At 36.0% G+C, this 115,343-nt stretch carries 89 protein-coding genes (1 of these 89 running past the window's edge); 55 read left to right on the forward strand and 34 right to left on the reverse strand.

What is annotated here, in order from left to right; genetic code table 11:
- The first annotated feature begins 217 nt into the window (after positions 1-217).
- Together B2Z27_RS19300 and B2Z27_RS19305 are read left to right on the forward strand one after the other, a co-directional pair.
- Entirely contained in the window at positions 218-1,024 is an 807-nt protein-coding gene (locus B2Z27_RS19300; RefSeq protein ID WP_286814893.1) for a hypothetical protein, read from the forward strand.
- A 331-nt stretch (positions 1,025-1,355) separates the two neighbouring features.
- The gene (locus B2Z27_RS19305) at positions 1,356-1,619 is read left to right on the forward strand and encodes a hypothetical protein (RefSeq protein ID WP_286814895.1); all 264 of its coding nucleotides are present in this window, start codon (positions 1,356-1,358) and stop codon (positions 1,617-1,619) included.
- Positions 1,620-1,678: 59 nt separating this feature from the next.
- Here the strand turns inward: B2Z27_RS19305 and B2Z27_RS19310 are convergent, their stop codons facing one another.
- From B2Z27_RS19310 to B2Z27_RS19330, 5 genes are all read right to left on the reverse strand, one after another.
- Positions 1,679-2,344, reverse strand: coding sequence for a helix-hairpin-helix domain-containing protein (locus tag B2Z27_RS19310; RefSeq protein WP_083414280.1), 666 nt, complete (start codon positions 2,342-2,344; stop codon positions 1,679-1,681).
- Between the two features lie 209 nt (positions 2,345-2,553).
- Positions 2,554-3,600 carry an adenylate/guanylate cyclase domain-containing protein gene (locus tag B2Z27_RS19315; protein WP_286814896.1) on the reverse strand — a complete coding sequence of 349 codons (1,047 nt, stop codon included), beginning with the start codon at positions 3,598-3,600 and terminating at the stop codon, positions 2,554-2,556.
- An 80-nt stretch (positions 3,601-3,680) separates the two neighbouring features.
- Entirely contained in the window at positions 3,681-5,024 is a 1,344-nt protein-coding gene (locus B2Z27_RS19320; RefSeq protein WP_286814898.1) for a TolC family protein, read from the reverse strand.
- 16 nt (positions 5,025-5,040) lie between these two features.
- Positions 5,041-8,160 carry an efflux RND transporter permease subunit gene (locus B2Z27_RS19325; protein WP_286814899.1) on the reverse strand — a complete coding sequence of 1,040 codons (3,120 nt, stop codon included), beginning with the start codon at positions 8,158-8,160 and terminating at the stop codon, positions 5,041-5,043.
- A gap of 8 nt (positions 8,161-8,168) precedes the next feature.
- A complete protein-coding gene (locus tag B2Z27_RS19330) occupies positions 8,169-9,263 on the reverse strand; it encodes an efflux RND transporter periplasmic adaptor subunit (protein WP_286814900.1) in 1,095 nt (364 codons plus the stop codon).
- A 158-nt stretch (positions 9,264-9,421) separates the two neighbouring features.
- Here B2Z27_RS19330 and B2Z27_RS19335 point away from each other — a divergent pair, with 158 nt between their 5' ends.
- From B2Z27_RS19335 to B2Z27_RS19385, 11 genes are all read left to right on the forward strand, one after another.
- Positions 9,422-10,318, forward strand: a complete 897-nt coding sequence (locus tag B2Z27_RS19335; RefSeq protein ID WP_286814901.1) for a helix-turn-helix domain-containing protein — start codon at positions 9,422-9,424, stop codon at positions 10,316-10,318.
- 106 nt (positions 10,319-10,424) lie between these two features.
- On the forward strand, positions 10,425-10,754 hold the full coding sequence (locus B2Z27_RS19340) for an ArsR/SmtB family transcription factor (protein WP_058105899.1): 330 nt from the start codon (positions 10,425-10,427) through the stop codon (positions 10,752-10,754).
- Positions 10,755-10,825: 71 nt separating this feature from the next.
- The gene (locus tag B2Z27_RS19345) at positions 10,826-11,293 is read left to right on the forward strand and encodes a DUF6428 family protein (protein WP_286814902.1); all 468 of its coding nucleotides are present in this window, start codon (positions 10,826-10,828) and stop codon (positions 11,291-11,293) included.
- Between the two features lie 21 nt (positions 11,294-11,314).
- Positions 11,315-11,947 (forward strand): low molecular weight phosphatase family protein, encoded by a 633-nt coding sequence (locus B2Z27_RS19350; protein WP_286814903.1) that lies wholly within the window; start codon positions 11,315-11,317, stop codon positions 11,945-11,947.
- A 2-nt stretch (positions 11,948-11,949) separates the two neighbouring features.
- Positions 11,950-13,005: an ACR3 family arsenite efflux transporter gene (gene arsB / locus B2Z27_RS19355; protein WP_099192032.1), complete on the forward strand. Its 1,056-nt coding sequence runs from the start codon at positions 11,950-11,952 to the stop codon at positions 13,003-13,005.
- Positions 13,006-13,355: 350 nt separating this feature from the next.
- Positions 13,356-14,465, forward strand: a complete 1,110-nt coding sequence (locus B2Z27_RS19360; RefSeq protein WP_286814904.1) for an MBL fold metallo-hydrolase — start codon at positions 13,356-13,358, stop codon at positions 14,463-14,465.
- 102 nt (positions 14,466-14,567) lie between these two features.
- Positions 14,568-15,170, forward strand: coding sequence for a TetR/AcrR family transcriptional regulator (locus B2Z27_RS19365; protein ID WP_286814905.1), 603 nt, complete (start codon positions 14,568-14,570; stop codon positions 15,168-15,170).
- Positions 15,171-15,222: 52 nt separating this feature from the next.
- Complete coding sequence (locus B2Z27_RS19370; protein WP_286814906.1) at positions 15,223-16,005, forward strand: haloacid dehalogenase type II; 783 nt, start codon at positions 15,223-15,225, stop codon at positions 16,003-16,005.
- A gap of 70 nt (positions 16,006-16,075) precedes the next feature.
- Positions 16,076-16,891, forward strand: coding sequence for a DUF6503 family protein (locus tag B2Z27_RS19375; protein WP_286814907.1), 816 nt, complete (start codon positions 16,076-16,078; stop codon positions 16,889-16,891).
- Between the two features lie 195 nt (positions 16,892-17,086).
- The gene (locus B2Z27_RS19380) at positions 17,087-18,805 is read left to right on the forward strand and encodes a purine-cytosine permease family protein (protein WP_286814908.1); all 1,719 of its coding nucleotides are present in this window, start codon (positions 17,087-17,089) and stop codon (positions 18,803-18,805) included.
- A 3-nt stretch (positions 18,806-18,808) separates the two neighbouring features.
- Positions 18,809-20,284: a mannitol dehydrogenase family protein gene (locus B2Z27_RS19385; RefSeq protein WP_286814909.1), complete on the forward strand. Its 1,476-nt coding sequence runs from the start codon at positions 18,809-18,811 to the stop codon at positions 20,282-20,284.
- Positions 20,285-20,286: 2 nt separating this feature from the next.
- On the opposite strand, the gene B2Z27_RS19390 is transcribed toward B2Z27_RS19385, so the two are convergent.
- On the reverse strand, positions 20,287-20,688 hold the full coding sequence (locus B2Z27_RS19390; RefSeq protein ID WP_286814910.1) for a hypothetical protein: 402 nt from the start codon (positions 20,686-20,688) through the stop codon (positions 20,287-20,289).
- Positions 20,689-20,781: 93 nt separating this feature from the next.
- Here B2Z27_RS19390 and B2Z27_RS19395 point away from each other — a divergent pair, with 93 nt between their 5' ends.
- The 7 genes from B2Z27_RS19395 to B2Z27_RS19425 all read left to right on the forward strand — a co-directional run bounded on the left by B2Z27_RS19395 (position 20,782) and on the right by B2Z27_RS19425 (position 33,340).
- Entirely contained in the window at positions 20,782-22,293 is a 1,512-nt protein-coding gene (locus tag B2Z27_RS19395; protein ID WP_286814911.1) for a sensor histidine kinase, read from the forward strand.
- A gap of 4 nt (positions 22,294-22,297) precedes the next feature.
- Positions 22,298-23,350, forward strand: coding sequence for a response regulator (locus tag B2Z27_RS19400; protein WP_286814912.1), 1,053 nt, complete (start codon positions 22,298-22,300; stop codon positions 23,348-23,350).
- Between the two features lie 68 nt (positions 23,351-23,418).
- On the forward strand, positions 23,419-24,240 hold the full coding sequence (locus tag B2Z27_RS19405) for a universal stress protein (RefSeq protein WP_286814913.1): 822 nt from the start codon (positions 23,419-23,421) through the stop codon (positions 24,238-24,240).
- Between the two features lie 115 nt (positions 24,241-24,355).
- Positions 24,356-27,187 carry an excinuclease ABC subunit UvrA gene (gene uvrA / locus B2Z27_RS19410; RefSeq protein ID WP_286814914.1) on the forward strand — a complete coding sequence of 944 codons (2,832 nt, stop codon included), beginning with the start codon at positions 24,356-24,358 and terminating at the stop codon, positions 27,185-27,187.
- Between the two features lie 39 nt (positions 27,188-27,226).
- Positions 27,227-27,913 (forward strand): TIGR00730 family Rossman fold protein, encoded by a 687-nt coding sequence (locus B2Z27_RS19415; RefSeq protein WP_058105885.1) that lies wholly within the window; start codon positions 27,227-27,229, stop codon positions 27,911-27,913.
- An 8-nt stretch (positions 27,914-27,921) separates the two neighbouring features.
- Complete coding sequence (locus tag B2Z27_RS19420; RefSeq protein WP_339634101.1) at positions 27,922-30,771, forward strand: M1 family aminopeptidase; 2,850 nt, start codon at positions 27,922-27,924, stop codon at positions 30,769-30,771.
- Positions 30,772-30,928: 157 nt separating this feature from the next.
- Positions 30,929-33,340, forward strand: a complete 2,412-nt coding sequence (locus B2Z27_RS19425; protein ID WP_286814915.1) for an alpha-ketoacid dehydrogenase subunit alpha/beta — start codon at positions 30,929-30,931, stop codon at positions 33,338-33,340.
- Positions 33,341-33,410: 70 nt separating this feature from the next.
- On the opposite strand, the gene B2Z27_RS19430 is transcribed toward B2Z27_RS19425, so the two are convergent.
- Entirely contained in the window at positions 33,411-36,191 is a 2,781-nt protein-coding gene (locus B2Z27_RS19430; RefSeq protein WP_286814916.1) for a M16 family metallopeptidase, read from the reverse strand.
- A 292-nt stretch (positions 36,192-36,483) separates the two neighbouring features.
- On the opposite strand from B2Z27_RS19430, the gene B2Z27_RS19435 reads away from it, so the two are divergent.
- A complete protein-coding gene (locus tag B2Z27_RS19435) occupies positions 36,484-36,861 on the forward strand; it encodes a DoxX family protein (protein ID WP_058105882.1) in 378 nt (125 codons plus the stop codon).
- 3 nt (positions 36,862-36,864) lie between these two features.
- Here the strand turns inward: B2Z27_RS19435 and holA are convergent, their stop codons facing one another.
- Positions 36,865-37,866, reverse strand: a complete 1,002-nt coding sequence (holA, locus tag B2Z27_RS19440) for a DNA polymerase III subunit delta (protein WP_286814917.1) — start codon at positions 37,864-37,866, stop codon at positions 36,865-36,867.
- A gap of 26 nt (positions 37,867-37,892) precedes the next feature.
- Here holA and B2Z27_RS19445 point away from each other — a divergent pair, with 26 nt between their 5' ends.
- From B2Z27_RS19445 to B2Z27_RS19455, 3 genes are all read left to right on the forward strand, one after another.
- Positions 37,893-38,339 (forward strand): type I restriction enzyme HsdR N-terminal domain-containing protein, encoded by a 447-nt coding sequence (locus tag B2Z27_RS19445; protein ID WP_286814918.1) that lies wholly within the window; start codon positions 37,893-37,895, stop codon positions 38,337-38,339.
- A 12-nt stretch (positions 38,340-38,351) separates the two neighbouring features.
- Positions 38,352-39,353 carry a glycosyltransferase family 2 protein gene (locus B2Z27_RS19450; protein ID WP_286814919.1) on the forward strand — a complete coding sequence of 334 codons (1,002 nt, stop codon included), beginning with the start codon at positions 38,352-38,354 and terminating at the stop codon, positions 39,351-39,353.
- Positions 39,354-39,451: 98 nt separating this feature from the next.
- Entirely contained in the window at positions 39,452-40,306 is an 855-nt protein-coding gene (locus tag B2Z27_RS19455) for an OmpA family protein (protein WP_058105878.1), read from the forward strand.
- An 82-nt stretch (positions 40,307-40,388) separates the two neighbouring features.
- Here the strand turns inward: B2Z27_RS19455 and B2Z27_RS19460 are convergent, their stop codons facing one another.
- Both B2Z27_RS19460 and B2Z27_RS19465 read right to left on the reverse strand, forming a co-directional pair.
- Positions 40,389-41,009: an L-threonylcarbamoyladenylate synthase gene (locus B2Z27_RS19460; RefSeq protein ID WP_058105877.1), complete on the reverse strand. Its 621-nt coding sequence runs from the start codon at positions 41,007-41,009 to the stop codon at positions 40,389-40,391.
- 42 nt (positions 41,010-41,051) lie between these two features.
- Positions 41,052-43,379 (reverse strand): ATP-dependent helicase, encoded by a 2,328-nt coding sequence (locus B2Z27_RS19465; protein ID WP_058105876.1) that lies wholly within the window; start codon positions 43,377-43,379, stop codon positions 41,052-41,054.
- Between the two features lie 198 nt (positions 43,380-43,577).
- On the opposite strand from B2Z27_RS19465, the gene B2Z27_RS19470 reads away from it, so the two are divergent.
- From B2Z27_RS19470 to B2Z27_RS19490, 5 genes are all read left to right on the forward strand, one after another.
- Positions 43,578-44,888 (forward strand): amidohydrolase, encoded by a 1,311-nt coding sequence (locus B2Z27_RS19470; protein ID WP_058105875.1) that lies wholly within the window; start codon positions 43,578-43,580, stop codon positions 44,886-44,888.
- Positions 44,889-44,893: 5 nt separating this feature from the next.
- A complete protein-coding gene (locus B2Z27_RS19475; RefSeq protein ID WP_286814920.1) occupies positions 44,894-46,450 on the forward strand; it encodes an FMN-binding glutamate synthase family protein in 1,557 nt (518 codons plus the stop codon).
- A 25-nt stretch (positions 46,451-46,475) separates the two neighbouring features.
- Entirely contained in the window at positions 46,476-47,246 is a 771-nt protein-coding gene (locus tag B2Z27_RS19480; protein WP_286814921.1) for a hypothetical protein, read from the forward strand.
- Positions 47,247-47,329: 83 nt separating this feature from the next.
- A complete protein-coding gene (locus tag B2Z27_RS19485) occupies positions 47,330-47,848 on the forward strand; it encodes a hypothetical protein (protein ID WP_058105872.1) in 519 nt (172 codons plus the stop codon).
- Positions 47,849-47,882: 34 nt separating this feature from the next.
- The gene (locus B2Z27_RS19490; RefSeq protein WP_286814922.1) at positions 47,883-48,302 is read left to right on the forward strand and encodes a DUF3995 domain-containing protein; all 420 of its coding nucleotides are present in this window, start codon (positions 47,883-47,885) and stop codon (positions 48,300-48,302) included.
- Between the two features lie 7 nt (positions 48,303-48,309).
- On the opposite strand, the gene B2Z27_RS19495 is transcribed toward B2Z27_RS19490, so the two are convergent.
- Positions 48,310-49,224 carry a patatin-like phospholipase family protein gene (locus tag B2Z27_RS19495; protein ID WP_058105870.1) on the reverse strand — a complete coding sequence of 305 codons (915 nt, stop codon included), beginning with the start codon at positions 49,222-49,224 and terminating at the stop codon, positions 48,310-48,312.
- Between the two features lie 2 nt (positions 49,225-49,226).
- Positions 49,227-51,296 carry a M1 family metallopeptidase gene (locus B2Z27_RS19500; RefSeq protein WP_286814923.1) on the reverse strand — a complete coding sequence of 690 codons (2,070 nt, stop codon included), beginning with the start codon at positions 51,294-51,296 and terminating at the stop codon, positions 49,227-49,229.
- A gap of 186 nt (positions 51,297-51,482) precedes the next feature.
- Between B2Z27_RS19500 and recG the strand changes: the two genes are divergently transcribed.
- The 6 genes from recG (at position 51,483) to leuB (ending at position 58,927) form a co-directional block, all read left to right on the forward strand.
- Positions 51,483-53,588, forward strand: coding sequence for an ATP-dependent DNA helicase RecG (gene recG, locus B2Z27_RS19505; protein ID WP_286814924.1), 2,106 nt, complete (start codon positions 51,483-51,485; stop codon positions 53,586-53,588).
- Positions 53,589-53,693: 105 nt separating this feature from the next.
- Entirely contained in the window at positions 53,694-55,106 is a 1,413-nt protein-coding gene (gene leuC / locus B2Z27_RS19510; protein ID WP_286814925.1) for a 3-isopropylmalate dehydratase large subunit, read from the forward strand.
- Positions 55,107-55,205: 99 nt separating this feature from the next.
- Positions 55,206-55,802, forward strand: a complete 597-nt coding sequence (leuD, locus tag B2Z27_RS19515) for a 3-isopropylmalate dehydratase small subunit (protein ID WP_058105861.1) — start codon at positions 55,206-55,208, stop codon at positions 55,800-55,802.
- A gap of 85 nt (positions 55,803-55,887) precedes the next feature.
- Entirely contained in the window at positions 55,888-57,405 is a 1,518-nt protein-coding gene (locus tag B2Z27_RS19520; protein WP_071342620.1) for an alpha-isopropylmalate synthase regulatory domain-containing protein, read from the forward strand.
- Positions 57,406-57,448: 43 nt separating this feature from the next.
- Positions 57,449-57,796 (forward strand): four helix bundle protein, encoded by a 348-nt coding sequence (locus tag B2Z27_RS19525; RefSeq protein ID WP_286814926.1) that lies wholly within the window; start codon positions 57,449-57,451, stop codon positions 57,794-57,796.
- Between the two features lie 75 nt (positions 57,797-57,871).
- A complete protein-coding gene (leuB, locus tag B2Z27_RS19530) occupies positions 57,872-58,927 on the forward strand; it encodes a 3-isopropylmalate dehydrogenase (protein WP_286814927.1) in 1,056 nt (351 codons plus the stop codon).
- 74 nt (positions 58,928-59,001) lie between these two features.
- Here the strand turns inward: leuB and B2Z27_RS19535 are convergent, their stop codons facing one another.
- Complete coding sequence (locus tag B2Z27_RS19535; protein WP_286814928.1) at positions 59,002-60,270, reverse strand: serine hydrolase domain-containing protein; 1,269 nt, start codon at positions 60,268-60,270, stop codon at positions 59,002-59,004.
- 189 nt (positions 60,271-60,459) lie between these two features.
- Positions 60,460-61,659, reverse strand: a complete 1,200-nt coding sequence (locus B2Z27_RS19540) for an MFS transporter (RefSeq protein WP_074673518.1) — start codon at positions 61,657-61,659, stop codon at positions 60,460-60,462.
- A gap of 251 nt (positions 61,660-61,910) precedes the next feature.
- On the opposite strand from B2Z27_RS19540, the gene B2Z27_RS19545 reads away from it, so the two are divergent.
- Positions 61,911-64,064 (forward strand): TonB-dependent receptor, encoded by a 2,154-nt coding sequence (locus B2Z27_RS19545; protein ID WP_286814929.1) that lies wholly within the window; start codon positions 61,911-61,913, stop codon positions 64,062-64,064.
- A 107-nt stretch (positions 64,065-64,171) separates the two neighbouring features.
- A complete protein-coding gene (locus B2Z27_RS19550; protein ID WP_286814930.1) occupies positions 64,172-64,813 on the forward strand; it encodes a tetratricopeptide repeat protein in 642 nt (213 codons plus the stop codon).
- Between the two features lie 36 nt (positions 64,814-64,849).
- On the opposite strand, the gene B2Z27_RS19555 is transcribed toward B2Z27_RS19550, so the two are convergent.
- From B2Z27_RS19555 to B2Z27_RS19605, 11 genes are all read right to left on the reverse strand, one after another.
- Positions 64,850-66,436, reverse strand: a complete 1,587-nt coding sequence (locus B2Z27_RS19555) for an NADP-dependent glyceraldehyde-3-phosphate dehydrogenase (RefSeq protein ID WP_286814931.1) — start codon at positions 66,434-66,436, stop codon at positions 64,850-64,852.
- 92 nt (positions 66,437-66,528) lie between these two features.
- Positions 66,529-67,794: a threonine ammonia-lyase gene (gene ilvA, locus B2Z27_RS19560; RefSeq protein WP_286814932.1), complete on the reverse strand. Its 1,266-nt coding sequence runs from the start codon at positions 67,792-67,794 to the stop codon at positions 66,529-66,531.
- Between the two features lie 154 nt (positions 67,795-67,948).
- Positions 67,949-69,424, reverse strand: a complete 1,476-nt coding sequence (ilvC, locus tag B2Z27_RS19565; protein WP_286814933.1) for a ketol-acid reductoisomerase — start codon at positions 69,422-69,424, stop codon at positions 67,949-67,951.
- A gap of 37 nt (positions 69,425-69,461) precedes the next feature.
- Positions 69,462-69,983, reverse strand: coding sequence for an acetolactate synthase small subunit (ilvN, locus tag B2Z27_RS19570; protein WP_058105852.1), 522 nt, complete (start codon positions 69,981-69,983; stop codon positions 69,462-69,464).
- A gap of 59 nt (positions 69,984-70,042) precedes the next feature.
- Positions 70,043-70,621 carry an O-methyltransferase gene (locus B2Z27_RS19575; protein WP_286814934.1) on the reverse strand — a complete coding sequence of 193 codons (579 nt, stop codon included), beginning with the start codon at positions 70,619-70,621 and terminating at the stop codon, positions 70,043-70,045.
- Positions 70,622-70,642: 21 nt separating this feature from the next.
- Positions 70,643-72,376, reverse strand: coding sequence for a biosynthetic-type acetolactate synthase large subunit (ilvB, locus tag B2Z27_RS19580; RefSeq protein WP_286814935.1), 1,734 nt, complete (start codon positions 72,374-72,376; stop codon positions 70,643-70,645).
- Positions 72,377-72,471: 95 nt separating this feature from the next.
- Entirely contained in the window at positions 72,472-74,148 is a 1,677-nt protein-coding gene (gene ilvD / locus B2Z27_RS19585) for a dihydroxy-acid dehydratase (RefSeq protein ID WP_071341974.1), read from the reverse strand.
- Positions 74,149-74,539: 391 nt separating this feature from the next.
- Positions 74,540-75,379, reverse strand: coding sequence for a biotin-dependent carboxyltransferase family protein (locus B2Z27_RS19590; RefSeq protein ID WP_286814936.1), 840 nt, complete (start codon positions 75,377-75,379; stop codon positions 74,540-74,542).
- Positions 75,372-76,109, reverse strand: coding sequence for a 5-oxoprolinase subunit PxpB (gene pxpB, locus B2Z27_RS19595; protein WP_091604993.1), 738 nt, complete (start codon positions 76,107-76,109; stop codon positions 75,372-75,374). The genes B2Z27_RS19590 and pxpB overlap by 8 nt, the downstream gene beginning before the upstream one ends.
- 8 nt (positions 76,110-76,117) lie before the next feature.
- Entirely contained in the window at positions 76,118-76,846 is a 729-nt protein-coding gene (gene pxpA / locus B2Z27_RS19600; protein WP_286814937.1) for a 5-oxoprolinase subunit PxpA, read from the reverse strand.
- 1 nt (position 76,847) lies between these two features.
- Positions 76,848-78,041, reverse strand: a complete 1,194-nt coding sequence (locus tag B2Z27_RS19605) for an Nramp family divalent metal transporter (RefSeq protein ID WP_286814938.1) — start codon at positions 78,039-78,041, stop codon at positions 76,848-76,850.
- A gap of 213 nt (positions 78,042-78,254) precedes the next feature.
- On the opposite strand from B2Z27_RS19605, the gene B2Z27_RS19610 reads away from it, so the two are divergent.
- Together B2Z27_RS19610 and B2Z27_RS19615 are read left to right on the forward strand one after the other, a co-directional pair.
- Positions 78,255-78,701 (forward strand): hypothetical protein, encoded by a 447-nt coding sequence (locus tag B2Z27_RS19610; RefSeq protein ID WP_058105844.1) that lies wholly within the window; start codon positions 78,255-78,257, stop codon positions 78,699-78,701.
- A gap of 11 nt (positions 78,702-78,712) precedes the next feature.
- Positions 78,713-79,276 carry a hypothetical protein gene (locus B2Z27_RS19615; protein ID WP_058105843.1) on the forward strand — a complete coding sequence of 188 codons (564 nt, stop codon included), beginning with the start codon at positions 78,713-78,715 and terminating at the stop codon, positions 79,274-79,276.
- A gap of 25 nt (positions 79,277-79,301) precedes the next feature.
- On the opposite strand, the gene B2Z27_RS19620 is transcribed toward B2Z27_RS19615, so the two are convergent.
- The 5 genes from B2Z27_RS19620 to B2Z27_RS19640 all read right to left on the reverse strand — a co-directional run bounded on the left by B2Z27_RS19620 (position 79,302) and on the right by B2Z27_RS19640 (position 87,224).
- On the reverse strand, positions 79,302-80,837 hold the full coding sequence (locus tag B2Z27_RS19620; protein WP_286814939.1) for a YifB family Mg chelatase-like AAA ATPase: 1,536 nt from the start codon (positions 80,835-80,837) through the stop codon (positions 79,302-79,304).
- 2 nt (positions 80,838-80,839) lie between these two features.
- A complete protein-coding gene (locus B2Z27_RS19625; protein WP_286814940.1) occupies positions 80,840-83,233 on the reverse strand; it encodes a penicillin acylase family protein in 2,394 nt (797 codons plus the stop codon).
- A 109-nt stretch (positions 83,234-83,342) separates the two neighbouring features.
- On the reverse strand, positions 83,343-85,304 hold the full coding sequence (locus B2Z27_RS19630; protein ID WP_286814941.1) for a protein-disulfide reductase DsbD family protein: 1,962 nt from the start codon (positions 85,302-85,304) through the stop codon (positions 83,343-83,345).
- The gene (gene tilS, locus B2Z27_RS19635) at positions 85,301-86,635 is read right to left on the reverse strand and encodes a tRNA lysidine(34) synthetase TilS (protein ID WP_286814942.1); all 1,335 of its coding nucleotides are present in this window, start codon (positions 86,633-86,635) and stop codon (positions 85,301-85,303) included. Before tilS ends, B2Z27_RS19630 begins: the two co-directional genes overlap by 4 nt.
- 52 nt (positions 86,636-86,687) lie before the next feature.
- The gene (locus B2Z27_RS19640) at positions 86,688-87,224 is read right to left on the reverse strand and encodes an NADPH-dependent FMN reductase (RefSeq protein WP_215997560.1); all 537 of its coding nucleotides are present in this window, start codon (positions 87,222-87,224) and stop codon (positions 86,688-86,690) included.
- Positions 87,225-87,352: 128 nt separating this feature from the next.
- Between B2Z27_RS19640 and B2Z27_RS19645 the strand changes: the two genes are divergently transcribed.
- Positions 87,353-88,537 (forward strand): heparan-alpha-glucosaminide N-acetyltransferase domain-containing protein, encoded by a 1,185-nt coding sequence (locus B2Z27_RS19645; protein ID WP_286814943.1) that lies wholly within the window; start codon positions 87,353-87,355, stop codon positions 88,535-88,537.
- Between the two features lie 87 nt (positions 88,538-88,624).
- Here the strand turns inward: B2Z27_RS19645 and lpdA are convergent, their stop codons facing one another.
- On the reverse strand, positions 88,625-90,031 hold the full coding sequence (gene lpdA / locus B2Z27_RS19650) for a dihydrolipoyl dehydrogenase (protein ID WP_074673483.1): 1,407 nt from the start codon (positions 90,029-90,031) through the stop codon (positions 88,625-88,627).
- 48 nt (positions 90,032-90,079) lie between these two features.
- Positions 90,080-90,538: an Lrp/AsnC family transcriptional regulator gene (locus B2Z27_RS19655; protein WP_058105835.1), complete on the reverse strand. Its 459-nt coding sequence runs from the start codon at positions 90,536-90,538 to the stop codon at positions 90,080-90,082.
- 150 nt (positions 90,539-90,688) lie between these two features.
- Here B2Z27_RS19655 and B2Z27_RS19660 point away from each other — a divergent pair, with 150 nt between their 5' ends.
- From B2Z27_RS19660 to ribB, 11 genes are all read left to right on the forward strand, one after another.
- Positions 90,689-91,909 carry an aminotransferase class I/II-fold pyridoxal phosphate-dependent enzyme gene (locus B2Z27_RS19660; protein ID WP_074673476.1) on the forward strand — a complete coding sequence of 407 codons (1,221 nt, stop codon included), beginning with the start codon at positions 90,689-90,691 and terminating at the stop codon, positions 91,907-91,909.
- A 75-nt stretch (positions 91,910-91,984) separates the two neighbouring features.
- Complete coding sequence (gene nhaC, locus B2Z27_RS19665) at positions 91,985-93,469, forward strand: Na+/H+ antiporter NhaC (protein WP_071341946.1); 1,485 nt, start codon at positions 91,985-91,987, stop codon at positions 93,467-93,469.
- A gap of 216 nt (positions 93,470-93,685) precedes the next feature.
- Complete coding sequence (locus B2Z27_RS19670; RefSeq protein WP_286814944.1) at positions 93,686-94,330, forward strand: peroxiredoxin; 645 nt, start codon at positions 93,686-93,688, stop codon at positions 94,328-94,330.
- Positions 94,331-94,400: 70 nt separating this feature from the next.
- Complete coding sequence (locus B2Z27_RS19675) at positions 94,401-94,715, forward strand: thioredoxin family protein (protein WP_058105831.1); 315 nt, start codon at positions 94,401-94,403, stop codon at positions 94,713-94,715.
- Positions 94,696-94,953 carry a DUF6952 family protein gene (locus tag B2Z27_RS19680; RefSeq protein ID WP_058105830.1) on the forward strand — a complete coding sequence of 86 codons (258 nt, stop codon included), beginning with the start codon at positions 94,696-94,698 and terminating at the stop codon, positions 94,951-94,953. The genes B2Z27_RS19675 and B2Z27_RS19680 overlap by 20 nt, the downstream gene beginning before the upstream one ends.
- A 119-nt stretch (positions 94,954-95,072) precedes the next feature.
- Complete coding sequence (tpx, locus tag B2Z27_RS19685) at positions 95,073-95,576, forward strand: thiol peroxidase (RefSeq protein WP_071341945.1); 504 nt, start codon at positions 95,073-95,075, stop codon at positions 95,574-95,576.
- 13 nt (positions 95,577-95,589) lie between these two features.
- On the forward strand, positions 95,590-95,955 hold the full coding sequence (locus B2Z27_RS19690) for a diacylglycerol kinase (RefSeq protein ID WP_058105828.1): 366 nt from the start codon (positions 95,590-95,592) through the stop codon (positions 95,953-95,955).
- Positions 95,956-96,018: 63 nt separating this feature from the next.
- A complete protein-coding gene (locus B2Z27_RS19695; protein ID WP_286814945.1) occupies positions 96,019-98,403 on the forward strand; it encodes an FtsK/SpoIIIE family DNA translocase in 2,385 nt (794 codons plus the stop codon).
- 14 nt (positions 98,404-98,417) lie between these two features.
- Positions 98,418-99,062 (forward strand): LolA family protein, encoded by a 645-nt coding sequence (locus B2Z27_RS19700; RefSeq protein WP_071341943.1) that lies wholly within the window; start codon positions 98,418-98,420, stop codon positions 99,060-99,062.
- A gap of 74 nt (positions 99,063-99,136) precedes the next feature.
- The gene (locus B2Z27_RS19705; RefSeq protein WP_414673389.1) at positions 99,137-100,576 is read left to right on the forward strand and encodes an LptF/LptG family permease; all 1,440 of its coding nucleotides are present in this window, start codon (positions 99,137-99,139) and stop codon (positions 100,574-100,576) included.
- A gap of 2 nt (positions 100,577-100,578) precedes the next feature.
- Positions 100,579-101,715: a 3,4-dihydroxy-2-butanone-4-phosphate synthase gene (gene ribB / locus B2Z27_RS19710; RefSeq protein ID WP_286814946.1), complete on the forward strand. Its 1,137-nt coding sequence runs from the start codon at positions 100,579-100,581 to the stop codon at positions 101,713-101,715.
- 12 nt (positions 101,716-101,727) lie between these two features.
- Here the strand turns inward: ribB and B2Z27_RS19715 are convergent, their stop codons facing one another.
- Positions 101,728-102,921 carry a DegT/DnrJ/EryC1/StrS family aminotransferase gene (locus B2Z27_RS19715; RefSeq protein WP_286814947.1) on the reverse strand — a complete coding sequence of 398 codons (1,194 nt, stop codon included), beginning with the start codon at positions 102,919-102,921 and terminating at the stop codon, positions 101,728-101,730.
- A 115-nt stretch (positions 102,922-103,036) separates the two neighbouring features.
- Complete coding sequence (locus B2Z27_RS19720) at positions 103,037-105,172, reverse strand: thioredoxin domain-containing protein (protein ID WP_286814948.1); 2,136 nt, start codon at positions 105,170-105,172, stop codon at positions 103,037-103,039.
- Positions 105,173-105,505: 333 nt separating this feature from the next.
- On the opposite strand from B2Z27_RS19720, the gene B2Z27_RS19725 reads away from it, so the two are divergent.
- The 4 genes from B2Z27_RS19725 to B2Z27_RS19740 all read left to right on the forward strand — a co-directional run.
- On the forward strand, positions 105,506-108,502 hold the full coding sequence (locus B2Z27_RS19725) for a SusC/RagA family TonB-linked outer membrane protein (protein WP_286814949.1): 2,997 nt from the start codon (positions 105,506-105,508) through the stop codon (positions 108,500-108,502).
- An 18-nt stretch (positions 108,503-108,520) separates the two neighbouring features.
- Positions 108,521-110,005 (forward strand): RagB/SusD family nutrient uptake outer membrane protein, encoded by a 1,485-nt coding sequence (locus B2Z27_RS19730; protein WP_286814950.1) that lies wholly within the window; start codon positions 108,521-108,523, stop codon positions 110,003-110,005.
- Between the two features lie 109 nt (positions 110,006-110,114).
- A complete protein-coding gene (locus tag B2Z27_RS19735; protein WP_286814951.1) occupies positions 110,115-113,423 on the forward strand; it encodes a VCBS repeat-containing protein in 3,309 nt (1,102 codons plus the stop codon).
- A gap of 209 nt (positions 113,424-113,632) precedes the next feature.
- On the forward strand, positions 113,633-115,343 hold the 5' portion of the coding sequence (locus tag B2Z27_RS19740) for an alpha-glucuronidase family glycosyl hydrolase (protein ID WP_286814952.1). Its footprint extends 464 nt past the window's final position; 1,711 of the gene's 2,175 nt are visible here — the first part of the coding sequence; it begins with the start codon at positions 113,633-113,635; its stop codon lies beyond the right edge, outside the window.

The following is a 115,343-nucleotide window of genomic DNA, read 5'->3' on the forward strand; positions in this document are numbered from 1 at the left end:
GTTAACTTGTGCAACAGGCACAATGGCTATAATTAATACGGATTTTGGTGCTTAACGCCAAGTTTCGGGTATATTTATAATGTCCGCCAAATCTATTGATTTGGTTTTTAAAATGAAAAAATTAAAATAAAATAAAAAGGTTTGGCTAAGTGCTTAATCGAAAATTAATCGCTTATTAATTCCCGTACTAATTATAGCCGGAACGTTAGCAATAATTTTGAAAAAGAAAATTTACGTATTGATTCTTGGCCCAATATTGACACTCTTATCGTGTGGACAAAATTCTTTTGAAAAAGAAATAAATGGAAAGTGGTATGGACTGGAAAATGATGGATTTACCAGAATGTACTTTCACCCAGATAGTCTAATATTTATGGAGGGCAATACTCAGACTGTAAAATGGACAGCGGACGAATCCAAAATTGAGTTTGATTATATTGCACAATGGCCCTATCAGACTTTTGAAAAAGATTCAACAAAAACAATGTTTATGGAATATTTTCTTTCTAAAAACAACAATACTCTTTCCTTTAATAAAATTAACGATTCAACAATAGATAGAAATTTCAACTTACTAAGAGCAGAAAACTATTTTGATTTCTTGAGTAAAAAAAGTGGAGTGAAATTTACATTACCCAATGATACCAAAGTTGAACGTATTGGTCTATCTAGTGAATATGGTTTGAAAATTTTCATTGGAACCATTAATAATAAAAGTGCTATTGTCTCAGAATATGGTAATGGACTGGATTCGATTAAAAACGACATTATTAAATTCAAACAAAACCTCAATCCATTAGATGAACATCATCAACTAAAATTAGAGTCTGATATTCATTTGAGAGTATTTGCGGATAAGTCAATTTCAGATGAAGATATTCAAAAACTTATTCAAAGAATTACTCAAAGCGATTTAAAAAAAGTCTTCAGAATCTACGAGACTAATAATTATTATAATTTCGAAACCTTAGCTGGTAAGGAGATAAAAACTATTGCTAACAAAACCTCCTATGAAAAGCCTTAGTCCAGTTTCTTAAAGTTAATTAATATTATCTTTTAGCATTAACACCTTTTTTTCTTTAAATATAACTTGCTCACACTCCTAAATGTGATAGACCTTATTGGTCTTCGTTAGTATCTGTAAATTTATAAGTACTAATAAACAAGGAAATGAGAATACTTAAATTGAAACTCGTATTATCCTAATAATTTTCCAAAGTTGTAATGACGACAATTGTGGAGAATGTTTTACTCCACCTCAAGGTTTCAGTTTTGAAATTGTTGACAAAACAAGCGGAGAAAATTTATTCACAAATGGGACGTTTAACTCCAATGAAATTACAATAACTGACAACTTGAATAATGATGAACCTATAGATTTTTCCTTTATTTCGGAAAATGACATCAACATAATTCATATTAGTTCAATTGGGTGGAAAACAGAAATCGTGAATTTAGAAATTCATATAGCTAATAATCACATTTTTGACTTTTATGTAGATGCTGAAAGAAAAATAGAAGACTGTTGCTCTTATACGAATTACAATGAAATCTTGGTCCTCAATTCCGAATTTGAATTGAATAATGAAACAGGAACTTATGTTATTTTTATGGAATAAAGGCTAATAAAAAACCCCAAATAGATACTTGGGGTTACGTATTCCAATTGAACTATATTTTACTTTCCTCCATCTAATTTATCCTGTAATGTTTTTAATTTATCCCAGTCACCAGAAGCTGCCAATTTAGCTTGCTTTGGCCATGTACCTGGTTTGTGCATAGTGTAACGAGGCCCAGCAGCTTTTAAAATTTCCTCTAAAGATTTTACTGATGCCTTACTAAGCGCACTGAAAGTACCATAACCGTTATCGGTCAATATTGATGCAATTTTAGGGCCAATACCTTCAATTTTCTTAAGATCATCTTTTTTGGCCTTGGTCGTTGTTTTCTTCGCTACAGGCTTTTTGGCAACCGTTTTTTTAGCTACTGGCTTTTTAGCGGCAACTTTCTTTACAGTCTTCTTTTTTTCCGGTAAAGCACTTAAATCAACCACACTATTATCTATTCCAAAATATGGAGAAGGTACATATGCATCTGCAGCATGGTCATTGAACCATCCCTTATCATCACTCAAATACCTAAATTCATATTTTTTACCATTTTCCAGTTTTACACTCTTCTCATAGCTGCTACCTTTCTTCTCCATTTGAAAAGAACTATCGTTTGTCTGCCAATTATTAAAATCGCCCAAAAGTATTACGTTAGACGTACTTGGAGCTTCATTTTCCGCTATGGTAAAGGTGACTAATGTATATTTTCCTTTTACTTGTTTTTTCAGTGCCATTTTTTATAGTATTTTATTCTATTATAAAAGTAACATAGAAAATACTCATTTTCAAAAGTTTAGGTTAAGAAATTGTTGATTTAATGTATTCGGTTAAAAAGACACCTTAAAATTGTCAAACTAATAAAATCTTTTACGTTAGATTTTCTTCTGTAATTCAACATCACTTCATGTCAACAAATTTTTTATGTAAAAAGTATGACAAAATACTAGCTTAATAAGCGATACACTTTTTCATTAGACGTTCTACCTGTAAGCATATAGTCTCCTATATAATCCAACCGGTCTACACCATGGCTCAAAAGCGAAAAGAACGAATTCGAGAAAAGAATATCTTCATTGATTTCTTTGCATAATTGACACAATCTGGCTCCCGTATTTAAAACAGTGCCATGAAAAGCAATATCCCTTTTATAGTCCCCTACTTCAGCAATGGCTACTGTACCATAACACACACCATATTTAAACTTAGGTACCCAACCAAACTCATCTTCAAATTCATGTGCCGTTGCATCTAAATTATCTTGAAAATCTTTAAATAGGTCCAAGCATTGTTGTGCAGCAATACTGTTAGATTTTTGCCAAGTAAGCACCGCCTCATCCCCCACATATTGGTACACCTCAGCATCATAATTTTCAATGTGATGGGTTAACTTGCTAAAGCATTCTTGTATGAGTCTGCTATATTTAAGGTGCCCAATTTCTTCGGCTATTGTCGTAGACTGATTAAGGTCTAAAAACATAAAAATACGCTGAGCTTCTTTCGGTTTAAAATATGTACCCATGATAATATCATAAAGATTTGTAGAACCAAATTTTCTAGAAACCTGTGCATATAAACTGAAATGAAAACTAACTACAAAAAAATATATGATATAGAATATATTAAGTGAAGACCCTAAATAGGCATAATGTGCATTGACCGCTTCATTAGAACTTGGTGGCATTAATTCAAAAATTACATATGTACCTACAAAATGTATAAAGTACATCACCGCAAATTGTAAAATGGCTTTTATGAATACCACTTTCGCAAAAGGATAATCCCTAAGCATTTTACGTAACAAAAAAACATCGCTTGCGCTAATTACCAAGCAGTAAACCAGTACAAAAGGTAAAATTGAGGTAAACGTATATTCTAAATAAGCAAGCCAATCTTCACTTTGAAAAATTTTTATATTTAGCACTATGTCAAACACCATTATAGCAATCAGCCACATTACCGCCAGGGTCAACATTCTAAATATATGTTTCATTTTCATACGGACCTGATATTCTTTAGTGATGCTGGCAATCTAGAAATTACTGAAATATAAAGTTTAGGCTATAGTTTTGGTTATTGTTTTAAACTCTCTAAACTTGGAACTACCAATTGATCCGTTCTGTATAAATAGGTAATTTCTTTATTTTCATAATTTGTATAGGCGTCTATCAATGTAGATTGGGCATTCTGCGCCATGGCTTGTGCATCTAATAAATCGGTTAAATTACTTAAGCCGTTATCATAATTGTCTCTGTTCACTTTTAAATTTTCTTCTGCCAATTGCTTGTTTTCCAATGCATATTGAATTTGCTCGTGTGCATTCAACAAATCATACCAACTTTGGGTAATAGCCACTTTTAATTGGTCTATACCATCCATACGGTTGTTCTGGGCTATTTCTTCTTGTATTCTTTCTTGCTTAAGTTTTTGCTTACCGCCACCCCACCAATCTGAAATGGGGATACTTAAAGAGCCAAAGGCAAAACCGGTAAACTGGCTATCCAAATCATCATCAAAAGCCCCAAATTCAACGGCACTCACTCCTACCGCCAAAGAAGGTAACATATCAGCTTTTGCCATTTTAGTCTGTAGGCTACTTGCCGTTATAGACTTTTCAAGAAGCTCATAATTACTGTTACCAGTAAGATCCATATCTGGCTCGGTATACATAAAATCAGGAACCATCGTTTGATCAAAATCTGCAGCGGCTTTCATGTTTGGAGAATAAGCCACGCCTACATAAAGAGAAAAATCCAGCAATGCGAGTTTACGCATATTCTCCAATCTACTTTTATTTAAAAGCAATTCGCTACGGTTGACCTTTACCTGTAACAATTGGTTTTTTGCAATAAGACCCGCTTCCAATAAATCTTGCTGTTGCTTTAAAAGTTCATCTAGATAAATCTCATTGGTCTCTACCACTTTTTGTTGCTCTTGTATTTGTACCAATTGCCAAAACTTATTTTCGGTTACCAACAAAACGCTATCTACCGCTTGTTCCGCCCTAATTTGAGAAGTCTCCAGTTGTATATCTGCCAATGCATTGGAGTTTCTGATTTTTCCGCCGGCATAAATTACTTCGGTTGCCGTTGCACTGGCATTATATAAGTTATCTATACCATTGGGAAGAAAACCGTCTATAGGACCAATGAGGTCATTGGGCGCATATAGCCCAAGTGCACTAGCCTGTACATTAGGAAAATAGTTTGCCACCATTTCACGTTTAAAGGCTTCTGACTTCTCTATGGTCAGCAAACCGTTCTTAATGGCATTACTATGCTTTAAAGCAGCTTCTTTACTTTCTTCCAATGAAATTTGTTGGGCAAAAACATTTCCTAATATAGCTACGGAACAAAATATCGTTAAAAAGCTACGTGATTTACCAACCTTGGATAAATAAGTATTTATGTGTTTCATTACTTAAATTCTACTATTAAACATTAGTGTTGACCACTTCTTCCGTGGTAGTCTCGTTATCCTCTTTTCTAAAGAACAACCAGTATAGCACTGGAAGAACAAATAAAGTAAGTACCATGGAGAACATGAGTCCGAATGCAATTACGGTACCCAAAGGACCCCATAAGCTAGAGCGACTAACGATCATTGGTATTACCCCAACAGCTGCTGCGGAAGATGTCAAGAAAATAGGGCGCATACGTCTTTCCGCTGCTAGAATAGCGGCTTTTTTAACACTGTAGCCATGTTCATGCCTTAACTCATCTGCATAATCAATTAATATAATTCCGTTTCTTACTACAATACCACATAGCGCCAAAAGACCAAGGAATGAGGTAAATCCAAAAGGATACTGCATCAATATCAACCCTAAAGCGGCACCAAAAATGCTCAATGGCATGGTGATAAAACTTAATAACGCGTGCATAAAGTTTTTAAAGTGCCATAACAGTATCAAGAAAATCAATACCACACTAAGCATAAGAGAAAGTCCCATTGGTTTATTGTTCTCTATTTGCAGCTCGTACTCACCACCATACTCTATTCTGATATCCTCCGGAAAGGTGATCTCATCAATATGAGGTATCATTTCTGCGAGTACCTCATTGGCAACCGCATCTTTGGTAATGTCTACACGAACGGTAAGGCAACGGTTTCCATTTCTATTGGTAATTTGTTCTTGAGACCATTGCGGAGTAATCTCAGCTACTTGTCGTAAAGGAACCTTTGCTTGTTTCTGTGCAGAAATTATAGATAGCTGACGCAGATCAGATACATTTTGGCGATGCTGATTCTCACTTTTGATCTTCACATCAATAGTATACTCCTCATCCCAAACCTCGGTAGCTTTTAAGCCTGTAGTGTTCACTGCAACGGCATTGGCAATATCTCTGTTGTTTAAACCTAACCGTGCAGCTTCATTCTGCTTAACATCCATTTTAACAGCTTCTTTCATACTGCCAAAGTCAGTTCTGCTCCAAAGTGTTTTTGGGGTATTACGTGCAATATTGATTATGGTATCGCCATACTTTTTAAGCTGATCAACATCAGTACCATACAACCTTACCTCTATAGGCGCATTGGTACCTGCCATATCCAATTGCTTCATTCTTAAATATGCATTTGGATACATATCCGCATATTTTTCATCATACTCGTTCAAAACCTCAACCGTAGCATCGTCAGATATGGTGGTTACCAAAATTTGCGCATAGTTTTTTGCTGGCAGGTTTGGTGCATACAGCGTATGGAAACGAGGAGAACTTTGACCAATAAAACTGGTGTAAAATGCTACACGTTCATCGGCTTTTAATACTTTCTCCAATCCGTTTACCACCTTGGTAGTTTCATCTAGACTACTCCCTGGGTTTAAATTGATCTCTATTGAGAATTGATTACGTTCCACTTTTGGAAATAATTGCTGGCTAATGCCTCCAAAAAGCAATACACCTACCACTACTGCCGCAATACCTAAACCAATGGTCAACTTATAACGCTCCATGGCTTTATTGACCGCATTGTCAAAAAAGGACTGCAGTCTATCCAGCATAGATTTTTTATCATCTTGTCCTTTTTCTTGAGGGTTATCATGTAATCCCTTTTTTATGAAAAGTGAATTAATGAAAGGCACCAATAAAATAGATATGATCAAGGATAATGTAAGCGCAATAATTATAACGTACGGAAATGCACTAATAAAATCTGATGCCACACCTTCCATGAAGAACAACAACGGATAAAATGTTGCCGAGATAGCCAATGTTGCGGTAAATACAGATGGAAAAAGTTCTTTGGCGCTACTCACGGCAGCTTCAGGTATTGACATACCCTCATCTAGTTTCTCTACATAGTTATCTATAATGACAATAGGATCATCTACCACAATACCCAGCACCACAATAAGCGCCGCTAACGTTACCGTATTCAGTTCTATTCCCATAAAATACATTATGGCAAGTGTTGCAGAAATGGTAATAGGTATGGTTGCTGCCGCCACCGATGCCACCCTAAACGGAAGCAATATTAGGGTAACGATGATTACACCGATCAAGGCATAACCAAACTCTTTCATAAAGTGGCTTATAGAATGATCGACCACTTCTGGCTGATTCGCAATTTTTGTAATGGTAATATCACTTGGCAATTCACTGATCACCTTTTCTAATCGCTCATCAATTTCTTCACCGAATTGAACAATGTTGCCTTTCTTCGCCATTTCTAAAGTAATGATCATACCCTTAGAGCCGCTAATGGTCAAATAAGAATCTGGATCATCATATTCACGAACAACACGGGCAACATCTCGTACACGTATGATATTTCCATTTTCTTCCGTTTTTATGGACTGATTGGCAATATCGGCTTCGGTCTTCAAGGTAGTTTCAAGATAGATAGGTCTTTCCCTTTCTGAATTTTCCAAGGAACCTGCGCTAACCACGGCACCCTGATTCTGTAAACTGTTGGAAATACTGCTAGGCGTTATACCATAACTAGCCAATTTATCTTGATCCACATACACGGCAATTTGCTCTGTAAGTCCGCCCGAATGCGAAATTTTCGCCATGTTATCTATCTGTCGTAATTCATCTTCGATATCCTCTACATGGCGTTGCAGATCTTTGTAAGGTCTGGTATCTGATTGTACACCAAGTATTAAGGCAGCCGTACTACCAAAATCACTGTTCACCATAACACCCTGAACTTCTCTAGGAAGCTCAAGCTGTTGAAAGATCAATACTTCTGACTTTAATTTATTCCAAAACTGTTCAGTAGCATTATGGTCAATTTTGTCCGATATCTCTACATAGATGTACATTAGACCATCTTTGGAATACGAATAGGTCTTGGTCTTATCAACCTCATTGTACCCAAATAAAAACTCTTCTACTTTTGATGTCAGTTCTTGCTCTACCTTTTCAGAAGAGGCACCCGGATACGACCCAATGATAAGACCTTGTCTTATGGTAAAGTCGGGGAATTCGTTTCTAGGCATGTTAAAAAGCCCATAAGCACCCATTAGCACCAAGCATAACGCAAGTACTATAGGAAATGTAGAATGTTTAAAGGCCCAATCTATGGCTCCGCTTTTTTTCTTCATCTTAAAAACTACTTAGCGTCATTAACAATTTCTACCGGTGTACTCTGTGTTAGTTTGTGATAACCAGATATAATAAGATGATCTCCTTTGGCAAGCCCCTTTTTAACCACTATACCACTATCATACAATTCGCCAGTTTCTATATACTTTCTTTCCGCGATACCATTGTCAACTATATATACATACTGTTTACCATCTTCGGTAACCGCAATACTTTCTGAAGGAATTACGATAACCTCTTTTACATTTTTACCATTTTCTACCTTATCCTGTAAACGCACATTACAGGTCATACCAGGTTTTATCTGTTTATCAGGATTGTTCAATTTTACGTAAGCCGTATACACTGGTGAACCTTGATTGGACTGTATGGAAACTTCATCAACAATTCCTATAATTGATTTGTCCAATGTTGGGAGATTTACATTTGCAGAATCACCTTTTGTTATGGAATTGATTTCTCCATCAGGTATTGGAAATACAGCTTTTACAGCATTGATATTCACGATCTCCACTACCGATTGACCAGGTTGCGCCAAATCACCAACATCCATCATTTTGTCACTTACATACCCGTCCATTGGGGCATAAAGTTTTGCATGGCGTACATTTTCATAGGTCATTTTTGCAGCTGCCTGTGCCTGTTCATATTGTGATCTAGCTTCTAACATTCTTATCTCTGCAATACTTCCTTTCTGGAAGACATTATTGATACGCTCGTAATTTTCTTTTGCCAAACGTACCTGGGCAAGTTGTTGCTCATATTGGCTAGAGTAAATAGTAGCATCAATTTGCGCGATCAATTGATTCTTCTTTACAAAGTCGCCAATAGATACCGGAACATGCAATACATTACCAGATACTTGAAAGCTAGACTTTATAGCTACATCTGCTTCTATTGTACCATTATAAGCTACTTTAGTTTGGGAATTATTGGTATTGAGACCAACGTTCATAACCTCTACCTTAATGGTTTTATTTACCTTGGGTTTTTCTTCGTTACCACAGCTTATAGTTAATAGCACCAAAAAAACAATTGAAAGACTTTTTGGTAGATACCACAGGTATTTATTCTTCATACCAAATTCAGATTTACGCATCATATTAGAATTATCTATTTTGAGGCGCAAAGTTAACGTAGCATTTAATCCTAAAAATGGTAATTAAATGTCCTATTATGGTATTATTAGAACATTATACCATAAAAAAGCACCATTTAGCTCATAAAATGGTAGTTTTAAATAAATAAATACCATTTTTTATGGAAGATATACCACAAATTGGAATACCGGAACTGTATGCTGATTACGCAAATCAAAAGAGTAGCACACAGCCGAAATTTATTTTACTGAAGCCTGAAAATATGCCCGAATACATAAAAAGTGGCAATCCGTTTAGAAACGTTAACTACGGTATCTCATTTTTTGTGGAAAGCAATAGTGAACTAAATATTGATTTCAATAGTTACAAACCCAAAAAAAACACGGTTTATTTTGGAAGCCCCGGGCAAGTATTCGCCATTAACGGTGAGTTTACAGAAGGTATTGGCGTACTCTTTCAAGCAGACTTTATATTAAGACATGGAGCACAACAATGGTTACAATCCTTACCCATTTTCAATAGATTTTTAAGTGAGCCTTTTATTGAATTATCAGAAGAAGATTTACTGATGTTTCAACGACTTATAAATGAAATGGACACAGAATATGTGAATGATGATTTTTTAAAGTATGAAATGCTTGAAGCTCAACTCACCCAAGTCCTCGTAAAACTATCAAGACTTTACCGAGCATCAAAAGAAAGTAAAATAAGTGTTGACACCCAACATATGATGACTTTAGAGTCTTTAATAAACAAACAGTTTAAAAATAATAGAAGTGTGGTAGATTATGCCGCTCAATTATATATGACACCCCAAAACCTTAACCGCATTACCAAAAAGGCTATGGGCAAGAGCGTAAGTGAACTGATCAATGAAAAGTTGATCATAGAAATAAAAAGGTATCTAGTATATACCGATATGAGTAGCGAAGAAATTGCCCATTTCTTCAATTTTTATGATAATTCATACTTTACAAAAACATTTAAAAAAGCTGTAGGCGAAACCCCTAAAGCCTTTAGAAAGAAGCAGAAAGAATTATTTTTCCCTACGAAATAGGGTGTAGTTTATGTTTATAGCTTTCACATAACACAAATTTAACGATCAATTATCTTTGTTGTTCTACATTATATCGTAATATTGCAATGAAACAATTATTAAAAGAATGGGTTTAGCAAAAACTGAAATGTTTACTGATGAGCAGAACAAGATATCCTTGTTCGCTAAAGCATTTGGTCACCCTGCACGCGTAGCCATTTTACAACATCTATTTAAAATCGATACTTGTATCTGTGGAGATTTGGTCAATGAAATAGGTTTAGCACAACCCACTATTTCACAGCATTTAAAAGAACTTAAAAATTTAGGTTTGATTAAAGGCAATGTAGAAGGCACCAGTGTTTGCTATTGTATTGACAAAGAAAATTGGGCGAGCATGAAAGATATTATGACACACTTTCTAGATCAAGATATTTCTAACAATAATTGTTGTTAAAAAAATTTGAAACCTTTTATCGCATTATTGCGATGTACTAATATAAATTCGAAAATTTAAAACATAGCATTATGAAACTATCAGAAGTTAAAAAGCACTTAGCAGCACTTGAAACTATCGCCTTTCAATTACCGAATGGCGAATTGGTACCAAATCACTTTCATGTTACCGAGGTAGGTAAAATAACCAAAAACTTTATTGATTGTGGCGGCACGGTCCGTAATGAAGAAGTAGTCAACTTTCAATTATGGAATGCAGATGATTATGACCACAGATTACACCCAGAAAAATTAATACACATTATTGAACTATCTGAAAAGGTACTGGGAATAGAAGATTTGGAAATAGAAGTTGAGTACCAAGGCAATACCATTGAGAAATTCGGATTAGATTTTGACGGTGCCAATTTTAGACTTACATCTAAGCAAACGGACTGTTTGGCAAAAGACAACTGTGGCATACCGGCAGAAAAACCAAAATTAAATCTTTCAGAAATCAATAACGAACCTTGTTGCTCACCAGACGGAAACTGCTGTTAACCATTAATAATACACCATAACATGATCACTAAAGAAACAACTATGTTACCAGAAATAGCGCAATTCATCAGCTCTTTAAGTACTGATTCAATTACAGAAGAACGCAAAGAAGTTTTACAACCGCTAATAAATTTTATTCAACAGAAAACAACAGCTAATTCAGCTATTAGAATAAATTTTATTTGCACCCACAATTCAAGAAGAAGTCATCTATCTCAAGTATGGGCACAGACGATGGCAACATATTTCAATATTAAAAATGTGAATTGCTATTCTGGTGGAACGGAGGCTACCGCCTTATTCCCAATGGTTGCAGAGACTTTAAAGAATCAAGGTTTTCAGATTCAAAAACTTTCAGAAACCAGCAATCCGGTTTATGCCATTAAATTTTCTGAGAACGAACATCCGGTTATAGGCTTTTCAAAATCATATGAAGATCCGTTTAATCCCACATCTGAATTTGCGGCGGTGATGACATGCTCCCAAGCAGATGGCGGTTGCCCATTTATTGCTGGTGCAGAAAAAAGGGTTCCTATTACTTTTGAAGACCCAAAGGCTTTTGACAACACACCGCAACAAGCTGAAAAATACGCTGAAAGAAGTATTCAAATTGCAACGGAATTGTTTTACATATTCTCACAAATCAACAAATAGAAATGGCATCTAAAAAATTAAGTTTTCTAGATAAAAATTTAACTTGGTGGATATTTGCCGCAATGGCTTTAGGCGTTGGAATCGGTTATTTTTTTCCAAGCTTTCCAGATATCATAAACACCTTCAATAGTGGCACAACCAATATTCCTATTGCCATAGGTCTCATATTAATGATGTATCCACCATTGGCAAAAGTGAACTATGCGTTGCTACCAAAAGTATTTAGAAACACTAAAATTCTGTCGATTTCCTTAATCCTAAATTGGATAATTGGTCCTGTATTAATGTTCATCTTGGCAATAACCTTTTTATCAGATTATCCAGAATATATGGTAGGTCTTATATTAATTGGTTTGGCTCGTTGTATTGCCATGGTATTGGTTTGGAACGATCTTGCCGATGGCAGCAGTGAATATGGCGCAGGTTTAGTAGCACTGAACAGTATATTTCAAGTATTTGCATACAGTTTCTACGCTTGGATATTTATCACCGTGCTTCCTCCCTACTTCGGTTTTGAGGGTGCCATAGTAGATATATCAATTGGTACCATTGCAGAAAGCGTAGCCATTTATTTAGGGTTACCATTTTTAATGGGGATATTAAGTAGATTGATTTTGGTGAAATTAAAAGGCGAAGAATGGTACACCACCAAATTTATTCCCGCCATATCACCTATGACTTTGATAGCGCTATTATTTACCATTGTCATCATGTTCTCTTTAAAAGGTGAACTGATTGTAGAAATACCAATGGATGTACTGATAATTGCAGTACCGTTACTTATCTATTTTACATTAATGTTTATCATAGGTTTCTTTTTCACCAAAGCAACCGGAGCAGAATATGATAAAACAGCCTCTGTAGCCTTCACGGCAGCCGGAAACAATTTTGAATTGGCCATTGCTGTTGCAATTGCCGTATTCGGTCTAAATTCCGGTCAAGCATTTACTGGAGTTATTGGTCCTTTGGTTGAGGTACCTGCATTGATTTTTTTAGTAAAGGTTTCCTTTTGGTTGAAGAAAAAATACTTTTCAAAAACTACATCTCAAACGGTATAGAGTTATGGGTTAATATGCTATTCTGTGGCGTAAATAAATAGAATACATAATCCGTTAATTAGGGTCTAAGCATCAAGCTTAGACCCTAATTTTTTATAATCAATGTTTGCTTTTAGACTAATTGGGAAAATGTGTTCAATAATTGGTAAATAGTGTACGGATATGGTATTGTATCTGCTTAATTTTGAACCCAAAATTAAGCGAAGGTCATATTTAAAATAATAAACATCCCTAAATCACAAAGTGCGAATACGTATATTCACTTTTTAAACGCTTTACGTGACCGAAGCGGTACACAAACCAAGTGCATCAAATAATAGTAAATGTTCAAGAAAATTTTAAAAAAAATAATGATAGCAATAGTATCTATTATAGGAGTTTTAGTGGTGATCTATTTATTATTCACCAATTATTACCCAAGCTTTGGCGGAGATGTTTCAAAAGAGCAACAAAAAACCTATCAACTATCCAGTAACTATAAAGATGGTAAATTCAGAAATAGTAATGATGTACCAAAAGAAATGAGTTTAAGTGAAACCTTAAGCCTGGTATACACGTTCTTTACCACAAAAGTACCTAATGGAAGACCTACAAAAGATATTATTCCACAACATCTAAAAAAGGTAAATGTTTCAAATTACAAAGGTGATACCAGGCTGATCTGGTTTGGTCATTCTTCCTTTTTATTACAGATAAATGGAAAAAATATCCTCATAGATCCAATGTTCGGCAAAGTACCTGCACCTCACCCGCTATTGGGCAGCAGCCGTTTCAATAAAGAATTCCCCATAGAAATTGATCAGCTGCCTGTCATAGATGCCGTAATATATTCGCATGATCATTATGATCATTTAGATTATGAATCGGTTTTAAAGATCAAGGATAAAACCAAACACTTCTACACACCACTTGGGGTTGGTGTTCATTTGAGTGCTTGGAACATACCAAAAGAGAAAATTACAGAAATGGACTGGTGGCAAGAAACGACACTGGACAATATAAGATTAATATGTACCCCGGCACAGCATTTTTCTGGCAGAAAAATGAATAACGGTCAAAGTACATTATGGAGCTCTTGGGTGATTACTACAACAACAGATAATATATTTTTTAGTGGTGACAGTGGGTATGCAAGCCATTTTAAAGAAATTGGAGATACATATGGTCCGTTTGATCTGGCTTTAATGGAGTGCGGCCAGTACAATGAAAAATGGTCAGATATACATATGATGCCTGAAGAAACAGCTATGGCAGGCGTAGATATTAAAGCTAAAAATGTAATGCCCATACACTGGGCCGGTTTTAAATTGGCCTTACATGAATGGACAGATCCCATTGTACGAGTGAAGGCTAAGGCAAAAGAATTGAACCTAAATATAATTTCACCGGAAATTGGACAAGAAATCATAGTAAAAGATACAGTAAACAATTATACAGATTGGTGGAAAAATTATGAATAGCCAATCTCCTATTTTATATTATTAACAGCATTTACAGTTAACAATTAGTTAAATCAGGTCTAAAAACATTCTATACCGTATTTTTTATTCGAACTTTACAAAATGAAACAGGCATTAAAATCTGAACTTTCCAAACAACTAATTCTTAATGAAGCCTTTAAGTTGTTTTACGAAGAAGGTTTTAAAACGACAAGCATTGATAAAATAATGAAGGCAACTACGATGACCAAAGGAGCCTTCTATCACCATTATGCAAATAAAAAAGAATTAGGCATTGAAGTAATTACCCAAAAATTACAGCGTAGAGTTCAAAAAAGAATGGTATATCCTCTATACCAAAACGGTAATGCATATGCTATTTTAGAAGATACTTTTTTAAACAGCCTTAAGTCTTTCTCCATGTATGAGAAGAAACACGGTTGCCCCACAAATAATCTCATCAATGAAATTGGGGATTATGAAAATGTATATCAAAAAGCACTAAAAAATATTATAGAGGAATGGAAAAGGGCACTAGTAGAATTAATTGAAAGAGGGAAGTCTGAAAACACCATTAAAAAAGATATTTCAAGTGCTGCGGCCGCTATTTATTTAATCAGCGCCTTTGAAGGTATTCGTGGAATTCGAAAACTTTATGATGATGATGAAGTAATCAACGAATATCTAAAAGGGTTATCCATGTACCTAAATCAAATAAAGCAATAATTTTTTTACCCAAAAACATACCACATAGAATGTTTTTATAATTATATATATCATGAAAAACAACAGAAGAGACTTTATTAAGAAATCAACCATTTTAGGAGCGGCAGGTGCAACAATACCTGCCATGGGCTTTGCCAATAAAAAAGAACCAAAGACCGATAGACCCAAAGTTCTTTTTTTTGATGTCAATGAAACCTTGTTGGATTTAACCGCCATGAAAGATAGCGTAGCCAAAGCCCTTAACGGCAGAAACGACCTGCTACCGCTATGGTTTACAACCATGTTGCAGTACTCCTTGGTTTCCACAGTTGCCAATCAATACAATGATTTTGCCATTATTGGCGCCGCTGCCTTACAAATGGTTGCCGCAAATAACGGTATCACCTTAACTCATGAAGAAGCTAAAAAATCAATTGTGGATCCTATCCGTTCGCTACCCGCACACCCTGAAGTTGCTTCTTCATTGCAGCGCTTAAAAGATGCCGGCTATACTTTAGTTTCATTCACAAATTCATCCAATAAAGGAGTTGAAACACAATTTAAAAATGCCGGACTTACCAAGTATTTTGATCAACGTTTAAGCATTGAGGATATGGGCAAGTTTAAACCACATGTAGATGCATATAATTGGGCGGCCAGAAAAATGAACATCAAACCAGAAGAATGCTTATTGGTAGCGGCCCATGGCTGGGATATTTCTGGAGCTTTATGGGCTGGCTGGAGAGGAGCGTTCATTAGTAGACCAGGTGCGCAATTGTATCCACTTTCCCCTACCCCAGAAATAAATGAACAAAACTTGAAACTGGTTGCCGATAGACTTATCAGCCTAACCTAAGCTTAAAAACATTTATCTAGTTACATTTAAATAATCATAAACAAATTTATAAGAAACTATACCTATCATCATGAATTATAAAATTTCAAGCCTAATTTTTCTTAGCATACTAACTTTCTCTTGTAAAAACGATAAAAAAGTACAGCATGAGGAAACTGTTATGTCTACCTATAAAAACAAAGGACATGAACTTGTCTCTAAAATGATTGAAAAAGTAGGTGATTACAAAACTTTAAGAAATAAGAAGGATGTAGTTTACACGTATACCTACCAAACGCCCGATGGCAAAACCGATATAACAACCGAAAAATACATTTTTGACGGTGAATTATCTTATGGAAAATATGAAAAACACCAGAGAACCTTAAGTAATTTTGATGGTCCCATTGAACAAGGATATAACGGACAGGAATATTGGCTAAAGCATAATGGAAATATCATTGAAGATTCTGTAGCCCTAAAAAGAGTCGCTTTCAATAGACCTACTAATTTCTATTGGTTTACCATGTTTCAAAAATTATTAGATCCTGGGGTAACTTATGAATATTTAGGGGAGAAAACTGTCGATGATAAAAACTATGACATTGTTAAGGTATCATTCGACTTTGGTAACTCCAAACCGACTGACATCTATCAATTGTATATCAACAAGAATACGAAGCTAGTAGACCAATTCTTATTTACCGTTGCGGATTTTGGAGCTATGGAAACTCCTAACTTAATGGTATTGGAATATGAAAAAGTAGACGACATGCTTATTCCTACTGAACGTAAATATAAAAAATCTACATGGAATGCAGATGTTACGGATGCTCCTTGGATCAAAGTAAATTGGAGCAATATTAAGTTTGATAATGGTTTAAAACCTATTGATTTTCAGAAATAGCACTGTGTTTTTGGTATTTTATTAAATATTTGCACCTATTTGTTACAAAACTGTATTACAAAACTGTTAAAAAATATGGGCGTTTGTATATAATTTAAATACATTGCACCCCTGTTCAAACAGATGTAAGCATACGAAGTCTTGGAACAGTATACTACATAAATTGTATTACAAACTTAACTACCAACTCAGCTAATGCCAACTACTCAAGATTATTCCGCATTAAAAAAATTAAACGAAGAGCAATTACCCGTTGCAAAACATAAATTACACGATTGGACTCATTTTGCCGGTCTATATGCCGCCGAGCACGTAGCCGCAACTGAATTTGTTATTGGAGCTACTTTCGTAGCCCTTGGAGCAAAAACAATGGATATTATTTTAGGACTTCTGATCGGTAATATATTAGCGGTCTTAAGCTGGACGTTCATTACCTCTCCTATCGCCGTAGACACAAGATTAAGCTTGTATACCTACCTGAATAAAATTGCAGGGGATTCTATGACCAAGCTTTACAATTGGGCCAATGTCATTATTTTCTCCGTTATATCCGCAGCAATGATTACCGTATCTGCCACTGCGGTACGTTTTGCTTTTGACATTCCGGCACAACTCAATTGGTACCCTACCAATATGTGGTTTGTGGTCATTGTTTTTTGTGTTGGTCTGGTGGTTGTATCCATTGCTTTATATGGTTTTAACGCAGTATCCGAATTTTCTGGAATATGTGCGCCATGGTTATTTGTAATGTTTACCAGCGGTGCTATGGTTTTATTACCTGCATTATCCCTTGATGTTTTAGGAACTACGTTACCCAGCGGATGGAACGAATTGATATCATTGGGGGATAAATCCATATGGACCGGAATCAACAGTGCCGGGGAACCTGGCATTGGATTAATGGAAGTTATTGGCTTTGCATGGGCCGCCAATACCATTACCCACTTTGGTTTAATTGATATGGCGTTGTTACGATTTGCTAAAAAGAAATCATACGGACTTGCAACCAGTACAGGTATGATGTTCGGTCATTTCGTTGCATGGATCGCTGCCGGTATTATGGGTGCCGGTGCAGCTGTGATCATAGGTAAAACTATCGTTGAATTAGATCCAGGAGATGTAGCCTTCTATGCTTTGGGATGGTCTGGATTTGTCATTGTAATCGTTGCCGGGTGGACCACTGCAATAACTAACTTATATAGGGCAGGGTTGGCTGCACAAGCCATATTCCACAGACACTCTCGTAAAAAAACAACCATTATCGTTGGTCTTATTACCATTGCCATTGCTTGTTTTCCTTTTGTGTTTTCTCAAATTCTGCCCTTACTTACATATGCTGGTCTATTAGTTGTACCTGTAGGAGCAATAGTATTTGCCGAACACCAAATTTTCCCAAAAATAGGGTACACCCGTTATTGGTCGGCCTACCGTAATCTAACCTTTAGCACACCTGCCATTGCTTCATGGGGGTTAGGTTTGGTTTTTGGGTTTGGTTTAAATGCCTTAAACGCAATGTCTTTCTTCTATTTATTTATACCTACATGGATTTTCACTATAATCATTTACACCGTTCTTGCCGGTAAATTTGGTGCAAAAAATAAATATCCGGAAGAAAAAGAAAAAGAGAGGTTAAGAAATGAAAAAATCATTTCCTACCAAGAAGAAAAAAGTTTAACCGAAACTAAACCCGTGAAGGACACCACGCTACTCACAAAAATCTTAAAGGTGGTATCGCTCATTGCTTTGATCATAACCTTAATTTTGGCGGGCATTGTATTGTTTAGCAGTGCAAACGAAAATATTTACATTGAAAATAGAGAAACCTTTTACTATTATGCGTTTATATGCACGGTAGTTTACTTTGTTACTGCCTATGCGGCATTATTACGCGGAAAATCTAAAAATATTAGCTAAAAAATGACAAAAGAAACGATGTTGAACTCGAAGAATTTAGCAGAAATAAGCAGACAATTACCCACACCATCTTATAAAAGAGATACAGTTAAAGCAGGAATTGTACATGTTGGCGTAGGTGGGTTCCACAGAGCACACCAAGCATATTACAACCATCTACTACAAGAAAAAGAAAATGCTTCTGAATGGGGGATTTGTGGTATAGGCTTACGAAAAGGTGATCAAAAAATACATGATGTATTGCAACAGCAAGACGGTATGTACACCTTAATAATCAAACATCCGGATGGAAAAATTGATTCTGAAGTTATTGGTGCTATCATAGATTTCAAATTGGGATTTGATACTCCCAATGTCGTGATTGACCAAATGGCGCATCCTGACACAAAAATAGTATCATTGACCATCACGGAAGGTGGGTATAATTTTAATCCGGCTACAGGTGAATTCGATTTTGAGAATAAAGATGTGCAACATGAATTAGCGAACCCAGAAGAGCCAAAAACCATTTATGGGTTTTTGACCGCTGCCATTAGAAAAAGAAAGGAGAACGGTTTACCGGCCTTTACCGTAATGTCATGTGACAATATTCAACACAACGGAGATGTTGCCAAAGAAATGTTGCTAACTTTTGCCAACAAACAAGATGAGGAGTTAGCTTCATATATTGAAAAAGAGGTAAGCTTTCCTAACAGCATGGTTGATCGCATTACCCCGGTAACCACACAGGCCGACATTGACTATTTAGAACAAACTTATAACCTAAAAGATGAGTGGCCCGTAACTTGTGAGCCTTTTATACAATGGGTCATTGAAGATAACTTTTCTAACGGAAGACCTGCGTTTGAAAAAGTAGGTGTACAATTTGTACCAGATGTAAAACCGTACGAAAAAATGAAACTGCGCCTTTTAAACGCTGGGCATTCCGTGCTAGGCATTTTAGGCGCATTGCATGGTCACCCAACCATTAACGCCTGTATGGAAGATGATCTTTTTGTCACCTATTTAAGAGCTTTTATGGATAAGGAAGCAACACCCGTATTAGATAAGCTAGAAGGTATTGATCTTACAACATATAAGGACAGTCTACAAGAACGTTTTGCCAACCCAAACATAAAAGATAGTGTTAGTAGAATTTGCTCGGAGAGTTCGGCAAAACTTCCTAAATTTTTAATCGCCACTATTCAAGATAACCTGGCTAAGGGTGGCAGTATTAAATATGCAACTTTAGTGATAGCTGCATGGTGTTATTATAGTGATAAGGGCGTAAATAAAGATGGTGAATCCATAGAAATTATAGATGCCATGCAAGACCAACTGCACCAAGCCGCCAGTAAAACCAATAAAGACCCACTTGCCTTTATAAAACAAGAATCTTTATTTGGCAACTTGGCAGAGAATACGACATTCTCCAGTTTGTACAGTGAAATGGTGCAGAAAATATACGCAGACCCAGATATAAAAAAATCAATGAAATAGCATTAGTTGAGTAACAATTTGATCTTGGCTAAAAGTATAAGCTCAGATTTATTGTTACCTGAAAATGAATTTGCAATAGCCTTGGCCGTTTTTTGGGTCAAGGCTTTTATCTCATCTGAAAAAGCATGTGGATGCTCCTTGTAAAATTCCACAAATTCTCCAAAACATTCCTTACTCCCTTTTGAAGTTTCCATAAGAACATCAAATACAATTTCAATTTGGTTAGCGGCGTCCGTACCATACCGATCCGTAAAATCATCTACGTACAACCAATCTTCTTTCACCAACTCCTTAACTTTATCCCATTCGTTACTATGTACGCTACCATCGCACATAGCCACGGCATAAAAAAGCTTTGCTAAGCTCTCATAAAGACCGTTCATTGTTTTCGCAGTATTTTCCATTTTATAGTTTTTCTATGAATTTACCATGAAAATACAGCTTAGAACCCACTTTAAATATGATAAAAATCAGTCGTAATCTATATATTTGATACTATGCAAGATTTTCAAAAGAACAGTGATATCTTCAATTTGCTTTCAGAAGGAGTTTCAGAAGGTATTATTGTTGTTGATGCCCAACAAAATGTAGTGGCCACCAATACGTCTACAGAACAAATGTTTGGGTATGAAAAGGGGGAATTATTAGGAAAACCGTTGGATATCTTAATACCCAAAAGATATCTTGCCAACCATAGTAAACATGTAAACAAGTTTATTGCCAATAGTGATAAACGACAAATGGGACACGGTAGAAATCTCTACGGCATTACTAAAAGTGGCAAAGAATTTCCGGTAGAGGCCGGCTTAAATCCGTTTGAATTTTACGGATCTACTTATGTTATGGCCTTGGTGATCGATATTACCGAAAGAAAGAACAAAGAAGAAGAACTAAGTCATTGGGCACGAATTTTTGACGAATCTCTTAACGAAATTTTTGTGTTTGATGCAGAAACCTTCAAGTTTTTGAATGTCAATAAAGAAGCGCAAAGAAACATTGGTTATACCATAACGGAAATGTATGAAATGACCCCGGTAGATATTAAACCGGAGTTCAATGAAGAAAACTTTAAAAAATTGATTTCCCCATTACTTAATAATGAAATTCCCAAAGTAAAATTTGAAACGGTACACGGTAGAAAGGATGGTTCTACTTACCCAGTAGAAGTTCATTTGCAGTTGTCCGAATTAGGAAAAAAGAAGGTTTTCGTAGCATTTATACTAGATATAACCGAAAGAAAAAATTACACTGAAAATCTAGAGAAAAAAGTTGAGGAACGCACACAGCAATTAACGGAAGCTTTAGCCGTAGAAAAAGAACTCAACGAATTAAAGACCAGGTTTTTATCATTGGTATCGCACGAATTCAAAACGCCTTTAAGTAGTATACTCACCTCTATCACCTTGCTAGGAAAATATACTCAGACCGATCAGCAACCAAAGAGGGACAAACATGTGGCAACCATTAAAAGTAAAGTAAAATATTTAGACACCATACTAACCGATTTTTTATCCGTAGAGCGTTTAGAATCCGGCAAAGTGAATTACAAAGTAGAAGAATTTCCGTTAAGCAAAATTGTAAACGAAGTCGTATACAATAGTAATATGCTTTTAAAATCTGGTCAACAAATTCATTACCCAGAAAATATTGACGAGCTAAACATCAATTTTGATGAAAAAACACTAGAGTTGGCCTTATCTAATTTAATACATAACGCCATAAAGTACTCTCCTGAAGATACTACTATTACCATTAAAGTAGCATTGAACGATACTAACATAATCATTAGTGTAATTGACCAAGGCATTGGAATTCCCCAAGAAGAACAGAAGCATATTTTTAATCGCTATTTTAGAGCAGAAAACGCATTACTAACCCAAGGTACCGGTATTGGTCTTAATATCGCAAAACAACATATGGAAAACTTAGGAGGAAGTCTAAAATTCACCAGTAAAATCGGTGTTGGATCTACGTTTACATTACGTATGCCTAATTTAAAAACCAGCTAACATTATGAAACAAATTCTATTGATCGAAGATGACAAGGCCTTACGTGAAAACACGGAAGAACTTTTAGAATTAGCTGGTTATAGCGTAAATACCGCACCCAACGGAAAAATAGGTGTTAATGCAGCCATTGAAGATGTGCCGGACATTATTATTTGCGACATTATGATGCCAGAATTAGATGGTTATGGAGTACTACAACAATTATCTAATAACGAAAAAACAAAGCAAATTCCGTTTATCTTTTTATCGGCTAAAACTGAGCACAAAGAAATACGGAAAGGAATGGATCTAGGTGCAGATGATTACCTTACCAAGCCTTTTGACGAAGAAGATCTTATCAGCGCTATTGAAAGTAGACTTGCAAAAGCAGAATTGATTAAACGTATGCAAGATGAGAGCACCAAAGAACATGGTGTCACAGAAAATGAAATACGTACGGTTCATGAACTCAAAAACTTCTTTGACGACAATGGTGAGGTTTCCAGTTTTAAAGCAGGGGAATCAATTTATGATGAGGGTGCCAGATCAAACAAGATTTATCTCATATTAAAAGGTCTTGTAAAGTGCCATAGTATGGATACTGATGGTAAAGAGTTGATTACCTCATTGTCTAAGGCAGATGACTTTTTAGGTTTCACCTCTTTTTTAAATAACGTACCGTACCAAGAGACTGCCACGGCTTTAGAAACAGTAGAACTTGCCGGGATTTCTAAAGATAACCTCAAAAAAATACTGAATGAGAACAAGAACATCTCTATGGAATTAATGGAGTTGTTATCTGAAAACATTTCAATGATCAAAGCCCAATTATTACAAATGGCCTATAGCTCCGTTCGAAGAAAAACGGCGCAGACCTTACTCCAATTTGCCGAGTTAATGAATACCAAACCCAATGAACCCATACGAATTTCTAGGAATGATTTGGCAAGTGTTGCCGGCATAGCTACAGAGAGTTTAATACGTACATTATCTGGTTTTAAAAAAGAAGGACTCATTATTATTGAAGGTAGAAACATTCAAATCATAGAGTTAAAAGCCTTACAATATGTAAATTAATTCAAATCTGATAAATATCATTTACCAGCATTTAATATGGAATTACTTTTGACGAGTAAGCCTTATGAATGAAACACATATTAATTCCTACTGATTTCTCGGCAAATTCTTGGAATGCTCTAAAATATGCCGCATGCCTGTATGGCTATGACCAATGCACCTTTTATGTACTATATGTTGAAGAATTAAGTGATAAATCTATCAATAAAAATAGCATAGGTGCACCATTACCCATACATAAAAAACTGAATCTCTTTTTTGAGCAATTAGCACAATTAAAGTCTAACTTTTTACATCAGTTTATCACTTTAAGAGATTATGGCAACTTTACCGATATCATTAAAAAAACCGTAGACGAAAAAAAAATAGACCTGATTATAATGGGTGCAAAAGGCACTTCAAATTATGAACACACTATTTTTGGCCGCAATACAGTCAATGTAATTACAAAAGTACCATGTAATGTATTGGTGGTATCAGACAAAGTTTCTATCAAAAAACCAAGCAAAATTGGGTTTCCAACGGATTATAACATTTTCTACACCTACCCCATTCTTAAATCTTTGACCGAAGTTTTACAAATATCAAATGCGACCTTAGACGTGGTTCATGTTACGCAGGCAAAAACAAACTTCTCAAACACCCAAATCGCCAACAAAGCTTACTTGCATGATTATTTAAAGGAAATGTTTACAGGTTTTCATTGCTTCAAAGAAATTCAAGGATTGAACATTAAAGAAACCATTACCACCTATCTGACTGACAATAGTGTTGAAATGCTTACCATGGCAGCAAAAAATATAAATCTGTTTCAGCAATTGTTTTTCAATCCTTCCAAATCACAATTAAACCATCAATCATCTGTACCCTTGCTCGTTCTTCATGAATAAATAACATCATATACGTATTGCATTAAAAATTAAAGAGATTATAGCATTTCAAACTAAAAGGTAACGTATGTAATTCGCACTCAAAATCGTACTTTTGCAACTTTGCTGTGAATACATGATTAATTTTGAAGAAAACATAGAGGTCAAGGGCGCACGCGTTCATAACCTTAAAAATATAGATGTTACCATACCTAGAGATAAATTGGTCGTTATTACCGGTCTATCTGGTAGTGGCAAATCATCATTGGCATTCGATACCATTTATGCAGAAGGACAAAGACGATATATTGAAACGTTTTCTGCCTATGCAAGACAATTTTTGGGAGGTTTAGAACGTCCAGATGTTGATAAGATAGATGGCTTGTCTCCCGTAATTGCCATAGAACAAAAAACCACTTCAAAATCTCCAAGATCTACCGTTGGTACCATTACCGAAATTTATGATTTCTTAAGGCTACTTTACGCCCGTGCTGCAGATGCGCATAGTTACAATACTGGTGAAAAGATGGTAAGCTATAGCGATGAGCAAATTAAAAACTTGATCATTGAATCTTATTTAGACAAGAAAATCAACATTCTTGCACCGGTAATTAAGTCAAGAAAAGGACATTACCGTGAACTTTTTGAGCAGATAGCCAAACAAGGATTTTTAAAGGTAAGAGTTGACGGTGAAATAAAGGATATTGTAAAGGGCATGAAAGTGGACCGTTACAAAACCCATGATATAGAGATCGTTATAGACAGGTTAAAGGTTGCAGAAAGTGAGGACTTTCATAAACGATTGTCAGAAAGTATCAATACGGCCATGTATAGTGGTGACAACGTCTTAATGGTGCTTGCAGAAGGCACCGATATACCTAGGTATTTCAGTAGGGATTTAATGTGCCCCACCACAGGTATCTCCTATCCTACTCCTGAGCCCAATACATTTTCTTTTAACTCCCCTAAGGGTATGTGTCCCAATTGTAAAGGATTAGGCCATGTGTATGAGGTGAATGAAAAGAAAATATTCCCTAACAAAAAATTATCCATTAAAGGTGGTGGTATTGCTCCTTTGGGAGATTACAAAAAGTCATGGGCCTTTAAACAAATAGAAACTATTGCCGAACGTTATAGTTTCAAAATCACGGACCCAATAGACACTATTCCTGCTGAAGCTATTGAAATTCTATTGAACGGAGGCAAAGAAAGTTTTGATGTAGATTCAAAAACCTTAGGTGTTAAACGCACCTATAAGATAGATTATGAAGGTATATCAAACTTTATAAAAAATCAGTTCGAGGAAGCTGCTTCTACTTCAATCAAAAGATGGGCTAAAGAATATATGGACAAAATTACATGTCCTACATGTACAGGTTTTCGTCTAAAAAAGGAATCTCTTTATTTCAAAATTGAAGAGAAGAATATTGCCGAATTGGCAAATTTTGACATTGTTGAACTTGCATCATTTTTTAAAGGGTTAGACAAAAAACTTAGTGGTAACCAGCTAAAAATAGCGGAGGAAATCATTAAGGAAATTACCACAAGAATACAATTCCTATTAGATGTAGGTTTAGATTACCTTTCATTGAACAGAAGTTCTAAATCGCTCTCAGGTGGTGAAGCACAACGTATTAGATTGGCTACACAGATAGGTTCGCAATTGGTAGGCGTACTCTATATTCTTGATGAGCCTAGTATTGGGCTACATCAACGAGATAACGAAAGATTGATAAAATCGCTGGAATCTTTAAGGGATATAGGAAATTCTGTCATAGTAGTGGAACATGACCGTGATATGATTGAGCGTGCAGACCATGTCATTGACATAGGTCCAAAAGCGGGTAAGAACGGTGGTCAAATTATTTCTCAAGGAACACCGGAAGAGTTAAAACATGTACATACCTTGACCGCGGATTACATGACAGGAGTTAAGGAGATTGAAGTTCCTAAAAAAAGAAGAGAAGGCAACGGTAATGAGATTGTGTTATCTGGCTGCACAGGTAACAACTTAAAGAACATTACCGTAAAATTTCCACTGGGAAAAATGATTGGGGTAACCGGTGTTTCAGGTAGTGGAAAATCTACCTTGATCAATGAGACGCTATATCCTATCATGAACGCACATTACTTTAATGGCGTTAAAAAACCTATGCCCTATAAAAAGATAACCGGTCTAGAGCATATAGATAAAGTAATTGACATTAACCAGTCTCCCATTGGTAGAACACCAAGATCAAACCCTGCAACATACACCGGTGTGTTCAGCGAAATAAGATCTTTGTTCGCAAAAACCACCGAAGCATCTATAAGGGGGTATAAACCAGGTAGATTCAGTTTTAATGTAAAAGGCGGTAGATGTGAAACCTGTCAAGGTGGAGGTCTAAGGGTCATAGAAATGAATTTCTTGCCCGATGTTTATGTGGAATGTGAAACCTGCAACGGCAAAAGATTCAATAGGGAAACCTTGGAAATACGCTATAAAGGCAAATCTATATCAGACGTTCTGGAAATGACCATTAATGAAGCCGTATCATTTTTTGAACTTATTCCAAAAATACATCGTAAGTTAAAGACCATCCAAGATGTAGGATTGGGATATATATCGTTAGGGCAACAATCCACCACCCTATCCGGTGGAGAAGCACAACGTATAAAATTGGCTACCGAACTTTCTAAAAGAGATACCGGTAATACCTTCTATATTTTAGATGAACCAACAACCGGACTTCATTTTGAAGATATAAGGGTTTTGATGGAAGTTTTGAATAAATTAGCCAATAAAGGAAATACTGTGTTAGTTATTGAACATAATATGGACGTAATTAAAATGGTAGACCACATTATTGATATTGGTTACGAAGGTGGTCGCTCAGGAGGGCAATTGGTTGCCAAAGGTACTCCAGAGCAAGTAGCTAAAAACAAGAAAAGCTATACGGCTAAATTTTTAAAGAGAGAATTAAAATAATAAATAGATAAAAAATTATCTAAAAGAATATATAAACGAATGAGATCAGAAAAACATCACAAAGGCTGGAATGAAATAAAAACCAATGACTCTTGGGCCATTTTTAAGATAATGGGAGAGTTTGTAAATGGTTTTGAGCGTATGAGCAAGATTGGCCCATGTGTATCTATTTTTGGTTCTGCCAGAACCAAAGAAGAAGACCCTTACTACAAATTGGCGGTTTCTATTGCAAAAAGTATAGCAGAAGCTGGCTATGGTGTAATTACCGGTGGTGGCCCAGGTATTATGGAAGCGGGTAACAGAGGTGCAAATCTTGCCGGTGGAACTTCTGTGGGTCTGAACATAGACCTTCCTTTTGAACAGCATGACAATCCGTATATTGACAATGATAAAAGCTTGGACTTTGATTACTTCTTCGTAAGGAAAGTAATGTTCGTAAAATACTCTCAAGGTTTTGTGGTAATGCCAGGTGGCTTTGGAACTTTAGATGAGCTTTTTGAAGCAATAACGTTAATACAAACACATAAAATTGGTAAGTTCCCGATCATATTGGTTGGCAGTGAATTCTGGACAGGTCTTATGGACTGGGTAAAAGGCACCATGCTGAAGATGGGCAATATAAGTCCGGAAGATTTAAACCTTATCAAAATAGTAGATACAGAAGAAGAAGTAGTTGAAATAATCGATTCCTTTTACAAAGGGCACAGCATGAGTCCTAATTTTTAATATAAGCCTTGGTACGTAACTTTCAATCCTTTTTCCTTTACTGTATTATTCTCTTAGTAACCAACATTACTATTGGTTATGCTCAGTATAACACTAATCTTACGGTTAGTTTAAACGAGTATACCAAAGAGTTGGATATCAAGCAAGAATTCACCTACTTCAATAAATCTAACTATAATTTAGGTGTTATCTATTTCAACGATTGGGCAAATGCCTATTCAGATAAAAACACAGCATTAGCAAAGAGGTTTGCCCAAGAATTTAAAAAATCGCTTCATTTGGCAAAAGCAGATGAACGCGGTAAAACTACAATTACAAGTGTAGTCGATGAAACGTACAATGGACTTGAATGGAGCCGTACGGAAGGTAAAGATATAGTAAAGGTTACCTTAAAAGATATTCTACCACCGGGCGAATCTACCAAAATCCACATCACTTATAAAGTGAAGTTACCGCCAAATAAGTACACTCCGTACGGTTATGATAATAAGGGAGATTACTATCTAAAAGATTGGTATCTAACACCTGCAGTTTATGATGGCAAATGGCACCTTTACTCAAATAAGAACCTTGAGGATTTGTATATGGACGTGACCAATACGGTCATAAATTTTAAATTTCCAGATAGTCTTTTTTTAGCTTCAAACTTTGATATAACATCAGAATCCTCTTTTCCAAATGGTCAATTTGCCCAATTAAAAGGTAATCTGCAACGTGGTGGTGAAATCATTCTAAACCCACAAAAAAACTTTATAACACACAGAACGCCATACATGACGTTCCTAACAGATTTTAGAGCACCAAGATACAGTCCAATAGGTCAAGGGTTATCCATTAACAAGGTTGCCAATTTTATACATAACAATCTTGGTGACTACCCTCATGAAAAGATATTGGTAAGCGAGCTGGATTATAACAAAAATCCGCTTTACGGTATAAACCAACTCCCCTCTTTCATTAGACCGTATGAAGAACAATTTCAATTTGAAATGAAATTCTTGAAAACGGCCATCAATAGTATTTTAAAAGAGACTATGTTCTTAAACCCACGTAAAGAACAGTGGTTGAACAGCGCCATAGCCAACTATTTAATGATTGCCTTTGTAGAGCAGTATTACCCAGACCAAAAGCTCATGGGCAAACTTTCTAAAATATGGGGCTTTAGAAGTTTTGAACTGGCCAAGATGGATTTTAATGACCAATATTCTTTTCTTTATAATTTAACTGCCCGTAAAAATTTAGATCAGGCATTAGAAACCTCTAATGATTCTTTAATAAAATTCAATCAAAAAATTGCCAATAAATACAAGGCAGGTCTAGGATTAGCATATTTAGCGGATTATATAGGCAAAGAACATGTTGATGAAAGCATAAAAACCTTCTTCAAGTATTTTAAGTTAAATAACGTAAAAGTTCATGATTTTGAGTCTATTTTAAAACGATCAACCGACGTTGATATCAATTGGTTTTTTAATGACTATGTTTCTACAGATCGTAAGATAGATTTCAAGATCAAGAAAGTAAAAAAGGATGCAGACTCCCTACATATTACCCTTAAGAACAAGGAAGGAACCAACGTACCAATTTCAGTTTTTGGTTTAAAGAAAGATTCCGTAGTATCAGAATATTGGTTTAAAGATATAGAATTAGAAGAAACCTTTAGCATACCCAATAATCAAGAAGATAGACTTGTTCTTAATTATGACCAAAAGATTCCTGAGTTTAACCAGCGAGATAATTGGAAATCACTTAAAGGCTTTTTATCAAGCAACAAAAAGCTAAAGTTTACCTTTTTTAAAGATGCCGAGAATCCATATTATAACCAGGTATTCTATGTTCCCATATTAAATTTTAACGTGTATGATGGCTGGGTACCGGGTATGCGACTTTATAACAAAACCTTGCTTGAGAGACCCTTTGTCTATGACTTTGCCCCATCTTATTCCTTTAGGGAAAAAGCTTTTGTAGGCTATGGAAAATTTAACTACAGAAAGTACTTAAGTAAAAGTGGATTATATGTAGCAAACTACGGTATTGGTGCATCTACCTCCCATTTCAATGAAAATTCCAGATACACATCTATAACTCCTTCTTTAAGTTTTGGATTTAGACCAGCTGATCTTTTATCGAACAAAAGAGAGTTTCTTTCATTTAGGTATGTAAATATTTTAAGGGACTTTGACCCTTCTTTACAGAATTTGGCCAACGATCCAGAAAACCCAGATTATAGTGTATTTAATGCTAGATACATCAATAGGGACAATGGAATACTGGATTACAAATCATGGTTTTTAGATTTTCAGCTAGCAGGAAATTTCAGTAAACTATCATTTGAATATGAATACCGAAAATTATTTGAGAATAACAGACAGTTAAATCTTAGATTTTTTGCCGGTAAATTTTTAAGTAATAAAACCCAAACGGACTTTTTCAGTTTTGCCTTAGATCGCCCAACAGATTACTTGTTTGATTACGGATATTTAGGAAGATCGGAAGACTCAGGTATTTATAGTCAGCAAATTATTATCGCAGAAGGCGGGTTTAAATCTTTCTTAGATCAACGATACCGTTTTTCAAATGATTGGATGGCAACCATGAACGGAAGCTTTAATCTTTGGAAATGGATTGAGCTTTATGGTGATGCCGGTTTAGTAAAAAACAGGGATTTTGACGGTAAATTCGTTTATGATTCTGGTGTCAGATTAAATTTGGTTACCGACTACTTTGAACTTTACCTACCAGTATACTCCAACAACGGATGGGAAGTGTCTCAACCAAATTATGGTGAAAAAATAAGATTCATCATTACCGTAAGTCCAAAAACCTTAACAGGGCTTTTCACAAGAAAATGGTTTTAAACTAAGAATTTCTAATACGGTTCGTAGAATTTTTACAATAAATTAAGATATTTTTAAAAAAATATCAAATTTGTTGAAAAATATGGAATAAATTAACTGGTAAGAGCGTTGCTAGAAAGTACTTGATTCGGTAATTTTGTATAAACACGTTTAATACATGGATGTTTCTTCTAAAACCAGTAATGATATTTCTTTCGAAGATTTCAAAGAACAAATTATCAATGACTATGAAATTGCTTTTCTAAGCAGAACCTGTAGTTTATTGGGAAGAAAGGAAGTGCTTACCGGTAAAGCCAAATTCGGGATTTTTGGTGACGGTAAAGAACTTCCACAACTTGCCATGGCCAGATCTTTTAAAAACGGAGATTTTAGAAGTGGTTATTATAGAGATCAAACGTTTATGATGGCGTTGGGTCTTTTACATCCCAAGGAGTTTTTTCACGCCCTTTATGCCACTACCGATATAGAAAAAGAACCTATGAGCGCGGGAAGGCAGATGGGCGGACACTTTCTTACCCACAGCTTAAATGCCGATGGTAGTTGGAAAGATTTGACCAAACAAAAAAACAGTAGTGCAGATATCTCTTGTACCGCTGGACAAATGCCACGTCTATTAGGTTTGGCACAAGCATCAAAAGTTTATAGAAATCAAAAGGGACTAGATAGTGCAAAATTCTCCGTTAATGGAAATGAAATAGCTTGGGGTACCATAGGTAATGCAAGTACCAGCGAAGGCATGTTCTTTGAAACTATAAATGCTGCAGGTGTACTACAAGTACCAATGGTCATAAGTATTTGGGATGATGAATACGGTATATCCGTACCTGCAAAGTTTCATACTACTAAAGAGGATATATCTGAAATACTCTCAGGATTTCAAAGAACAGAGGACAATAGCGGTTATGAAATTTTAAAAGTTAATGGGTGGGATTATACCGCCCTTATGCATGCATATGAAAATGCTGCCGATATTGCCAGACAAGAGCACGTACCTGTTTTAATTCACGTAAAAGAATTAACACAACCTCAGGGACACTCTACCTCTGGATCCCATGAACGTTACAAAGACAATGAGCGATTAGAATGGGAACGTGACCATGATTGCAACAAACGCTTTAAAGAATGGATTTTAGAGTCTGGCATTGCCACAACAGAAGAACTGGCAACTATTGAAAAAAGAATTAAGCGTACTGTTCGTGAAGCAAAAAAAGAAGCTTGGGACGAGTATTTAAAAACCCTGCTTTCCAATAAAACAATATTGGTCAATTTAATTGATAAAGTTGCTGCTACAAGTCCGAACAAAAACTTCTTGAATAAATTAAAGAACGATTTAATTGCCACTGAAGAACCTGTTCGTAAAGACTTAGCCATTACCGCAAGAAAATCCCTGCGTTATTTAATTGGTGAGAATACACCCGAAAAGCAAGATTTAATTAATTGGACTACCAATTTCTTGGCAGAAGCTCAAGAAAAGTATAGTTCTCACCTTTACAGTGAAAATGATAGTAAAGCAAGTAACATTACCGCAATAAACCCAAGTTACAATGATGATTCAGAGTTAGTTGATGGCAGGGTAATTTTACGTGACAATTTTGACAAATTATTTGAAAAATACCCAAATACACTAATCTTCGGTGAAGATACCGGAGCAATTGGAGATGTAAACCAGGGGCTAGAAGGAATGCAGCAAAAGTATGGTAAAATACGTGTTGCAGATACCGGTATACGTGAAACCACCATTATTGGGCAAGGAATAGGAATGGCCCTTCGTGGACTAAGACCCATTGCAGAAATACAGTATTTAGATTATATATTTTATGCATTGGCAACGCTTACAGATGATTTGGCTTCATTACTTTACAGAACTGCCGGAAAACAAAAAGCACCGCTAATTATAAGAACAAGAGGTCACCGATTAGAGGGGATATGGCATTCTGGATCAGAAATGGGCGGATTGATTCATTTGTTACGAGGCATGTATATTCTAGCGCCTAGAAACATGACACAAGCTGCCGGTTTTTACAATACCCTTTTAAAAAGTGATGAGCCTGCCTTAGTCATTGAAAGTCTTAACGGCTATAGGCTAAAAGAAAAGAAACCAAAGAACTTAGGGGAATTCTGTACCCCGATCGGTAAGGTTGAAACCTTAAAGGAAGGAAAAGACATTACACTGGTATCGTACGGCTCCACATTACGAATTGTTGAAAAAGCAGCAAAAGAATTAATAGAGGTTGGTATTGATGCAGAAGTTATAGATGCACAGACCTTATTACCTTTTGATATTGAAATGGAGGTTTTAGAAAGTGTTAAAAAGACGAATAGACTTTTGGTCATAGATGAAGATGTTCCTGGAGGATGCTCTGCTTACTTGCTAAATGAAATTATAGAAAGACAAGGGGCATTTAAATACTTGGACAGTGCACCACAAACTTTAAGCGCAAAAGCTCATAGACCTGCATATGGTTCAGATGGGGATTATTTCTCCAAACCCAATAGAGAAGATATTTTCGAAAAGGTGTATAGCATCATGCATGAAGTTAACCCAGACGATTATCCTAAATTGAGATAAAATTGATACAATCATAAAATATAAAAAGTCCCATTTAAAATGGGACTTTTTATATTTTATGTGTCCAACTTTAATTTTTAATCTCAGGTTTTACCTCCTTTATAGCTGGTTTTTTAGGTTTACCATCGGCATCTATTTCAATAATGGCATCAAAACCCAATTCATCTAATTTGTCCGCAATTTTTGCCCTATCGCCTACCATAAACCAATTTACAGCTTCTGGTTTAACCACTTTTTTACTCACATCTCTCACTTCTTGCAATGAAAGGTTACGTACATTGGCATCATATTTTTGATAATAATCATCTGGCAAACCATAATTGACCAAATTTGTTATAGACTGGTTTACAGAGCTATTAGTCTCCCATTGACCGGGCAGACTTAAAATTTGATTGGTCTTCACTTTTTCCAATTCTTCCTTTGTTACCGGTCTTGTAGAGATAAACTCAGATATCTCTTTTCGCAATTCTGTAACGGATTCAGCAGATTTATCCGTTTGCACAGGTGCGTACATTATAAACGGTCTTTCAGCTTTAGCACCCATAACAAAACCACTAGCTCCATAAGCCCAATGTTTATCTTCCCTTAAATTCATATTAATTCTAGATGTGAAATCACCACCCAGAATACTGACCATCTGCTCTAAAGCAATTTGAGAGACATCTCCGTATTTTTCAGTTAAATGTCCTGCCAAAATCACTGATTGCTCAGACTCTGGCCTATCCATTAAATAAAGTGTATTTTTCGAATTCACTTTTGGTGTGGTAAACGTAATATTAGGTACATCTGCCTTTTTCCATTTTCCTAAAGCCTTTTCTAACTTCGACTTTAAATCTTTCATTTCTATATCACCGGTAACTACCAGAGTTGCATTGTTAGGTCTTATCCAAGTAGCATAAAATTTTTGCACATCATCTTTTGAGAGTTTAGAAACCGTCTCCGTATAACCTGTTCCTGTGTATGGATTACTATAAGGATGACCTTCACCATATAAATACTTGTTCATCACCCTCAGTGCCATGGAAATGGGTTGAGATTTCTCTTGCTGTATTCTGTTTAATTGTTCATCCTTTAAACGATCAAATTCCTTTTCTGGGAAAGCAGGATTCAAAACAACATCGGCAAATAAATCAATACTAGCATCTAAACTTGGTTTCAGAGTATTGAGATAAATATTAGAATTATCTTGACTGGAATACGTGTAAAGACTTGCCCCTAATAATTGAAGTTTCTCGTTTATTTCTAAAGAATTTAAATCTTTAGTTCCTTCATCCAATAAATCCATAGCCAAAGCAGCAGTTCCCGGACTTGAAAGATAATCGGTTTTATATCCTGCATTAAACATTAAATTCATGACAACGGTAGGTACACCGGTTCTTTTTGCAAGTACTATATTAAGACCGTTAGATAATTTATCTCTTTGTAAGGCTGGAAATTGAGAACTTTTAGCTTCTCCTACTTCTGGCAATTTGCTGCGATCTACAGTACTTTTAGTAATGGTATATTCCGGAAATGGTTTACAAAGTAGAATATGTTTACCCCTAGTAAGCCACTTTTTAGCTGTATTCTGAATATCCAGTACAGTAGCATTTTCAACGTATTGCAACACGGTTTTATAATAAGCTGCATCATCAAAATAAGTTTGGTTAGATGCTAGAATATCTGATACTCCACCAAAGCCGCCAATACGCTCCAAACCTTTTATAAAACTTGAAAAATAAGCCGCTTTTACCCTTTTAAGTTCACTTTCGGTAGGTCCTTCTTTAATTAGTTTAGCCAACTCTTCTTCCATAATCTGTTGAACCCTATCAATATCTCCCTCTGGCTTTACATTTGCCCAAGTGATAAATTCACTTGCAATTTCATTTGAAGCTTGAAAAGAAACCACAGAACTAGCAACTTGCTCATCATATACCAATCTTTTGTACAATCTAGAGTTTTTGCCACTTGTCAATATAGAAGAGATTAGATCAAAATGAATGTCTTCTTTATTGCCAAATTCAGGCGTATTCCAACTAAATAAAATTCTGGCTTCTGGCACTCTATCTTCATAAACTTGATAGGTGTCTGAACTTTTTAAAGGAATATTCACTTCTTGCCTAGCTATTGTTGGTCCAGAAGGTATATCGCCAAAATAGTTCAACACTTTATTATACACCTCTTGAGGATTAATATCTCCTGCAACAGCTACTACGGCATTAGCCGCACCGTAATAAGACTTGAACCACTCTTGTACATCTTCAAGCGAAGCTGCATTTAAATCTTCCATTTCACCAATAACGGTCCATGAATACGGATGCCCTTTTGGGTACATCGCCTTGGTTAAAAGATCCCATTGCTTACCATAGGGTTGATTTTCTCCTTGTCTTTTTTCATTTTGAACAACACCACGTTGTTCATCTAACCTTTCTTGGTCAATTGCCCCTAAAAGGTGCCCCATTCTATCAGACTCTAAAAACAGTACTTGATCTAAGGCCGCAACCGGTACATTTTGAAAGTAGTTGGTACGGTCAGTATTTGTTGTTCCATTTAGATCGGTACCTCCTATTCTCTCCAAAGCTTGGAAATAATCATCGTTATAATTCTCACTACCGTTAAACATTAAATGCTCAAATAAATGTGCAAAACCACTTTTACCTGGTTTCTCGTTCTTAGAACCTACATGATACCATACATTCACGGCAGCAATTGGCGCCTTATGGTCTTCATGCACCAATAAGGTTAAACCATTAGGTAATATGAACCTTTCGTATTTTAGATCAATTTGATCAGATTTAAATTCAAAATCTTGTGCGTGCTGTTTTGTTAAACAAAACAAACACAGCATAATAAATAAGATTGTTTTTTTCATGATGAATACTTTTTTAATGATTTAAGTAAATATAATCTTTAAAAAAGTATGGAACAATTGTATTATTAGGTACGAAAAAACTTATAAAAACATTGCATTATTCTTAGACGTAAACTTCCTAGGGATCAAGCCCATCTATTTTAACAAAAATTTATAACTATCTAATCTATTGATAATAAAGGTCAGCCTGCCTATTACTGGGCAAAACACATTCTGTAAATACATACTTACACCATGCCTATAAACAAAAAACAAAAAAAAATGATACTTTTAAAGGAAATAATTCCAACTAATGAAAAACACCTTATTAAAAGATATTGGTTTAGCTTTTTTTAGAATTGCTGTTTCTGCAATGATGCTAACTCACGGACTTCCTAAATTCCAAAAATTAATTTCAGGAGATTTTCAATTTGCAGACCCATTTGGTATAGGAGCTACCCCTTCATTATTTTTAGCCGTTATTGGTGAATTTGTTTGTCCTATTTTGATCATTATCGGTTTTAAAACACGATTAGCGGCAATTCCACCAGCCATTACTATGGCGGTAGCAGCTTTTGTTGCTCACGGTGCAGATGATTTCAGTACAAAAGAAAAGGCTGTTTTCTATCTGGTTGCATTTATTACCATTTCTTTATTGGGACCAGGAAAATTTGGTATCGATAAAAGATAGATGCTAAACTATTTTATAAAGAAGTTCTTTTAGCAGATCAGCCTCTTTCATTGGGCTTGCCCCTACACCTTTACCCTTAAGATCCATTTCCCGTAGACTGGAAATAATAGCACTTACTTTTTTCATAGGGTAATTTCTAGCTGCCGTCTGTATTTCCTTTACAAAATATGGATTAATACGCAATGTACTGGCTACATTCTTAGGAGAATGATCACTTAGTCCATGATATTGTAACAGTTGGGTGAAAAATGAATGCAATAAGGTTATTGTCAATATAAACGGGTTATCCTTAGGATTTTGAGCAAAGTAATTAATGATTTTAGTAGCTTTTACTATATCCCTATCACCAATGGCCCGTTTTAATTCAAAATTATTATAATCCTTACTTATGCCTATATGTTCTTCAATATGCTGAGGATTAATTTCTGTCTCCTTAGGAAGAACCAGTTTTAGTTTTTCTAATTCTTTACTGATCTTCCCTAAATCCGTACCCAGATATTCTATCAATAATAATGAAGCTTTATGGGAAATGGTATAGCCATGCCCTAAAAGATGCTTTCTAAGCCAGTCACTCACTTGATTTTCGTATAACTTTTTACTCTCAAAGATTACACCGTTCTTTTTAATGATCTTGTGTAACTTTTTACGTTTATCAAGCTTTTTATATTTATAGCAAATAACAAGGACAGTTGTTTGCTGCGGATTTTCCGCATAGGAACATAGATCCTCTATAGTTCTAGAAAGGTGTTGGGCTTCTTTTACTATTACCACTTGTCTTTCTGCCATCATTGGATAGCGCTTAGCGTTACCAACAATATCGTCTATAGAAACATCTTTTCCATAAAGTACCATTTGGTTAAAGCCTTTCTCTTCTTCCGTCAACACTTTGGCGCCAATAAAATCTGATATTTTATCAATAAAATACGCCTCTTCGCCATATAAGAAGTAAATAGGACTTATTTGTCCTTTCTTGATCGCATTGACTATTTGTACAGCTTCATCCATTCAGAAAAATTCATCAACTTTGTATAATGCAGCCACTAAATTTTCCCAGCTACACTTTCAGGGTCAAAAATAGCGAAAATAGACCCTTAATATTTGACGAAATACGTAAAAAATTTATAGTACTTACTCCAGAAGAATGGGTAAGGCAGCATGTGGTAAAATTCTTGATACAAGAAAAAAACTATCCGATCAGTCATATCAACGTTGAAAAGCAGATTACCTTGAACGGGTTAAAAAAAAGATATGATATAGTAGTATTTAAGCAAGATGGAAAATTAGATATACTAGTAGAGTGCAAAGCACCGGAAATTACCATTTCCCAAAATACATTTGATCAGATTGCACAATACAATTTTAAACTCAACGCCAACTACCTAATGGTCACTAACGGACTCGCACATTATTACTGTCAAATGGACTTTGTTGCGGAAAAATATCAATTCATGCAGGAAATTCCTGATTTTAGCCGTTAATTTGCGATCGTTTTGAAGATAGCCGTAGTCATATTAAACTGGAATGGTGAAGTGCTTTTAGAGAGGTACCTACCTTCTGTTATCTCATATTCCCAAGGAGCGGATGTATATGTTGCCGATAATGCATCTACAGATGGTTCGGTAGCATTTATCACTGAAAATTACCCTACGGTAAAAATTATTCAAAATGCCGTTAATGGAGGGTTTACAAAAGGGTATAATGATGCACTTGTTCATGTAGATGCCGATATTTTCTGCTTGTTAAACTCAGATGTAGAAGTATCGCCTAACTGGTTAATACCTATTAAGGAAACTTTCAATAATGTGCCAGACGCTGCCATTATTCAACCAAAAATACTGGACCTTCTTAAAAAAGACCACTTTGAATATGCAGGTGCAGCCGGTGGTTTTATAGACCAATTAGGATATCCTTTTTGTAGGGGTAGGCTTTTTCAAACTTTAGAAAAAGACAACGGGCAGTATAATGATGTTAGAGAAATTTTTTGGGCAACCGGAGCCTGCATGTTCATTAAGAAATCTGTTTTTCATGAACTCAATGGTTTTGATGAAGATTACTTTGCCCACCAGGAAGAAGTAGATCTCTGTTGGAGAGCAAAAAACCATGGGTATAAAATATTATATGTGGGTACATCGCATATATTTCATTTAGGAGGTTCTACCTTAAGTAACATGAATCCGAAAAAGACGTATTTAAATTTCAGAAATACACTATTCTCCATTACAAAGAACTTGCCAAGACGAAAAGCCTTTATTATTATCTTCTTAAGATTACTGTTAGATGGTATTGCAGCAATACGATTTCTTTTTCAGTTAAGATTCAAACACTTTTTCGCTATTTTTAGGGCACATTTAAGCTTTTACAGACAATTTAGAAAAATGTATAAAAAACGGGAAAAAACTCAATTCCTGAGAAAATACTATGTTACGAAGTCCATTGTATGGTCTTACTTCGTACATAGAATAAGTAATTTTAACATTTTAGTAAAAGATTAACTAACAACACATATAAGTGACTTTGTAATTATATAATTTTGGAGTCGCTTAGATGCGAAATTGAGTAAATAACTAAATTATTATAATAGAATCAAATTATGAAAAAAGTATTATTAGGATGTCTTGGAGTAACGCTTTTACTTTCTTCTTGTGTATCATCAAAGAAGTATGCCGATCTTGAAGCAAAACACAAAAACGCGCAAGATTTATTAAACTCTGCAACTGTAAAGTTAAATGACTGTTTAGAAGAGAAAGCAACAGCTTCATCTAGACTTCAAACTTTAGAAGATCAAAATGCGTTTTTAAAGGCAAACAACCAAGAGTTGATCAACAATATGGGCAACCTAACAACTTTGACTACCAAAGGTGCTGAGAACTTAGAGAAGTCTTTAGAAAGCTTACAAGAAAAAGATTTAACTATTCGTAAGTTAAATGACGCTATCACCCGTAGAGATTCTGTAAACCTTTCATTGGTACAGAGCTTAAAAGGTGTGTTAGGAAACATGGATGACGAGGATATTGAAATCAGCGTAGAAAAAGGTGTTGTTTTCGTATCTATATCAGACAAGCTTTTATTTAGCAGCGGTAGCTATAATGTTACAAGTAGAGCTAAAGAAGTTTTAGGTAAAGTAGCTAAAGTTGTAAACAACAAGCCTGATTTTGAATTTATGGTAGAAGGTCATACAGACAACGTTCCTTACAGAGGTAACGGTTCTCTATTGGATAACTGGGATTTAAGTGTTAAACGTGCTACAGCTGTTGTTCGTATTTTACAGAACGATTTCAATGTAGACCCTAAGCGTATGACTGCTGCTGGTAGATCAGAATATGTACCGGTATCTACAACTGAAAAATCTAAAAACAGAAGAACCCGTATCGTAGTTCTTCCAAAAATTGATCAGTTCTACAGCATGATCGAAGAAGGAATGAAAGATCCTGCAATCAACAAATAATAATTGATTGTTACATATAAAATTAAAGCGGCTCAATTGAGCCGCTTTTTTTATGTTTGAAATTGTGGAATAAGGATCTAACTTAAATAATATCTAAACTCCCCTTACCTTCTCTTATTACCTCTGGATAACCGGTAGAAACATCTATTATAGTAGAACCTACATTACCCCCATACCCACCATCAATTACCACATCAACAAGATTATCCCATTTTTCATAGATCAATTCAGGATCGGTCGTATACTCCAAAACATCATCATCATCTCTTATAGATGTAGAGACAATAGGATTGCCCAGTTCTTCTACCAAAGCTTTGACAATACTATTATCAGGAACACGAATACCAACGGTTTTCTTTTTTTTAAATTCTTTAGGTAGATTGTTATTACCAGGAAGAATAAAGGTATAAGGACCCGGCAATGCCCTTTTCAAAATTTTAAATGTTGCGGTATCTATTTGTCTAACGTAATCTGACAGGTTACTCAAATCTGTACAAATAAATGACCAATTTGCTTTTGCCAGTTTAATACCCTTTATACGTGCTATCTTCTCCAAAGCTTTGGTATTGGTAATATCACAACCTAAACCGTATACGGTATCTGTGGGGTAAATGACCAAACCACCTTTACGTAATACATCCACCACCTTTTTTATCTCCTTGGGGTTAGGATTCTCTTCGTATATTCTAATGAACTCTGCCATAGCTTTAGGTTTTAAACCATATTGATATTAAATATACCAAAACTATCCGATCACTTCTAACTTTGCGAAACGAAGCAGTAGTTTCTTAATATCACCTTTATCGAACATTATCTCTGCCTTTCTATCGTTTCCGGCACCTTCAATCTTCACCACTTTACCTCGCCCAAAACGAGTGTGATTGATTAGAGAACCTTCTTGTAAATTAGGGTCTATCTTATTGGTATTACCTACTGGTTCTGATAATTGCGGTTTAATTTTACGCAGCTTTTTAAGTTGACCAGAATTTGGTTGACTTATAGATGGCGGAGTTCCCCTAACCGGTTTTTGTTGTCGTAATTTACTTTTATCTACCTCCCCGAAAATATCTGCATTAATCAATGATTTATAACGATAGCCACCATCTACAGGAGTAAGGTTCTCAACATATTTTTCATCTATTTCTTCCAAAAACCTACTAGGTTCGGCATCGATCAACTTACCCCAACGATATCTATTTTGCGTATATGTTAGGTACGCCTGTTTCTCTGCCCTGGTCAAAGCAACATAGAACAATCTTCTTTCTTCTTCTAATTCGCTTCTGGTATTCATACTCATTCCTGAAGGAAAAAGATCTTCTTCCATACCAACAATGTATACGTAAGGGAATTCCAATCCTTTTGCCAAGTGAATGGTCATTAAGGCAACCCTATCATCATCACCAGTATCATTGTCCAAATCAGTAGCCAAAGCTACATCCTCTAAAAACTCACTAATATTACCGGTAGCTTCATCAATTTCCTGTTGCCCTTCAACAAAATCCTTAATACCGTTTAAAAGTTCTTCAATGTTCTCCATTTTACCAATACCCTCTGGAGTTCCATCCTTTTTAAACTCTAAAAGAATACCTGTTTTTTTGGCAACATGTTCAGACAATGCAAAAGCATCGGTAGTTTCGTTCATTACCTGAAAACTTTTGATCATGGTTACAAAGTCCTGTAGCTTTCGTTTGGTACCAGAATTAATTTTTAAATCAATTCTATCAATATTCTCCATGACCTCAAAAATGGAACGATTGTAATGATTGGCGGCTACCACCAATTTATCCAATGTTGTACCACCAATACCCCTTGCTGGAAAATTGATTACTCTTTTTAAAGCTTCTTCATCTTTTGGGTTGATGACCAAACGTAAATATGACAAAACATCTTTGATCTCTTTACGTTGGTAGAATGACAGTCCGCCATAAATACGATATGGAATATCTCTTTTACGCAAGGCATCTTCAATTGCCCTAGATTGGGAGTTTGTTCTATATAATACACAAAATTGACCATTCGTCATTTGTTGCTGCATTCTATGTTCCCAAATAGAATTTGCTACAAATCTACCTTCTTCAGCATCGGTGGTACTTCTATGAATTTTAATTGAAGGCCCATCATCATTATCTGTCCAAACCACTTTCTCAATTTGATTTTGGTTTTTCCCGATGATGGAATTGGCAGCATTTACGATATTTCTGGTAGAACGGTAATTCTGCTCTAGGCGATACATACCTACATTATCATAATCTTTTTGAAAGTTCAGAATATTGCTGATGTTCGCACCTCTAAAAGAATATATACTTTGAGCATCATCTCCTACCACACAAATATTCTGAAAACGATCTGCCAATGCTTTTACGATCAAGTACTGTGAATGGTTGGTATCTTGATACTCATCTACCAAAATATATCTAAATCTATTCTGATATTTCATCAACACATCTGGGTAACGTGTCAAGAGTTCATTAGTTCGTAATAAGAGATCATCAAAATCCATTGCCCCGGCCTTAAAACAACGGTCAACATAATTCTCATAAATATCTCCAGTTCTTGGCTTTTTGGCCATAGCATCTTGTTCAACAAGATCTGGGTCATTTCGGTAGGCCTTAACCGTAATCAAACTATTTTTAAATGATGAAATTCTATTTTGAATCTGCTTATACTTGTAAATATCCTTATCAAGTCCCATTTCCTTGATGATAGAGGCAATTAGCCTTTGGGAATCTTGAGTGTCATAAATGGTAAAGTTGGCTGGGTAACCCAACTTGTCTCCATCTATACGCAATAACTTTGCAAAAACCGAGTGAAAGGTACCCATCCATAAGTTTTTAGCTTCACTGGCACCAACAATATGCGCAATACGTTCTTTCATCTCACGTGCCGCTTTATTGGTAAAGGTCAACGCCAAAATGTTAAAGGAATCTACACCTTGCGCCATTAGATACGCAATTCTATACGTTAATACACGTGTTTTTCCAGACCCTGCCCCGGCAATAACCATTAAAGGTCCGTCTTTATGCAAAACAGGAGCTTTTTGGGCATCGTTCAATTCATCTATAAATGAGCTCAAATTTTCTTTTTTTTAGAGCCGTGAATTTAGCTATTATTGAGGGATAGTAAAAGTGAAGTCCGCTAGTTTTATAAACAAATACGGGTATTTTTTTGAAATTGATAATAAATACAAAATCACTATCATAATCTTAGTATTATGTATGTTTGATCAATATATTTGTTGAACGACTACTTTAACTAACTTTAAATATACATTATGAGAAAATTATGGTTAATGGCCATTGTACTTTTCGGGGTTTCCGTACAAGCACAAGGTCCCAATCTTGAAAAGGATTACAAAGCTATTGAAAGCAAAGTAATTGATTGGAGAAGAGAAATTCACCAAAATCCTGAATTGGGAAACCGTGAGTTTAAGACTGCCGAAAAAATAGCCAAACATTTAAAATCACTTGGCATAGAAGTACAAACAGGAGTAGCACATACCGGTGTTGTAGGTCTATTGAAAGGAGATTTACCAGGAAAAGTAGTGGCACTAAGAGCAGACATTGATGCCTTGCCTGTTACAGAAAGAAATGATTTGCCATACAAATCGAACGTTACTACAGAATTTATGGGTGAAAAAGTAGGCGTAATGCATGCTTGTGGTCATGATACACATACGGCAATTCTAATGGGTGTTGCCGAAGTTATGTCCAAGAACAAAGATAAGATCAAAGGAACCGTAAAGTTCATTTTTCAACCTGCAGAAGAAGGTCCGCCACAGGGTGAAGAAGGTGGTGCACTTTTAATGGTTAAAGAAGGCGTAATGGACAGTCCTAAAGTTGATGCCATTTTTGGACTTCACATTAATTCTCAAACACCTGTGGGTACCATACGCTACAAATCTGGTGGTACTATGGCCGCGGCACAACAATTTGTGATCAATGTAAAAGGTAAACAATCCCACGGATCGCAGCCATGGTCAGGAATAGACCCTATTTTAATTAGTGCAAAAATTATTGATGGTCTACAGACAATAATCAGTAGAGAGACAGAACTAACCAATGAAGCCGCTGTTATTACCGTAGGTAAAATAAAGAGTGGCGTACGTTTTAATATTATACCAGAATCTGCAGAAATGATCGGTACTATTAGAACATTGGACTATGACATGAAAGACAAGCTTAACAAGCGTATGGTAGAAATGGTGAGCGATATTGCCAAAGCCTACGGTGGTGAAGCTACATGTGTAATTACAGATGCTACCGATATTACGTATAACAACCCAGAATTAGTAGAACAAATGCTACCGACCATGAAAAGGGTTGCAGGTGAAAACAATGTTCTTTTTCAAAAAGCGGTAACCGGTGCAGAAGATTTTTCTTATTTTCAACGTGAGGCTCCAGGCTTTTTCTTTTTCTTAGGAGGAATGACACCGGGTACGACAGAATCTTACCCACATCATACGCCAGACTTTCTAATTGATGATAGCGGTTTACTTTTAGGGGTTAGAACACTAACAGAAATGAGTTTGGATTACCTAAATAGTGATCAAACGCCTCGTTTAGATATTAAACCAAAAGGATAATTTTGATGAACGATTTTTTTAATTCAATTCCAAGTCCACCATGGTGGACTTGGATTTTTTTGTTTCTTCTAATAGTTGCTATTTATGATATTTTTATTCAAAAAAAGCACACTATTAAACATAACTTTCCTATAGTAGGGCATTTACGGTATTGGTTAGAAAGTATAGGTCCTGAAATGAGGCAATATTTTGTAGCTAACAATAGAGAAGAACTTCCTTTTAATAGAATTGAAAGAGGATGGATCTATGCATCGGCAAAAAAAGAGAATAATTATGAGGGTTTTGGTTCTGACCGTGACCTTTACGCTCATCAGCACATTTTCGTGAAAAATAGAATGATGGGCTTTGTGGTTCCTGAAGGACATCCAAATGCTATTGACCCTTACTTTTTACCATGTGCAAAAGTTATGGGACAACATAATAATCGTAGAAAACCCTTTAGGCCCAGTAGTATTGTAAACGTATCGGCTATGAGTTTTGGCTCCTTATCTGCCGCAGCGGTCGAGGCCATGAATAAAGGCGTAAAAAAGGCGGGAGCATATCATAACACAGGTGAAGGTGGTTTGTCACCATACCACAAACATGGCGGGGACATTGTATTCCATTTTGGTACCGGATATTTTGGCGTAAGAACTCCAGATGGTAATTTCTCTATGGAGAAAATGAAAAAACTGGTTGAAGACAATCCGTGTATTAAAGCCATAGAGATAAAACTGTCACAAGGCGCAAAACCAGGAAAAGGTGGAGTATTACCTGGTGCAAAAATTACTCCTGAACTTGCAGAGATCAGAGGTGTTGAAGTGGGAAAAGATGTCTTGTCACCCGCAACACATAAGGCATTTTCCAATGTAACAGAGCTTATGGCCCTAATTGAAGATATTGCAAATGAAACTGGTTTACCTGTAGGTATCAAAGGAGCAATAGGGAAATTGGACCAATGGGAAGAGTTGGCAGATTTAATGCTGGAGACGGGAAAAGGCCCTGACTTTATTACCGTAGACGGTGGTGAAGGTGGTACAGGTGCCGCTCCCCCATCATTTGCAGACCATGTTTCATTACCATGGGTGTACGGCTTTTCTAGTTTATACCGTGTTTTCTTGAACAGAAACCTAACCGATAGAATCGTTTTTATAGGTTCAGGAAAATTAGGATTTCCGGCAAAAGCGGCTATGGCATTTGCAATGGGTGTAGACTGTATTAATGTAGCAAGAGAGGCTATGATGAGCATTGGCTGCATACAAGCACAAGCTTGCCATAACAATACTTGCCCAACCGGTATTGCAACACAAAGTAAATGGTTACAGAAGGGAATAAACATTCCTTTAAAATCTGATCGTTTGGCACAATATTTTAGCACTTTCAGAAAAGAATTTTTAGAAATTACCCATGCTGCCGGCTATGAACACCCATGTCAGTTTACTATGGATGATGTACAGGTAAATGTAGATGATAACGACCTTAACAGAAGCTTGGCTTCTACATATGGCTACAATAAAGCCAAAGTACCTTTTACCTGTGTGCAAGATTTAAAAGACTGTTCGTATCTTGGCGGCAAAAATTAGATTAACCTATTCAATGCATATTACTATGAAACGATTTTTTATATGTTCAGCTATAATCTTATTGGGATTAAGTACAATTCAAGCTCAGAAAAAAAGTGAATTGATAGAACAAAATCAAGATTTAAAATTTAAGTTGGATTCCATTTCAAAAATGGTAAGCACTTCTCAACGCAATGAGAAATTAGCAAATCAACGCTCAGACGAATACCAGTCTCAAGTTACAGAACTGCAAGATGCCAATGCCACCTTAATGAAGAACCTCAATAGTTTTGCTGCATTATCTAGCCAAAATTCAGAGAACATCAACAAAACCTTAGCAACATTAGAACGTAAGGAAAAACAATTAAAAGGAATAACCGATGCTGTGGCAAGTAATGACTCTACCGCTGTTGTTATATTGACGAATGCAAAGCAAGTCTTAGGGGAAAACGCTAAAGTTGGTGTTACAGATGGCTCTGTGATCATTTCAGAAAAATTAGATTTTTTCTTTGCCGATGGTGTAGGCTTAAATCCATCTAGCGAATCTAAAGGCTGGCTTGAGAATGTAGCCAAGGTTGCCAATGCAAACCCAAAAAGCACCATAACGGTAGCAAGCTTAAATATTACCGGTGAAATGAACATAGCGCTACAACAAGCAGCAGCTATCGCTAGTATATTGATCAAAGATTTTGGTGTTAATGGAGAGCGAGTTATTGTCGTTGGCCAAGATGGAGGGCTAAGAGAATCTTTACAAATTAAGTTTCAACCAGATTATAAAGCTTTTTATGATATGGCCAAGGGAGACGTTAAAAATTAAAATACTTGTATTTCATCGATGAAGTACTATACTAATTGAAAAATTTGGACGTTCTTGTTTCGTAAATAATAACTGATTAAAAAATGAACTCCGACCAAATTTTTCAACTTTTCGCTTATTTAATACCATCAGTAGTAACTGGTGCAATTGCTTTCTATTTCTTTAGAATGCACACCAATAATGAAGAAGGAAGACGACGTTTTCTATTGCACAAAGACTCTCAAAAAGATACATTACCAGTACGTTTACAGGCTTATGAAAGAATGGCCTTATTTTTAGAACGTATTGCCATACCAAGTTTGGTTGTTCGTGTTTCTCCGCAATCCGATGATAAAAATGCTTATGAAAACTTATTGATCAAAAGCATAGAAACCGAATTTGACCATAACCTTTCCCAACAAATATATATGACAGATGAATGCTGGAATGTCATCAAAGCGGCTAAGAGCGCAACAATTCAAATGATCAGAAAAGCTGCGATGAGCAATACTGAGACAGCAGATAAATTACGAGAAGACATCTTAAACGAAACCATGGATAAAACTTCACCATCTGCCACTGCCCTATCCTTTGTTAAAAAGGAGATTGGTGACTTATGGTAATCTTTTGAAAATGAGGAATGTTTTAAAATATTGTTTGATAACAACATTTCTCGCCTTATCCATAATTCACTTTCATTGGAGTGCAGGTGGGTCAATTGGCTATAGCAGCTCATTACCAGCCGATGAAAACGGAAATATTTTACTTGCCCCAACTACAGTAGATTGTATACTTGTGGGGGTTATTTTGCTCTTGTTCGCAATTGTTTATACGCAAAACCCAAGCAATTTAAACTTTAAAGTTTTCAAGTACTTCTTCAAATTTGGGCAATGGATAATTCCTATCATTTTTTTAATAAGAGCTATAGGAGAATTTAAATATGTTGGTTTTTTCAAAGAAGTAACCACAACTGAATTTGCTCAAATGGACACTTTGCTTTTTTCTCCTTTATGCTTGGGTATTGGCTGTGTTGGAATATTTCTTGCATTAAAAAACCCAAAAACTATAGATAAATAATCAATCTTTATTCGTGTTCGTTTGGCTCTATTGGGTTTGTCTCTTCATTTTTATTTTTGGCATACAAGTATCCTCTTTTCCACCAAAGTGTCATTTTTGCCTTATCAAAAATCAAAGAATTAGTCGTTAATATCGTGGGTGTATAAAACAGGTTTATAATGGCATTCTTTTGATTGGCGACCAATTTTCCAATTCTTATATTCTGATTTTCAATACGGTCAAGAATAAAACTCATCATCGTAGTAATTAACTCAAACGGATTTCGAGAAGCTACCCTGTTCATATAATTTACTTCGGTATGCAAAACAACAACATCTACCTCAGTAGCCCCTCTTTTTATTGCTTCCTCAATAGGCACAATACTACCTAGACCACCATCTGCATATTCACAATAATTTTTGCGCACCAAACTCATAAATGGTGTGTAGTTTGCAGAAATCCATACCCAGTCACAATAATCTTCATAAGTGCAATCTTTAATTGACTTATACTCCACTTGATTTAATGAGAGGTTAGAAACTGTTATAACTACATCAGAATCTCCATTTTTTAAAGTTTCAAATTCTTCAATGGTTAAACTATTTTCAATAAGCTTTCTAAGATTTTCACTCTCACCAAAGGTCTTTTTACCGGTTAGAAAATTTCGTAAAACATTCCAATGGTTAATTGAAATTTCTTCATTACCACGAATGTTCTTCACTAAAAAAGGGCAGTTGTTAAAAATACTTTTTTGATTCACATTAGAATAGATTTCCTTAATCTTATCTAGCTTACCTAATGCCAGGTGAGAGATTAGAAGACTGCCAGTAGAAGTACCTACGAAAATATCATATTTTCTACCCTCTTCTTGAATAAGGTATTGAGCAACACCACCTGCAAAGGCACCTTTACTACCACCACCAGAAATAACCAATGCTTTCATTATTATTTTAATTTCGTTTTAAGATAACGCAAATCTGCTGAATTTAGTTGATTTGCAACCTTTTCAATTTCCTTTTTCTGTTCGTCGTTTTCCCATAACCTATCTAACAATAGCCTGGCATAATTTCTAAATTGCCAAGAATGATGGTTGGTAGCTTTAATTAAATTGACCAAGGCTTCATCATTTAGAGCATTAATTTCGGACAGATATTGAAAAGCCGTTTGTCTTACTTCTGGATTGTATACAGCGCTTGTATACCCCACAAGTTCTCGGTGAAAGTATACCTTCTCCGTAGGTTTATATTCGGGCGTAAACAATGCCAATGTCAACCAAAGTTGCCGAAAGCTTTTATTGGGCAAACCAACAACATCCTTTGTTTCTTCTAAATACATAACCCTATCTTGCTCAAAACTAGACCACAAATTATATAACATTATTTCGTTGGTTACGTAACTATCATCTAATAATAGCGCTTCTGCATCCTCTTTAAGAGACTCTTGTATTTTACCCATTTTCTCAGCGGCAAATTGTCTAACTTTTACGTTGTCACTGGTAATCAAAACTGGTAATTCCAATGCAGAAAAGTCATTTCTTAAGCTTAGTACGGCCAGCTTTAATTGCAATGAAAACTTAGGATTTGCTAAAATTTCAGAAGGCGTAAACTCTTTTGAATTACCTGAAATTAAATCATAATATATTTTATGGGTAGCACTATTTCTTTTTAGGTACTCTTTTACATCTTCCATCAGAAATAAATCACCTTCTAACCAATTTCTTCTAAAACTGTCTAAATCTTGATTACTCACCTCTTCCATCTCATTAATAAAATCAGTAACAGTCACATTTTTGAACTGATATTTATCTAAGTAAGCTTTAATTCCTGTTTTAAATGCGGAATCCCCAATTTCTTCTCTTAAAATAGCTAAAGCCCATGCCCCTTTTTCATAAAAGGTAAGACTACTAGCCTTAGGGTTCAATAAACTCTGCCCCTCTCCTTTTTCAGAAATATCACTTAGCGTTTTAGCTGTATCAAATAGCTTCCAATAGAAATAATCGTCACCAAAAATTTCTTTTTCGGCCAAATAGGCATAATAGGTAGCAAAACCTTCATGTAACCAATGGTGTTCACTATTCTTTTCCGTCACCAAATTACCAAACCATTGGTGCGCTAATTCATGCGCATTGATGTTTACATAATTTCTATCTATAAACGAAGTGGAATCAATAACATATGCATCAGAAAAAAAAGTAGCGCTCGTATTTTCCATGCCTGCATATAAAAAATCATGTACAGGAACCTGTTTATAATCTTGCCATGGATACGGCACACCTATTTCATTTTCTAAAAAATCAAATATCTCCTTAGTGTTCCTGTAAGTAGGTTCCACTTTTAGACTATCGTTTGGGTAGTAATAGTTTTCGATAGTTATTCCACTTTCAGATGTTAATATTTGCTTTTGATATATACCTATAGCGAATGCCAACAAATAACTGCTCATAGGTTTTTTCATATCAAATAACCAAATAGCATCTTCCTCATCATTATCCGTTTTTAGAAGTAGTTTACCATTTGCAATTACTTGATATTTTTTATCGGCTTCAATGGTAAGATCAAATTCTACCTTTTCTTCCATGTCATCAAAACTAGGAAGCCAATGACTGGTATACTTTCCTTGGCCTTGCGTCCATATTTGTTCATTACCTTCTAATTCATCATCCCAACCAATAAAATAAACCGTTTGTTTAGGCTTAGCTATATACTGGATCATCAGTTTATGTGATTCACCCGCTTTGAATTTTTGTGTAATGGAAATTGTCTTTTCTGTGGCAGTGAAGTCTATCTTTTCCCCATCAAGTTCTACTTTTGAAAAATCCATATTCTTTGCGTCAAAAAATACAGAATCAACATTTTGTAACACATGAAAACGATAGATCACTCCGCCTTTAATTTTTTTCTCTTTAGGTAAAAAACCTAAGTAAACCTTGGCTTTAATAAAATCTACTTTATCTTGATGTTGCCCAAAAGCATAGAGGGATAAGAATAAAAAAAGGGTGAAAATTAATTTCTTCATACAGCATAACAAACAAATAACATTTCAAATTTAATGTTTTGGGGAGCACTTCCCTAACCTTTACCTGAATTGAATGTGATGCTAAACAACACTTATTTCGCCAGTTACCATTAGATCCATATTTACAAGAGCAGTAATGACATTTTCCCCTTTGGGGATTAAGGGGCTTATCCCTATTTTAGTACCATGAACGCAAACTTCTTGCAAACTCCCGTAGTATACTTAAAAGGTGTTGGTCCCAATAGGGCCGAAACCTTAAAGTCAGAATTAGGAGTAAGCACCTACCAAGATTTGCTGAACCTTTTTCCTAACCGCTACATTGATAAAACCCAATATTATAAAATTGGTCAATTGCAACGTAGCAATGCCGATGTGCAGATTATTGGAAAAATCATCAATATTAAAACCGTTGAACAAAAAAGAGGTACACGGTTGGTAGCTCGTTTTAAAGATGACACAGGAGAAATAGAATTAGTCTGGTTTAGAGGTCAAAAATGGATTCGTGAAAATCTAAAATTAAACGTACCGTACGTGATATTCGGTAAATGCAATTGGTTTAATGGTACTTTCTCTATGCCCCACCCAGAGATGGAGCCATTAAAAGAGCACAAGCAAGGCACAAAAGTGTACATGCAACCCGTGTACCCATCTACGGAGAAATTAGGTAATAAAGGCATAACCAACAAGGTCATAAGCAAATTGATGCAGCAGCTTTTCATGGAAATCAACGGGAAATTCACCGAAAGCCTTTCAGACAAATTACTGTATGAGTTAAAGCTATTGGACAAAAGTGAGGCAATGTTCAATATACATTTTCCAAAAAACCAAGAATTGCTTGCAAAAGCCCAGTGGCGATTAAAATTTGAAGAGCTCTTTTATATACAATTGCAACTGATAGGAAAAAATGTATCTCGGAAGAAAAAGATAAAAGGATTTCCATTTCTTGAAGTCGGTGAATATTTTAAAGACTTCTACAACAACAAACTACCCTTTGAATTAACGGGAGCACAAAAAAGGGTTATAAAGGAAATACGGGCAGACCTTGGCAGTAATGCACAAATGAATAGATTGCTGCAGGGTGATGTAGGATCGGGAAAAACCATAGTTGCGGTAATGACCATGTTGTTGGCTATTGACAACGGATTTCAAGCCTGTTTAATGGCACCTACGGAAATTCTGGCCAACCAACATTTTCAAGGCATATCAGAGTTACTGGAAGGTACTGAAATTACCTGCGCGCTACTTACGGGCTCAGTAAAAAAATCGGCTAGAAAGCCTATACATGAGCAATTGGAAAATGGGGAATTGAATATACTTATAGGTACCCATGCCCTTTTAGAGGACAAGGTTAAATACAAAAATTTAGGAATGGCCATTATCGATGAGCAGCATCGGTTTGGCGTAGCGCAACGTTCTAAATTATGGCATAAAAATGAATTTCCGCCCCATATATTGGTCATGACGGCAACACCCATACCAAGAACATTGGCCATGAGCCTGTATGGTGATCTGGATATCTCTATAATAGATGAATTACCACCTGGTAGAAAACCCATTAAAACAGTGCATCGCTATGACGGTAACAGATTAAAGGTATTTCGTTTTATACGAGATGAAATTGAAAAAGGACGCCAGGTTTATGTGGTATACCCATTAATACAGGAATCTGAAGCCATGGATTACAAAGATCTTATGGATGGCTATGAAAGTATTGTGCGCGATTTTCCACAACCAAAATATCAGATTTCCATAGTTCATGGACAAATGAAACCGGCGGACAAAGATTTTGAAATGGAGCGCTTTGTAAAGGGAGAAACACAAATAATGGTAGCCACTACAGTTATTGAAGTTGGGGTCAACGTGCCTAATGCATCGGTTATGATCATTGAAAGCGCAGAACGGTTTGGATTATCGCAACTACACCAATTACGTGGTCGTGTTGGCCGTGGCGCCGATCAAAGTTTTTGTATTTTAATGACCGGACATAAGCTATCTAACGACTCCAAAACCAGACTAGAAACTATGGTGGCCACAAATGACGGCTTTGAAATTGCAGAAGTAGATTTAAAACTCCGAGGACCGGGTGACATTATGGGTACCCAGCAAAGTGGTCTGTTAAATCTAAAAATTGCAGATATAGTTAAAGATAATGACATCTTAAAATCGGCTCGCTACTATGCCCTACAATTACTAAAAGAAGACCCATCTTTAAGCAAGCCAGAAAATCTAATTATTAGACATATGTATGCACAGCTGGTAAAACACAAGAATATCTGGACTTATATTAGTTAGTGTTATTTTTAACAACTAGCCCGTTGAACATCGTAATTTAGAAGGGTGTTAATTTCGAAAAAACCCTTGATTTTAATAGATTTGTGAACTTAGATTATATAGAATATGAGCGCAACAAAAACATTATTTGACAAAGTGTGGGATTCCCACGTAGTACATAAAATACAAGATGGTCCAGATGTACTGTTCATTGACAGACACATGGTACATGAGGTAACCAGTCCTGTTGCTTTCCTTGGCATTAAGAATAGAAATATTCCTGTAATGCATCCGGAGAAAACTTTTGCAACGGCTGACCATAATACGCCTACAATAAACCAACATTTGCCGGTTGCCGATCCACTTTCTGCGAACCAATTAAAAATGTTAGAGGAAAATGCTAATGAATATGGTATTTCTTATTGGGGATTAGGTCACGCAAAAAATGGTATTGTACACGTTGTTGGTCCTGAATACGGTATTACACAACCTGGTGCTACTATAGTATGTGGGGATTCACACACCTCTACACATGGTGCATTTGGTGCTATTGCCTTTGGTATTGGAACATCTGAAGTTGAAATGGTATTGGCTACGCAATGTATTATGCAGCCTAAACCAAAGAGAATGCGTATCAATATCAACGGGAAAATGAGTAAAGGTGTTACTCCTAAAGATGTTGCCTTATTCATTATCTCTCAATTAACTACTTCTGGTGCTACTGGATACTTTGTAGAATATGCAGGTGAAATTTTCAGGGACATGAGTATGGAAGGTCGTATGACCGTGTGTAACCTGAGTATTGAAATGGGTGCCCGTGGTGGTATGATCGCGCCAGATGAAAAAACGTTTGAATATATAAAAGGTCGTGAGTTTACACCAAAAGGTGCCGACTGGGATAAGGCAATGGCTTATTGGGAAACATTGTATACCGATGAAGATGCCATTTTCGATAAAGAATTGACTTTTGACGGTTCGTTAATAGAACCAATGATTACCTACGGTACCAACCCGGGTATGGGAATGGGAATATCAAATGATATACCTATGGCAAATGCCGTTCAAGGTGGTGCATCTACATATCAGAAATCATTGAAATATATGGATTTCAATGAAGGTGAAAGTATGATGGGCAAGCCTATTGACTTTGTTTTCCTTGGAAGTTGTACCAATGGTCGTATAGAAGATTTCCGTGCTTTTGCATCAATAGTAAAAGGAAAGAAAAAAGCCGATAATGTAACTGCATGGTTGGTTCCTGGATCTCACAAAGTAGAAACTGCCATTAAAGAAGAAGGCATATTGGATATTTTAACTGAAGCCGGTTTTGAACTTCGTGAGCCTGGTTGTTCTGCTTGTTTAGCAATGAACGATGATAAGATACCTGCTGGTAAACTGGCCGTAAGTACATCTAACAGAAACTTTGAAGGAAGACAAGGTCCTGGATCAAGAACTTTGTTGGCTAGTCCTTTAGTTGCTGCTGCGGCTGCCGTAACCGGAAAAGTAACAGACCCAAGGGAATTAATGACAGAGTTAGTATAACAATTTTGTCCTTAACTATTAGCCTAAGGCTTTTAGTGAAAAAACAATGATAATAATACAGGCCAATGGTCATTAACCAGAGGCAAAAAGCTATAAAAAATGGCATACGATAAATTCAATATATTGACATCAACGGCAGTACCGTTGCCAATTGAAAATGTAGATACCGATCAAATTATACCGGCAAGATTCTTAAAAGCAACAGAGCGTGTAGGTTTCGGTGATAATCTTTTTAGAGACTGGAGATACAATCAGGACAATACCCTGAAAGAAGATTTTGTTTTAAACCAAGATAAATTCAGCGGAAAAATTTTAGTAGGTGGAAAAAACTTTGGTTCTGGTTCATCCCGTGAGCACGCTGCATGGGCAGTTTATGATTACGGATTTAGATGTGTAGTTTCTAGTTTCTTTGCAGATATTTTCAGAAACAACTGTTTAAACATCGGTGTTTTACCCGTACAGGTAAGCGCAGAGTTTTTACAGAAAATTTTTGATGCCGTGGAGGCAGACCCTTCTGCAGAATTGGAAATTAATCTTCCTGAGCAAAAAATAACATTGTTGGCTACAGGTGAAAGTGAATCTTTTGACATCAATGATTACAAGAAAAACAATATGTTGAACGGTTTTGATGATATTGATTACTTATTGAACATCAAAAAGGATATTGAGACATTTGCGGAAAACACTCCGTTATAAACTCAATTTTCACAGTACCAACATCATTTACGTTAACTAACCATTTGCCGTTTCCTAATATTAGATGAAATGGCAATTAGATCACATGAAAAAAAGAAAGTTAGAAATAATGGATACCACCCTTAGGGATGGTGAACAGACCTCAGGCGTATCCTTTTCTGCATCGGAAAAATTGACCTTGGCGAAATTACTTTTAGAAGAGCTAAAAGTAGACCGTATTGAAGTAGCTTCGGCACGAGTTTCCGATGGTGAGCTTGAAGCTGTTCAAAAAATTACCGAATGGGCCGCTGAAAATGGTTTTTTAGAACGTGTAGAGGTTCTAACTTTTGTGGACGGTGGAGTTTCTTTGGATTGGATGAAAACTTCTGGTGCCGTTTCACAAAATTTGTTGACCAAGGGCTCTCTTAACCATTTAAAATATCAGTTAAAGAAAACTCCGGAGCAACACTTCAATGAAATAGCAGCTATTTTTGAACAAGCCACAGAAAGAGGCATTATCAATAATATTTACTTAGAGGATTGGAGTAATGGAATGCGAAATTCAAAAGAGTATGTTTTTGAATTTTTAGAATTCCTTTCAACACAAAATGTAAAAAGGATTTTATTACCAGATACATTAGGTATTCTTACGCACACAGAAACCTATGCCTATTTAACTGAAATCATTCAAAAATTTCCGAATTTACATTTTGATTTTCATGGGCATAACGATTACGATCTAGGTGTTGCCAATATTATGGAAGCAGTAAAAGCCGGTTGCCATGGTCTTCACCTAACCGTAAACGGTATGGGAGAACGCGCTGGCAATGCTCCAATGGCAAGTGCCATTGCGGTAATCAATGACTTTTTACCAGAAGTGGAAATTAATGTAAATGAAACCTCTTTATATAAAGTAAGTAAACTGGTATCTGCTTTTACAGGTTTTACCATACCAGCGAACAAACCTATAGTAGGCGATAATGTATTTACCCAAACCGCTGGTATTCATGCAGATGGTGACAGTAAAAACAATCTCTACTTCAGTGACTTAATGCCAGAACGTTTTGGTAGAAAGCGCAAATATGCATTAGGAAAAATGTCTGGCAAAGCCAACATACAGAAAAACCTGCAGGAGCTTGGATTAACCCTAAATAATGAAGAATTAAAAAAGGTTACTGCCAGAATTATAGAATTAGGAGACAAGAAAGAACGCGTAACTAAAGATGACCTTCCTTTTATAATATCGGATGTTTTAGATACTGCAGATTATAAGCAAAAGGTTTTTATAAAATCTTACGTACTTACACACGCCAAGGGATTAATGCCTTCTACTACCCTATCTGTTGAAATCGATGGAAAAGTAATTGAAGCACATGCTCAAGGAGACGGACAGTATGATGCCTTTATGAATGCCCTTAAAAAGGTGTACATTGCTAAAAAAATTGCCTTACCTAAACTAACGGATTATGCGGTAAGAATTCCTCCTGGTAGTACTTCTGATGCATTATGCGAAACAGTAATTACTTGGGAATTGAACGGAAAAGAATTCACATCAAGAGGATTGGATTCAGACCAAACGGTTAGTGCCATTAAAGCTACCGAGAAAATGTTGAATATAATATAGCGCAAAGTGCTTGACGCTGTTCGTTAAGCGCTAAATGCCAAAAATGAGAGATTATAAAAAATATACAATTTGGGAATTAGGTCATGAAATTACTTTAGAAACGTATAAATTGACAAAGAACTTCCCAAACGATGAAAATTTTGGATTAACAAGTCAAATGAGAAGAGCTTCTTCATCCATACCAGCAAATATAGCTGAAGGGTGCGGAAGGGAATCTGATGCTGAATTCAAAAGATTTTTAATTATGGCTCAAGGCTCTGCAAGTGAATTAGAGTATTTTACAATATTAGCAAAAGACCTTGACTATATTATGAATAAAGAGTTTTTAAGCATTCATGATAAAGTAAACAAAGTAAGAAGAAGTTTAAATAGTTTAATTAATAAGATATAATTATAAATAGCCTAAACTATATACGATTTAAGTATAACGTTTAGCGTACAGCGAAAAGCGAAAAAGCGATTAACCATGAAATTAAATATTGCCTTATTGGCCGGTGATGGTATCGGTCCTGAAGTTATTGATCAAGCAGTAAAGGTATGTGATGCCATTGCTAAAAAATATGAGCACCATATCACTTGGCAGCCAGCGCTTACCGGTGCGGCAGCTATTGATGCCGTTGGGGAACCTTACCCAGACGAAACACATGAAATTTGTGCAAATGCAGATGCTGTTTTATTCGGTGCTATAGGTCATCCCCGTTTTGATAATGACCCGTCAGCAAAAGTTCGTCCAGAACAGGGATTGTTGAAAATGAGACAAAAATTAGGCTTATTTGCTAACGTTAGACCAACATTTACATTTCCTTCATTGATAGACAAATCTCCTTTGAAAAGAGATCGTATAGAAGGAACGGATTTAATTATTCTAAGAGAATTAACAGGAGGGGTTTATTTTGGGGAACGTGGTAGAAAAGATGATGGAAATACCGCATTTGACACCATGACCTACCAACGTTTTGAAATAGAAAGATTAGCTAAAAAAGGCTTTGAATTTGCTATGAAACGTTCTAAAAAATTATGTTGCGTAGATAAGGCCAACGTATTGGAATCATCTAGACTTTGGAGAGAGACCGTACAGGCCATGGAAAAAGATTATCCGGAAGTAGAGGTTACATATGAGTTTATAGATGCCGTAGCAATGCGTTTAATTCAGTGGCCAAAAGGATATGATGTAATCATTACAGCAAACCTATTTGGTGATATTCTAACAGACGAAGCATCTGTAATTGCAGGATCTATGGGACTAATGCCTTCTTCATCTGTAGGTAGTGATGTTTCTTTATACGAGCCTATACATGGTTCTTATCCGCAAGCGGCAGGTAAGGACATTGCAAACCCTTTAGCAACTGTACTTTCTGCAGCCATGCTTTTTGAAGATTTAGATTTAACTGAAGAAGCTGAAGAAATTAGACGAGTAGTTAATAAGTCATTGGCCGAAGGTTATGTTACAGAGGATTTAGCCGAAGGTGGCAAAAGCTATAAAACAAGTGAAGTTGGAGATTGGTTGGCTAGCAATATTTAAGTTATATATTTAAAAAGGAAAACCCCTTTAATCAATGATTAAAGGGGTTTTTTATATCTATACTTACAGTATGTTTAAATACTCGTAGCTATTGCAATTTCTTGTTCGTAAATACTTTTAACTATTGCCCGTAAATCCGGGATTACGGTTTTTACCAATTTTGATGGTCCGTTGATCAATACACAGATTCCTAAATCAGATTCAGGAAAAAGTGCAATTTCATTTCTATAGTTGTTTACACTCCCGCCATGATGCCAAATGGTTTCTTCTGCCCCACTTTCATTCTCTTTTAAAGTATGAATTCTCCAACCAAAACCGTACGATGATTTTACATGACCAGGCCACTTTTGATAATATTTACGATGACCTTTTAATTCTATAAATGGTTTAAAAGCCGGTGCCATTTCATCTTTTGACATCACTTCTGGATTATGTCCCAATAAAAATCGCATCCACTTGGCCATATCCAATGAATTTGCGTTTATACCACCTGCAGCAATTGCGTTGTAATAATTGTCCCTAGGCAATACCTGTTTCCACCCATTACGCCTCTTAATATGAGGCAATGCAATATTATCTGTATTCATTAAAGACTCATGATCCATAGAAACCGAACTCATACCAAGAGGTTCAAAAAATCTATCGGTCAATAAGGCCTTTATATCTTTTCCTGTGGCTTTCAGCATTACTTCCTGTGAAACAGAAAACATGGCATTCTGATAACTGTATTGTATACCAGGTTCACTGATAGGATCCACACTATTGAATTTTTCACTTATAGAGGACATAGATAACCCAGCCTCAACCAAATCTGTATAACTATGATATGGCGTACCCGATGTATGCGAAAGAAGATGTGAAAGTTTTATACGCTCTGTATTCTGTTGACTACCAAAATGAAAATTGGGCAAATAACTTGAGACTTTATCTTCTAAACGCAGCTTACCATCACTCTCCAAACGTGCAGCCAATATACCGGTAAACCCCTTAGATATTGATCCTAGTCTAAACAATGTTTCTGCATTTACCGACTCTTTACCATTATAACTTCTTTTTCCGTATCCATCAGAAAGAATTACAGAATCGCCATTTACAATACTTACACCTGCTCCTACAATATCGCCAGATTTTATAGCCTTATCAAAATATTCCGATAATGCTTTGTTCAAAGCTTTCTGCCGTATATTATACAGTTTGATTTCCCTTTTCTCCGCAAGCGTTTTAACAGGGTTAGGATTTGCAATAATTGCCTCTGAATGTTCAGGCTTAAAAGATGAAGCCGTTAGAACAAAAAGTAAGAGAACCATAATTATGGTTCCAAAGAATAGTTTGGTACGTGACACAGCATTGTAGGTTTAGACCCTTATAACGTGTTAAAATGCATAAAATTACCGATGAACTGCACAAAACGAAAAATTTAACATCAAAAGGTATTGATTACAAGCATTTTGATATAACCATAAACCAAACAGAAGAACAAAAAAAGCAACCTTGAACAAGGTTGCTTTTTACTATTTTATTACAATAATTAATTAACAGCCCATAGCCATTTTTCTATATTTACTTTCCTTTCTTTTTCTTACGATTAAAATACCTACAGCTATTGCAACACCAGAAAAAGCAAGTATAGCACCCACTAAGCTAGAATACACAATACCGTACCCAAAGGCAATTGGTAAGCCAGCCAAATACGCTCCAGATGCATTACCCATATTAAAAGCACTTTGGTTCATAGAAGAACCTAGCATTTCTGAACCCTTAGAGGTATTTATTATAGCCATTTGAATAGGCGTTGCCACAGTAAATGATATTGCTCCAATAACAAAAGTAAGTACCATTAACAGATAAGGGTTGGTCGCTACCATCATATTCAATAACAAAATACCACACATTACCGATAGACTAATTATAACCGCTTTTAGAGGAGAAAACCACTCTGCCATTTTAGCCCCTAAAAAATTTCCTGCAACCATACCCAAACCGGCCAACATCATAGCGTAACCAACAAAATGATTTGGCAGACCTGCTACATCCGTAATTAAAGGAGCAACATAACTGTACCATGCAAAAAATCCGCCCGTACCTATAGTGGTCAGCGCAATCAATGCCCATAGTTCGCTATTTTTTAAACCTTGGGACACCGTAACCTTTTCTTCCCGCTCATCAACCTTAATTTGCGGCATCCATAAATAAATACTGCCAAGTGCCAATAAACCAACAAGACCCACTAAGTAAAAAGAAACACTCCAACTAAATTGCTGACCTAAATACGTACCAATTGGCACTCCTATTACATTGGCTACGGTTAAGCCAGAGAACATAATGGAAATAGCCTGAGCACCTTTTCCTTTTTTAGCAAGCTTAGTGGCCACTACCGCACCAATACCAAAAAAGGCACCATGTGGTATTCCTGATAAAAATCTTAAAAATAACAAACTGGTATACCCAGTTGCCAAACCAGACAGGGTGTTAAAAACCGTAAACCAAATCATTAACAAGAATAACATTTTTTTAGGACTAAGCTTAGACCCAAAACCTGTCAACAACGGCGCGCCCACAACTACCCCTAAAGCATAAGCAGCAATAAAATGCCCTGCCTGTGGAATTGTTATTCCTAAAGAACCAGATACTTCCGTTAAAATTCCCATGATAACGAACTCGGTAAGCCCTATTCCAAAACCTCCTATAGCTAAAGCAAATAATGCTTTTTTATTTGTTTTTAATTTTTCCATAATTCAAACTTTAAATCTATCTGCATCAATCTATATAATACAAGCAATTAAAAAGGCAAAGTTAGAACGCATATGTCGGTTTCAACTCAAATTAATTACCATATTTCTGTGAAAAATTAACCCCACGTAATTCCTCACAATTATAAATTCACCCAATTCAGTACAGAAAATCTACAATTGAGAAAACCATTTTGTTCAAACCATTACGAACAATTCATATTTGTGGCATCAATCAAAAAATACAATCAATAATGAAGACGCTACTAATTGCTTTACTTACACTACTCTACGTGAATACATACGCGCAATCAACCATTTCCGGTAAGATAACTGACCAACAAGGCTTACCAATTATTGGGGCAAATGTATATTTAAAAGGAACGTATGATGGTACTGCAACCAATGATCAAGGGGTATTTTCCTTTGAAACCGATGCTACCGGAATACATACTTTAATTGCTTCATCCATTTCATTTGAAACCTATTCAAAATCAGACGGAATCACTCATTTTCAAAATATCACCATCAAATTAAGAGACGATGTAAACACATTGGATGCCGTTACCGTTAACGCCGGTACATTTAATGCAGGCGACAATGCAAAGGTTACCGCTTTAAAACCACTTGATATTGTAACCACAGCAGGAGCCTTAGGAGACTTTGTAGGCGCATTACAGACATTACCCGGTACTTCTAATGTTGCCGAGGATGGCAGATTATTCGTTAGAGGTGGCGATGCAGAGGAAACTCAAATATTCGTTGATGGCATGCGAGTGTTTACTCCGTATTCCCCTTCAGCAAACAATATACCCACAAGAGGGAGATTATCTCCATTTTTGTTTAAGGGAATCACTTTTTCGACGGGAGGATACTCGGCAGAATACGGTCAGGCATTATCTAGTGTTTTATTATTGAATAGCGTTAATGAACCGAAAGAAGAAAAAACCGACATCTCCATTATGAGCGTTGGTCTTGGGCTTGGAAATACACAAATATGGGATAAAAGTTCGCTAAGCGTCAATGCCAATTATATAAATCTTGCACCGTATCAGGAATTATATCCAGATAACAATGAATGGCATAAACCTGTAGCATCTTTTGGAGGCGAAGCAGTATACAGATATAAATTCAATAATGACGGACTTCTAAAAGTATATGGTGCCTACAGCGCTGTTGACTTTGACTTAACACAAGAAGACATCAATGAAGTTAATGGTGTTAGATTTGGGTTGAACAATAACAACCTTTATCTAAATACTTCTTATCAAGATTTTATGGAAAAGGATTGGAGTATTTCAACAGGAATAAGCTTTGCTAGCGATCAAACGAAATTAAAGTTAGACACAGCAGATATTACGGACACCGAAAATTCTGCCCATTTTAAATTAGCACTGAAGAAATACTTTTCCAGTAGATACAAATTAAACTTTGGTGCTGAATATTTTATAACCGACTTCAAAGAAGATTACAGTGCGAATACTATTGAAAATGAATACAAATTTAACAACAACCTTTTAGGCGGCTTTGCCGAGGCAGATATTTTCTTCTCAAAAAATCTAGCGACAAAAGTGGGTCTTAGAGGTGAATATTCACAATTATTACAAGAATTTAATCTATCTCCAAGACTCTCTCTAGCCTATAAAGCTGGGCAAAATGCACAATTTTCTCTAGCATACGGAGAGTTCTTTCAAAACCCTAGAAATGAGTACTTAAAGTTCAATACCGATTTTACGGCTGAAAAAACCACACATTATATTGCCAACTATCAATTTGTAAAAAACAAACAGATTTTTAGAGCCGAAGCATATTATAAAGACTATAATAATTTAGTCAAATACAATACAGCTTTTACACTGCCCACTTCTACCTTCAATAATACTGGCGATGGTTTTGCAAAAGGATTGGACATTTTTTGGAGAGACAACAAAACATTAAAAAATACAGAATATTGGATGTCTTATTCTTATTTAGATACAAAAAGAAATTATCAAAATTACCCAACCAAAGCTACACCAGATTTTGCTAGCAAGCATAATGCATCATTAGTGGTAAAACGATGGGTTGAAGATTGGAAAAGTCAGATTGGATTCAGCTACAACTATGCATCCGGTCGTAGTTATACAGACCCAAACACAGGCCGTTTTTTAACGGAACAAGCCAAAAGTTTCAACTCACTAAACTTCAACTACGCCTATTTGATAAGTCCGCAGAAAATATTGTACTTATCCGTTAGTAATGTACTGGGTACAAAAAACATAAATGGTTACCAATATGCGGATCAGCCAAATACTGATGGTATATTCAACCGAAGAACAATTACACCCGCCGCAGACCGCTTCTTTTTCATAGGTTTCTTCTGGACAATCAGTAAAAATAAAAATGACAACCAGCTAGACAACCTTTAATACTTACAAATCCATACCCATAACCTACAACTGGGTCATCTATTTTATTAATAGCATTTAAATAGAAAGATATTTGAAAACAATAAATAACATATAAAAATTATACCATGAGAACCTTACTACTAGTTATCACCTTTATTTTCACAATGAACATTACCGCACAAACGTCATACGAAAAAGGTATGAACCAAGCTTTTGCTTTATGGGACCAACAAAAAAATACCGAAGCATCTCAACTTTTTGAAAGAATTTCAGCTGCAGAAACTGATAATTGGTTACCACCATATTATGTAGGTTTAATTGAAATTGTAAGCAGTTTTGGATTAAAAGATGAAACAGAATTGAATGCAAAACTTACTAGGGCTAAAGAATTTTTAGATACAGCATCGGCAATTTCAGAGAACAATCCAGAAATTATGATATCCTATGCGCTCTTAAATACAGCATATATAGCTTTTGACGGTGCTAAGTATGGCATGACCTTGTCTGGAGAGAATGCAGCAATTTATCAAAAAGCTTTAAGTATTGCACCAAACAATCCCAGAGTGGTCTTAAGCAAAACCGAATGGGACATGGGCGCAGCTAGGTTCTTTGGCAAATCAACAGTTCCATTTTGTAAAGATATTGAACGTGCCATCACATTATTTGAAGCAGAAGAACAAACCATACCTTACTACCCATATTCTGGTTTAGAAAGAGCAAAAGCGATTTCCACAGAATGCAAAAAAGAAACCTCTCCTAAAAATTAGGAGAGGTTTTCCTTAAAATAAATCATTTAAGGCAACTTATAAGATATAGTCTGTACTCACAAAATTGGACAGTTTAGCCTCTAATAAATTTTCAATAATATCGGTATTTAATTCGTTATCCTTAAATGCAACGAATGTTCTTATTGAAAATGAGCGTAAGGCATCATGCACACTTAAAGTTGCCTGGGCCGAGTCTTTTCTTCCGGTAAACGGATAAACATCTGGTCCCCTTTGGCAAGAGCTGTTCAAGTTGACACGACATACCAAGTTCACCAAGGTATCTATCAGCGGTGAAAGTGCATACACATCTTTACCGAACAAGCTTACTTGTTGACCGTAATTACTTTCTGCCATGTCATCTAAAGGTTCTTCAATATCCGAAAAAGGTACTATAGGAATAATAGGACCAAATTGCTCTTCTTGATATACACGCATTTCTTTGGTCACAGGATATAGCACCGCTGGCCAAATGTAATTATCAAAATGTTGACCGCCTTTTTTATTAATGATCTTAGCACCTTTAGAAAGCGCATCATCAATAAGTCCTTGTATGTAAGCTGCTTTATCAGGTTCAGGTAAGGGAGTAAGTTTGACACCATCTTCCCAAGGATTTCCGAACTTTAGCTCGTCTACTTTCTTTGCAAAGTTTTTATTGAAATCTGCCCTGATATCTTCATGAACATAAACCACTTTTAAAGCGGTACAACGCTGCCCATTAAAAGACAATGTACCGGCCAAGCATTCATTAATGGTTAGGTCCAAATCAGCGTCAGGTAATATAATAGCAGGATTTTTTGCTTCTAACCCAAGAACTAATCGTAATCTATTACTTTTTGGATGCTGATCTTGTAAAGCATTGGCAGATTTACTATTACCAATTAATGCTAACACATCTACCTTACCGGTTTGCATAATGGGCGCGGCAACCGTTCTACCACGACCGAACAATACATTTACTACTCCTTTAGGAAAGCTTGTTTGAAAAGCCTCTAAAAGTGGTGTTATCAACAGAACACCGTGTTTAGCAGGTTTAAAAATGGTGGTATTGCCCATTATAATTGCAGGAATCAGCAATGCAAATGTTTCGTTCAATGGATAGTTATAAGGTCCCAAACATAAAACAACCCCTAAAGGTCCTCTCTTAATATGGGCATACACGCCATCATGCTTTGTAAACTTTGCTGCGTCTCTATCTAACTGCTTATAATCTTCAATGGTATCTTCAATATACTCTACCGTTCTATCAAACTCTTTTTGAGAATCCGGCAATGACTTTCCAATTTCCCACATTAAAAGTTTTACTACCTCTTGTCTTTTCGTTTTCATCTTTGAAACGAAAACCTCCATACATTCAATACGATCTTTTACATGCATGGTCGGCCAAACCCCTTGACCTTTGTCATACGCCTTTAAAGCTCCGTCTAAAGCTTCGAGCGCTTCCGCTTCTTGCAGGTCTGGAATACTGCCCAATAATGTTGGCTTATATTCTTTAGTTGAAGAGATAGTAGAGTATACATTTGTTGTATCTCCTTTCCATTCTTTTAGTTCTCCGTTGACCAAATATTGTTTTTGATCTATAGTTGATGTAATTTGAAATTCTTCTGGAATTTTAATATCGCTCATTTCATTTTATATTTTGTACTATGATTGATAAATGTATTATAGAACGGCACTCCAAAATTACAGAAAACCGAATCTAACATATTAAAAGTAGTTTAAACCAAATACTCAAACAAATCCGGTTTATCATTTATATAATCGCCATAGAAATTGTTATTTTTCATACGCTCAATCAATGGCTGTAAATCATCTGGGTGTTTTAATTCTATACCTACAACTGCCGGTGCATTTTCCCTGCTGGATTTTTTAGAGTATTCAAAATGGGTAATATCATCAGTTTCCCCTAGAATATCTACCACAAACTCTTTTAAAGCTCCCGGTCTTTGAGGAAATCTAATAATGAAATAATGTTTCAATTTGGCATATAATAAGGCTCTCTCCTTAATCTCCGCTGTTCTTGTAATATCATTATTACTGCCCCCAATAATGCAAACCACATTCTTGCCTACTATTTCTTCTTTGTATTTTTCCAATGCGGCAATAGATAATGCCCCCGCAGGTTCTACTACAATAGCGTCTCTATTATAAAGATCCAAAATAGTCTGACAAACTTTACCTTCATCAACCGTAACCATATCATCCAAATAATAATTACAGATAGGAAATGTGAGGTCACCAACCCTTTTAACAGCAGCCCCATCAATAAATTTATCAATATTATCTACGGTAACCACTGTACCAGAATCGATTGCCGATTTCATAGAAGGAGCCCCTTTGGGTTCTACCCCTATAATTTTGGTATTAGGAGATAGTTGACTAAATACACTAATAAGACCAGATGCCAATCCACCACCACCTATACATACGAACAGGTAATCAATTGGCTTTTTTGCCTGCTCTATAAGTTCTAAACCAACAGTTGCCTGACCTTCAATAATCTTGGGGTCATCAAAAGGATGGACAAATATTTTACCGGTTTGATCACCATGTATTTTAGCTGCCAATGATGAATCGTCAAACGTATCACCTTGCAACACTACTTCTACCCATTCACCACCAAAAAGCTTGGTTTGTTCCACCTTTTGTTTGGGTGTAACCGATGGCATGTAAATGGTACCCTTGATCTTTAAATGACAACAAGCAAAAGCTACACCTTGGGCATGATTTCCAGCACTAGCGCATATAACCCCTTTACCCCTTTCTTCCTCTGTTAAGGAACTAATTTTATTAAAAGCTCCTCTAATTTTATACGACCTTACCCTTTGTAGATCTTCTCGTTTTAAACGAATTTGACAATTAAACTCTTTAGACAATCTAATACTATCTGTTAACGGTGTAATTTCAGAAATTTCTGAAATAATCTGTGCCGCTTGCAAAACATCTTCTAAAACTGGAAAATACTCCGGTTTGTTCCCTTTCATATCTTTTTCTTTGCTATTAATAATTTATCATTAATGCATAAAACCGAAATTGTCCGCTTAAGTAATGCCCATTAATTCTGCAAGAGCAAAAGTGCTTGCAGATTTGAACATACCCAACCGGACAATCAGTAAGATTACCTTAAGTTATTGATACCTAAACTATAGGCTTCATTGCTGTCATAGACTCTCGCAAACGTGCTCCAACTATTTCTACCGGATGCTCACGCAATGCTTTGTTCACTGAAATTAATTGGGCATTATCTACATCATTATCTATATCCGCAGAGAAATTTTTACCGATAACATCAGTATCAATATTCTTCATAAAATCAGTCAACAATGGCTTACAAGCATGATCGAACAAGTAACAACCATATTCCGCAGTATCTGAAATAACACGGTTCATCTCGAACAATTTCTTACGTGCAATAGTATTTGCGATTAATGGCGTTTCATGTAAAGACTCATAATAAGCAGACTCAGCAATAATACCAGATTCTGTCATTGCCTCAAAAGCCAGCTCTACACCTGCTCTTACCATAGCAACCATTAATACACCGTTATCATAAAATTCTTGTTCTGTAATCTCTTGACTACCTGCAGGAGTTTTTTCAAAAGCAGTTTCACCAGTTGCAGCTCTCCAAGTCAATAAATTCTTATCATCATTTGCCCAATCTTCCATCATAGTTTTAGAGAAATGACCGGTCATAATATCATCCATATGCTTTTGGAACAATGGACGCATTATATCCTTCAACTCTTCTGAAAGTTCAAAAGCCTTAATCTTAGCAGGATTTGAAAGACGGTCCATCATATGCGTAATACCACCGTACTTCATACCTTCGGTAATAGTTTCCCAACCGTATTGTATCAATTTAGATGCATAACCGGCATCAATACCTTTCTCAACCATTTTATCAAAACAAAGTATAGAACCAGTTTGTAGCAGACCACAAAGAATAGTTTGCTCACCCATTAAATCTGATTTTACCTCAGCAACAAAAGAAGACTCCAGAACACCAGCTCTATGTCCACCAGTACCCGCAGCATAAGCTTTTGCCTGTGCCAATCCTTTACCTTCCGGATCATTTTCCGGGTGAACCGCAATTAATGTTGGTACACCGAATCCTCTTTTATACTCCTCTCTAACTTCAGAACCAGGACTTTTTGGCGCTACCATGATTACGGTTAGGTCTTTACGAACTTGAGTACCTTCTTCCACGATATTGAAACCATGAGAATAAGAAAGGGTAGCTCCTTTTTTCATTAATGGCATAACCGCACCTACTACAGCTGTATGCTGCTTATCTGGCGTAAGGTTAATAACGACGTCAGCAGTAGGAATCAATTCTTCATATGTACCTACCGTAAAACCGTTCTCAGTTGCATTGATAAAAGATTGTCTTTTCTCTTTTATTGCAGCATCACGTAGTGTATAAGCAATATCCAAACCAGAATCTCTCATGTTCAACCCTTGGTTAAGCCCCTGAGCACCACAACCTACGATAACAATTTTTTTGCCTTTTAAAGCATTTACACCATCAGCGAACTCAGACGAATCCATGAAGCGACATTTTCCAAGTTGCGTTAACTGATCTCTTAATGATAGCGTATTAAAATAATTGGCCATTTTATATTTACTTTATTTGATTTATGTTATAATTCTTTTATTTAAACTCTTTTAGCAAAGCGGAAATCTTCATTTCATCTTTTGTCACTGAAATACGCCCAGAGCGTACAAATTGCATAATGCCATATGGTTTTAGTTGGTCATGCATTTGATCAATTTCATTTCGTCTCCCGCTTTTTGCAATGACAAAGAAATCTCTTGAAACCGTGACAATCTGTGCATTATTATCCTTTATAATATTTTGAATTTGACGCTCGTCAAACAACAGTCCCGATGCTATTTTGAACAATGCAGACTCCTGATAAATAGTCTCGTCATCCGTATGATAATACGCCTTAATAACTTCGATTTGTTTTTCGATCTGTCCAACAATATTGTGAACCCATTTTTCTGTTGTATGTGCTACAATAGTAAACTTAGAAACATCGTCAATTTCCGATTTAGAAACATTTAAGCTCTCAATATTAATATGTCTCTTTAAGAATATACCCGATATTCTATTTAACAACCCAACGTTATTCTCTGAGTATACTGAGATTGTAAACCATTTATTTTCCATAAGCTTTCATTACCTACTCCTTAAAAAGGATTTTATGGTATTGTTATTATTAATCTTTACTAATTTTTTACAGCCATTATTACACCTGTTGACCAATTTAATTTGGTCAATGTCAAGTCTTCACGTTTCTCCAAATACGCAACCAATGACTTTACATTCTCCTCATGCCCTTCTGGCCAGTTAGGTTGTTTGGTCATATCATCCACGATATAAAACCCGCCAACCTTGATCAAATCCAGAACCTCATCTATCTCACTATACTTTCCTGGCCAGGCATCGGCAAAAATTAAATCGAATTTTTCACCGGTGTAACCTTTTACCCACTCTGTCCCATTTTCACAAATAAGTTCAACTCTCTGGTCATCACCAAAGTAATTTTCGGCAATGGCTGTCAACTGTTGATCATTATCTATAGAAATCAAGAAAGAATCAGTATCCATACCGTCAATCATCCAAGAAAGGCTTAACCCAATACCAGTTCCTATTTCTAAAAATCTACCATTAGGTTTTGAAGCAATCAAAGTCTTAAGAAAACTTCCTATATATAGATCAGAAGGCATTGTAAATCCAATTTCTTCAGATTTACGTACAATAGAACTATGTACTCTTGGAATATCAAGTATGATGCTATCGTTCATGAGGTTATTGATTGTTCTAATTTACTTTAAACGCACTTCAGACACAGAAGCTCCAGAAGGAATCATTGGAAAAACATTATCTTCTTGCTCTACCTTTACCTCTAAAAAGTATGGTTTATCCGAAGCCATCATTTCCTGTATCGTAGATTTTAAATCTTTACGTTCAGATATGCGCTTTGCCTCAATACTATATCCTTCGGCTATTTTAACGAAATCTGGATTTACCATTACGGTAGATGCATATCTCTTGTCAAAAAATAACTCTTGCCATTGACGTACCATACCTAAGTGCTCATTATTAAGCACTACAATCTTAACTGGAAGGTTATGCTGAAATATAACACCTAATTCTTGAATGGTCATTTGATAACCACCATCACCAATAATAGCTACTACTTCCCTATCCATAGCACCCATTTTAGCTCCAATTGCAGCCGGTAAAGCAAAGCCCATGGTACCTAATCCACCAGAAGTAATATTACTTTTAGACTGTGAAAACTTAGCATATCTACACGCAATCATTTGATGCTGACCTACGTCTGATACTATCACCGCCTTATTATTTGAAGCTAAATTAATTTCCTCTATAACTTCACCCATAGTCAACCCTTCTTTGGTAGGATGAATGTCATTTTTTATAATGGTATCGAACTCAATTTTGTATTTCTCTTTAAACATATTATGCCAAGACTCATGCTTATTTTCATTAAGCAATGGCAAAATCAAGCCTAAAGTCTCTTTCGAGTTACCCAACACTGCAACATCTGCATGTACATTTTTGTTTACCTCTGCAGGATCAATTTCAAAGTGAATAACTTTTGCTTGTTTGGCGTAATCTTCTAATCTACCCGTTACACGATCGTCAAAACGCATACCAATGGCAATTAATAAATCGCACTCATTGGTCAATAAATTAGGTCCATAATTACCATGCATACCAACCATACCCACATTCAATGGATGTGCAGTATCTAATGCAGAGGCCCCCATAATGGTCCAAGCGGCAGGAATTCCTGTTTTCTCAACCAAGGTTTTCAGCTCGTTTTCCGCTTTACCAAGAATAACACCTTGCCCCCATACTATAAATGGTTTTTCAGCATTGTTTATTAATTCTGCCGCTGCCTCAATTGCACTCATTTTTGGCTTAGGCACTGGCTTATAGCTTCTTACTCCAACACATTTCTCATAGGAGAAGTCCAGCTCATCTATTTGAGCATTTTTTGTAATATCTACTAAAACCGGACCGGGTCTGCCAGATTTGGCTATATAAAAAGCCTTAGCCATAACTTCTGGAATTTCAGAAGCTTCGGTCACTTGATAGTTCCATTTAGTTACAGGGGTAGAAATACCTATAATATCAGTTTCTTGAAAAGCATCGGTACCCAATAAATGTCTTGTTACCTGACCAGTGATACATACCATTGGTGTAGAATCTATCTGCGCATCTGCAAGACCGGTAACCAAATTAGTTGCTCCAGGACCAGAGGTGGCAATAGCAACACCTACTTTACCGGAAACACGAGCATAACCTTGAGCGGCGTGTGTAGCACCTTGCTCATGTCTTGTTAAAATATGATCGAGCTTATCTTGAAATTTATATAACTCATCATAGACGGGCATAATAGCCCCACCAGGGTAACCATACATTGTTTCTACACCTTCTGCTAATAAACAATGGATTATTGCCTCTGCCCCAGAAACTCTAATGGTATTCTTGGAACCTGTACCTTTTTTCTTCTCTTTTACTGTTTCCATAATTAATAATCAAATTCAAGTATGCGCATTACAGCCACAATTACCCGATATTACGTACTTACTAGAACTCATTAAATTCTAGCCAATATTTTTTTTTAAAACTCATCGGTTACACAACCTTGTGCAGCAGAGGATACGGAACGAGCATATTTGTACAATACTCCTTTTTTAAACTTTAAAGCTGGCTCTACCCATGCTTCTTTACGCTTTGCCAATTCCTCAGCTGACACTTCTACATTAATAGAATTTGTTTCTGCGTCTATCGTAATTGTATCTCCATCCTTAACTAAGGCAATAGTACCACCTTCTTGTGCTTCTGGCGAAATATGCCCTACTACAAAACCGTGTGTACCTCCTGAGAAACGACCGTCTGTAATTAAGGCCACATCTTTACCTAAGCCTGCACCCATAATAGCTGCTGTAGGTTTTAGCATTTCAGGCATTCCTGGACCTCCTTTAGGACCTTCATATCTAATGACGACAACATTCCCTTTTTCCACTTTACCTCCGCGTATAGCATCATTGGCATCATACTCACTATTAAATACTTTTGCAGTTCCTTTAAATAACAAACCTTCTTTTCCTGTAATTTTTGCTACAGAACCATTCTCTGCCAAATTACCATATAACATTCTTAAATGCCCTGTTGCCTTAATTGGTTTATCTAAAGGCATAATAACATCCTGACCTTCTTCCAAATCTGGAACACTTTCTAAATTTTCTGCTAAAGTCTTTCCTGTTACCGTTAAACAATCTCCATGTAAAAGACCATTTTTCAATAAGTACTTTAATACAGCTGGTATACCACCTATTCTATGAACATCTTCCATTAAATACTTACCACTAGGTTTTAAATCTGCAATAAATGGTGTAGTATCACTAATATGCTGAAAATCTTTTAGCGTAAAATCTATGTCTGCAGCTCTTGCAATAGCCAAGAAATGTAATACGGCATTGGTAGAACCTCCCATAATGGTTACTAGACGTATAGCATTCTCCAAAGACTTACGGGTAACAATATCCAGAGGTTTAATATCTTTTTCAATAAGAATTCGCATTTGTTTTCCTGCCGCAATACACTCTTCTTCTTTATTGTTACTGATTGCAGGGTTAGAAGAATTATATGGCATAGACATTCCTAGCGCTTCTATAGCGGAAGCCATTGTATTTGCCGTATACATACCACCACAAGCACCAGCTCCCGGTATGGATTTTTTAATGATGGATTTATAATTTTTCTCGTCCATGGTACCAGCTACTTTCTCTCCCCATGCCTCGAACGCAGAAACGATATCCAACTTTCTATCCTCATGACATCCAGATGCTATTGTACCCCCATACACTAAAATTGCAGGACGGTTTAAACGTAACATTGCCATTAATGCACCTGGCATGTTCTTATCACAACCAACAACCGTTACCAATGCATCATAGGACATGCCTTGTACAACGGTTTCCATAGAATCTGCAATAATATCCCTTGATGGTAATGAAAAACGCATTCCTGGTGTACCCATAGAAATACCATCACTAACACCAATAGTATTAAAAATTAAACCTACAGTTTCTTTAGAGTTAACTCCCTCTTTAACCAACTTTGCCAAATCATTTAAGTGCATATTACAAGGGTTACCTTCATAACCTGTACTTGCAATACCAACTAATGGCTTATTAAAATCCTCATCTTTAAAACCTATTGCATATAGCATTGCTTGTGCTGCTGGTTGTGTTGGATCTTGAGTAACGTTTTTACTGTATTTATTTAATTCCATAATATAAATCTCGTATGCTTATCTTGATTTTCTAATACCGTTAAACCAAAGATAAAAGTTTATAAAAATTTCAGTTTTTAACAATAATGGTCAATACAAATTCATTTTAACAAAAAACCACTTAAACAATTTATAATCAAGTATTTAAACAATCATTATATATCATATTCAATACTTTAAAACTGTTCCATATTCATAGTAAACCACAAAAAAAACCTGCATCAAATAAATCTGATACAGGTTTTCTTAAATTATGAAAAGCTATATCATCCCTGTTTAGGAATGACGATGACTACTTCAAAAATTGATTTCAATAAATTCATAATACAATAGTAATAAAAAATACTTCAATATATACCCGCTTAACAAAAAAGGGATGAAAAGTATTAAATTAAACTAATTTAATACTAACACGGTCTCCACCTTTCTTTTGTGCCAGTATACAAATAGACCTATCCGTTAACTGAATAACTCTAGGATAACCACCCGTTGTTTGACCATCTTTCATTAACACGATCAATTTACCCGCAGGAGTTAACTGGACCGTACCAGGTAATGTAGCAGAAGTTAACATAGATATAGCATGTGGAGTAATTGTTTCTGTTAACTGATAAGCCATTCTATTGTTCTCATGGGCCACTGTAAAGGTTTTAGAAAAAATTTCTTCCAATTGTCTATCGTTCAAAATATCAAACTCGGGTCCTTTAGTGACTTCTAAAACATCAACATCCAAAAAGCAATCAACTTTTATCTCTGATATTTTTGGCTCAAACAACTGTTGGGCATTAAAAGGAACAATGTCATTATCTATTAATCTAGCGAACTTTGTAAGGGGCTTATAAAACGATCTACTACCTAAAACTTCTTTAACAGAAAAACCTTCCTTTACTCCCAAATAAGACCTAAAGCCTTTTTCCAGTTTTCCAAAGGATAGAATATCCCCTACAGCTATCTGGTAAACTTTATAATTTTTTATGGGCAAATTATTAAGAGTGGCGGACATTTCTGCACCACCGATAGCCATATAGGTATCTTCTTCAAAAATAAGGGTTGGTCCTGTCATCGTAATTTCCAACACTGCTGCAGATGCTTTATTCTCCAATAAAGAATTTATCTTAAATACAGACATATCATCCATTACACCAGACACTGGCACACCCTTGTCCCTTAAGCCAAATCTACCTGAGTCTTGTATGGTTGTATAAAAACCCGCTTTTAAAACTTTAAGCATCCAATTTAATTTTTTCAGGTTTATAAATACCCACCTCTACTTCTATTTTATGAAGCTCATGTTCTGCTTTGGATATCTCAAAAAACTCAACTTTATCCCCAACGCTCACAAAACATGGGTTATCTTTTGATGCATCAAAAATTGGCACTGGACAATTACCAATAATATTCCACCCACCTGGTGATTCTTGCGGATAAATACCAGCTTGTTTACCTGCAACTCCAACTGCTCCTTTAATAACTTTTGGTCTTGGTATAGCCTTTCGGGGTAGCTCAAGCTCACTATTTATTCCTCCCAAATACATGAAGCCAGGCAAAAACCCAATACCGTATACCGTATAAGTACTACCAGTATGCAAGTCTATTATTTCACGTTTGGTTTTATTTAATTGCCCTGCAACGTCTTCCAAGTCTAAACCAAACTCAAGATCGTAGGTTACAGGCAGTCTCCATAAAAACCTATCAGGTTTAACAGATTCCTTCAAATTGGCGTACCAATTTTGTATATCCACAGACATTTTTTCAAAGTCTATTTCCTTCTTTCTATTCAATATCAAAAGTGAATTGTAAGCCGGCACTAATTCCCAGTCCCTCTCCTTTAAAGCCTCACTATTAAGAAATGTTTGAAATTGTAGTATTTTTTCAAGTATGAGCTCACTAACTTCATTTGGCCATTCAATTAATAAAGAATGTGTACCAAAAGGTTTTATATCGATTTTAGGGGAATTCACAGCTTAACTTATAGATTATGTTCTGATAAATACTCTGTAATATACGTTAAAATTTGTAATGCAGAAGGTGTGTCACCATGAATACAAAAGGTATCTGCATACATAGGCAAACTTTTACCTGAAACAGTTTTTACCTTCTTATTTTTGTGCATATATAGAATATGAGCCAGTACTTCTTCCCCATTATTCAACAGGGCGTTTTTTTCTTTCCTCGCTACTAGGCTCAAATCATCATTATAATTTCTATCGGCAAAGGCTTCTATTAACACCCTAAACCCATTTTTTTCAGCCAACTTTTGAATGACACTATTATAAGGAACATACAAAAATGTTGAGTTCCTAAAAGCGGCTATAGCCTCTAAAAAAATTTCAGCCAAGATTTCATTTTTAGCTATATCATTATATAAAGCTCCGTGTGGCTTTATGTGATGTAGATCAACGCCAGCCTGTTCCCGGGCGTTATTGAATACCTCCATTTGAAATCTGATACTTGCAATTAAATCTGCCCTTGAAATTTGCAATGAAACACGACCAAAATTCTTTCTATCCGGATATGAAGGATGCGCACCTACCTTAACGTTATATGATTTAGATAAATCTAGACACTTTTTAACGGTATCTATAGAACCTGCATGAGCTCCACAAGAAATATTACAAGAACTAATAAGGGGAAACAATTCACTTTCATTACATACACCCTCACCAACATCACAATTAATATCTATGGTATTGTTCATATTACATTATACCTATTACCGTTAAAATACTTTTTGCACCCAATACAACAGAAAGAAGAATAATAAGTAAGCCAAACACATTTTGTGACCAGGTGTTTTTATATTTCCCCATTACACCAACTCTGTTCACTACCCACAACAAAAACACTGCAATGATGGGTAATAAAAGTCCGTTCGTAATTTGTGCAAATTTTATAATCTCAATGGGCTTAATTCCAAAAGATAGAAAGAAAACTCCAAGGAATAAAATCACCATCCAAATCATTCTAAACTTAAAATCCTTAAGACCAGCGTTCCATCCAAAGCAGCTATTAGCAACATATGCGGCAGCCAAAGGTGCGGTTATTGATGAAGTAATACCTGCAGCAAACATACCTATACCTAAAAAATACAAAGCAGCAGAACCGTATAAAGGCTCAAGTGCTTTAGCCATACCCATAACGTTATTAACCTCTAAAGAATTAATGGCCGCGGCAGATATTATAATACTAATTGAAACAAGACCGCCCAATATAATAGAGACCATAGTATCTCTTTTAGCTAAATTGAGATCATCTTTTGATTTCCATTTTTCACTGACCAGAGCTGCATGTAAAAAAAGATTATAGGGTACAACAGTAGTACCGACCAATGCAATGATGGTAAGAATACCGTTTTTAGGAACCGAAGGCACTAATAAGCCTTTTAACAGCTCCCACATATTGGGCTTAGTCAAAATTGCGGTCATTACAAATGACAAACTCATGATCAATACCAGCACTATAAATACTTTTTCCAGGGCTTTATAACTACCTAAATGCAATAGCACAAAAGCCAATCCACCAAGAACAAAAGGGTATAAACTACTATAGTTAGTACCAAACAAGGCTTCCATTCCTAAAGTTGCACCACCAATATTACCCGCTTCATATGAAGCATTACCTATAATAATTGCAGAAAATATTAAGGCAATGACACTATTTCTAATAATTGGATTATGGAGTTCTTGTTTAATGACATCTGCCAAACCTTTTTGGGTTACAATACCTAAGCGGGCAGACATTTCTTGCAAAATAAAGGTTGCTATTATAGATAACAGCATAGCCCACAGCAAATTAAAACCAAAATCTACCCCTGCCAAGGTACAAGCTGTAACTGTGCCAGGACCAATAAAAGCAGCCGCTACCAGAACCCCTGGACCTAATTTTTTAAACATATGTCAATTTTTCATTCCTGTAAATATAATTGGTAAAATTGACTTTGCTCACCATACTTAAAATCATTTTCACCACAATTTTAACATTTTAAAATACCGTTAATCTAAAAAATTGCAGTTCGTCTAAAACTTGGGCGCCTTTCATCGAGTTTACATAATAATCCTAAAATAACAGGGTTATAGCTATCCCCAAACCTTAAACTTAACCTATTAATGATTTGCTTAGAATGTAAAAAAGAACTTGGTTACTTAGATCATAAAAATGCCATGGAGAGCGCAGGTGTAGAGCTTTGCTCAAAGCACCATGAACGTATTAAGTTACTAATCAATAAACACAATACACCTTTAGAGGCCATACAACTTTATTATGCTTTAAAAGAAGCTGGTGTAAACTCTATGTTAGAATGGTGGGACGGTAAAAAATCTATAGATATAGCCATCTCACGTGTAAAACTAAATATTGAAATTGATTCTGAATATGATAAGCTGACCGAACATGAAGCTATCAACAATTTAGAAGAAGCAATGCACTCCTTTAAAAATGGATTTACAACTATTAGAATTCCCCATATTGTTGTAAGGTATTATCTAAGTGAGACCGTAAATAATATCATTGGAATAATGGAAGGTCTAAAAGCCAATATCAAAGTGATCAATTAAAAAAACGGAATATGGAAAATTCTAAAAAAGCATATAAAAATCCGATCAGGGCGGCAATAGCCTCCCTATTGATCGGTATGGTAATGCGCATACTTCACTGGCCCTTTTCAAAAGGAATTATATTTATTTCCTTTGCTGCCATTCTAATACTTTACGCCCTTCGCTTTTTTAAAAAGGAAGAAAAAAAGTCAGTGGATCTTATTAAAATGGCCTTAGTCCTTTTTTGGACTACAAATGGTCTTTTAACGATTTTAGATTTTACCCATACCCTATTTTTTCAAATTGGCACAGCTTTTACATTTATTGCTTGGTTCGCCATGGAGGGCACGTCGTATTTTATGTCAAAAGAAGGTGACGCAAAAAATAGCATAACAGAAATCATTTGGAATTTTGTAATGGTTATTGGCGTGTTAACCCTTATATGCGGTGGTCTTATGCACTTACTAAACTGGGAATACTCGATACCAACACTGACCTTAGGTCTTACCATTGTAACAAGTTATATCCTTAGGGATATTTTTACTGCACCAAAAAAGAACAAGGACGACATAAATAATGAAGAGCTATACTCTTAGCTAAACATTTTTATCATTTACAATTTTACCCCAACCAACCCTCTCTGTCGAGTGAACGGTATTGAATGGCCTCTGAAATATGATTTCCGTTCAATGCCTGCTCACCGGCTAAGTCGGCTATAGTTCTTGCCACCTTTAAAATCCTATCATACGCTCTTGCCGATAAGTTTAACCTTTCCATGGCATTTTTCAATAATGCCTTAGATTTATCATCAAGTTTACAATATTCACGAATTTGTTTGGTATTCATTTGAGCATTGTAATGTACATTCTCCAGCTCATTAAAACGCTTTGTTTGAATTTCACGCGCCACCGTAACTCGTTTTCTGATATCTACACTACTTTCCCCTTTTCGTTCTTCGGACAGTTTTTCGAACGGTACCGGAGTTACCTCAATATGAATATCTATACGATCTAATAGTGGTCCAGATATTTTACTTAAATACCGCTGCATTTCTGCAGGTGAAGAAGTTACCGGAGCATCTGGATCATTAAAATACCCACCCGGACTAGGGTTCATACTTGCCACCAACATAAAACTACTTGGGTAGGTAACCGTAAAGCGTGCACGTGAAATAGTTACTTCCCTATCTTCTAAAGGTTGGCGCATTACCTCTAGCACACCTCTCTTAAATTCTGGTAATTCATCCAAGAACAAGACTCCGTTATGAGATAGTGAAATTTCTCCCGGTTGCGGGTAAGCTCCGCCTCCTACTAGTGCTACGTCTGATATTGTATGATGTGGGCTCCTGAACGGCCTTTGGCTCATAAGCCCCATATTCTTGATCTTACCTACCACGCTATGAATTTTGGTAGTTTCCAATGCTTCGTGTAAGGTCATTGGTGGCAGAATAGAAGGTAAGCGTTTTGCTAACATGGTTTTACCTGCACCAGGTGGTCCTATCAATATAATGTTGTGCCCACCAGCAGCTGCAATTTCCATACACCTTTTAATACTTTCTTGCCCCTTAACATCAGAAAAGTCGAACTCAGGAAAATCTAAACTTTTATAAAACTCCTCTCTAGTATTTATTATAGTCTGTTCAAGCGGAATGCCTTGATCAAAAAATTCCAAAACTTGTTTAATATTATCTACCCCATAGACTTTTAAATCTCCAACTATTGCAGCCTCTTTTGCATTTTCCGTTGGTAGAATAAAACCAGCAAATCCTTCTTCCTGCGCTTTTATTGCAATTGGCAATGCTCCTTTAATAGGCTGAAGGCTACCATCTAGGGACAGTTCCCCCATGATGATATACTTTTCTATATCCTCAGATTTTATTTGACTAGAGGCTGCCAAAATCCCTATGGCCAAGGTAAGATCATATGCCGAACCTTCTTTTCTAAGATCGGCCGGAGCCATATTTATTGTGATTTTTTTACCTGGTATTTTATAACCATTATTTTGTAGTGCCGCTGCAATTCTATAGTTACTTTCTTTGATGGCATTATCCGGAAGCCCTACTAAATGATACCCTATTCCCTTGTCAATATTTACTTCTACGGTAATCGTTGTGGCCTCAACACCAAATACGGCACTCCCATAAACTTTTGTAAGCATTTTTAATCCTTTGGCTTAAATGTAAGGATTTCTTTGCTTTTTTTAATTTCCTCTTCATTCATCATCATTTTACGAAACTCACCATTAACATACATTTCTGCCTGATCCCTATAATGTTTGCTTAATGGGTTACCAGATTGCCCTGTTGGTAAAATGCTTATACTATTCTCCACATCTGAAAAATCTATTACCCTTCTTGTTGATGGTCCTGATGTCGTCTTATAAAAACCAGTATCATCATAAGCAAAGGCCAAGTTATTTATTACCTCCCTAGAACCATGTATTGGAAAAGGTCCCACATTGAAAAAAGATCGTAAAGCCGCTATTTGACCAATTGGATGCCCATGTTCAATGGAATGTACACGTTCCCAGCGCCATTGATTTACGTTATTACCAAAAGCCTTTTCTAAAGAAGCAATTGCCTCCATAAAAGATAGATTCACAATATCTTTCATATTCTCAGATACGTTGGTAGTGTTTACATTATCCCACCACACAGAATTTTCATCTTTGGATAAAGGAGCAATCAGCCTTTTCATAAAATGAGTGCTTAAAAATTGATTGAACAACTCCTCATCCAATTCATCTTCAAAAGTATTCTCCAATAAGTAGTAGATCCATCTATTATAAACAGTAGCCTCTATGGATGATAAATTATAATCTCCGGACCACATCCTTAGACTATCAATAGCCTTTAATCCGTTTTCGCTTAACAATGATACATCTAAATATTTAGCCAAATTAGAAACTATATCTGGTTCTACAGATGATATCACATCAGTTATCATCTCACTGGCTGCAGATATATCCCAATCGTCTTTAGGCTCCAATAAATTCACAATTCTCTTACCTCTATTCTCCGGTAAATAATAACCAGGATACAACATACCGGCAATAGAATCTGGTTGGTTATTGGCGGAATACACAAAATTACTTGGCGGATTTATAGCCTGCGGATTCTCATTAAAGTCTAATAATTCTCTTTCTAATGATAGCCCTTTATTCACTTCATAAATAAGTTTGGTGTTTACAGAGTCGGGTATCTTATAAAGTTGGGCCGTGGCAAACCATGCTACATTACCCTCATTATCTCCGTACATAATATTTAAACCTGGCGCATGTATTTTTGGAAGCGATTTTTTAAATTCCGCTAAGTTATTTGAATGACTTAAACCATATAAGGCATCTATAACCTTATTCTCCATTTCTGTGTAGACCCATGACATTGCAATTGGTCTATCTCCTTGAACTTGATCGGCAATTCCGTTTAAGATTGGACCATGGTCTGATCTTTTATAAGAAAACTGAACGTCATCAGCGTCTTTAACATGAATTGTTTTGTGTACAATTTCATAATCTACATAGCCATTCTTAGAGAGATACTGATTCTCATTCGCTGGATTATTCTGCTCATAATAAAAATCAACATCATCATTTTCAAACATGGTAAGTCCGTAAGCCAATTTTCTATTATGTCCCAATAAAGGAAATGGTATACCTGCAATATGATATCCATATTTGGAATAAGTAGGTGTTTCTACATGAGCTTCAAACCAAACGGATGGTTGAGAAAAACCAATGTGCGGATCATTGGCAAAAATCACCTTTCCGTTCTTTGTTTTTTCAGGTGCAATTACCCAACTATTACTTCCCTCGAACAAAGGAATATCCAATACACTTAGGGCTTTATTAACAGCGGCAGTAAGATTATTTTGGATAGTATCTTTGGGTGCAGGGTTATAATTCTTTATCCATTCGGTATCTACAGTTGAACCTACATGCAGATCTTTTACGTATTGAGGACCCAAATTGGCATTTATAGAAGTTAATAATGGATCTGTTTTGTGCGCCATTGCAAAACTAAAGGCCATGTAACCAATAGTATTATAGATATCCTCTAAAACAAATTCTCTCTTATCTATACCTGTTAAATAAAACTCTACCGGTGTTGGACCTTCATTTATAAATTGATTGATACCGTCCAAATAGGCTTTAGCTAAAACAACACCTTCATCATTTACATCTACATTGGATGCCGTTATCTTAGAAGCATCGGCTATTCCTAATGATAAAAAAAACTTATCTGTACCAATAAGGTCTTTACCAAATACCTCAGAGAGTCCGCCACTCGCAATTCTTCTTAACAGTTCCATTTGCCAAAGACGATCTTGGGCATGAACATAACCTAAAGTTCTAAATGCATCTTTTTCGTTTTCACCGTAAATATGAGGAATTCCATAATCATCATAATAAACATTTACAACTTCTTGAAGACCAACTAATTTCTTTTCACCGGAGTAGTCTGGTTTTAGAGTGTATGCAAATATTCCGATAATAATTATCAGAAGGGTAACAAGTACCAACAGGAGTGCTCCTATTTTTTTTAATGTTCTCATAGTTTCTTTGGGGGATTATCTCTCCCAATTTAAAACTATTTTTTACATAAAACGTCTCAGAACTCTGCTTTTTATTGACAAGTAGTCAACATCTTACAAAAACGATACCCTATTTATTATTCCTTAATCCTTCTAACAACCAATTTTTATAGGTTGGAATATCAGAATTTTGAATAGAAGTGTTGAGCACTTCTAAATCAGGAGAAAGCAGCACATAAAATGGTTGGGAAATTGAACCAAAATTCACATCTTGAAAGGTACCCCATTTTTGGGCAATGTTGTTAATTTCCTTTACTCTACCACTCTCAAATTGAAAATTGAACTGTTCATTTTCAGGTAGCTCTTCCCTATCATCCGTATATAAAGAAATTAAAATATAATTATCTTTTATGATCGGAAAAACTTCGGAATCGCTCCAAACATTCTCCTCCATTTTTCGGCAATTTACACATGCCCATCCCGTAAAATCCAAAAGAATTGGTTTATCAACTTTTTTAGCATATGCCAAACCTTCATCAAAATCCTTAAAACAATCTATACCTAAAGGGCAATCACTTTCTTGCTTAAAAATGCTATAAAATTCAGGAGGAGGAAAACCGCTCAACAACTTAAGGTTGGTAACTTTAGTTACGCCTAGTATCATATAAAGCGTAAATGCAGCACTTACAAAGGCAGTTACTTTTCTTCCTAGTGACAACTTTTTAACCGGGCTATCGTGCGGAAATTTATACATACCAAATAAGTAGAGTGTCATCGCGATACCTAATATGATCCAAATGCCCAAAAATATCTCACGCTTTAGAATACCCCAATGCCCCACTAAATCTGCATTAGATAAGAATTTAAGGGCAAGTCCTATTTCTAGAAACCCCAATACTACTTTTACGGTGGTCATCCATCCACCAGATTTAGGTAATGAATTTAACCATGCAGGAAACAAAGCAAAAAGAGCAAAAGGTAATGCCAGTGCCGCACCAAAACCTGTCATACCCGCGGTAAGGTTAGAAGCTACTTCACCTTCCGCTAAAGTAGTACCGCCCAGTAAGCCACCCAAAATAGGACCTGTACAGGAGAACGAAACAATAGCCAAGGTCACTGCCATGAAAAAGATACCTAAAACACCACCTACCTTAGAAGATGCAGCGTCCATTTTATTGGCCCAAGAACTAGGTAATGTCAATTCATAATACCCAAAAAATGAAAAGGCAAAAAATATAAAAATCAAAAAGAACAGCAAGTTCAACCAGACATTGGTGGCTATGGAATTTAAAATTTGAGAATCTACAGAATCAAACAAGTGAAAAGGTAGACTCAATAGAAAATAAATAAGCACTATGAAGAATCCATAGAGCAAAGCATTAATTATCCCTTTCGATTTTTTTTGAGAGTGTTTGGTGAAAAAAGATACGGTCAACGGAATCATTGGAAATACACACGGGGTCAATAAGGCTATCAACCCCCCAAGAAAACCAAGTCCAAATATGACCCAGATATTTGTACCTGTAGCAATGGTGTCTTGACCTTGCGTTAACAGTTCTCTATTTTTAAGGTCTAACCGCAGCTTTTGGCCTAAAGCTAAACTTCTATCATCAACAGTGTTTATAATTTCAGCTTCAGAACCATCTAAAGTAAACATGAACTTTTTGTCCATAGGAATGCAAACTTCTTTACAAACCTGAAAAAAGAGATCTACATCTATCTGATTGATTTCAGGGTCCAATATTTTAATTCTTTGTGTAAAAGTGGCCTCATCTTTGAAATAGGTTTCTTCTACTTCAAAAATTTCACTGTATTCCTTTATTGTTTCGCTTTCTATGGTACCATCAATCAATTCATAAATTGTACCGTTGCCATTATAGGTGAATTCACTTGGCAAAGAACCAAATTCTGACGTAAACTGAGAGTACATGTGCCATCCGTCAAGAATTTTAGCCTGCATTACCAGTTCATATTCCGTATCCGAAATCTTATTGATTTGCTGTTCCCAAACTACGGGTTCATCTTCGTTTTGCGCAATAACCTGTAATGGCATTACAGTTAAAAAAAATAGGAATGCAAAAAATCTAATCATTTAATATCTATTTTTAAAATCTCTTGGGTGGTATCTACAACCCTAAAACGGTGGTCTGCACGCATGCCTACAACCCAAACAATTTGCTCACCTGAACATAACAGCCAAGTTTCTTCTTTAGACAAAACATCAACTTTCTCGTCTTTAAAATACTTGGACAACTTCTTTTTTCGATTTAAACCTATCGGATAAAAATAGTCGCCACTTTTCCATTTTCTTACGGTCAGCGGATACTTTAAAGCACTTTTTTGAACGTATATTTCATTCTTTGTATTATCATAACGTTCAGAAACCTTTGTAAATTTCAAGTTGACCGGAAGATTCAAAGGTACTTTATCCTCAGGAATTAAGAACTCATCAACTACGGATTTAGCATCGCTTTTTGAGGTCAACAATAATACATTGCGATTCTTAACTAGGATATGGGTGTTAGATTGGAGTTGTTTACCGGATAAACCGTTTAACAAACCTTCTAGATTGTCCATTTCTTTAAATCCGTATGGGTTGAACAATGCATACAAATAAGTATGCAATGGCTGTAAGTCACTAAGCTTATCAATTTCTATTTCTATCTTACCATCTTTACTTACAAATAAATCTTTCTTTAATTTTAGTAGATAAGCGGAGGCTATCGTTTCCGTTTGGTGTAAATATTGAAGGGTATTTTTAAAATTTTCGGAAAAAGTAGGATGAAGTTCATTCAACTTTGGAATAACCTCTAATCTTATTTTATTACGTAAATACTTAGTGTCCGCATTACTGGCATCTTCACGCCAATTTAAATTTTCGGCTTTCGCAAAGTTTTCCAACTCTTCTCGAGTATAAGGCAACAATGGTCTTCTTAGGTAATTAATTTTCGCCGGTATACCCGTTAAACCATCAATACCCGTACCTCTAGATAAATTGATCAAAAAAGTCTCAATATTATCATTTGCATGATGTGCCGTTAAAACATACTTGCCTGCATCTTGTTCCAGCAATTGCTTAAACCACGCATATCGCAATTCACGCGCCGCCATTTGAACCGAAACCTTGTGTTGGTTCACATAGCCCAAAGTATCAAAATGGGTGACATAGACCGGTTTATTTATGTTATTTGCTAAACTTCTAACAAAGGTTTCATCTTCATCACTGGCATTTCCACGTAATTGAAAATTACAGTGTGCAATTGAAAATTGTAACTGTGCCCTATAACATAATTCTACCAATACGGTACTGTCAAGACCTCCACTACATGCAATTATGAAGTGATTTTCCAACAATTCCGGAAAAGAAATTTCTATATGTTCCCTGAACGTTTTTAGCACGCCATAAAGGTAAAGAAGTCCCACAATTTAACAGGACAGACTAAGAATAATTTAACTTGAACAAGCAATTCTTTAATTAGGAAATAGCCTTTACAAAAGTGCTTACTTTTTCAGCGTGTACTTTTGCCAATTCATCATCTGTAATTCCTTTTTGCTCATCAAAATTCTCGTTAAATCTTGGCAATGAAAAAGATGCAACCACAGTACCTTGAAATCTAGTTATCATTTTTTCCGCAACCTCTAAGGCTCCAATAGCACCACGACCACCATTTGAAGTGGCCATTAACAATATCTTCTTATCCGCTAAGAACTTTACATCTAACCTAGATAACCAATCCATAACATTTTTAAAATAAGCAGAAGGGTAACTATTGTGCTCACTTACGGCAATGATCAAGCCTTTGGCATTACTTATTTCATTCTTAAACTCCACCAAAGAGTTAGAATAACCATCTTCTTTTTCCGCATCTTGACTATACATAGGAAAAGGGTATTTAGACATGTCTCTTAACCTAACCTCTGTATCGCCAATTAACGTGGAAGTATATTTTGCCAATTTATAATTAATGGAAACTGAAGAATTGCTTCCTGCAAATGTTAAAACGTAACTCATAATACTATTTTATTGTGTATTTGCGAATTTAATTTAATAAAGCCTAACCTTAAATTATTTTATCTAATTTTACCGCTTTAAACATCCAAACTTACTGTTTTATAAGTATATAGGATATAATTGTTATAATGAGCAACTCTAAGTCAAGATTGTTTTTTTTAGACGCTATAAGAGCGTGGGCCATCTTAATGATGTTACAAGGTCATTTTATTGATGGTTTGCTTGATAATACATTCAGAGACAACTCAAATATGCTCTTTGCCACATGGAAATACTTTAGGGGAATTACCGCTCCGGTTTTCTTTACCGTTTCTGGTTTTATTTTTACTTTTTTACTGATAAGGTCACCACAGACGGGTTGGAGAAACCCTCGCGTAAAAAAAGGAATTAAACGTGGTCTTGAACTTTTGGTCATCGCCTATCTTTTAAGAATGAATATTTTTGGTCTCTTTAAAGGCGAAATCTATGATTCTTTTTATTTAGTTGATGTACTGCACTGTATTGGGCTTTCTTTATTATTCATCATAGGTTTTTACATCTTGACATTTGCTAGGCAGAAATGGATTTTCCCAACAATATTGGCAACCACTACCCTATTGTTATTTGCCTTTGAGCCTTATTACAAAACCCTAATTTTTAATTTTTTACCGCAAGCCATGGCAAATTATTTCACAAAGACCAACGGCTCTGTGTTCACTATTATACCCTGGTTGGGCTATGCAACCATAGGTAGTTTTCTGTCAGTGCTATTTTCTAAATTTCAAAACAATAAAAATGTTTATAATTTCATAGTACCAACATATGTAGCCATTGGGTTAATCTTAATATTTTTTTCTTCCGATTTCTTTCTCTATTTGCATGAAGTTACCGGAATACAGCTATTTCAATCCATTTTCAATAACAATTACCTATTTATTCGCTTAGGTGATGTATTATTAGTCTTTTCCATATTTATACTGCTAAGAAAGTTTTTAATGAACTCTACTTGGCTAAAAATCGGTCAAAGCACGCTATCAATATATATCATACATTTCATTATTCTATACGGTAGTTTTACTGGCGTTGGCTTATATAGGTTTTTTCACCACTCACTGAATCCATACTTTGTTGTACCGGGAGCCATATTGTTTATGATTGCAAGTACATTTTTTGCACTACAGTATGAAAATCATAAAGTAGAAATTAAATCTAGCATATCTAGCTTTTTGTCAACTACTAGAATTTACTTGGAACAAATAGCAATTTTACTGTTTGAAGCATTGAGAACCATAACGGAAAAAGTACTACGATTACTGGGATTGATAAAAAATTAAAACCATCCTAACAAATGGTCTAGAACTTATAGTATTAAAAAAGGCAGCCCAAGGGCTGCCTTTTTTATTTAAAATAGTATCTATTAATTAAACATGAAGCGCACGATCATCGGTTGCGGCCAATGCTGCTTCTTTCACTGCTTCAGCATATGTTGGGTGAGCATGGCTCATTCTAGAAATATCTTCTGCGGAAGCTCTAAATTCCATTGCAGTTACCGCTTCGGCAATTAAATCTGCAACACGAGCACCTACCATATGAACCCCTAAGACTTCATCGGTCTTTTTATCGGCAAGGATCTTTACAAATCCGTCAGTATCCATACTTGCCCTTGCACGGCCTAAAGCGCGCATTGGAAATTGACCAACTTTATAGTCAACACCAGCTTCCTTTAGCTCTTCCTCAGTTTTACCTACTGCAGCTACCTCTGGCCAAGTATACACAACCCCAGGTATTAAGTTATAATCAATATGAGGTTTTTGACCTGCCAATTGCTCAGCAACCAAAGTACCTTCTTCTTCAGCTTTATGAGCTAACATAGCTCCTTTGATGACATCACCAATGGCGTAGATATTATCTACGTTAGTTTTCAAGTGCTCATCAACAATGACTTTACCTCTTTCATCAAGTTGAACACCTGCAGCATCAACATTTAATCCGTCAGTATAAGGCTTTCTACCTACAGCAACCAAACAATAGTCACCTTCAAAAATAACCTCTTGACCTTTTTTATCATCGGCCTTTACAATAACCTGATCTCCTTTTCTTTCAACCGATTTTACTTTGTGAGATAAGGCAAACTTCACTTTTTGCTTTTTAAGCACTTTGGTCAGTTCTTTTGAAAGTGCACCATCCATACCAGGAATAATACGATCCATAAACTCGACCACAGTAACATCTGCCCCTAATCTTTTATACACCTGACCTAATTCCAAGCCTATAACACCACCACCAATAACAATCATATGTTTTGGTACTTCCTTTAGTTCTAGAGCTTCTGTAGATGTGATGATACGTTCTTTATCCAATGTAATGAACGGTAAGGTAGATGGTTTGGAACCTGTGGCTATAATAATATTCTTAGCTTCGATCTCTTCGGTTTTTCCATCGTTCTTTTTGATGTTAATATGAGTAGCATCTTTAAAACTACCTACACCTTCATAAACGGTAATTTTATTTTTGTCCATCAAAAACTCTATACCCTTTGTAGTTTGATCAACCACACCTTGCTTACGAGCGATCATTTTTTCCAAGTTCACTTTAACTTCACCAGGAATCTCAATACCATGCTCATCAAAATGCTTAATGGCATCTTCATAATGATGCGAAGAATCTAACATCGCCTTAGAAGGAATACAGCCAACATTTAAACATGTTCCGCCCAAGGTGGAATATTTTTCAATTATTGCAGTTTTCATTCCTAGTTGCGCACAACGTATTGCTGCGACATATCCTCCAGGTCCTGAGCCTATAATGGCTACATCATATTGATCCATAAAATTTTAATTTTCTAATGTCTTACAAAATTAATACTATTTTTAGTTTTAAAGCGGTATAGCGGTAGAATGCTTTACCTCTTTTATAGTAAATGAGCTTTGAGTACTTCCAATATGATTCATAGTCGTTAATTTATTGACCATAAAATGTCTGTAAGCCTCCATATCTTTAACATGAATTTTCAATAGATAATCATAATCACCACTTAAATGGTGACATTCTACCACCTCTTGCAAACGCATGACCTGTGCTTCAAATTGTGCAATATTATCCTTAACATGCTGCACTAACTTCACGTGACAAAATACCGTAAAGTTCCTATTTACAATAGCTTTGTCAACTAACGCCACGTAACTTCTTATTGCCCCTTCCCGTTCCAATCTTTTAATACGTTCATAAATAGCAGTGGTGGAAAGCCCTAATTTTAAGGCATACTCTTTAGTTGTCTTCTTACTATCTTCCTGTAGTAATTCCAATAGCTTGTTATCAATTTGGTCAAGTTTCATAATGAATATAATTCTGTCTGGTTGTTACAAATTAAACAATAATAGAATAAAAATCTAATTTCACATAAAAAATAGTCTGAAATTCTAAAAATTTACATCTATGTTGACAAATTTACACTTAAAGGGTAGTTTTACAGAAAACAACAACCCATGAGTCACAAAAGCAGCAATGATTTACAAGATCTACAATACTTTGGAGAATACGGTGGCGTAAATCCGTCCATATCAGATTCATCTACATATACTTTCATATCGGCAAAGACGATGTTCGATACTTTTGAAGGAAACACAGAAGGCTGCTATCTATATAGTAGGCATTCCTCCCCTTCAAACTTATATTTAGGGGAAGCCCTTGCAGCTTTAGAAGGTACAGAAAGCGCCAATGTAACCGCCAGTGGCATGGGGGCTATTACAGCTGTAATTTTACAAATATGCAGTGCGGGCGACCACATAATAAGTAGTAGAACAATTTACGGTGGCACATATGCTTTCATGAAAAACTTTCTAGTAAAGTTTGGGATAGAAACTAGCTTTTTAGACATTACGGATTTAGATGCCGTGGAAAACGCTATTAGACCAAATACTAAATTGATCTACTGTGAGAGCGTAAGCAACCCGCTTTTAGAAGTAGCGGACATTTCGGCATTATCACGAATAGCAAAGAAGAACAAACTACTATTAGCTGTTGACAACACCTTCTCGCCTTTAACCATTACCCCGGCAAAATTGGGTGCAGATATCGTCATACACAGTTTAACCAAATTTATAAATGGTACTAGCGATTGTGTTGCAGGGGTCGTTTGCGGCACCACCGAATTTTGTTTAGGACTTAAAGATGTAAATAATGGTGCGGGTATGTTATTAGGTAGTACATTAGATAGTTTAAGAGCTTCTTCAATTCTAAAAAACATGCGCACACTGCATATACGCATGAAAAAACACAGTGAAAATGCCCAGTTCTTGGCTGAAAATTTTGAAAGGGACGGACTTAGAATAGTCTATCCAGGACTCTCATCTCACCCAGGTCATTTGATTATGGAAGATCAAATGAATCCGGAATATGGTTACGGAGGCCTAATTACAATGGACGTTGGCAGTTTAGAAAATGCTAATGCATTGATGGAATTAATGCAAGAAAGAAAATTGGGCTACTTAGCCGTAAGTTTAGGTTTTTATAAAACCTTGTTCAGTGCGCCAGGTAGCTCAACATCTTCTGAAATTCCTATGGAAGAACAACAAGAAATGGGATTAGGCAATGGCCTAATTAGATTTTCCATTGGACTTGACGATGACATAGAACGAACGTATGAGTTAATGAAAAAGTGCCTCTTGGATCTTAATATTCTGGATATCAAAAGCATAAAAGTCTAAACTCTATTTTGCTTGTTGGGTTTGCACATCCGTAGCAGAAATCGTAATATTACGAAATAACCAAACTTCATTTTAATGATTGACCAAAACACTAATGAACATAGGGAAAATGAGCATATTGTTGACAATAAAGAATTAAGCATTTTTGCAGCTTTAGTTCCTGTAATTGCCCTAGTTGCCATGCTGGCTTACAATGTTTATGTGTTTGGTGATGATGCGCTAAGCGGATCAAATCAGTTTATTTTATTGCTTGGTGGCGCAGTGGCCGCAATAGTTGGATTTCTGAACAAGGTATCTTATAAGCAAATGATTGCCGAGGTTGAAGAGAACATAAAATCTACCACAGGAGCGTTACTTATACTTTTAATGGTAGGTGCTCTAGCAGGCACTTGGCTGGTTAGTGGCATAATTCCGGCCATGATCTACTACGGACTTCAAATACTTAATCCTACCATATTTTTAGCGGCTTGTGTGATTATTTGTGCCATTATATCCGTAGCAACAGGTAGTAGCTGGACCACTTCTGCAACCGTAGGTATTGCCTTAATAGGTATTGGTGAAGCACTGGGTATTTCTTTGGGAATGACCGCAGGAGCAGTTTTATCCGGAGCATATTTTGGCGATAAGTTATCTCCCCTGAGCGACACCACAAATTTAGCACCTGCAATGGCCGGTGGAGAATTGTTCTCGCATATAAAGTATATGCTATGGACTACGGTACCAACTATTTCCGTTACGCTAATTGTATTTTTAATTATTGGTTTTAGCCTTAATACAAGTGGAGAAGCTGATGTAGACGCCATTTTAGCATCTATAGATTCCTCTTTTAATATCAACGGATGGTTATTCTTAGTACCCATTGCCGTTATTGCGCTAATAGTTAAAAAAACACCACCATTGGCGGCATTACTTATAGGTACTTTATTAGCGGCTATTTTTGCATTGATCTTTCAACCAAATATTGTTGCCGGCATCACAGGAGCATCAGAATTAAATTTTGAATCAGGTTATCAGGGAATCTTAAAAGCCATTACGGTAAGTACTGATATACCCACCGATAATAAAGCCTTAAGCGATTTATTCTCATCAAAAGGTATGACCGGTATGCTAGGCACTATTTGGCTTATCATCTGTGCTATGTTTTTTGGTGGCATTATGGATGGTATTGGAGCTTTGGCAAGAATCACAAAATCATTGTTGAGCATGGCTAAATCTACTTTTGGACTATTCTTTAGCACTGGAATTAGCTGTATTGTTTTAAACGGTACCGCATCTGACCAATACTTGGCAATTGTAGTACCGGGCAAGATGTTCTCAAAAGCATTTAAGGACAAAGGCTTGGCTCCTGAAAATTTGAGTAGAACTCTTGAGGATACTGGTACGGTAACATCTGTTTTAATTCCGTATAACACCTGTGGCGCTTACCATAGTGGTGTTTTGGGTGTTGGCGTGGCAGAGTACTTTGTTTATGCCATTTTTAACTGGTTAAGTCCTATAATGACCTTCATCTTTGCAGGCTTTAACATTAAAATAAAAAAGTTGGCCACGGGCAAAGCCTAAAATTAAAATTCATCACTTTTTAGCATAATAAGCCAACAATTGTCAATGTGATAAATTAAGGGCCTTAATTTTACGTCTTCGACACTAAAAACACCTGTATTGCTTCGCTATTCAAAATAGTTATTCTACTATTGAAAAATCTAATTTAGAAAGACACTTTACCCTCTTACAAGTCTTAATTTTGCTTTATAATTAATTATAAAACGAAAACATATTATGGCATTTGTAGGAAAGAAATTCCCAAATATTAGTGTTAACGCAATGAACGACATGGGCGATACTTTTAAACTTAATGTTTTAGAAGAAGCTCAAAAGAATAATAAAAAAGTAGTTCTATTCTGGTATCCAAAAGATTTCACTTTTGTTTGTCCAACGGAATTACACGCATTCCAAGCTGCCATTGGTGAGTTCGAAAAAAGAAACACACTTGTAATAGGTGCGTCTTGTGATACTCCAGAAGTACACTTTGCTTGGTTGAACACAGACAAGGATAACGGTGGTATTGAAGGTGTAACATATCCAATTTTAGCGGATAGCAACCGTAACCTATCTAGCGTTTTAGGAATATTGGATATCCAAAACGAAGTTTACGACGAAGAAACTGAAACCGTTCAGGTTGAAGGTGACAATGTTACTTACAGAGCAACATATATCATTGATGAAGAAGGTGTTGTACAACACGAAAGTATCAACAATATGCCTTTAGGTAGAAATGTTGGTGAGTATTTACGTTTGGTAGATGCTTTAACCCATGTACAGGAAAAAGGTGAAGTTTGCCCTGCAAACTGGGAAGAAGGTAAAGAGGCAATGTCCGCAAATAGAGACGGTGTTGCTAGCTACCTTTCTGCTCATGCAAACTAAATAGAATGTTTAATGAACATGAAGTATTTCACTTCATGTTCATTTTATTAACCATTAAAAAGCTTTAGTTATGTTATTAGAATTAGAACAAGATAATTTACAGGAAATCATTGAGAACAACCCTAACGTTGTTGTTCAATACTCTGCCACGTGGTGCGGTAACTGTAGAATTATGAAGCCTAAATTTAAAAAAGAAGCTTCGCAGAACGAAAATATCACTTTTGTATTGGCAGATGCCGAAAAGTTTCCAGAATCAAGAAAATTAGCTGACGTAAGCAACTTACCAACTTTTGCTTCATTTGAGTCAGGTAAATTAAAAAACCAGGTTCAGACCAATAAGTATGACCTATTAAAAGAACTGATCGGTGAGATTACCCATAATTAAATTATTGACGGAGTTCATTGAGGAGAAGGATAGTGACTATGTTCTAGAGACCATTGAAACTCTAGAAGCACTTACTGAGTTGCCTTCGTTAAAAGATGAAGAACTTGATGTCATTGGAGAACTTATTTCAAATATGTACGGTGCCATTGAAGTTTCCAATAGTATAGAGGCCGGTACTCCAAAAAAAGATGCTATGAATCAGTTTATGAAACGGGTCTTAGGCTCCATAGACCAATAATAGCTTTTAAATTTATAAAGTCCCTTCAAAATTGAAGGGACTTTTTTTTGTCCTATTCCCGCTCGTTTCATCTTTATATTTTATAATTTCACATTCTCAATCATAAAAAGATAAAAGTTATGGCTTCGGTTACATTAAAAGGAAATGAAATACACACTATAGGAACTTTACCAAATAATGGCAGCAAAGCTCCGGAATTTGAATTAACTAAAAACGACTTATCTACGGTAAAACTTTCTGACTATGAAGGTTCAAGGGTAGTTCTAAATATTTTCCCTAGTGTTGACACAGGTACTTGTGCACAATCTGTTCGCCAGTTCAACCAAGAAGCTGCAGAGTTGGATAACACCATAGTACTATGCATTTCTAAGGACTTACCATTTGCTCAGGCAAGATTTTGTGGTGCAGAAGGTATTGAAAATGTTGAGATGCTTTCAGATTTTAAAGATGGTAATTTTGGAAAAGGTTACAACGTAGCATTTTCTGACGGTCCTTTAGCCCCTTTATTATCAAGAGCCGTAGTGGTTGTTGACGAAAAAGGTAATGTAATTTATACCGAGCAGGTAGCAGAAACTACTGAAGAGCCAAATTACAAAGCGGCATTAGAGGCGTTGATGAACTAATAACAAAAATCTCATGCCAAAAGAATCCTTTTTGGTCAATCGTATTAAAAGTGTTGGTTTCGCCTTTAAAGGTGCCATACTTTTAATACGAACCGAAGCAAGTATTAAAATTCAGGTATTCATTGCTATAGTTATGACAGCCGCCGGTTTTTATTTCGACATTTCAAGTACGGAATGGATACTTCAAATATTTGCAATAGCCATTGTTTTAGGTATTGAAGGCATGAATACGGCCGTAGAAAAAATTGCTGACTACATTCAACCAGAATTTGATGTGAAAATCGGATTCATAAAAGATATATCTGCGGGTGCCGTAATGTTAGTTTCTATAGCATCAGCCATTATTGGTCTTATTATATACGTACCAAAGATTCTTTAGGCAAGTCTATAGTTCACCATAGCTCAACGTAAATTTGTAATTTAGCACCAGAATTAAGTTTTAATGGCAAAAAAGGCATCTAAATCAAAGCCAAAACCTACTAAAAAACGATCACCGTTTAAATTATCCAAACAGAATAAAATCATTTTGGGTAGTTTGCTCATGCTATTTAGTATAGCGCTGTTTTTCTCTTTTATATCGTTTTACTTTAACTGGCAAGATGACCAAAGCCTATTGTCCGAGTTTAAGGACAGGAATGAACTTGCAAAAAATCTACTGAATAAATTTGGCGCCAGTATCAGTCATTTTTTCATGTATAAAGGATTTGGAGTTGCTTCACTTATATTCCCTTTTTTAATATGTATTAGTGGAATCTACCTATTCTTAGGTCTACCATCTAAGGCGCTCATTAAGAAATGGATTTGGGGTTTACTTTTTGTCATCTGGATTTCAATTTCCCTTGGGTTCTTTGCAGCTACAAGTCCATTATTAGGTGGTTTAGTCGGTTTTGAAATGAACGACTTCCTGCAAGATTATGCAGGTAAAATTGGTGTTTTATTATTATTGGTCTTTGGTCTTATTTTTATTCTCGTTCGTTTGTTTGAAGTTACTCCCGAAGGAATTTCAGCTTTCTTTAAATCAAGAAAAGAAGCGATAACTACAGAGTTTAAAGCAAACCAAGAACGTAAGGCAAACAAAAAGAAATCTTTAGAAGAGGAAGAAGAATTGCTAACTACCTCTCTTGAAGAAGAAGCTCCAGTGGTTGTTGACACCTATACTCATAAAACAGAAATTCCCCATTTAGAAAAAGAGGAAGATAATTTAAGTGATTTTGAAATAACTGCACCTGAACCTGAGGAAACTTTGGCTATGGAAGTTGAGCAAGTTATTGAAGAGCCAGAAGAAATAGATGTACTGGCCAATAAGTTAGTAGACGATTTTGGTGAGTTTGACCCTACTCTTGAATTAGGAAATTATAAATTTCCACACATTGATCTTTTAGACCAACATGGTACAACTGGGGGTATTACCATAAATCAGGAAGAATTAGAGGAGAACAAGAATAGAATTGTTGAAACCCTCAAAAATTATAAAATTGGTATTGCCCAAATTAAGGCAACCATAGGTCCTACAGTAACCTTATATGAAATTGTACCGGAAGCTGGTGTAAGAATCAGTAAGATCAAGAATCTAGAAGATGATATTGCATTATCATTGGCTGCACTCGGTATACGTATAATTGCCCCTATTCCGGGTAAAGGCACCATTGGTATTGAGGTTCCTAATAAAAATTCTACCATAGTCTCCATGCGCTCGGTAATTGCATCAAGCAAATTTCAAAAAGCCGAAATGGAACTGCCTATTGCTTTTGGTAAAACCATTAGTAATGAAACCTTTGTAGTAGATTTAGCAAAAATGCCACACTTACTAATGGCAGGTGCTACAGGTCAAGGTAAATCTGTTGGATTAAATGCGGTTTTAACCTCGTTATTGTATAAAAGGCATCCCGCAGAGGTTAAATTTATTCTAGTAGACCCTAAAAAAGTAGAGCTTACCCTTTACAACAAAATTGAACGTCATTTCTTGGCCAAACTTCCAGATTCGGAAGAAGCTATTATTACTGACAATACCAAAGTAATTCATACCCTGAACTCGCTTTGTATTGAAATGGACAATAGGTATGAGTTACTGAAATTGGCTATGGTTCGTAACTTAAAAGAATACAACACCAAGTTTAAGGCCAGAAAACTTAACCCTAATGATGGACATAAGTTCTTGCCTTATATCGTATTGGTTATTGATGAGTTTGCAGATTTAATTATGACCGCAGGTAAGGAGGTTGAAACACCGGTAGCCAGATTAGCACAATTGGCTAGGGCTATTGGTATACATTTGATCATTGCAACACAAAGACCATCGGTTAACGTTATTACAGGTATTATCAAAGCCAATTTCCCGGCAAGACTAGCCTTTAGGGTAACTTCTAAAATAGATTCAAGAACCATTTTAGATACAGCAGGTGCCGATCAATTAATTGGTAGAGGTGACATGTTGTTTACGCAAGGTAATGATGTCACACGTATTCAATGTGCTTTTGTAGACACTCCAGAAGTGGCTAAAATAGTAGAGTTCATTGGTAGTCAACGCGCCTACCCCGATGCGCATGAGCTTCCCGAATATGTTGGTGAAGATCCTGGCACGAGTCTTGATAATAACGTGTCGGAAAGGGATTCTAAGTTCCGTGAAGCTGCTGAAGTCATTGTAATTGCCCAGCAGGGATCTGCGTCTTTAATTCAAAGAAAATTAAAACTTGGCTATAATAGAGCCGGTAGAATCATTGATCAATTGGAGGCAGCAGGAATTGTAGGTCCGTTTGAAGGCAGCAAAGCAAGACAAGTTTATGTGTCTGATATGGTGGCCCTTCAACAAATATTGGATAACGAATAATATTAAAGAAAGAGATGAAAAAAATTATTATTGTATTAACGGTTATATTATCTACGGCATTTGCAAATGCGCAAAATTCTGATAAGGCAAAAGCTTTACTAGATGAAGTGTATAACAAAGTACAAGGTTACGACAACATTTTTGTTGACTTTAAATTCGATTTAAAGAATGCAGAAGCAGGTATTAATCAAGAAACAAGAGGTGACGTTACACTTGCCGGCAATAAATACATGTTCAATTACCTTGGATCACAACAGATTTTTGATGGTAATAAAGTGTATACTATTGTTCCTGAAAACGAAGAAGTAACCATAGAAGATAAATCTGACGATGAAAATGCCATGACACCTTCTAAAATGTTGACATTCTACAAGGAAGGACATAACTATGCATGGGACATTTTACAGAATATACAAGGTAGAAAAATTCAATATGTTAAGTTAACACCTATTGACTCTGACACCGAGATCAAATCTAGATTGTTGGGTATTGATATGGGCACTAAGCATATCTACAAATTAATTGAGACAGGTAAAAACGGTACCAAGACTACGATCACTGTTAATTCTTTTAAAACAGATCAAGATTTGTCCAAAACCTTATTTACTTTTGACGAAGCCAAATATAAAGATGAAGGCTATTTCATTATAAGAAATTAGAACTATTGAGAATACTAGACCGATATATCCTATCAAGGTTCGTCTTTAATTTTGTCAGTTCGTTTGTAATATTGATGTTCATCTTCATATTTCAAACGATTTGGCTTTTTATTGATGATTTAGCCGGTAAAGGTCTAGACATTGTTATTATAGGTAAGTTTCTATTTTACCTAATGCCAGATCTTACAGAAAAGGTTCTACCATTAACAGTACTGTTATCATCTATATTAACCTTTGGTTCTATTGCCGAAAATTATGAGTTCGCTGCCATGAAAGCCTCAGGTATTTCACTGCAACGATCCATGTTAAGCTTAATCATTTTTGTAACAGTTTTAGGCGGAGTCACCTTTTTCTTTGCCAATAATGTGATTCCTCTTTCGCAACGAAAAATATACAATCTACGTAGAAACATAGCTAAGGTAAAACCAGCCGCAGTTGTAGCAGAAGGTGTCTTTAGTGATTTTGAAGGTATGAATATTAAGGTTGATGAAAAATACGGTGAAAATGACCGGTTTTTAAAGAACGTCATTATTCATACAAAATCTGCAAATAACGTCAACACCAGAGTTATTAAGTCTAAAACCGGCGAATTGATCAGTAGCGAAGACTCTGATATTATTCAGCTAGTATTAAAAGACGGGCATCTATATGAAGACGTACAGACTAAGAGCAGCGAAAATAAAATGAAATTCCCTTTTGCTCAAGCAGATTTTGATACGTACACTATGAATATTGAAATTCCTGAGATCAATAACGATGACCTTGAGGAAGAAAGAGATATTAGTACCGATAAAATGAAGAATATATCCCGACTAAAAAAGGATATCGATTCTTTACGAGGAGATAATTTTAGAATTGTACGCGCGTTTTCTAAAAATATTGAAGGAAGAACAGGAATGTTTACACCTTTAATGCCCAAAAACAAAGATTCTACCAAATCTGACATGATTAGAAAAAAAGACTCCATTATAGAAAACAAAGCATTACAGGCAAAACAAAATACAGCCTTTCAAGATTCTATAACGGATAACTTTTTAGTCCTATTTCCAGATTGGCAACAAATACAGATTTTAAGCAGCGCTAAAAACGCTACTAGCAGTATTTTAGGTACCGTAAGTGGAAAGAAAGAAGAATTACAGAAGCGGTATAAAATTTACAACATGCATATACTTTCCTTACATAATAAATATGCATTGGCTTTTTCATGTATCATATTGTTCTTTGTAGGTGCCCCATTAGGCGCTATTATAAGAAAGGGTGGCTTAGGGTTACCAATGGTCATCGCCATTGTACTTTTCCTTATTTATTATTTCATTGGTGTATTCGCCGGAAATTACGCAAAAGAAGGAAACATTCATCCAATGTTGGGGGCGTGGTTATCAACACTTATAATGCTTCCGTTGGGAGTGTATTTGACCAAAAGAGCTACCGAAGATAAGGGAATGATGGATTTTGGTTTCATAGCCGATTTCTTCAAAAAATTATTTAAGAAAAAAGATAAAGCTGAAGCTTAAAAATGAAAGATTTGAGTGATATTAAATTGAATAGTATTGAAGAAGCGATTGCAGACATACGTGCCGGTAAAGTTATTATCGTTGTAGATGATGAAAATCGTGAAAATGAAGGAGATTTTTTAGCTGCAGCCGAACTGGCCACACCAGAAACGGTCAATTTTATGGCTACACACGGTAGAGGTCTAATCTGTGCACCACTTACCGAAAGTCGCTGCAAAGACTTAGGTCTACACATGATGGTAAGTACCAATACCGACCCTTTAGAAACGGCTTTTACCGTCTCCGTAGATTTAAGAGGTAAAGGAGTTACTACGGGCATATCTGCCGGTGACCGTTCAAAAACGGTTATAGCCTTGACTGAGAGCGATACCAAACCGCATGATTTAGCAAGACCAGGGCATATATTTCCATTGGTTGCCAAAGAAGGTGGTGTATTAAGAAGAACAGGACATACAGAAGCCGCTATAGACTTTGCAAGATTGGCCGGATTAAAACCTGCCGGAATTATCGTTGAGATAATGAATGAAGATGGTACTATGGCACGATTGCCAGAACTGGTAAATGTTGCCAAAAAATTCGACTTAAAAATAGTTTCCATAGAAGACCTTGTTGCTTACCGAATGGAACATGACAGTCTGATCAATAAAGAAACCGATTTCAATATTACAACCCGTTTTGGTGAGTTTAGATTAAGGGCATATAAACAAACCACCAACAATCATGTTCATATTGCACTAACAAAGGGTACATGGTCATCTGACGATAAGATTTTGACGAGAATAAACTCTACGTTGATCAATAATGATATTCTGGGAACCTTAACCCACAATCCAGATGAGCAGCTAGAACAGATGTTTCAAAAAATTAATGATGAAGGCAAAGGTGCCATAGTATTCATTAATCAAGATTCAGAATCAATGAACCTACTTTCAAGGTTAAAAGAGCTTAAAGAATTACAAAAACAAGGTGTTCAAAAAGCTCCAAAAATTGAAATGGACAATAGAGACTTTGGTATTGGAGCCCAAATACTTCATGATTTAGGTATTCATAAAATGAGATTAATGACCAATAGCACCCAAGCTAAACGCGTAGGTATTGTAGGTTACGGATTGGAGATTGTAGAATACGTATCTTATTAAGTTATTATTAGGTTAAGCAAACTTTGCCAATACTTGTTTCATTGTTGCCGCACGTTCAGCCACCTGCTCGCCGGTCCAGCTTAGTTTAATGAGACATGATATTGTTCTACCTACCCAAGCATCCGATTTTGAAAAATCAGAATTTGAGTAGTCAGGCAACTGATTAACAACCTCTTGAGGTAATTTACCTAAAGATCGTTTATAAGTTAAATGCTCCCATTTTTTATAGTAATGCCAATTATTATCAAACCAATAAAAACAGGCATCTACACCTGCATCGCCTAATGCTGTGTGTGCTTTTTTTGCCAATTCCGCAGTTGGTAGAAAGAACGATATAAACGAATAATTTTCTACGCCCCCAACCGGTACTCTTCTAAACTCAATATTTGGCAGAACACTAAGTTCTTCCCTTATTACTGCATAATGTTTTTCCTGTATGGCCAAGAAATCATCTAAGCGTTCTATTTGAGCACACCCTACGGCCGCATTCAATTCAGAAATTCTATAATTATAACCTAAAAAAGGATGTTCTTCAGCACCTCTATTATTTCCTACATGATCGTGACCATGATCTGAGTAATGATCTGCATTGGTTTTATATTTTTCATTATTGGTGATAACGGCCCCGCCTTCACCACAAGTAATAGTTTTTACATAATCAAAAGAAAAACAACCCAAATCACCATAACTACCCAAGGGCTTTCCGTCAAAGCTACCTCCTATTGCCTGGCAAGCATCTTCTAACAACAGTAAATCATGTTTATCACAAATAGCTTTTAATGCCTTTAGATCTGCCATAGAACCACACATATGTACCGGCATCACCACCTTTGTTTTCTCGGTTATTGCATTCTCGACGGCAACCGGATCTAAGGTCAAGGTATCATCCACATCAACTAAAATAGGTACGGCCCCTATAGCCAAAATAGACTCAAAACTAGCCACAAATGTAAAAGTTGGCATAATTACCTCATCTCCCGCTCCAACACCTGCACTAGCCAAGGCAACCGTTAATGCGGCGGTACCACTACTTACCAACTGTGCATAACTTGCATTCATTCGCTTTGCCAGTGCAGCTTCCAGTTCCAAAGCCTTCCAGTGGTTGTTACGCATACCGTCAAAACCATAACGCATTAACACCCCTGAATCCAAAACATCTTGAACTTGACTTTTTTCCTTTTCCCCAAACAACTCAAAACCTGGCATGCTATCTATTTTTTATTTTACTACAAATCTTATTTAAATTATCATCAAAAGCAAAGTTTAGCTTACATCATCTTTAAAAATATGACCAATGAAAACTATAAAAAGGAAATACTATTTAATTGCTCCCCTTAAATCCCTTATATCCAAAGGATACCATTTGCTGAAACCCTTCATCGATTGTCTTTACCGGTAATTTACAGGTGTTATTTTGACATACATATATAAACGTATCCTCATCAATATAGCGATCCTTAAACAACGAAATTTCACTTTCTACCTTACTGCCCACCAATATGGTGTTGGCAATATAGGTCTTGCTCATTTGCGATAACAATTGTTCAGCATTCTCACCAACTATTACAATTTCATAAAAAGGATATGCTTGCTGCAAAAGCAAAGAGCCCCAGGCACCATAACTAACGGCATGGTTCTCAAAATCTGAAGTTACCAATGCACCCATGGTTTCTGCTTTTTTCAAATAGTCGGTGTTATACTCCAAATGACCAATTTTTAGAAAGTTCTGAGCCATTATGGCATTGGCAGAAGGCACAACACCATCTGAAGTATTAATGATACTAGGAACCAAGTCATTAGCTATATTATAGTAATATAATACCGAATTGCTTTTGTATTTCTGTTCTGCATTTTGCATCAGCTCCTTTGAAAAATCCAAATACTTGGTTTCCATTGTCACTTCAAATAAAGAGAATGCACTCTTTGCTAGAAACGCGAAATCCTCTAAAAACACTTCTCGCTGCTTACTATCTTTCGTATAAGAATGTACCAATTGCCCATTGGTATAATTATTAGCTGTAAGATAATTAAAAACGGAAATAGCCTCGTTTAAATAATTATCATCGCCAAATGCCTTATAAGCTTCTAAATAACCATCAATTAAAAGAGCATTCCATGAGGTCAATATTTTATAATCTTTTTTTGGCTTTGTTCTTTTCTGTCTTGCATGATTTAGAAGTTTCTGCCATTTTCCAAGTTTTTCATTCAGCTGTTCTTCATTTAATGTATTAGTCTGTAAAAATTCACTTTTTGAAATTTTATTGTTCAATACAAAATTCCCATCTTCCCAAACTTCACCATCTACAATTCCATAGTATTGGGCAAAGAGCTCAAAATCATTTTGAAGCAAATCATGCAATTCATCTTTCTTCCAGATATAATACAAGCCCTCTTCCCCATCGGTATCTGCATCCATAGCGCTAAAGTAGCCCCCTTGCTCGTTTCTCATTTCGGTATGTAAAAATTTAAAGGTCTCCTCTACTGCCACTTTAAATTCTTCATTACCTGTAAGTTTATACGCCTTAGATAACAGGTTGATCAATTGTGCATTATCATATAACATTTTCTCAAAATGAGGAACTTTCCACATATGATCGGTACTGTATCTAAAAAATCCACCATCCACATGGTCATAAATTCCACCATGCACTACACTGTTCAATGTCTTAAGCACATGATTTTTAGCATTTTCATCTTGTTCTAGCACGGCATAATCTAACAACATTATCAAGTTAGTAGGCAATATAAATTTTTGCTCCCCTTGGTTTCCTCCCCACTCATTATCCCATAAACTAGACCAGCTAGATATACCGTTTTCAATTTTGTTTGGCGATATAGCATTAGCTATTTGATTTGCAGGTTGATCATACACCTCCTGAACACCTTCTGAAAGCATAGTGGCATATTCTTGCATTTTCTCCGGGTTCTTTTCATATTCGGTACTGAATTTTAGTAGAATATTTTTCCAATTCTCCTTTTCATGGTAAGTACCCAAAAAAACAGGGCTCCCATTGGGCATAATAATGGCATTCATTGGCCACCCACCAGTACCATTGACCAATTGAAGGGCCGTTTGGTATACCATATCCAAATCTGGCCGTTCTTCACGATCCACCTTAATACTCACAAATTTCTCATTCATTAATTTGGCGACCTCCAAGTCTTCAAAAGACTCCTCCTCCATAACATGACACCAATGACAAGTAGAGTACCCCACGCTTAAGACTACGAGTTTATTTTCATCTGCCGCTTTTTTAAAAGCTTCAGATGACCATGGTTTCCAATTTACAGGATTATGAGCATGTTGCAATAAATAAGGACTGGTCTCCTTTATTAGTTCATTGGTGAATTGGTGATTTTCACTCTCCGTAGTTAAATCCGTGTTTTTATTTTGATTTTTACATGCTAATAAAGCACCTGTAAAAACGAACACTAAAATCCAATTTTTAAACATCATAGATAATCAATAAGGTTCCCAAAGATATATTTAATTTATATACCACTTTACACCTGTATATTTTGAAGAATTCACCAGACCCTCATTATCAAATAAACAATAATAAATACTTTAAATAAGAATTATACAAGTCACTTAATTATAAAATAACATTATCGTAAAAAATACCGTACAATATTACCGTATCCCTATTAACCACTTGCCGTTTGCTTCATAATTACTAGAGTTCGCTTCATTTGTTTTACTGCCCGTAACAGCCTCAATTTATATTTGTTGAGTGGTGTATTCCTAGAATTGAATACGCCTAAATAACAACTTAAAACTTAATTAATTATGACTAAACTCAAAATGACATTCATTGCATTTATTGCAATGTTGGGGCAATTGGCCCACTCACAAACTTCTACCATTTCTGGTGTAGTTTCTGATGAAACAGGGACTCCGCTCCCTGGAGCATCGGTTGTGGTGACGGGTACAACAAATGGTACACAAACCGATTTTGATGGTAATTTTACATTATCCAACGTACCATCTAACGGTACATTATCCATTAGTTACATTGGCTACGTTTCTCAACAAATTTCTATCAACGGGCAATCTTCCATTACTGTATCAATGGAAATAGATGCTCAAGCTTTAGATGAAGTTGTAGTCGTTGGTTATGGCGCACAAAGTAGGGCTGCAGTAACAGGAGCCATATCTAGCGTAAAATCCGAAGATTTAAATGCAGTTCCCGTTGCTAATGCCACGGAAGCCTTACAAGGTCGTGCTGCAGGTATTTCTGTTGTAAATACAGGTGCACCAGGTTCAGAGCCATCAATCACTATTAGAGGTCTGGGAACCTTTGGCAATAACTCTCCATTATTTGTTGTTGATGGTGTAATTGTAGGAAACTTATCTGGTATAAACCAAAACGACATTGAAACCATTAACGTATTAAAAGATGCGTCAACCACTGCCGTATACGGTGCACAAGGTTCTAACGGTGTTATTATCGTAACTACTAAAAAAGGAAAAAGTGGTAAAACACAATTATCTTTTAATGCACATACCGGTTTTCAGCAGAACAACCAACGTTATAATGTTCTGAATACAGAACAATATTTACAATATGCAAGTGACGCTTGGGGCATAGTACCTAATACACCTTCTTCTACATCAGGTTTAAACACCAATTGGCAAGATGAGATTTATACCACAGGCCTAATTAGAAGCTATGATATGGCTGCCTCTGGCGGTAGTGAAACAAGTAATTTTAGAATTTCAGGTGGTTATTTTGAAAGAGAAGGTATCATTATCGAAACCGGTTTTCAGAGATATTCTTTTAGAGCAAATAGCGACTTCACCTTTGGCAAACTAAAATTAGGTCAAAACATGTCGATCAATTTCAATAAGCAAAATCCTGATCCAACTGGTATTGGTGATCGTTCACTTTTAGAGCATGCAATTAAAGCTGCCCCCTATTTATCTGTTTACAACTCTAACAACTTAGGAGGTTTCCAAGGACCAAATAGTGCGGGTGACGGACAAGATGCAGAAAACCCAGTGAGAATATTAAAGCATGGTAATGCCCTTAATAACACTTTTGCATTGGTAGGTAACATTTTTGCAGAGTATGATATTATAGAAGGATTAAAGTTTAAATCGCAGGTTGGTTTAGATTATTACAAAGGAACAAGTGATAGATTTATACCTTCTTACAATGATGACAGTTTAGGTGGTACCCATCAGCAAGCTTTCGCATCTATTACCAAAAACAACTCGGCAGGACAAACTATAATTTTCACCAATAGCTTAACATACAACACTACATTTGGCGATGCCCACAATTTTGAGGCATTATTACTTTCAGAAAAATTTGAAAGTCAAGGCACCAGTTTAAATGCCAATAGTAGAAATTCTGTTTCAGATGAAATAGATGAACTTTCTAATGAAGATTCTAGTTTACAGAGTACTTCATTTGAGTATAACAGATTAGGTTTTCTAGGTAGATTAAACTACAACTACGATGACAAATACATTGCCGCAGTTTCTTTAAGACGTGATGCATCAGCCAAATTTGGGGCGAATAATCGTTGGGGATGGTTTTCCTCTTATGCCTTAGGATGGAACATTGCAAAAGAGAATTTCATGGAAAACACCAGTGTTAGCACCTTAAAATTAAGAGGTAGTTTAGGATACTCTGGTAATGACCGTATTGATAACTACCTATACAGTGCCACGTTGGTCAACAACTTCCTATATCCTATTGCTGGTTCCAATGCTGTTGGTACTACAGCCTTCGGACTTGAAAATCCTGATTTAAAGTGGGAAGAAACAAGACAACTTAACGTTGGTGTAGATTTAGGTTTTGCAAACGACAAGTTTACTGCAGCTCTTGAATATTATGAAAATAGAAGTGACGATCTTCTTATTAGAGTGCCTACCTCTACATCTTTGGGTATTAATGAAGGTAGTCAAGTAAGAAATGTTGGATCTGTTGAAACTACAGGTTTTGAACTGAGCTTAGGGTTCAATGACTTTGAAGGCGACTTTAAATGGTCTGCAAACTTAAACCTTTCTACAAGCTCAAACGAAGCATTATCGTTAGGTGGTGTAGATGAACTAGTTGGCGGTAATTTTGAAAACCAGAATATTACAAGAGTTGTAAAGGGCGAATCTTTATTTCACTTCTTTGGTCTAGTTACAGATGGTATTTATCAAAATCAAGCTGAAGTGGACGCTGTATTTACTGCAAACCCAGATCAAACTACGGTACAGCCGGGCGATATAAGGTTTAAAGATTTAAATAACGATGGCGACATTACATCAGAAGACAGGGCAATTATTGGTGATCCATTACCAGATCTTACTTATGGTCTAAACTTAAGTGCTGATTATAAAAACTGGGATTTCAATATGTTCTGGACAGGAATTTATGGAAGAGACCTTTACAACACCAACATCTATGACCTAGAGGGTATGCCAAGGTTATTCAACTCAGGCGTAAGTGTATTGGATAGGTGGACACCGACTAACCCGTCAACAACTATTCCTAGAGCAGGCGGAGCTCCACAAAACCTACAATTATCCGATCGTTTTGTAGAAGATGGTTCTTTTTCCAGATTAAAGAACTTGACCATTGGTTATACCATACCTAGCAATGCATTTGGTAGTGAACTATTCTCAAAGTTTAGAATCTATGTAAGTGGTCAAAACTTAATAACTATAACAGACTACTCGGGCTTAGATCCAGAAGTTGGTAATGGTGATTTATTCGAGTATGGTATTGATAGAGGTGCCTATCCACAGCCTAAGACTTACTTAATAGGTTTACAAGTATCATTTTAATTGTTAAAGAAAAGAAATATGAAATCGACAAAAATAATTTTTTCAACATTCGCGCTATTCACCGCTTTGGTGATCATAAATGCGTGTAGCGAAAATGATTTGGAACTGGTAAACCCTAACGGTCTATCCCCAGATACATTTTTTAAGACAGAAGCCCAAGTTCAATCTGCCGTCAATGCGGCATATGCAAATTTGCAAACACGAGGACTGTACAGCAGACATATGTTTTTCTCACAAGACAACATGTCTCATGAAAATGATGGTAATCCGCAATTAGAAGCGGACAAAAGGCAATATTTAGATTTCTCCTTTGATTCTAGCCACGGTCCTATTGCAGACTATTGGGAAAGTTGCTATAGAGGCATCAACAAAGCAAATTTTGTAATTGGTAATGAAGAAGCTATCAACGCCATAGATGAAGGTTTGGTTAGTACCGCTACCAAGCAAAAGTTTATTGGTGAAGCTAAATTTTTACGTGCGCTATATAACTTTCTTTTGGTTACCAGATTTGGAGACATGCCTTTAATTACTGAAATACCTACAACTACGGTTGGGGTTGCCAAGTCAACTGCCGATGAAGTTTATGCGTTGATCATATCAGATTTACAGGCAGCCTCCTCTAGTTTACTGGACAAAAGTGAAGAAGATAATGGTAGAGCTACCAAAGGTGCGGCCATCGCACTATTAGGCAAAGTATACCTATACAGAGGAGAACATGCTTTGGCATTAGCAGAATTCAATAAAATTTCGGGCTACTCACTAGAACCAAATTATTTTGACAATTTCACGGAGGAAACTGAACATGGTGTAGAATCTATCTTTGAAATTGAATATGATGATGCTTTGGGTGCAAGTGCAAAATGGGACTCATCGGTTACAGGTGCAGGTCCAAACGAAGCTACTTTTAGAGGTCAAGAATATGGTTTTAATGATTGGTTCAATGTTTTTCCTTCAAATGATTTGTTAGATGAGTTTGAAGATGGCGATGCAAGATATGCCGGTAGTTTTTATTCTGTAGGCGATACGTTTGCTGGCGGAGTGGTTACAGCCGAAATGTTGACTGCTGGTGAACAAAGAAGAGCTGGTTGGAAAAAATACCAGAACTATTACAAAGATGCCAACGAAGATCAAGAGTCTGGCATAAACTTTAAATATTTACGCTATGCAGATGTGTTATTGATGAAAGCTGAATGTGAAAACGAAGTAGGTTCTCAAGATAATGCTATTGACTTGATCAATGAAGTTCGTGAAAGAGCAACATTGGATGATTTGCCATACGGTCTTTCTAAAGCTGAAGTGTTTGAGGCTATTGTTCATGAAAGAAAAGTGGAATTGGCAGGAGAGCAAGTACGTTTTAATGACATTTTAAGATGGAATTTGACCGACACAGAATTGGCAGGGACTAATTTTCAAACCGGAAAAAATGAGCTTTGGCCCATACCGGATAGAGAAATATCCTCAAATGAAAACATAACGGCGGCAGACCAGAACCCTGGTTATTAAGAGAGTTATGTTGAGTTAGTTTAGTTTGATTGGAGCAGCATGTTAAAACATGCTGCTTTTTCTATATACTTGCTAAGAATACCTTATTTTGAAAATTAAATTTGATCCTATGAAATCATCAATTGCTCTTAGGCTATTTATTTGCTCATTGGGCTTATTTGTATGTATAAGCTGTAGTGAAAAAACCAAAGCTTTTAATGGCAAAATTTTCTCAAGCTTAGATGCTAGCCAAAGCGGAATTGATTTTAGTAATGTACTTACCGAAAACGATTCCCTAAACTATTTCACTTATGCTTATCTATATATGGGTGGTGGCGTTGCTACAGGAGACATCAATAATGACGGGCTGCCAGACCTTTTTTTTACCGGAAATCAAGTTTCCAATAAATTATACCTCAATAAAGGTAATTTGCAATTTGAAGATATAACCGCCACTGCAGGTGTTGCTGGTGATGACCGCTGGTACACGGGGGTTACCATGGCAGATATAAATGGAGATGGATTTCTGGACATTTACTGCTCCGTAAGTGGAAAATTCTCTCCAAAAGAAAACCAATTGTTCATTAATAATACCGATGGCACTTTTACCGAGAAAGCTGCCGAATATGGGCTTGCCGATAATGGTAACAGTGTGCAAGCGTCTTTTTTTGACTATGACAAGGACGGCGATTTAGATGTCTATGTTGCCAACTACCCTCCTACCAACTTTACGTCTCCTACTTTCTACTATTCCTTTAAAATGAAGAACCCAAAGTCTTCAGAGTCCGATCACTTATACAGAAATGACGGCAATAAATTTATTGATGTAACAGAAGAAGCCGGTCTTAAAAATTTTGGCTTAACATTAAGTGCTACCGTAGGTGATATTAATAATGACACCTGGCCGGACCTTTATGTTTCCAATGATTTCAACTCACCAGATTTTATGTATATCAACAACCAAGACGGTACATTTAAAGAGGTGGTTAAAGAAGCTACAGCGCATACTGCTTTCTATGGGATGGGAACAGATATAGCAGACATTAACAATGACGGCAATCTAGATATTTTTCAGGTAGATATGGATGCCAGAAGCAACCGAAGAAAAAAAGCAAATATGGCCAGTATGAATCCAAGTTTATTTTGGGCAGTTGTCAATGCTGGTTTTCATTACCAATACATGCATAATTGTATGCAACTTAATTCGGGCATTTATACAGATGGCATCCCACATTTTTCAAACGTATCCAGAATTACCGGCACCTCATCTACTGACTGGAGTTGGGGACCATTGTTCGCTGATTTTGACAATGATGGCAATAAAGACTTATTCGTATCAAACGGAACAAGAAAAGAAATCAATAACAACGACTACTTTAATAAATTAGATAAAATAAAAATCAAAGAAGATACCCTACTCCAACTGAGCAACAGTATACCTTCAGAAAAAATAGAGAATTTCATTTTTAGAAATAATGGCAATCTAGATTTTGAAATGGCAAATGACATTTGGGGAATAGATTACAAGGGTTTTTCTAATGGGGTTGTTTACGCAGATTTAGACAATGATGGAGATCTTGAAATCATTACCAACAACATAGATGATAAAGCTTCGGTATTTAAAAACAATAGTTCTGAAACCAACAACTTCGTTACCGTAAATTTTAAAAGTGATGATGAGAACACTATGGGTCTGGGCAACAGGGTCTATGTTACTACAGATGGTGTAACCCAAGTACAAGAACTCACCTTATCTAGAGGTTTTCAGTCATCTGTAGCTCCAGAATTACATTTTGGTGTTGGTAAACATACCACAATAGACGAAATCAAAGTAGTTTGGAACAATGGTAAGGAAGAAATCAAAAAAAATATAAATAGCAACCAAAAACTAACTTTCGCAAATAAAGAAGCGACTGAAATAGCTACGACTACTACAGAATCCCCAAGAATATTTACTACGGATACCACCCAATTTTTCCCGGAATACAAGCATGTTGAAAATTACCATGATGATTTTGCTACGCAAGTTCTTTTACCTCACCAAATGTCAGCTTTTGGTCCCGCTTTAGCCATTGCCGATGTTAACGGAGATGGATTGGACGATTACTATATCGGCGGATCTGCAGAACAAAAAGGTGCATTATTTATACAAAATGATTCCGGTTTTGTACAACAGAGCAGTTCTTTTCTTGACGAAGATATTTTAAGTGAAGACACTGGAGCTCTATTTTTCGATGCCGATGACGATGGTGATAAAGATCTTTATGTGGTAAGTGGTGGATATGAGTTTACAAAAACCGACAATTTACTTAGAGACAGATTGTACCTCAATGATGGAAACGGTGAATTTACCAAGGTACCAGAAACCCTTATGCCAAATATCATTTCCAGTGGATCTAAGGTATACAATGCCGATTTTGATAATGATGGTGATGAAGACCTTTTAGTTTTGGGCAGACAAATACCAGGTAATTACCCTAGTCCCGCAAGTAGTTATATTTTGGAAAATATAAGTAATGACAATGGCGTAAAATTTCAAGTGCACAAAAAATTGCAGCCAGATGCATTTAAGAACTTAGGAATGGCAACCAGTGCCATAATTACGGATTTTGACCAAGACGACCGAAAAGATATTATTGTTGTTGGGGAATGGATGCCAATTAAAGCATTTAAAAACACTGCTGATGGATTTATAGAAGTTTCTGAAGAAATGGGGCTAAGCTCTGACACTACCGGTTGGTGGTGGAGTATTGAACAAGGTGATTTTGACCAAGACGGTGATATGGATTATGTAGTTGGCAATAATGGCCTAAACTATAAATACAAAGCAACTGAAAGCGAAACCTTTGACATCTTTGTTAACGATTTTGACAAGGATAATAAAGACGATATAGTATTGAGCTACTATAATGACGGAAAGCAATATCCTTTAAGAGGGCGTGAATGTTCATCTCAACAGATCCCGGCGATAAAACAGAAATTCCAAAACTATGAGAGCTTTGCAGAAGCTACGTTAGAAGATGTTTATACTGAACGTTCATTGCAATCATCACTTCACTACCAAGTAAAGTCATTTGCAAGCGTGTACTTAGAAAATAAGGACGGTAAGTTTATAGTACATCAACTGCCCGTAGAAGCCCAAATATCAAGTGTAAACGAAATTTTGGTCAACGATTATGACAAAGATGGATATCTGGATATTCTATTGGCCGGAAACCTTTTGGTATCTGAAGTAGAAACCCCGCGTAATGATGCTGGCTATGGCTTGTTCTTAAAAGGCAATGGCAAAGGTGATTTTATACCCGTTTCAGCTAATGATAGTGGTATGTTTATACCTGGTGACGTAAAGGCTATGGGTATCATAAGAAAAGGAAGTCAGGACAAATACATACTTGCAGCCAAAAACAATGATTATTTACAATTTGTAAGATGGAAATAACGAAAAGGTTATAGAAAATTAAGTTCAACTTTTATTGCTAGAAAACTCTATTTCTAAACCTTGTTATTGCTTATTTCCAACACTAAAGAAAATAAAGGCAATATGATTTGAACATAACCTCTGTTTTTTTAAAAAAAATCTATCTGTAGCCAGTCTAAACAAAATAAATATATTTTTAAAAGAATCTCTTTTACATACGTTTGAATTTTATGAAACATACACTCGCAAAGTCCTTATTCATTTTATTATCATTTTTTACAGGGAATGGTCAATCTATCGAAGATTATAAATTATGGCTAAGATATCACCCCATAGAAAAACCTGAATTGTTAGATTTATATTTAAATCTAACAGAGCATGTTTATTTTTCATCTGATAGTAAATTGCTTAAAAATGCGAAAAGCGAATTCTCGAATGCCCTACCACAACTAATAGGTAATAATGCAAAATTTGACACTAGCTTTTCAAGAAATACCAAACTTTTGGTCACCGTATATGAACAATTACCCGAAGAGATAAAATCCAAACTAAAAACTAAAATTGGCTTAATCAAAGAAGAAGGTTTTATAATACAAACTGTTGATTATAACAATTCTTCCTTGACAATTTTAACTGCCAAACAAGAGGTGGGTATTTTATACGGTACTTTCAGATTTTTGTCATTTATGCAGATGCATAAAAAAATAGTAGATTTCAATATTGTCGACAGTCCTAAAATTCAGCTTAGAATGTTAAACCATTGGGATAATCTTGACAGAAGTGTTGAAAGGGGTTATGCAGGTTTTTCTTTATGGAACTGGCAAAAACTACCTGAACATATCGATCAGCGCTATATAGATTATGCGAGAGCAAACGCATCAATTGGAATCAATGCCACAGTACTTACCAATGTTAATGCGAATGCGTTGGTATTAACTCCAAGGTATTTACAAAAAGTTGCAGCACTGGCCAATATATTTAGGGAATACGGAATAAAAGTATATTTAACGGCCAGGTTTTCGGCACCCATGGAAATTGGTAATTTAAATACGGCAGACCCAAAAGATGAAAATGTAGAAAAATGGTGGGCTCAAAAAGCAATGGAGATTTATGATCTTATTCCCAATTTTGGCGGCTTTTTGGTTAAGGCAAATTCTGAAGGACAACCTGGACCACAAAATTACGGACGAAATCATGTAGATGGTGCAAATATGATGGCCACTGTCTTAAAACCTTTTGGCGGCCATGTAATATGGCGAGCCTTTGTATATTCTGAACATAATAATATAGACAGGGCAAAACAAGCTTATGATGAATTCTTACCGTATGATGGTAAATTTGATGATAATGTAGTTGTACAGGTAAAAAACGGACCAATCGATTTTCAGCCAAGAGAACCATTTCACCCATTATTCGGTGCAATGAAAAATACTTCTTTGGCAATGGAATTTCAGATCACACAAGAATATTTAGGTTTTAGCAGCCACCTCGTATATCTTCCTAAATTGTTTGAAGAAGTTTTAGACACAGACACCTTTGTTGAAGGTAAAGGTTCTACAATTGCCAAAGTGATAGATGGTAGCTTGTATCAAAATAAAATATCTGTAATGGCTGGTGTTTCAAACATTGGTAATGATTTAAATTGGACTGGTCATCCGTTTGCACAAGCAAATTGGTATGGATTTGGGCGTCTAGCCTGGAACCCATACCTAACCTCTGAACAAATAGCTGATGAATGGCTACGCTTAACTTTTAACAATGAAAGTGAATTTATTGCTCCAGTCAAAGAAATGATGTTAACCTCAAGAGAAGCTGTAGTCAATTATATGAACCCTTTAGGACTTCACCATATTTTTGACTCCGGTCATCATTATGGTCCTGGTCCATGGGTGGACAATTTGGGTAGAGCAGATTGGAATCCCGTTTATTATCATAGAGCGG

The organism is Maribacter sp. UBA3344, from assembly GCF_002362375.1.
Lineage (GTDB): Bacteria > Bacteroidota > Bacteroidia > Flavobacteriales > Flavobacteriaceae > Maribacter > Maribacter dokdonensis.

Coding starts and splice junctions, on each gene's coding strand:
- B2Z27_RS19310 (WP_083414280.1), bottom strand. CDS start 2,344: ATGGCACTGAAAAAACAAGTAAAAGGAAAATATACATTAGTCACCTTT.
- B2Z27_RS19315 (WP_286814896.1), bottom strand. CDS start 3,600: ATGAAACATATATTTAGAATGTTGACCCTGGCGGTAATGTGGCTGATT.
- B2Z27_RS19320 (WP_286814898.1), bottom strand. CDS start 5,024: ATGAAACACATAAATACTTATTTATCCAAGGTTGGTAAATCACGTAGC.
- B2Z27_RS19325 (WP_286814899.1), bottom strand. CDS start 8,160: ATGAAGAAAAAAAGCGGAGCCATAGATTGGGCCTTTAAACATTCTACA.
- B2Z27_RS19330 (WP_286814900.1), bottom strand. CDS start 9,263: ATGATGCGTAAATCTGAATTTGGTATGAAGAATAAATACCTGTGGTAT.
- B2Z27_RS19335 (WP_286814901.1), top strand. CDS start 9,422: ATGGAAGATATACCACAAATTGGAATACCGGAACTGTATGCTGATTAC.
- B2Z27_RS19340 (WP_058105899.1), top strand. CDS start 10,425: ATGGGTTTAGCAAAAACTGAAATGTTTACTGATGAGCAGAACAAGATA.
- B2Z27_RS19345 (WP_286814902.1), top strand. CDS start 10,826: ATGAAACTATCAGAAGTTAAAAAGCACTTAGCAGCACTTGAAACTATC.
- B2Z27_RS19350 (WP_286814903.1), top strand. CDS start 11,315: ATGATCACTAAAGAAACAACTATGTTACCAGAAATAGCGCAATTCATC.
- arsB (WP_099192032.1), top strand. CDS start 11,950: ATGGCATCTAAAAAATTAAGTTTTCTAGATAAAAATTTAACTTGGTGG.
- B2Z27_RS19360 (WP_286814904.1), top strand. CDS start 13,356: ATGATAGCAATAGTATCTATTATAGGAGTTTTAGTGGTGATCTATTTA.
- B2Z27_RS19365 (WP_286814905.1), top strand. CDS start 14,568: ATGAAACAGGCATTAAAATCTGAACTTTCCAAACAACTAATTCTTAAT.
- B2Z27_RS19370 (WP_286814906.1), top strand. CDS start 15,223: ATGAAAAACAACAGAAGAGACTTTATTAAGAAATCAACCATTTTAGGA.
- B2Z27_RS19375 (WP_286814907.1), top strand. CDS start 16,076: ATGAATTATAAAATTTCAAGCCTAATTTTTCTTAGCATACTAACTTTC.
- B2Z27_RS19380 (WP_286814908.1), top strand. CDS start 17,087: ATGCCAACTACTCAAGATTATTCCGCATTAAAAAAATTAAACGAAGAG.
- B2Z27_RS19385 (WP_286814909.1), top strand. CDS start 18,809: ATGACAAAAGAAACGATGTTGAACTCGAAGAATTTAGCAGAAATAAGC.
- B2Z27_RS19390 (WP_286814910.1), bottom strand. CDS start 20,688: ATGGAAAATACTGCGAAAACAATGAACGGTCTTTATGAGAGCTTAGCA.
- B2Z27_RS19395 (WP_286814911.1), top strand. CDS start 20,782: ATGCAAGATTTTCAAAAGAACAGTGATATCTTCAATTTGCTTTCAGAA.
- B2Z27_RS19400 (WP_286814912.1), top strand. CDS start 22,298: ATGAAACAAATTCTATTGATCGAAGATGACAAGGCCTTACGTGAAAAC.
- B2Z27_RS19405 (WP_286814913.1), top strand. CDS start 23,419: ATGAAACACATATTAATTCCTACTGATTTCTCGGCAAATTCTTGGAAT.
- uvrA (WP_286814914.1), top strand. CDS start 24,356: ATGATTAATTTTGAAGAAAACATAGAGGTCAAGGGCGCACGCGTTCAT.
- B2Z27_RS19415 (WP_058105885.1), top strand. CDS start 27,227: ATGAGATCAGAAAAACATCACAAAGGCTGGAATGAAATAAAAACCAAT.
- B2Z27_RS19425 (WP_286814915.1), top strand. CDS start 30,929: ATGGATGTTTCTTCTAAAACCAGTAATGATATTTCTTTCGAAGATTTC.
- B2Z27_RS19430 (WP_286814916.1), bottom strand. CDS start 36,191: ATGAAAAAAACAATCTTATTTATTATGCTGTGTTTGTTTTGTTTAACA.
- B2Z27_RS19435 (WP_058105882.1), top strand. CDS start 36,484: ATGAAAAACACCTTATTAAAAGATATTGGTTTAGCTTTTTTTAGAATT.
- holA (WP_286814917.1), bottom strand. CDS start 37,866: ATGGATGAAGCTGTACAAATAGTCAATGCGATCAAGAAAGGACAAATA.
- B2Z27_RS19445 (WP_286814918.1), top strand. CDS start 37,893: ATGCAGCCACTAAATTTTCCCAGCTACACTTTCAGGGTCAAAAATAGC.
- B2Z27_RS19455 (WP_058105878.1), top strand. CDS start 39,452: ATGAAAAAAGTATTATTAGGATGTCTTGGAGTAACGCTTTTACTTTCT.
- B2Z27_RS19460 (WP_058105877.1), bottom strand. CDS start 41,009: ATGGCAGAGTTCATTAGAATATACGAAGAGAATCCTAACCCCAAGGAG.
- B2Z27_RS19470 (WP_058105875.1), top strand. CDS start 43,578: ATGAGAAAATTATGGTTAATGGCCATTGTACTTTTCGGGGTTTCCGTA.
- B2Z27_RS19475 (WP_286814920.1), top strand. CDS start 44,894: ATGAACGATTTTTTTAATTCAATTCCAAGTCCACCATGGTGGACTTGG.
- B2Z27_RS19480 (WP_286814921.1), top strand. CDS start 46,476: ATGAAACGATTTTTTATATGTTCAGCTATAATCTTATTGGGATTAAGT.
- B2Z27_RS19485 (WP_058105872.1), top strand. CDS start 47,330: ATGAACTCCGACCAAATTTTTCAACTTTTCGCTTATTTAATACCATCA.
- B2Z27_RS19495 (WP_058105870.1), bottom strand. CDS start 49,224: ATGAAAGCATTGGTTATTTCTGGTGGTGGTAGTAAAGGTGCCTTTGCA.
- B2Z27_RS19500 (WP_286814923.1), bottom strand. CDS start 51,296: ATGAAGAAATTAATTTTCACCCTTTTTTTATTCTTATCCCTCTATGCT.
- recG (WP_286814924.1), top strand. CDS start 51,483: ATGAACGCAAACTTCTTGCAAACTCCCGTAGTATACTTAAAAGGTGTT.
- leuC (WP_286814925.1), top strand. CDS start 53,694: ATGAGCGCAACAAAAACATTATTTGACAAAGTGTGGGATTCCCACGTA.
- leuD (WP_058105861.1), top strand. CDS start 55,206: ATGGCATACGATAAATTCAATATATTGACATCAACGGCAGTACCGTTG.
- B2Z27_RS19520 (WP_071342620.1), top strand. CDS start 55,888: ATGAAAAAAAGAAAGTTAGAAATAATGGATACCACCCTTAGGGATGGT.
- B2Z27_RS19525 (WP_286814926.1), top strand. CDS start 57,449: ATGAGAGATTATAAAAAATATACAATTTGGGAATTAGGTCATGAAATT.
- leuB (WP_286814927.1), top strand. CDS start 57,872: ATGAAATTAAATATTGCCTTATTGGCCGGTGATGGTATCGGTCCTGAA.
- B2Z27_RS19540 (WP_074673518.1), bottom strand. CDS start 61,659: ATGGAAAAATTAAAAACAAATAAAAAAGCATTATTTGCTTTAGCTATA.
- B2Z27_RS19545 (WP_286814929.1), top strand. CDS start 61,911: ATGAAGACGCTACTAATTGCTTTACTTACACTACTCTACGTGAATACA.
- B2Z27_RS19550 (WP_286814930.1), top strand. CDS start 64,172: ATGAGAACCTTACTACTAGTTATCACCTTTATTTTCACAATGAACATT.
- B2Z27_RS19555 (WP_286814931.1), bottom strand. CDS start 66,436: ATGAGCGATATTAAAATTCCAGAAGAATTTCAAATTACATCAACTATA.
- ilvA (WP_286814932.1), bottom strand. CDS start 67,794: ATGAAAGGGAACAAACCGGAGTATTTTCCAGTTTTAGAAGATGTTTTG.
- ilvC (WP_286814933.1), bottom strand. CDS start 69,424: ATGGCCAATTATTTTAATACGCTATCATTAAGAGATCAGTTAACGCAA.
- ilvN (WP_058105852.1), bottom strand. CDS start 69,983: ATGGAAAATAAATGGTTTACAATCTCAGTATACTCAGAGAATAACGTT.
- B2Z27_RS19575 (WP_286814934.1), bottom strand. CDS start 70,621: ATGAACGATAGCATCATACTTGATATTCCAAGAGTACATAGTTCTATT.
- ilvB (WP_286814935.1), bottom strand. CDS start 72,376: ATGGAAACAGTAAAAGAGAAGAAAAAAGGTACAGGTTCCAAGAATACC.
- ilvD (WP_071341974.1), bottom strand. CDS start 74,148: ATGGAATTAAATAAATACAGTAAAAACGTTACTCAAGATCCAACACAA.
- B2Z27_RS19590 (WP_286814936.1), bottom strand. CDS start 75,379: ATGCTTAAAGTTTTAAAAGCGGGTTTTTATACAACCATACAAGACTCA.
- pxpA (WP_286814937.1), bottom strand. CDS start 76,846: ATGAACAATACCATAGATATTAATTGTGATGTTGGTGAGGGTGTATGT.
- B2Z27_RS19605 (WP_286814938.1), bottom strand. CDS start 78,041: ATGTTTAAAAAATTAGGTCCAGGGGTTCTGGTAGCGGCTGCTTTTATT.
- B2Z27_RS19610 (WP_058105844.1), top strand. CDS start 78,255: ATGATTTGCTTAGAATGTAAAAAAGAACTTGGTTACTTAGATCATAAA.
- B2Z27_RS19615 (WP_058105843.1), top strand. CDS start 78,713: ATGGAAAATTCTAAAAAAGCATATAAAAATCCGATCAGGGCGGCAATA.
- B2Z27_RS19620 (WP_286814939.1), bottom strand. CDS start 80,837: ATGCTTACAAAAGTTTATGGGAGTGCCGTATTTGGTGTTGAGGCCACA.
- B2Z27_RS19625 (WP_286814940.1), bottom strand. CDS start 83,233: ATGAGAACATTAAAAAAAATAGGAGCACTCCTGTTGGTACTTGTTACC.
- B2Z27_RS19630 (WP_286814941.1), bottom strand. CDS start 85,304: ATGATTAGATTTTTTGCATTCCTATTTTTTTTAACTGTAATGCCATTA.
- B2Z27_RS19640 (WP_215997560.1), bottom strand. CDS start 87,224: ATGAGTTACGTTTTAACATTTGCAGGAAGCAATTCTTCAGTTTCCATT.
- B2Z27_RS19645 (WP_286814943.1), top strand. CDS start 87,353: ATGAGCAACTCTAAGTCAAGATTGTTTTTTTTAGACGCTATAAGAGCG.
- lpdA (WP_074673483.1), bottom strand. CDS start 90,031: ATGGATCAATATGATGTAGCCATTATAGGCTCAGGACCTGGAGGATAT.
- B2Z27_RS19655 (WP_058105835.1), bottom strand. CDS start 90,538: ATGAAACTTGACCAAATTGATAACAAGCTATTGGAATTACTACAGGAA.
- B2Z27_RS19660 (WP_074673476.1), top strand. CDS start 90,689: ATGAGTCACAAAAGCAGCAATGATTTACAAGATCTACAATACTTTGGA.
- nhaC (WP_071341946.1), top strand. CDS start 91,985: ATGATTGACCAAAACACTAATGAACATAGGGAAAATGAGCATATTGTT.
- B2Z27_RS19670 (WP_286814944.1), top strand. CDS start 93,686: ATGGCATTTGTAGGAAAGAAATTCCCAAATATTAGTGTTAACGCAATG.
- B2Z27_RS19675 (WP_058105831.1), top strand. CDS start 94,401: ATGTTATTAGAATTAGAACAAGATAATTTACAGGAAATCATTGAGAAC.
- tpx (WP_071341945.1), top strand. CDS start 95,073: ATGGCTTCGGTTACATTAAAAGGAAATGAAATACACACTATAGGAACT.
- B2Z27_RS19690 (WP_058105828.1), top strand. CDS start 95,590: ATGCCAAAAGAATCCTTTTTGGTCAATCGTATTAAAAGTGTTGGTTTC.
- B2Z27_RS19695 (WP_286814945.1), top strand. CDS start 96,019: ATGGCAAAAAAGGCATCTAAATCAAAGCCAAAACCTACTAAAAAACGA.
- B2Z27_RS19700 (WP_071341943.1), top strand. CDS start 98,418: ATGAAAAAAATTATTATTGTATTAACGGTTATATTATCTACGGCATTT.
- B2Z27_RS19705 (WP_414673389.1), top strand. CDS start 99,137: ATGTTCATCTTCATATTTCAAACGATTTGGCTTTTTATTGATGATTTA.
- ribB (WP_286814946.1), top strand. CDS start 100,579: ATGAAAGATTTGAGTGATATTAAATTGAATAGTATTGAAGAAGCGATT.
- B2Z27_RS19715 (WP_286814947.1), bottom strand. CDS start 102,921: ATGCCAGGTTTTGAGTTGTTTGGGGAAAAGGAAAAAAGTCAAGTTCAA.
- B2Z27_RS19720 (WP_286814948.1), bottom strand. CDS start 105,172: ATGATGTTTAAAAATTGGATTTTAGTGTTCGTTTTTACAGGTGCTTTA.
- B2Z27_RS19725 (WP_286814949.1), top strand. CDS start 105,506: ATGACTAAACTCAAAATGACATTCATTGCATTTATTGCAATGTTGGGG.
- B2Z27_RS19730 (WP_286814950.1), top strand. CDS start 108,521: ATGAAATCGACAAAAATAATTTTTTCAACATTCGCGCTATTCACCGCT.
- B2Z27_RS19735 (WP_286814951.1), top strand. CDS start 110,115: ATGAAATCATCAATTGCTCTTAGGCTATTTATTTGCTCATTGGGCTTA.